This is a genomic window from Candidatus Amarobacter glycogenicus (assembly GCF_016704105.1).
GTDB lineage: Bacteria > Chloroflexota > Dehalococcoidia > Tepidiformales > Tepidiformaceae > Amarobacter > Amarobacter glycogenicus.
Genome location: NZ_JADJAT010000001.1, coordinates 228,709 through 339,872, shown reverse-complemented (window position 1 = coordinate 339,872; position 111,164 = coordinate 228,709). Strand labels below are relative to the sequence as shown.

At 64.9% G+C, this 111,164-nt stretch carries 115 protein-coding genes, 1 tRNA gene and 1 pseudogene (2 of these 117 only partly in view); 47 read left to right on the top strand and 70 right to left on the bottom strand.

Features of this window, described 5'->3' with window-relative positions; genetic code table 11:
* Positions 1-131, top strand: the end of a protein-coding gene (locus IPG14_RS01755; protein WP_343390714.1) for a hypothetical protein. The gene continues 532 nt to the left of window position 1, outside the view; only the last 131 of its 663 coding nucleotides appear in the window; its start codon lies off the left edge, out of view; the stop codon is at positions 129-131.
* 66 nt (positions 132-197) lie between these two features.
* Positions 198-947 (top strand): YebC/PmpR family DNA-binding transcriptional regulator, encoded by a 750-nt coding sequence (locus IPG14_RS01750; RefSeq protein ID WP_343390713.1) that lies wholly within the window; start codon positions 198-200, stop codon positions 945-947.
* A 186-nt stretch (positions 948-1,133) separates the two neighbouring features.
* On the opposite strand, the gene lipB is transcribed toward IPG14_RS01750, so the two are convergent.
* The 3 genes from lipB to IPG14_RS01735 form a co-directional block, all read right to left on the bottom strand.
* Positions 1,134-1,832: a lipoyl(octanoyl) transferase LipB gene (gene lipB, locus IPG14_RS01745; RefSeq protein WP_343390712.1), complete on the bottom strand. Its 699-nt coding sequence runs from the start codon at positions 1,830-1,832 to the stop codon at positions 1,134-1,136.
* Between the two features lie 17 nt (positions 1,833-1,849).
* Entirely contained in the window at positions 1,850-3,028 is a 1,179-nt protein-coding gene (locus tag IPG14_RS01740) for a biotin/lipoyl-containing protein (RefSeq protein WP_343390711.1), read from the bottom strand.
* 65 nt (positions 3,029-3,093) lie between these two features.
* Entirely contained in the window at positions 3,094-4,587 is a 1,494-nt protein-coding gene (locus IPG14_RS01735) for a LuxR C-terminal-related transcriptional regulator (protein WP_343390710.1), read from the bottom strand.
* 63 nt (positions 4,588-4,650) lie between these two features.
* On the opposite strand from IPG14_RS01735, the gene IPG14_RS01730 reads away from it, so the two are divergent.
* On the top strand, positions 4,651-4,959 hold the full coding sequence (locus tag IPG14_RS01730; protein WP_343390709.1) for a hypothetical protein: 309 nt from the start codon (positions 4,651-4,653) through the stop codon (positions 4,957-4,959).
* On the opposite strand, the gene IPG14_RS01725 is transcribed toward IPG14_RS01730, so the two are convergent.
* A complete protein-coding gene (locus IPG14_RS01725) occupies positions 4,956-5,735 on the bottom strand; it encodes an SDR family NAD(P)-dependent oxidoreductase (protein WP_343390708.1) in 780 nt (259 codons plus the stop codon). The two genes, IPG14_RS01730 and IPG14_RS01725, sit on opposite strands and share 4 nt — an antisense overlap.
* Before the next feature lie 183 nt (positions 5,736-5,918).
* On the opposite strand from IPG14_RS01725, the gene IPG14_RS01720 reads away from it, so the two are divergent.
* Entirely contained in the window at positions 5,919-7,109 is a 1,191-nt protein-coding gene (locus tag IPG14_RS01720; RefSeq protein ID WP_343384797.1) for a CaiB/BaiF CoA-transferase family protein, read from the top strand.
* Positions 7,110-7,185: 76 nt separating this feature from the next.
* On the opposite strand, the gene IPG14_RS01715 is transcribed toward IPG14_RS01720, so the two are convergent.
* Entirely contained in the window at positions 7,186-7,560 is a 375-nt protein-coding gene (locus IPG14_RS01715; protein WP_343384796.1) for a VOC family protein, read from the bottom strand.
* Positions 7,561-7,676: 116 nt separating this feature from the next.
* Here IPG14_RS01715 and IPG14_RS01710 point away from each other — a divergent pair, with 116 nt between their 5' ends.
* From IPG14_RS01710 to IPG14_RS01695, 4 genes are all read left to right on the top strand, one after another.
* Positions 7,677-8,231, top strand: coding sequence for a winged helix-turn-helix transcriptional regulator (locus IPG14_RS01710; RefSeq protein WP_343391043.1), 555 nt, complete (start codon positions 7,677-7,679; stop codon positions 8,229-8,231).
* 116 nt (positions 8,232-8,347) lie between these two features.
* Positions 8,348-9,175, top strand: coding sequence for an FAD-dependent thymidylate synthase (gene thyX / locus IPG14_RS01705; RefSeq protein ID WP_343390707.1), 828 nt, complete (start codon positions 8,348-8,350; stop codon positions 9,173-9,175).
* A gap of 29 nt (positions 9,176-9,204) precedes the next feature.
* Positions 9,205-9,378 carry a hypothetical protein gene (locus tag IPG14_RS01700; protein WP_343390706.1) on the top strand — a complete coding sequence of 58 codons (174 nt, stop codon included), beginning with the start codon at positions 9,205-9,207 and terminating at the stop codon, positions 9,376-9,378.
* Positions 9,379-9,465: 87 nt separating this feature from the next.
* Positions 9,466-11,721: a hypothetical protein gene (locus IPG14_RS01695; protein WP_343387868.1), complete on the top strand. Its 2,256-nt coding sequence runs from the start codon at positions 9,466-9,468 to the stop codon at positions 11,719-11,721.
* Between the two features lie 12 nt (positions 11,722-11,733).
* Here the strand turns inward: IPG14_RS01695 and IPG14_RS01690 are convergent, their stop codons facing one another.
* The 14 genes and pseudogenes from IPG14_RS01690 to IPG14_RS01625 all read right to left on the bottom strand — a co-directional run bounded on the left by IPG14_RS01690 (position 11,734) and on the right by IPG14_RS01625 (position 24,828).
* Entirely contained in the window at positions 11,734-12,537 is an 804-nt protein-coding gene (locus tag IPG14_RS01690; protein ID WP_343391042.1) for a sulfite exporter TauE/SafE family protein, read from the bottom strand.
* A gap of 104 nt (positions 12,538-12,641) precedes the next feature.
* Positions 12,642-14,438, bottom strand: coding sequence for a carboxyl transferase domain-containing protein (locus tag IPG14_RS01685; RefSeq protein WP_343384792.1), 1,797 nt, complete (start codon positions 14,436-14,438; stop codon positions 12,642-12,644).
* 13 nt (positions 14,439-14,451) lie between these two features.
* Positions 14,452-16,806 carry a DNA translocase FtsK gene (locus IPG14_RS01680; protein WP_343390705.1) on the bottom strand — a complete coding sequence of 785 codons (2,355 nt, stop codon included), beginning with the start codon at positions 16,804-16,806 and terminating at the stop codon, positions 14,452-14,454.
* A 164-nt stretch (positions 16,807-16,970) separates the two neighbouring features.
* Positions 16,971-18,623: a ribonuclease J gene (locus IPG14_RS01675; RefSeq protein ID WP_343384790.1), complete on the bottom strand. Its 1,653-nt coding sequence runs from the start codon at positions 18,621-18,623 to the stop codon at positions 16,971-16,973.
* A 6-nt stretch (positions 18,624-18,629) separates the two neighbouring features.
* On the bottom strand, positions 18,630-19,448 hold the full coding sequence (locus IPG14_RS01670; RefSeq protein WP_343390704.1) for a uracil-DNA glycosylase: 819 nt from the start codon (positions 19,446-19,448) through the stop codon (positions 18,630-18,632).
* Positions 19,445-20,269 carry a sulfite exporter TauE/SafE family protein gene (locus tag IPG14_RS01665; protein WP_343390703.1) on the bottom strand — a complete coding sequence of 275 codons (825 nt, stop codon included), beginning with the start codon at positions 20,267-20,269 and terminating at the stop codon, positions 19,445-19,447. Before IPG14_RS01665 ends, IPG14_RS01670 begins: the two co-directional genes overlap by 4 nt.
* On the bottom strand, positions 20,266-21,060 hold the full coding sequence (gene tatC / locus IPG14_RS01660; RefSeq protein WP_343384787.1) for a twin-arginine translocase subunit TatC: 795 nt from the start codon (positions 21,058-21,060) through the stop codon (positions 20,266-20,268). The genes IPG14_RS01665 and tatC overlap by 4 nt, the downstream gene beginning before the upstream one ends.
* Before the next feature lie 5 nt (positions 21,061-21,065).
* Positions 21,066-21,467: a Sec-independent protein translocase protein TatB gene (gene tatB, locus IPG14_RS01655; protein ID WP_343387864.1), complete on the bottom strand. Its 402-nt coding sequence runs from the start codon at positions 21,465-21,467 to the stop codon at positions 21,066-21,068.
* A gap of 50 nt (positions 21,468-21,517) precedes the next feature.
* Positions 21,518-21,778 carry an acyl carrier protein gene (acpP, locus tag IPG14_RS01650; RefSeq protein ID WP_343385234.1) on the bottom strand — a complete coding sequence of 87 codons (261 nt, stop codon included), beginning with the start codon at positions 21,776-21,778 and terminating at the stop codon, positions 21,518-21,520.
* A 102-nt stretch (positions 21,779-21,880) separates the two neighbouring features.
* Positions 21,881-22,273, bottom strand: a pseudogene (gene nusB, locus IPG14_RS01645) (transcription antitermination factor NusB); the annotation flags it as partial.
* Positions 22,274-22,284: 11 nt separating this feature from the next.
* Entirely contained in the window at positions 22,285-23,034 is a 750-nt protein-coding gene (fabG, locus tag IPG14_RS01640) for a 3-oxoacyl-[acyl-carrier-protein] reductase (RefSeq protein ID WP_343390702.1), read from the bottom strand.
* A gap of 110 nt (positions 23,035-23,144) precedes the next feature.
* Positions 23,145-24,098 carry an ACP S-malonyltransferase gene (fabD, locus tag IPG14_RS01635; protein WP_343390701.1) on the bottom strand — a complete coding sequence of 318 codons (954 nt, stop codon included), beginning with the start codon at positions 24,096-24,098 and terminating at the stop codon, positions 23,145-23,147.
* Positions 24,099-24,115: 17 nt separating this feature from the next.
* Positions 24,116-24,310, bottom strand: coding sequence for a 50S ribosomal protein L32 (gene rpmF / locus IPG14_RS01630; RefSeq protein ID WP_343384783.1), 195 nt, complete (start codon positions 24,308-24,310; stop codon positions 24,116-24,118).
* A gap of 20 nt (positions 24,311-24,330) precedes the next feature.
* Positions 24,331-24,828, bottom strand: coding sequence for a DUF177 domain-containing protein (locus IPG14_RS01625; protein WP_343384782.1), 498 nt, complete (start codon positions 24,826-24,828; stop codon positions 24,331-24,333).
* A gap of 413 nt (positions 24,829-25,241) precedes the next feature.
* On the opposite strand from IPG14_RS01625, the gene IPG14_RS01620 reads away from it, so the two are divergent.
* The 5 genes from IPG14_RS01620 (at position 25,242) to IPG14_RS01600 (ending at position 30,093) form a co-directional block, all read left to right on the top strand.
* Positions 25,242-25,943 carry a hypothetical protein gene (locus IPG14_RS01620; protein WP_343387862.1) on the top strand — a complete coding sequence of 234 codons (702 nt, stop codon included), beginning with the start codon at positions 25,242-25,244 and terminating at the stop codon, positions 25,941-25,943.
* Between the two features lie 6 nt (positions 25,944-25,949).
* The gene (locus IPG14_RS01615; RefSeq protein WP_343390700.1) at positions 25,950-27,365 is read left to right on the top strand and encodes a recombinase family protein; all 1,416 of its coding nucleotides are present in this window, start codon (positions 25,950-25,952) and stop codon (positions 27,363-27,365) included.
* A 42-nt stretch (positions 27,366-27,407) separates the two neighbouring features.
* On the top strand, positions 27,408-28,328 hold the full coding sequence (locus IPG14_RS01610) for a cation diffusion facilitator family transporter (protein ID WP_343384779.1): 921 nt from the start codon (positions 27,408-27,410) through the stop codon (positions 28,326-28,328).
* A 128-nt stretch (positions 28,329-28,456) separates the two neighbouring features.
* The gene (locus tag IPG14_RS01605) at positions 28,457-28,870 is read left to right on the top strand and encodes a Zn-ribbon domain-containing OB-fold protein (protein ID WP_343384778.1); all 414 of its coding nucleotides are present in this window, start codon (positions 28,457-28,459) and stop codon (positions 28,868-28,870) included.
* 14 nt (positions 28,871-28,884) lie between these two features.
* Positions 28,885-30,093, top strand: coding sequence for a thiolase (locus tag IPG14_RS01600; protein WP_343384777.1), 1,209 nt, complete (start codon positions 28,885-28,887; stop codon positions 30,091-30,093).
* Positions 30,094-30,170: 77 nt separating this feature from the next.
* Here IPG14_RS01600 and IPG14_RS01595 read toward each other — a convergent pair whose 3' ends face one another.
* The 3 genes from IPG14_RS01595 to IPG14_RS01585 are packed head-to-tail and all read right to left on the bottom strand — an operon-like array spanning position 30,171 to position 32,229.
* Entirely contained in the window at positions 30,171-30,440 is a 270-nt protein-coding gene (locus IPG14_RS01595; protein ID WP_343390699.1) for a hypothetical protein, read from the bottom strand.
* Positions 30,437-30,655, bottom strand: a complete 219-nt coding sequence (locus IPG14_RS01590; RefSeq protein ID WP_343390698.1) for a hypothetical protein — start codon at positions 30,653-30,655, stop codon at positions 30,437-30,439. The genes IPG14_RS01595 and IPG14_RS01590 overlap by 4 nt, the downstream gene beginning before the upstream one ends.
* Before the next feature lie 29 nt (positions 30,656-30,684).
* Positions 30,685-32,229 carry an acyl-CoA carboxylase subunit beta gene (locus IPG14_RS01585; protein WP_343384776.1) on the bottom strand — a complete coding sequence of 515 codons (1,545 nt, stop codon included), beginning with the start codon at positions 32,227-32,229 and terminating at the stop codon, positions 30,685-30,687.
* A 342-nt stretch (positions 32,230-32,571) separates the two neighbouring features.
* Between IPG14_RS01585 and IPG14_RS01580 the strand changes: the two genes are divergently transcribed.
* Positions 32,572-33,258: a hypothetical protein gene (locus tag IPG14_RS01580; RefSeq protein ID WP_343390697.1), complete on the top strand. Its 687-nt coding sequence runs from the start codon at positions 32,572-32,574 to the stop codon at positions 33,256-33,258.
* Positions 33,259-33,276: 18 nt separating this feature from the next.
* On the opposite strand, the gene IPG14_RS01575 is transcribed toward IPG14_RS01580, so the two are convergent.
* Positions 33,277-33,666, bottom strand: coding sequence for a hypothetical protein (locus IPG14_RS01575; protein WP_343384774.1), 390 nt, complete (start codon positions 33,664-33,666; stop codon positions 33,277-33,279).
* A gap of 329 nt (positions 33,667-33,995) precedes the next feature.
* On the bottom strand, positions 33,996-34,850 hold the full coding sequence (gene arsM, locus IPG14_RS01570; RefSeq protein WP_343384773.1) for an arsenite methyltransferase: 855 nt from the start codon (positions 34,848-34,850) through the stop codon (positions 33,996-33,998).
* 90 nt (positions 34,851-34,940) lie between these two features.
* On the opposite strand from arsM, the gene IPG14_RS01565 reads away from it, so the two are divergent.
* The gene (locus tag IPG14_RS01565) at positions 34,941-35,258 is read left to right on the top strand and encodes a metalloregulator ArsR/SmtB family transcription factor (protein ID WP_343384772.1); all 318 of its coding nucleotides are present in this window, start codon (positions 34,941-34,943) and stop codon (positions 35,256-35,258) included.
* Between the two features lie 105 nt (positions 35,259-35,363).
* Entirely contained in the window at positions 35,364-36,500 is a 1,137-nt protein-coding gene (locus tag IPG14_RS01560) for a zinc-binding dehydrogenase (RefSeq protein ID WP_343387854.1), read from the top strand.
* A 111-nt stretch (positions 36,501-36,611) separates the two neighbouring features.
* On the opposite strand, the gene IPG14_RS01555 is transcribed toward IPG14_RS01560, so the two are convergent.
* The 5 genes from IPG14_RS01555 to ffh form a co-directional block, all read right to left on the bottom strand.
* Positions 36,612-36,687, bottom strand: a tRNA-Ala gene (locus IPG14_RS01555).
* Positions 36,688-37,038: 351 nt separating this feature from the next.
* Positions 37,039-37,524 carry a ribosome maturation factor RimM gene (gene rimM / locus IPG14_RS01550; RefSeq protein WP_343387853.1) on the bottom strand — a complete coding sequence of 162 codons (486 nt, stop codon included), beginning with the start codon at positions 37,522-37,524 and terminating at the stop codon, positions 37,039-37,041.
* Positions 37,525-37,640: 116 nt separating this feature from the next.
* Positions 37,641-37,871 carry a KH domain-containing protein gene (locus IPG14_RS01545; protein WP_343385233.1) on the bottom strand — a complete coding sequence of 77 codons (231 nt, stop codon included), beginning with the start codon at positions 37,869-37,871 and terminating at the stop codon, positions 37,641-37,643.
* Between the two features lie 18 nt (positions 37,872-37,889).
* Entirely contained in the window at positions 37,890-38,321 is a 432-nt protein-coding gene (gene rpsP, locus IPG14_RS01540) for a 30S ribosomal protein S16 (RefSeq protein ID WP_343384769.1), read from the bottom strand.
* Positions 38,322-38,509: 188 nt separating this feature from the next.
* Positions 38,510-39,826, bottom strand: a complete 1,317-nt coding sequence (gene ffh, locus IPG14_RS01535; RefSeq protein ID WP_343384768.1) for a signal recognition particle protein — start codon at positions 39,824-39,826, stop codon at positions 38,510-38,512.
* Positions 39,827-39,921: 95 nt separating this feature from the next.
* On the opposite strand from ffh, the gene IPG14_RS01530 reads away from it, so the two are divergent.
* From IPG14_RS01530 to IPG14_RS01515, 4 genes are all read left to right on the top strand, one after another.
* Positions 39,922-40,098, top strand: coding sequence for a hypothetical protein (locus tag IPG14_RS01530; protein WP_343390696.1), 177 nt, complete (start codon positions 39,922-39,924; stop codon positions 40,096-40,098).
* 29 nt (positions 40,099-40,127) lie between these two features.
* On the top strand, positions 40,128-40,346 hold the full coding sequence (locus IPG14_RS01525; protein ID WP_343384767.1) for a hypothetical protein: 219 nt from the start codon (positions 40,128-40,130) through the stop codon (positions 40,344-40,346).
* Positions 40,347-40,523: 177 nt separating this feature from the next.
* Positions 40,524-40,706, top strand: coding sequence for a hypothetical protein (locus IPG14_RS01520; RefSeq protein ID WP_343384766.1), 183 nt, complete (start codon positions 40,524-40,526; stop codon positions 40,704-40,706).
* A gap of 29 nt (positions 40,707-40,735) precedes the next feature.
* The gene (locus tag IPG14_RS01515; RefSeq protein ID WP_343390695.1) at positions 40,736-40,912 is read left to right on the top strand and encodes a hypothetical protein; all 177 of its coding nucleotides are present in this window, start codon (positions 40,736-40,738) and stop codon (positions 40,910-40,912) included.
* A 73-nt stretch (positions 40,913-40,985) separates the two neighbouring features.
* Here the strand turns inward: IPG14_RS01515 and IPG14_RS01510 are convergent, their stop codons facing one another.
* A complete protein-coding gene (locus IPG14_RS01510; RefSeq protein WP_343390694.1) occupies positions 40,986-41,516 on the bottom strand; it encodes a hypothetical protein in 531 nt (176 codons plus the stop codon).
* A gap of 454 nt (positions 41,517-41,970) precedes the next feature.
* On the opposite strand from IPG14_RS01510, the gene thrS reads away from it, so the two are divergent.
* Positions 41,971-43,761, top strand: coding sequence for a threonine--tRNA ligase (thrS, locus tag IPG14_RS01505; RefSeq protein WP_343390693.1), 1,791 nt, complete (start codon positions 41,971-41,973; stop codon positions 43,759-43,761).
* 37 nt (positions 43,762-43,798) lie between these two features.
* Here thrS and IPG14_RS01500 read toward each other — a convergent pair whose 3' ends face one another.
* Positions 43,799-44,101, bottom strand: a complete 303-nt coding sequence (locus IPG14_RS01500) for a hypothetical protein (protein ID WP_343390692.1) — start codon at positions 44,099-44,101, stop codon at positions 43,799-43,801.
* A 121-nt stretch (positions 44,102-44,222) separates the two neighbouring features.
* Here IPG14_RS01500 and IPG14_RS01495 point away from each other — a divergent pair, with 121 nt between their 5' ends.
* Together IPG14_RS01495 and IPG14_RS01490 are read left to right on the top strand one after the other, a co-directional pair.
* Positions 44,223-44,918: a hypothetical protein gene (locus IPG14_RS01495; protein ID WP_343390691.1), complete on the top strand. Its 696-nt coding sequence runs from the start codon at positions 44,223-44,225 to the stop codon at positions 44,916-44,918.
* A gap of 14 nt (positions 44,919-44,932) precedes the next feature.
* Positions 44,933-45,748 carry an aldo/keto reductase gene (locus tag IPG14_RS01490; RefSeq protein ID WP_343390690.1) on the top strand — a complete coding sequence of 272 codons (816 nt, stop codon included), beginning with the start codon at positions 44,933-44,935 and terminating at the stop codon, positions 45,746-45,748.
* A 10-nt stretch (positions 45,749-45,758) separates the two neighbouring features.
* Here the strand turns inward: IPG14_RS01490 and IPG14_RS01485 are convergent, their stop codons facing one another.
* The 9 genes from IPG14_RS01485 to IPG14_RS01445 form a co-directional block, all read right to left on the bottom strand.
* A complete protein-coding gene (locus tag IPG14_RS01485) occupies positions 45,759-46,754 on the bottom strand; it encodes a PHB depolymerase family esterase (protein WP_343390689.1) in 996 nt (331 codons plus the stop codon).
* Between the two features lie 114 nt (positions 46,755-46,868).
* Positions 46,869-47,258 carry a MaoC/PaaZ C-terminal domain-containing protein gene (locus IPG14_RS01480; protein WP_343384758.1) on the bottom strand — a complete coding sequence of 130 codons (390 nt, stop codon included), beginning with the start codon at positions 47,256-47,258 and terminating at the stop codon, positions 46,869-46,871.
* An 11-nt stretch (positions 47,259-47,269) separates the two neighbouring features.
* Entirely contained in the window at positions 47,270-48,499 is a 1,230-nt protein-coding gene (locus tag IPG14_RS01475) for a MaoC family dehydratase N-terminal domain-containing protein (RefSeq protein WP_343390688.1), read from the bottom strand.
* 438 nt (positions 48,500-48,937) lie between these two features.
* Positions 48,938-49,720, bottom strand: coding sequence for a dephospho-CoA kinase (coaE, locus tag IPG14_RS01470; RefSeq protein WP_343390687.1), 783 nt, complete (start codon positions 49,718-49,720; stop codon positions 48,938-48,940).
* Between the two features lie 63 nt (positions 49,721-49,783).
* Entirely contained in the window at positions 49,784-50,257 is a 474-nt protein-coding gene (locus IPG14_RS01465; RefSeq protein ID WP_343390686.1) for a VOC family protein, read from the bottom strand.
* Between the two features lie 166 nt (positions 50,258-50,423).
* Positions 50,424-51,533 (bottom strand): thiolase, encoded by a 1,110-nt coding sequence (locus IPG14_RS01460; RefSeq protein ID WP_343391041.1) that lies wholly within the window; start codon positions 51,531-51,533, stop codon positions 50,424-50,426.
* Positions 51,534-51,579: 46 nt separating this feature from the next.
* Complete coding sequence (locus IPG14_RS01455) at positions 51,580-51,975, bottom strand: Zn-ribbon domain-containing OB-fold protein (RefSeq protein ID WP_343385231.1); 396 nt, start codon at positions 51,973-51,975, stop codon at positions 51,580-51,582.
* 157 nt (positions 51,976-52,132) lie between these two features.
* Positions 52,133-52,648, bottom strand: a complete 516-nt coding sequence (locus IPG14_RS01450) for a DinB family protein (protein ID WP_343390685.1) — start codon at positions 52,646-52,648, stop codon at positions 52,133-52,135.
* Positions 52,645-53,853 carry an MFS transporter gene (locus IPG14_RS01445; protein ID WP_343384752.1) on the bottom strand — a complete coding sequence of 403 codons (1,209 nt, stop codon included), beginning with the start codon at positions 53,851-53,853 and terminating at the stop codon, positions 52,645-52,647. Before IPG14_RS01445 ends, IPG14_RS01450 begins: the two co-directional genes overlap by 4 nt.
* Positions 53,854-53,950: 97 nt before the next feature.
* Between IPG14_RS01445 and IPG14_RS01440 the strand changes: the two genes are divergently transcribed.
* Together IPG14_RS01440 and IPG14_RS01435 are read left to right on the top strand one after the other, a co-directional pair.
* Positions 53,951-54,364: a PPOX class F420-dependent oxidoreductase gene (locus tag IPG14_RS01440; RefSeq protein WP_343384751.1), complete on the top strand. Its 414-nt coding sequence runs from the start codon at positions 53,951-53,953 to the stop codon at positions 54,362-54,364.
* Entirely contained in the window at positions 54,361-55,053 is a 693-nt protein-coding gene (locus tag IPG14_RS01435) for an HAD family hydrolase (protein ID WP_343384750.1), read from the top strand. The genes IPG14_RS01440 and IPG14_RS01435 overlap by 4 nt, the downstream gene beginning before the upstream one ends.
* On the opposite strand, the gene IPG14_RS01430 is transcribed toward IPG14_RS01435, so the two are convergent.
* The 7 genes from IPG14_RS01430 to glgP form a co-directional block, all read right to left on the bottom strand.
* Positions 55,050-55,415, bottom strand: a complete 366-nt coding sequence (locus IPG14_RS01430; protein ID WP_343390684.1) for a hypothetical protein — start codon at positions 55,413-55,415, stop codon at positions 55,050-55,052. The genes IPG14_RS01435 and IPG14_RS01430 overlap by 4 nt on opposite strands.
* Before the next feature lie 119 nt (positions 55,416-55,534).
* Positions 55,535-56,176: a thioredoxin family protein gene (locus IPG14_RS01425; protein ID WP_343384748.1), complete on the bottom strand. Its 642-nt coding sequence runs from the start codon at positions 56,174-56,176 to the stop codon at positions 55,535-55,537.
* A gap of 62 nt (positions 56,177-56,238) precedes the next feature.
* Positions 56,239-57,675 (bottom strand): nucleoside triphosphate pyrophosphohydrolase, encoded by a 1,437-nt coding sequence (gene mazG / locus IPG14_RS01420; protein ID WP_343390683.1) that lies wholly within the window; start codon positions 57,673-57,675, stop codon positions 56,239-56,241.
* 33 nt (positions 57,676-57,708) lie between these two features.
* The gene (locus IPG14_RS01415) at positions 57,709-59,088 is read right to left on the bottom strand and encodes a glycogen synthase (protein ID WP_343384746.1); all 1,380 of its coding nucleotides are present in this window, start codon (positions 59,086-59,088) and stop codon (positions 57,709-57,711) included.
* Positions 59,085-60,320: a hypothetical protein gene (locus IPG14_RS01410; protein ID WP_343390682.1), complete on the bottom strand. Its 1,236-nt coding sequence runs from the start codon at positions 60,318-60,320 to the stop codon at positions 59,085-59,087. Before IPG14_RS01410 ends, IPG14_RS01415 begins: the two co-directional genes overlap by 4 nt.
* Positions 60,317-61,927: a 1,4-alpha-glucan branching protein domain-containing protein gene (locus IPG14_RS01405; RefSeq protein WP_343390681.1), complete on the bottom strand. Its 1,611-nt coding sequence runs from the start codon at positions 61,925-61,927 to the stop codon at positions 60,317-60,319. Before IPG14_RS01405 ends, IPG14_RS01410 begins: the two co-directional genes overlap by 4 nt.
* A 15-nt stretch (positions 61,928-61,942) precedes the next feature.
* A complete protein-coding gene (glgP, locus tag IPG14_RS01400; protein ID WP_343390680.1) occupies positions 61,943-64,480 on the bottom strand; it encodes an alpha-glucan family phosphorylase in 2,538 nt (845 codons plus the stop codon).
* A gap of 128 nt (positions 64,481-64,608) precedes the next feature.
* Here glgP and IPG14_RS01395 point away from each other — a divergent pair, with 128 nt between their 5' ends.
* From IPG14_RS01395 to IPG14_RS01380, 4 genes are read left to right on the top strand one after another with little or no spacing between them, the layout of a single operon-like run.
* The gene (locus IPG14_RS01395) at positions 64,609-65,352 is read left to right on the top strand and encodes an HAD family hydrolase (protein ID WP_343384742.1); all 744 of its coding nucleotides are present in this window, start codon (positions 64,609-64,611) and stop codon (positions 65,350-65,352) included.
* Entirely contained in the window at positions 65,349-66,719 is a 1,371-nt protein-coding gene (gene argH / locus IPG14_RS01390) for an argininosuccinate lyase (RefSeq protein WP_343390679.1), read from the top strand. The genes IPG14_RS01395 and argH overlap by 4 nt, the downstream gene beginning before the upstream one ends.
* A 30-nt stretch (positions 66,720-66,749) precedes the next feature.
* Entirely contained in the window at positions 66,750-66,953 is a 204-nt protein-coding gene (locus IPG14_RS01385) for a hypothetical protein (RefSeq protein WP_343390678.1), read from the top strand.
* The gene (locus tag IPG14_RS01380) at positions 66,950-67,243 is read left to right on the top strand and encodes a type II toxin-antitoxin system RelE/ParE family toxin (RefSeq protein WP_343390677.1); all 294 of its coding nucleotides are present in this window, start codon (positions 66,950-66,952) and stop codon (positions 67,241-67,243) included. The genes IPG14_RS01385 and IPG14_RS01380 overlap by 4 nt, the downstream gene beginning before the upstream one ends.
* Positions 67,244-67,251: 8 nt before the next feature.
* Here the strand turns inward: IPG14_RS01380 and IPG14_RS01375 are convergent, their stop codons facing one another.
* Positions 67,252-68,259, bottom strand: coding sequence for a phosphotransferase (locus tag IPG14_RS01375; protein WP_343390676.1), 1,008 nt, complete (start codon positions 68,257-68,259; stop codon positions 67,252-67,254).
* Between the two features lie 34 nt (positions 68,260-68,293).
* A complete protein-coding gene (locus IPG14_RS01370; protein WP_343390675.1) occupies positions 68,294-69,232 on the bottom strand; it encodes a malate dehydrogenase in 939 nt (312 codons plus the stop codon).
* Between the two features lie 122 nt (positions 69,233-69,354).
* Between IPG14_RS01370 and IPG14_RS01365 the strand changes: the two genes are divergently transcribed.
* Both IPG14_RS01365 and IPG14_RS01360 read left to right on the top strand, forming a co-directional pair.
* On the top strand, positions 69,355-69,567 hold the full coding sequence (locus IPG14_RS01365) for a type II toxin-antitoxin system HicB family antitoxin (RefSeq protein WP_343384738.1): 213 nt from the start codon (positions 69,355-69,357) through the stop codon (positions 69,565-69,567).
* A 61-nt stretch (positions 69,568-69,628) separates the two neighbouring features.
* Positions 69,629-69,811, top strand: a complete 183-nt coding sequence (locus IPG14_RS01360) for a type II toxin-antitoxin system HicA family toxin (protein WP_343390674.1) — start codon at positions 69,629-69,631, stop codon at positions 69,809-69,811.
* A 4-nt stretch (positions 69,812-69,815) separates the two neighbouring features.
* Here the strand turns inward: IPG14_RS01360 and IPG14_RS01355 are convergent, their stop codons facing one another.
* The 7 genes from IPG14_RS01355 to IPG14_RS01325 form a co-directional block, all read right to left on the bottom strand.
* Positions 69,816-70,589 (bottom strand): NAD-dependent deacylase, encoded by a 774-nt coding sequence (locus tag IPG14_RS01355; RefSeq protein ID WP_343390673.1) that lies wholly within the window; start codon positions 70,587-70,589, stop codon positions 69,816-69,818.
* On the bottom strand, positions 70,589-72,163 hold the full coding sequence (locus IPG14_RS01350) for a glycerol-3-phosphate dehydrogenase/oxidase (protein ID WP_343390672.1): 1,575 nt from the start codon (positions 72,161-72,163) through the stop codon (positions 70,589-70,591). The genes IPG14_RS01355 and IPG14_RS01350 overlap by 1 nt, the downstream gene beginning before the upstream one ends.
* Entirely contained in the window at positions 72,160-73,659 is a 1,500-nt protein-coding gene (gene glpK / locus IPG14_RS01345; protein ID WP_343390671.1) for a glycerol kinase GlpK, read from the bottom strand. The genes IPG14_RS01350 and glpK overlap by 4 nt, the downstream gene beginning before the upstream one ends.
* Before the next feature lie 43 nt (positions 73,660-73,702).
* Positions 73,703-74,314: a DUF998 domain-containing protein gene (locus IPG14_RS01340; protein WP_343390670.1), complete on the bottom strand. Its 612-nt coding sequence runs from the start codon at positions 74,312-74,314 to the stop codon at positions 73,703-73,705.
* Positions 74,315-74,359: 45 nt separating this feature from the next.
* A complete protein-coding gene (locus IPG14_RS01335) occupies positions 74,360-76,897 on the bottom strand; it encodes a M1 family aminopeptidase (RefSeq protein ID WP_343390669.1) in 2,538 nt (845 codons plus the stop codon).
* Between the two features lie 62 nt (positions 76,898-76,959).
* Positions 76,960-77,433 carry a peroxiredoxin gene (locus IPG14_RS01330; protein ID WP_343390668.1) on the bottom strand — a complete coding sequence of 158 codons (474 nt, stop codon included), beginning with the start codon at positions 77,431-77,433 and terminating at the stop codon, positions 76,960-76,962.
* A 49-nt stretch (positions 77,434-77,482) separates the two neighbouring features.
* Entirely contained in the window at positions 77,483-78,454 is a 972-nt protein-coding gene (locus tag IPG14_RS01325; RefSeq protein ID WP_343384729.1) for an ATP-dependent 6-phosphofructokinase, read from the bottom strand.
* 138 nt (positions 78,455-78,592) lie between these two features.
* Between IPG14_RS01325 and IPG14_RS01320 the strand changes: the two genes are divergently transcribed.
* Entirely contained in the window at positions 78,593-79,966 is a 1,374-nt protein-coding gene (locus IPG14_RS01320; RefSeq protein WP_343390667.1) for a DUF3048 domain-containing protein, read from the top strand.
* 33 nt (positions 79,967-79,999) lie between these two features.
* Here the strand turns inward: IPG14_RS01320 and IPG14_RS01315 are convergent, their stop codons facing one another.
* On the bottom strand, positions 80,000-80,512 hold the full coding sequence (locus tag IPG14_RS01315; protein ID WP_343384727.1) for a DUF3090 family protein: 513 nt from the start codon (positions 80,510-80,512) through the stop codon (positions 80,000-80,002).
* A 244-nt stretch (positions 80,513-80,756) separates the two neighbouring features.
* Here IPG14_RS01315 and IPG14_RS01310 point away from each other — a divergent pair, with 244 nt between their 5' ends.
* The 3 genes from IPG14_RS01310 to IPG14_RS01300 are packed head-to-tail and all read left to right on the top strand — an operon-like array spanning position 80,757 to position 85,284.
* Positions 80,757-81,725 (top strand): WYL domain-containing protein, encoded by a 969-nt coding sequence (locus IPG14_RS01310; RefSeq protein WP_343384726.1) that lies wholly within the window; start codon positions 80,757-80,759, stop codon positions 81,723-81,725.
* Between the two features lie 20 nt (positions 81,726-81,745).
* The gene (locus tag IPG14_RS01305) at positions 81,746-83,131 is read left to right on the top strand and encodes an aminopeptidase P family protein (RefSeq protein WP_343390666.1); all 1,386 of its coding nucleotides are present in this window, start codon (positions 81,746-81,748) and stop codon (positions 83,129-83,131) included.
* A 32-nt stretch (positions 83,132-83,163) separates the two neighbouring features.
* Positions 83,164-85,284: a S9 family peptidase gene (locus IPG14_RS01300; RefSeq protein ID WP_343390665.1), complete on the top strand. Its 2,121-nt coding sequence runs from the start codon at positions 83,164-83,166 to the stop codon at positions 85,282-85,284.
* A 61-nt stretch (positions 85,285-85,345) separates the two neighbouring features.
* Here the strand turns inward: IPG14_RS01300 and aqpZ are convergent, their stop codons facing one another.
* Positions 85,346-86,041, bottom strand: coding sequence for an aquaporin Z (aqpZ, locus tag IPG14_RS01295; RefSeq protein ID WP_343384723.1), 696 nt, complete (start codon positions 86,039-86,041; stop codon positions 85,346-85,348).
* Between the two features lie 289 nt (positions 86,042-86,330).
* Between aqpZ and IPG14_RS01290 the strand changes: the two genes are divergently transcribed.
* On the top strand, positions 86,331-88,781 hold the full coding sequence (locus IPG14_RS01290) for a PAS domain S-box protein (RefSeq protein WP_343390664.1): 2,451 nt from the start codon (positions 86,331-86,333) through the stop codon (positions 88,779-88,781).
* Between the two features lie 9 nt (positions 88,782-88,790).
* On the top strand, positions 88,791-90,185 hold the full coding sequence (gene fumC, locus IPG14_RS01285) for a class II fumarate hydratase (RefSeq protein WP_343390663.1): 1,395 nt from the start codon (positions 88,791-88,793) through the stop codon (positions 90,183-90,185).
* Between the two features lie 90 nt (positions 90,186-90,275).
* Here the strand turns inward: fumC and IPG14_RS01280 are convergent, their stop codons facing one another.
* Entirely contained in the window at positions 90,276-91,505 is a 1,230-nt protein-coding gene (locus tag IPG14_RS01280) for an acetyl-CoA C-acetyltransferase (protein WP_343390662.1), read from the bottom strand.
* Between the two features lie 161 nt (positions 91,506-91,666).
* Between IPG14_RS01280 and IPG14_RS01275 the strand changes: the two genes are divergently transcribed.
* Entirely contained in the window at positions 91,667-93,229 is a 1,563-nt protein-coding gene (locus IPG14_RS01275; protein ID WP_343390661.1) for an AIPR family protein, read from the top strand.
* A 426-nt stretch (positions 93,230-93,655) separates the two neighbouring features.
* Here IPG14_RS01275 and IPG14_RS01270 read toward each other — a convergent pair whose 3' ends face one another.
* A complete protein-coding gene (locus tag IPG14_RS01270) occupies positions 93,656-94,570 on the bottom strand; it encodes a methionyl-tRNA formyltransferase (protein WP_343390660.1) in 915 nt (304 codons plus the stop codon).
* Between the two features lie 264 nt (positions 94,571-94,834).
* Between IPG14_RS01270 and IPG14_RS01265 the strand changes: the two genes are divergently transcribed.
* Positions 94,835-95,344, top strand: a complete 510-nt coding sequence (locus tag IPG14_RS01265; protein ID WP_343390659.1) for an N-acetyltransferase — start codon at positions 94,835-94,837, stop codon at positions 95,342-95,344.
* Between the two features lie 7 nt (positions 95,345-95,351).
* Here the strand turns inward: IPG14_RS01265 and IPG14_RS01260 are convergent, their stop codons facing one another.
* The 9 genes from IPG14_RS01260 to rpsB all read right to left on the bottom strand — a co-directional run bounded on the left by IPG14_RS01260 (position 95,352) and on the right by rpsB (position 102,083).
* Positions 95,352-95,861, bottom strand: a complete 510-nt coding sequence (locus IPG14_RS01260; RefSeq protein WP_343390658.1) for a diguanylate cyclase — start codon at positions 95,859-95,861, stop codon at positions 95,352-95,354.
* A gap of 86 nt (positions 95,862-95,947) precedes the next feature.
* Positions 95,948-96,727, bottom strand: coding sequence for a TVP38/TMEM64 family protein (locus IPG14_RS01255; RefSeq protein ID WP_343390657.1), 780 nt, complete (start codon positions 96,725-96,727; stop codon positions 95,948-95,950).
* A gap of 15 nt (positions 96,728-96,742) precedes the next feature.
* Positions 96,743-97,549, bottom strand: a complete 807-nt coding sequence (locus IPG14_RS01250; RefSeq protein WP_343390656.1) for a phosphatidate cytidylyltransferase — start codon at positions 97,547-97,549, stop codon at positions 96,743-96,745.
* A gap of 45 nt (positions 97,550-97,594) precedes the next feature.
* Entirely contained in the window at positions 97,595-98,461 is an 867-nt protein-coding gene (locus IPG14_RS01245) for a M23 family metallopeptidase (RefSeq protein WP_343390655.1), read from the bottom strand.
* 82 nt (positions 98,462-98,543) lie between these two features.
* Entirely contained in the window at positions 98,544-99,341 is a 798-nt protein-coding gene (gene uppS, locus IPG14_RS01240) for a polyprenyl diphosphate synthase (RefSeq protein ID WP_343384711.1), read from the bottom strand.
* Positions 99,331-99,894, bottom strand: a complete 564-nt coding sequence (gene frr / locus IPG14_RS01235) for a ribosome recycling factor (RefSeq protein ID WP_343389980.1) — start codon at positions 99,892-99,894, stop codon at positions 99,331-99,333. Before frr ends, uppS begins: the two co-directional genes overlap by 11 nt.
* 17 nt (positions 99,895-99,911) lie before the next feature.
* Positions 99,912-100,655 carry a UMP kinase gene (gene pyrH, locus IPG14_RS01230; protein WP_343384709.1) on the bottom strand — a complete coding sequence of 248 codons (744 nt, stop codon included), beginning with the start codon at positions 100,653-100,655 and terminating at the stop codon, positions 99,912-99,914.
* Between the two features lie 21 nt (positions 100,656-100,676).
* Complete coding sequence (tsf, locus tag IPG14_RS01225; RefSeq protein WP_343384708.1) at positions 100,677-101,183, bottom strand: translation elongation factor Ts; 507 nt, start codon at positions 101,181-101,183, stop codon at positions 100,677-100,679.
* A gap of 9 nt (positions 101,184-101,192) precedes the next feature.
* Positions 101,193-102,083: a 30S ribosomal protein S2 gene (gene rpsB, locus IPG14_RS01220; protein WP_343384707.1), complete on the bottom strand. Its 891-nt coding sequence runs from the start codon at positions 102,081-102,083 to the stop codon at positions 101,193-101,195.
* A 270-nt stretch (positions 102,084-102,353) separates the two neighbouring features.
* On the opposite strand from rpsB, the gene IPG14_RS01215 reads away from it, so the two are divergent.
* From IPG14_RS01215 to hisG, 5 genes are all read left to right on the top strand, one after another.
* Positions 102,354-104,084, top strand: a complete 1,731-nt coding sequence (locus IPG14_RS01215; protein WP_343384706.1) for an ABC transporter ATP-binding protein — start codon at positions 102,354-102,356, stop codon at positions 104,082-104,084.
* Between the two features lie 59 nt (positions 104,085-104,143).
* The gene (locus IPG14_RS01210; RefSeq protein ID WP_343385230.1) at positions 104,144-105,949 is read left to right on the top strand and encodes an ABC transporter ATP-binding protein; all 1,806 of its coding nucleotides are present in this window, start codon (positions 104,144-104,146) and stop codon (positions 105,947-105,949) included.
* A 374-nt stretch (positions 105,950-106,323) separates the two neighbouring features.
* Positions 106,324-107,103, top strand: a complete 780-nt coding sequence (locus IPG14_RS01205) for a biotin--[acetyl-CoA-carboxylase] ligase (protein WP_343390654.1) — start codon at positions 106,324-106,326, stop codon at positions 107,101-107,103.
* A 47-nt stretch (positions 107,104-107,150) separates the two neighbouring features.
* On the top strand, positions 107,151-107,411 hold the full coding sequence (hisE, locus tag IPG14_RS01200) for a phosphoribosyl-ATP diphosphatase (RefSeq protein ID WP_343390653.1): 261 nt from the start codon (positions 107,151-107,153) through the stop codon (positions 107,409-107,411).
* Positions 107,408-108,250: an ATP phosphoribosyltransferase gene (gene hisG / locus IPG14_RS01195; RefSeq protein WP_343390652.1), complete on the top strand. Its 843-nt coding sequence runs from the start codon at positions 107,408-107,410 to the stop codon at positions 108,248-108,250. Before hisE ends, hisG begins: the two co-directional genes overlap by 4 nt.
* A 25-nt stretch (positions 108,251-108,275) precedes the next feature.
* Here the strand turns inward: hisG and IPG14_RS01190 are convergent, their stop codons facing one another.
* On the bottom strand, positions 108,276-108,743 hold the full coding sequence (locus IPG14_RS01190) for a pyridoxamine 5'-phosphate oxidase family protein (protein WP_343390651.1): 468 nt from the start codon (positions 108,741-108,743) through the stop codon (positions 108,276-108,278).
* Positions 108,744-108,831: 88 nt separating this feature from the next.
* Here IPG14_RS01190 and IPG14_RS01185 point away from each other — a divergent pair, with 88 nt between their 5' ends.
* The 3 genes in view from IPG14_RS01185 to hisC are tightly spaced (at most 56 nt apart) and all read left to right on the top strand, a layout consistent with a single transcriptional unit that may run on beyond the window.
* A complete protein-coding gene (locus IPG14_RS01185; RefSeq protein ID WP_343384701.1) occupies positions 108,832-109,590 on the top strand; it encodes a zinc dependent phospholipase C family protein in 759 nt (252 codons plus the stop codon).
* Positions 109,581-110,906 (top strand): histidinol dehydrogenase, encoded by a 1,326-nt coding sequence (gene hisD / locus IPG14_RS01180; RefSeq protein WP_343384700.1) that lies wholly within the window; start codon positions 109,581-109,583, stop codon positions 110,904-110,906. Before IPG14_RS01185 ends, hisD begins: the two co-directional genes overlap by 10 nt.
* A 56-nt stretch (positions 110,907-110,962) precedes the next feature.
* Positions 110,963-111,164 carry the 5' end (the start) of a histidinol-phosphate transaminase gene (gene hisC, locus IPG14_RS01175; protein WP_343390650.1) on the top strand. It continues 869 nt past the right edge of the window, so 202 of the gene's 1,071 nt are visible here — the first part of the coding sequence; its start codon is at positions 110,963-110,965; its stop codon lies beyond the right edge, outside the window.

Here is a 111,164-nt window from a genome sequence, read left to right as displayed (position 1 = left end):
TCGCCGGGTATACCGGTTCGGAGCCCATCCCACGCGACGACGCGGCCACCTTGCTGACGCCGCCCTCGTTCGCGGTCGCATTTGCGGCCGGATACGAGCCTGCCGTGCACATTTCAGTGCGGAGCACTTAGCACGCAGCCCGCTCCGCCTCTACACTCGGAAGCACTTCAACCATCCCTATCACTCCGGAGAGACCCATGTCTGGCCACTCCAAATGGTCCACCATCAAGCGGCAGAAGGGCGCGAACGACGCGAAACGCGGCGCCATCTTCACCAAGCTCAGCCGCGAAATCATCCAGGCCGCCAAGCAGGGCGGCGGCGACCCCGGCATGAACTTCAAGCTCCGCCTCGCCATCCAGCGTGCGAAGTCCCAGAACATGCCCAACGACAACATCGAGCGCGCTGTCGCCAAAGGCACCGGCGGCGCGGCCGATGAACAGCTCGACGAAATCCAGTACGAAGGCTATGGCCCCGGCGGTACCGCCATCATCGTTGCCGCTCTGACCGACAACCGGAACAGGACGGTCGCTGAGGTCCGTCACCAGTTTTCACGGGCGGGCGGAAACCTGGGAGAGAACGGCTCGGTGGCCTGGCAGTTCGAGGCGAAGGGGCTGATCACCATCCCGACGAACGGAAAGGACGGTGATGACCTCGCCCTCCAGGCAATCGACGCCGGCGCCGAGGACGTCGATGTCGGCGTCGGCATGGTCGAGGTGAAGACCGAACCTTCGAACCTTGAACCGGTCCGCAAGGCGCTCGAATCGAGCGGCCTTGAGATCGAGAACGCCGACTTCGCGATGGTCCCCAAGGTTACCGTCGAGCTCGATACGAAGGCTGCTCACCAGGTCCTGCGACTCATCGAAGGACTCGAAGACCTGGAGGACGTCCAGCGGGTGTACTCCAACGCCGACTTCAGCGACGAAGCAATCGAGTCCTACCCGGGCTGATCACACGCGGACGTTCACCTGGAACGCGAAACGCCCCGGTCTTCCGGGGCGTTTCCGTCTCGATGGGTTCGAGAAGCGACGGCAGGAGGGCGGCGCCGGGAGGGGGTTCCGGTGTCCTGTTACTCCGTCCCGCAGTGTGCGCGCTCGATTAGACCCCACCGTTCCCTTCGCCGTCTGTGAAGCCGATCACCCACGGCTACTGGAGACGTCGTGTCCGGGGACGCTGGCCGGCTCCATCGTGCACTCGAAGACTCGTCCGAAGTGGAACGTAAAGGCCTCCAGCACTTCCTGGAACGCCACCTGCTTGCCGACTTCAGTGGCCATGCTCGTCATTTCGATGTCCCGCATGCCGCAGGGGTTGATCAGCTCCCAATGACTCATGTCCGGGTCGATGTTCAGGGCAGCGCCGTGCATGGTTATCCAACGACGGACGTTCAGACCGACCGACGCGATCTTCCGCTCACCCACCCAGACTCCGCGTCCGGCCTCGTTCCGTTCGCCTCGGACACCCCAGTCTGCGAGCACACCGATGACCGTCTCCTCCAACCCTCGCACGTAGTCGAGTACCCCGAGGCCCCAGGACCGGAGATCGATGATGCCGTATGCGACGAGCTGGCCGGGGCCGTGGTAGGTGATGTCGCCCCCGCGTTCGGCCTGGACGATCTCGATGCCCCACTGGCGTACGGCCTCAGGTTCTACGCGCAGGTCCGGTGTGGGGTGGCTCCGGCCGAGCGTGAACACCGGCCGGTGCTCGGTCAGCAGGAGGGTATCGACCCCGCCGCCCTCCCTCCGCTGCCCCTGCAGCCGCTGCTGCAGCTTGTGGACTTCGCCGTAGCTCGTTGTCCCGAGGTCGTACACGCCGACGGCCCGCGAGTGTCCTTCCATGCCATCCTCCCGCACCGTCATATCAGCATCGCACAGGGTGACTCCAGGAGTTCCCGGATTCGACCGAGCAATCGGCCCGCCGAACCTTCGCTCCAGCGGCTGCTGTCATAGGCCATCGTAAGGGCGGCGCATCCGTCGCGGCCCGGCGAGGCCAGTGCGAACGCTGCCGTCCGGCCCCCATCGAGACGCGGCGCTGCCGCGGCGATGCCCAGCCCGAAGAGCGACACCAGCACCCAGGTCGACTGCTCGAAAGGTGTGTCGCCCCCCGCCGCTCGCGAAGTTGCTGCCTCCCGCAGGGTCTTGTTTGCTACGTTTCCCACTGCGCAGGAAACGTCCGTCGAAGACTCCGCTATCACGATGCCACCGGCGCCACCAGCCAGGTCCGTTGTCTCGATCGCGAGGCAGATCGCCCGGAAGGCCGCGTCCTCGACACGAGGCACAACGCCGTGCTTCTGCCACTCTCGTTGGCACACCGAAACCAGCTTTGCGGCTTCGGAAAGGTCGATTTCGATCGACATGGTCAGCACCTGGGCCGAGGCGGATGCCTCGTCGGAGATACGCTGGAAGCGCTCCCTGGCGCCGTCAGGGGCGGCCGGCGAGGCCCGGTGTCCCTCATCTGGCTCCCAGAGCGGTAGCCCCGGGATGGACCCGCCCGCTTCCGGAAGTGCGTGCGTAACCTCGTCCACGGCTCCCGAGAAGAACGACGTGTGGAACTCCACGGCATCGCCGGGAGCCATCTCCCACTCCACCGCGGCGACAGCGGCGAAGCGGCGCGGGAACGGCACGACGACTGCTTCCGGAGTCTCCGGTTCGAGTTCGAGTTCTAGTTCGGGTTCGAGTTCCGGGACCCCTGGTTCCAGGAGTGCCGCCTCAGGCTCCGGTTCAGGAACCTCCGGCACGAGCGGGGCTTCAGCGACCGGGACGTGGCGCGAGGACGGTTCTTCGTGCGGAAGTGCTTCCCCGGGTTCGAGGATGACGCCCAGGACCTCACCGACGCGTTCGATGCTGCCGGCAGGCCGCCGGATGCGCAGAAGCCCGGACTCCGCCGCTTCGACCTCGTAAGCCACGAATGCACATTCCACACGGCAGACCGGTTCACCCGCGCCTACCGCGGCGCCGTCGGGCAGGTACCACTCGGCTACCAGTCCTCCAGCCATGTCCCGCCCAAGGTCCGGCAATTCCACCGAAACCGCCACGCGCGGCCTCCCCGGGCACGTGCGCCCAATCTAAGAGACGGCAGGAGGAGCGCCTTTGGGCAGGGTCAGGGCGTGGGAATGAGGCCCGCGGCAATGGCCAGCACGGTCGCCTCTTCCATCCCCACCGCCGAGATGCGTACCACCAGGTCGCCCTCAGCCCACGTCAACACGACCTCCCCACTCAACGGAGACCAGTACGCGGGAAAGCCTCTAATGGTAGTTGCCACGCCGGTGTCCACCACTGATGCCCGGAGGCCGCCTGGCCGGAACCGTTGCTCTAAGACGAAGGCGCGCGAATCGTCGTCGGAGTAGGCAACGCGAAGAAGCGTAATCCGGTCTGCGGCGTCGCGTTCCTCATCGTAGGCCTCTGCCCGGAATCCCGCCGGCATAGGGTCCGGCCTGAGCATTCCGGCGGGCGTGTTGAAGCTGACGTTGAATGGCGGCCCGGTGCTGGAGCTCCTGGATCCACCGCTGTTTGAGTCCACCAGCACCGAAAGTGACTTGCGCGGGTCCTGTTGTGCCCCGCTGGGACGATCGAAACGGATCTGTTCGTCCGCCACCTTCGCGTCCCATTCCAGGTTTGTCACTTCGATGGAGTATTCGCCGTTCCCGCCAAGGTCCGCCACCTGCCGGAGCACGACCATGCGCTCCTCGTCGATCCAGTAGCGGATGCTGCCGCTACTTGTAACCACACCGTCGGTGTTTGTGCTGGAGGTCGCCGGCGAGAGCTCCACGATCGTCGCGGGCATGCCCAACAGCCTCTCGTGGCCGACGATTCGGACAGTCCTGGTTACGTTGTTGTCGGAGCTCGTCCGGAGTTGCTCCATCACTTTGTCGATGCTGGCTACCGGGCTCATCCACGGCCCAATGAACGAAGCCATGCTCCAGGGTCTCACGCGCGGCTTCGAGCCTTCCGGGAAGACGTAACTCGGAGTTCTCGAATACGTGTTCGTCGCGTCGCGAAAGTACGTTTGCTCGCTCCGGTCGACAACGATGATGTCCGTCCCGGCTTCGTCCGCTGGCTCCAGAGTCTCCACTTCAATCCGGAGGTGGTCGAAGTCCCGGTTCCACCAGCGGACGAGCGTCACGCGCCTTTCCGGCGGGAATTCGACGCCGCTGACATTGGTCCCGATGGAGTCTGCCGGGTAGTAGCTTTCGAGTCGGGCCTCCAGGTAGAACGCCGGCAACTCGCCTTCCGCTTTCTCGGCCGGTCGCGAGAACAGCGCAAGCAGCCCTATCGCCGCCGCGGCCACCACCGCGGTCGCCGCTATCCACTTGAGCGAGCCGAGGCTGGCGATGCCCCGCAACGCGCCTGCCTTCGCCGCCGGCCGGTTCCTCCAGCGCCAGTACTCCGCGGCCCGTTCGCGCGAGTCGAGGCCCAGCTTTGTCAGGATCTCGCTGACGTTCCACTTCGCGCCGTCAAGGCTCATCCCGAGGGCGTCGCCGATCTCAGCGTTGGTTTTGCCCGCGACCAGGAGGTCGAGGACGGTTCGTTGCCGTTCATTCAGTTCCGCTTCGTTGCGCCGCGCCGAAGCGAACTCGCCCGTGTCCGTCGCCATGGCCCGATCCTGCGCCCTGCCAATCAGGAGGTCACTACCCGATGCCGCGCATTCACTTGCGGCATGTCCGGCGTCCGCATCTTCACTGCCTGTTTGCGGATTCTTTGCCCGGCGGTGTCCGTTGGATTACGCAGGCGGGTTACGGTCGTGAGCATGGCGCTCTCCCGGCCGGCCGCGATCGGACTCCGCCTCCCGGAGGACCTGGGCCTCGGGCTTGCAGTCACCGCGCTCGTGGCTGGAGTGACGCTCCTGGTCTGCGCCTCGGCTGCGGCTTCGCCCGGACCGGGTCCGCGTTCCGAATCCCGCCTGCCCGATGGCGCCGTATACGTCGACATTCAGCCTGCGGCACTCGCGACGGCGGCCAGTCGTTAGGCCCTCCGGATCGTCAATCCACCATCGACCGGCACCGCGACCCCAGTAAGAAAGCTCGCCGCCGGTAAGGCGAAACTCAGCGTCATCTGGGCGACTTCCTCCGGGAGCCCGTAGCGCCGCAGCGCCGTCCGCTGGCGTGCGTAGCGCTCCTTCATTTCCTCAGGGATCGGCTCGGTCATCCCTGTCCGGATGGGCCCGGGGCAGATGCAGTTTACGGTGATACCTTCTCGCCCGAGCTCCAGCGCGAGCGAGCGCGTCAGGCCGACGACGCCGTGTTTCGCCGCCGTGTACGGGCTGTTCCCCGCCGTCGCACCGAGCCCCTCGGTGCTCGCGATGTTGATGATGCGTGGGCTTTGCGACTTTCGAAGGTGTGGGAGAGCAGCCCGGATGGTGTGCGTCATCGCCGTCAGGTTGACCGCGAGGACCCGGGCCCATGCCGCGTCGTACTCGGCACTTTCGAGCGGCAAAGCCGCCGAAATCCCCGCATTGTTCACCAGGATGTCGAGTCCGCCGAACTCGGCGACGACGCTTTCCACCATGTGGTCCACGGCGCCGCGGTCGGAGACGTCGCAGGCCCACGCCTTCGCCGTATTTCCCGCCGCCGAGATCGCCGAAACGACGCGTTCCACGGATTCGCGGTTCTGGTCGACGGCCGCGACTCTCGCTCCTTCGTCCGAAAAGACATAGGCAGTCGCCTCGCCCATTCCGCTGCCGGCGCCCGTCACCAGCACGACCTTTCCCGAAACCGACCGGCTCAGCTTGCTTACGCGGCCCATGGCCATCCCTCACACGAACGTTGTGCCGTTGTCTACGGGTTCGTGGTCAAGGCGGCAAGCTTGCCGCGGGAACCTCATTGGCTTCACACAGCTCCTCGCCGGCGGCTGCCGTCCGGTTGCGCGACCCATGGCGCCCGGCCATGCTACCCGGCATAGCCACACCTCTTCAGGAGTTACCGCGCAATGGTTATGGCGCTCGCTGGTATTAAGGTCCTCGATCTCTCGCGGCTCGCCCCGGGCCCGCACTGTTCCATGCTCCTCGCCGACTTCGGCGCCGACGTGACACTCGTCGAGGCCGTCCCGGGCTCATCGGCCAAGCTCGGCGGCAGCGGCGGCATGCGCCGCAGCGAGGCAGCAGACCATGCGGCCGCCTACAACGCCCTCGGCCGCGGCAAGAAGTCGATCGCCCTCAACCTCAAGGAGGACGCAGCCAAGGCGGTCTTCTACGAAATGGTGAAGTCGGCCGATGTCGTCATCGAGGGCTTCCGGCCTGGTGTTGTGAAGCGCCTTGGGGTGGATTACGACACGCTGGCGAAGATCAATCCGCGCATCATCTGCTGCTCCATCTCCGGCTTTGGCCAGACCGGGCCTTACAGCAACCTCGTCGGCCACGACATCAACTACATCTCCGTCGGTGGCGCACTCGGCGTCACGGGACGGCCCGGGCAGGCCCCTGCCATCCCCGTAAACCTCGTCGCCGATTTCGCCGGCGGTGGGCTCACTGCGGCCTTCGCCATCTGCGTCGCGATCATCGCGCGCGAGAAGACCGGCCGTGGCCAGAATGTAGATATCGGGATGAGCGACGGCGTGCTCTCGCTCATGACCAGTGCGTTTTCCGGCTACTTCGGCGGAGGCTCGGTCATCCGCCCGGGAGCGACGCTCCTGAACGGCGCTGCGCCCTTCTACAACACCTACGAGTGCTCCGATGGCCGATGGTTCTCCATCGGTAGCATCGAAAGTCACTTCTGGGCTGCCCTCTGCACGGTCATCGGCACAGAGGATCTCTTGCCCAAGCAGTTCAACCAGGACGAGTGGCCCGCCACCATCGAACGCTTCAAAGGCATCTTCAAGCAGAAGACGGCAGATGAGTGGATGGCGATCATGTCGCAGCACGACATCTGTGCGGCCCCCGTCCTCGAAATGGAGAACGTCGTCACCAACGAACACAACCTCGCTCGCGGCATGGTCGTCGAAGTGGACTCGCCCATCGGCAAGGTCAAGCAGATCGGCGTCGGTCCCAAGCTGAGTGACACTCCGGGCAAGCCGAGGTTCACCTCACCGATTCTCGGCCAGCACACCGACGAGGTACTGAAGGGCCTCGGCTACGACGATGCCCGGATCGCGGCCCTCCGCGAGGCGGGTACGGTGGGCTAGGAGGCGCTTCGAATGAACGGAGAGGTCGAACCCCGGCTGTCCACGGCGGGCTCTTCTCTCTGCGCCGTCGGCGGACCTACGGCTGCATGAGGTTTTCTGCGAGCATCATTTCATTCCCGTCGGGGTCCTTAAAGGTTGCGAGCTTCACCATGCCTGGCAACTCGGTGGTCGGGCCGGTGAACTGCACGCGGTTGGCCTCGAGTTCGGCGCGAGCCGCCTCGATGTCGCTCACGCCGAATGTGATCGTCGTCCCGCCCACGCCCGGGTGGGCTTGGCCGTCCAGGGCACTCAGGCCGATGACCACGCCGAGCGGCCCGGCGAACTCAGCCCAGCCACCCTCTTCCACCACGAAGGTCTCTTCAAGTCCGAGGACATCCCGGTACCAGTCGCGCGCCGCCAGCCAATCGGAGACCTGGACGGCAATAGTCAGCTCGGGTTTGAATGTTGGCACGGGGCCACCTCTATGTTTTGATGCCCCTGGTCGCTCCGGGCGGCTACAGTTCCGCCGACGCCCTGAGGTTGTATAGAAAGTATAGTAAGTCTACTAAGTAGTCAAGAGGCACTCTCATCTCGCTCGAGCCCGCCATCCGCCTGTTCCACCACCGCTGGTCGGTGCCAATCGTCGCTCTCCTCTACGGCTCGGGCTGCCAACCGTTTTCCGAGCTGGCGGGTCGGCTCTCTGCCAGCCGCGATACCCTGACGGACACGCTTTCGAAGCTTGAAGCCAGCGGAGTCGTCGCACGCCAGCACCCCGGCAGGAAGACCATGTACGTGCTGACTCCGCTCGGCGAGAAGGTCGGCGCGGAATGCGTCCCGCTCGTCCAGCTCATCGCCAACACCGACGTTTTCGCCATAGCGCTCAAGAAGTGGCCGATGCTCGTTGCCGTCGCCCTGGGCCGCGGAGCGCGCCGCTACGGTGAAGCCAGGGCAGCACTTCCGGGCATTACCGCCCGGGCACTCGCGATGGCCCTCAAGGACCTGGAGGCGGCCGGCCTCGTCGAGCGGACGGTCGAGAGCGGTTATCCGCCGGCGCCCGCCTACGAACTCTCGCCGAAAGGGATGGCGTTCTTCCCGGCTCTCGATGCGCTCTGCCACGCCTGCGAATCGGCCGTTGCCACCTGAACCCGACATAGCGCGAGTGACGAGGTTCAGATCGCATACCGCTCAGTCACCTGAGCAGTTCTTTGTGGCACAATATCAGTCCGCGTACCGCGAGTTTTCCGCTGGCTGGCGACGTCATGGCAATTCAGGTCACCCTCCTTTCGCATTCAGATGACCCGCTGCGGTCGCTCTATATGGCTTACCGCACGTGCTACAGCCAGCTCACTCCCCAACAGGTCGCGAAACGCATCGGCGATGACCGCATCACCCGCGAAGAGATGACGCAATTCATCGAGGAACGGCTGAAGACGGGCCATGCCAGCCCGTTGGAGCAGGTCTCCTACGAGTTCGGGATCTCGGGCGTCTCCCGGGCTTTCAGCCACCAGTTCGTCCGCCATCGCGTGGGCATTTCGTTCGAACAACAGAGCCAGCGTTACGTGACGTACAAGGAGGGTGAGTTCCCCTACACCGTGCCGGAGACGGTCCGCAAAGCCGGCATGCAGGACAGGATGGACGAGCTGTTCGATCGCGTCGGGGAACTCTATGAGGAGATGGTCGCTGCCGGGATACCCGCTGAGGACGCCCGTTTCCTTCTGCCGAACGCCACGAACACCAACTTCAAGATCACCGTGAACTTCCAGAGCCTTCTCCACATCTGTGACCTGCGGCTCTGCACGCGTGCCCAGTGGGAGTTCCGAAAGGTCGCGGCGCTCATGCGGTCCGAGGTGATGAAGGTGACCCCGGAACTGGGGCGCTACCTTCAGCCAAAGTGCGGAGAACACCGCCTCGGTTACTGCGACGAATCGGAGAAGGACTGGGCCGCCTGCCCCATCGGCAGGGTGCGCCCTCACAAGGAAGTCCTCTTCCGCATCTACGAGGCATATCGCAAGGGCGAAACACAGCCGCTCCGCGAGCAGGACTGGGACGTCATCGAGGAAAAAGACCTCGTCGTCCTGGGAGACTGATGCACCGCCCGGTGCTTCCTCTTGGGCGGATGGCCCCCTGGTTGCTTGCGGCAGCCGCGGTCGTGCTCCTCGTTTGGGGCGGCGCGACAGGCGACCGCGAAATGATGGTCCTCGGCGTCGTTGCCGCCGCCGCCTGGCTCCTCGCCTTCCCCGTCACCCGCGCCCTCCTCGGTCGAGATAAGCCCGACGATCCCCCGGTCTAACCTGACTTTCTTGGGCTGTTCCCTGTTCGTCACCGCGGTCACCGAGGTGATCTGCGCGCGTCCACCGTTCCTGCCGAAGTTCGTACCATGAGGATCCGTCGCCTTGCCCTGGTCGCCGTATTTGCGTTTTCGCTGCTCTCCCTTGTTGGCATGGAAAGCCCGGCTCCGGCCCTGGCTCAGACAGTGCCCTACAACGTCGCATCAGAGTCTTACTACCGCCTCAACACAGACGCCGGCCGCATCACCGTTTCTGTTCATGCCGAGTATCAAAACGCCATCGGGAAGGATCTCCCGACGCTCCCCGTTTACCTCATGCCCGGCGCCGAGAACGTTGTTGTCAAAGCCGGTGACGAGGTCCTTGAGACGAAAGTCACGCCCGGCAACGAGGCCGCGGGCCTGGCCGGGGCGGCCGTCGCGACGCTACCGCGTCCGCTGAAGACCAACACCCGCATCGTCCTCGATGCCACTTACGACGTTGCCCCGCGCACCGGCGGCAAGATCATGACGCTCGAAGCCGGCCTTATCGAGACGGCCTTCATCGGTCAGGGCCCGGGCTCGTTCGTCCTCGTCGACGTCCCCAAGGCCGGCGATAACTACTTCGATCCTGGCTGCCTTCTCGCTTCGAGTCAGCCGGGCGATGTGAAAGCTGACGGATTCGAGCGCTGGGTGTGCGGCGAGGTCACAGTCATCGGGCTCAATGCCGACGATCCGGACGTTATCAGGCGCTGTGCCGCCATGGACGACAAGTGCCGCCAGCGGACCGACATCCGCGTCTTTTCGGCGTACGTCCAGTCCGTCACCGACTTCTCGAAGTCCGCAAAGCTCGAAGGAGACGTGGTGATGCCCGACGGGCGAACGGTGCACCTGGCGCTGAAGTACTTCAAGCGGGACCAGGCCTGGGCAGACAAGCAGTGGGCGATCGCTCAGAAGGCGTTTCCTATGCTCGAAACCGTCTTTGGCTGGCCGTACCCCAACAAGACACTCGTGATGCGGCAGTCCCACCACATTGAACGTGCCGGCGCGGCGGGCGTCGCATTCCCCACCATCGGCGAGGTCCTTCTCGCCACGGACACTGGCTTCGATGAAGAGGTCACCATCCACGAACTCGCCCACTCTTGGGCGGGATTCAATCTCGAGACCAAGTGGCTCTGGGAGGGCTTGGCCGAATACGGCACAAAGGCCATCGCCAGCGACCTCGGTGTGCGCCCCGTCGAGACCGGCTGGTCGACGCGGCCCTACAAGAACGAGCCTCTTTCCATGTGGTATCACGGCTCGGACATCTACGATTCCGAGTTCTGGTATGGCAAGGCGGGAGCGTTCTGGTTCGCCTACGAGACCGCCATTGGTGGCCGGGCGAACATGACCGCGCTACTTGGCCGGATGGACGATGAACAGTCGCTCCTCCCGCTCGACGCGGGCTGGTTCATGGACCAGGGCGAGTGGGTCAGCGGAAACAACCTCGATTCCCTCTTCGTGGAGTGGGTCTACAACCCGGTTACTTCGAAGAGCTTGCTCGCCGACCGCCGTGCCGCGCACGACCTCGTGAAGGCGCTCCAGGCGCGTGGCACCTCGCTGGGCCTCTCGGGCATGCCATCCGACATCTATGACAATCTCCTCGCCTGGGTGTTCGATCCGGTTGCGGGCCAGGTCGCAAAGGCGAACAAGGTGCTCGATTCCTACGCCGAAGTCCTCGCGCTGAGTACCGAAGCGGGCCTGGGCACGCCGGACGGTGTTTCCCAGTCGTGGGGAAAGAAGCGGGTGGCCGATACCGCGATCGTCGTTGAAGAGCAGCGCCAGGCGATCCTCGCCATCCTCTCCGCCACGAAGGACCTTGAATCGGCTGCGGATGACTCCGTCGCCAGACAGAAGCTGGCTGAGGCCCGCGAGAAGTACTCGGCCGGCGACTACGCCGGGGCGAAAGCGGCAGCGGCAGGGGGCCTCACGGCTGCCTACAACGAAGTCGCGGCGGGGAAGATGATCGCGATTGCCAGGGAAAAGCAGCAGTCGTTCAGCCCGAACTTCTTCGGTCGCATTGGGATGTTCTTCACCAACCCCGCGGGTGACCTCGCGAAGGCGGAAGCGGCTTACGCGGCTGGCGACGGGACGAAAGCGCTGGAACTCTCTCGCGGCGCCTATGACTCCTGGGACGGGGCCACGCAGCGCGGGATCCAACGCCTCGCAATGGGCGCCGGGATCATGTGCATGCTCACGTTCCTTGTCTGGTTCGTCCTCCGCAGGCTCTCCGAGCCGACGGTTGTCACTCGCAAGGCAGGTCAGGGCCACCATCTCGAGGAAGCGGGGGAGCGCCGTTCCAGCTGGCGCGACTGGGAGAACACGCCCTAACCCGGCTCGGCATCATCCCTGGATCGCCTTCAGCGCCAGCCGGAAACCGACAATGACGAGCGCCACGGCAAGCGCCCGGATGATGTAGCCGCCGTGGAGCCGGCGCGAGAGCCAAGCGCCGCTCTGGGCGCCGAAGACGGCGCCGACTGCCAGCAATCCGGCCTGCCCAAGCGACCGGTCCCAGCTCAGTGCTCCTGTCGAGACGTGCACCGCAGTGCCTTCGAGCGCCATAAACGCCAGCACGAATTGGGAGGTCGCGGCGGCAATGTGGACCGGGAAGTGCAACACCGTCGCCATTACCGGCACATGCATGACGCCACCGCCGATCCCCAGCAGGCTGCTCACGAAGCCGATGACGCTGCTTGTCGCGACGCCCTTCCACATTTGGAACGAGTAGAAGTAGTTGTTCCCCGAACGGTCGGTGATTCGCCGGCGGACCACGCTCCAGCCTGTGGCCGGAGGGTGGATGGCGTTGGAGTTGTGCCGAAGGAGCAAATAGAGCCCAATCCCCGTCAGGACTGCCGCGAAGATGCCGTCGAACGTCCGCCGCGGGATGAATCCGACGACGATGGCCCCCGCTATCGCGCCCGGGAGCGTCGCCAGGGCGAACCAGAGGCCGCTCCGGAAGTCGATCCGCCGATGGTAGCCGTAGGCGAACGAGCCTGACGTAGCGTTCGCCCACACCACGAACAGGGAGATGGCCGTGATCTTCTCCGGGTCCTTGTCCGGATAGAGGAAGAGCAACACCGGCACGAGGATGAAGCCGCCGCCGGCCCCGACGAGCGTGCCGAATGTGCCTACGGCAAAACCGAGCAGGATGAGAAGGAGGTCCTGGAATTCCAGATGGCGCTCCTGGAGTGGCGGCTAGGGGGAATATGCCCCGCCCGCCGGACACCGTCCACCGGCGGGTGCACGGCTACTCAGACCGGGATGTCGTCGTCCCCGAAGTCGTACCGCCGCCGCGGCGTGGAGCGGTCTCGGAGCCGGCCTGCCGCGCCGCTCATCCGGTCGGTGAAGTGCGCCAGTTGCCGTTCCAGGCGGCCGCGGATCCAGCTCCGCGTGGACCCAATCTCGCGGTAGCGGGCGTAGCGCTGCTCCACCCGCCGCTTCGCCCGCGTCCGCTGTACCCGCGAAAGCTCGCGGAGTATGGCGCGCCGGAGAAGCACCGCCGCTTCGGCGTGGTCGGTGTGGGCGCCGTCCCCGGGTTCTGGCACCGTATGGTCGATGATCCCCAACCGCAGGCAATCGTGCGAAGTGAGCCGGAGCCGTTCGGCTGCTTCGCCGGCCGAACTCTCCCCGCCGTAGAGGATCGTTGCCGCATCCTCCGGCCGGATCACTTCGTATACCGCGTTGTCGAGCATGAGCACCCGGTCGGCCACGGCCATCGCCATGGCGCCCTCCGAATTCGCCTCGCCGGTGATCACCGCGACGGTTGGCACCGGCAGTTCGAGCATCGACGTCATGCACTGCGCCACGGCAAAGCCCAGCCCTGCCTCCTCGTTCGCGAGCGAGGGGTCGGCCCCGTCGGTGTCGATCAGTGTCACCACTGGCAGATCGAACTTCCTGGCGAGCATCATCGCGCGGCGTGCCTTCCGGAACCCGGCCGTGGAGATGTGCGCCCGCTGCCCGTGGGGGCGCACCTGCCCGACGAAGAGCACGGCCTCACCCGCGAGCGAGCCCACACCCGTCTGCACGAGAGGGTCATCCTCGCCGCTCCGATCGCCGCGCAACGCAACGAACGAGGTCGACATGCGAGCTATCAAGTCGGTCGCGTTGGGACGGTCTTCGTGGCGCGAGATCTGCACCTGTTGCCAGGCGGTTCGAGGGGTGTGGTACGAGTGGCCTTCGCGTTGTTCTTTCTGCGCGGTGAGCCGGTAGTCATTCGTCAGCAAGTCGAGCAACTGGGCGATGGAATCCCGCAATTGCGGGCGAGGGACCACCGCATCGATGAGGCCGCGCTTCAGGTGGGCTTCAGAGGTGTGGGCGCCTTCGGGTAAGTCCGCTCCAGCGGCTTCCTGGAGGGCCCGCAACGCCGCGTAGCCGACCAGGGCGTTGGGCTCGCTCAGGAGGACATCGGCGAGATTTACGAAGCCGGTGTACGCCGAGCCCGTCGTCGGGTCGGTGAGGACAGCCACATACGGGAGCCCTGCGCGGTCGTGCCGGCGCACGGCTGCGGCGATGCGCGGCGCCTGCATCAGCGCCAGCAAGCCCTCCTGCATTCGCGTGCCCGCCGTAGAACAGATGAGCACGACCGGCACCCGGCGGGAAGTTGCCTTTTCGAAAGCGCGGGCCAACCGCTCGCCCGCCGCAACGCCGATGGAGCCGCCGAGGAATGAGAAATCGATCACGGCCGCGACCAGATCGCGCCCGTAGATGCTGCCCGTCCCCGTGAGCGCGGACTCGGTCAGCCCTGTCCGCCGTTGGGCGTTGATTACGCGGGAGCGGTAAGACTGTTTGTCGCGGAACGAGAGCGGGTCGATGTTCGTCACCCCCCGGTCGTCTTCGTGGAAGCTTCCGAGGTCGAGCAGCGTGGCCAGCCGCTCGCGTGCCGTCAGGTGGAAGTGAAACCCACACGAATGGCAGACACGGAACCGTTCGTAGGACTTTGATCCCTCAAGGTCGGCACTGCACGAAAGGCACTGCTCGTGCGGACGGCTCCCGGGCGCTTCATCGTCCGGCGCTTCGCCGCGGCCAAGCAGGGTCTTCAGGTTTCTCATGCCCTTCAGTGTATCAAGCGAGGTCATCTATCGCGGATCCCTGGAGAACTTTGCGTGACTCCCCCTCCTCTTGCGGCCCGACGTACCCCTCTTCCTCGAGGATCTGGATGATCTTCTTCGCCTTCACGAAGCCAACCTTGAGCCGGCGCTGGAACAGAGACGGGGAGATCCGCTGATGCTGGAGCGTCAGTGCCCGCGCCCGGTCGACGACCGGGTCGTCGAAGTCGACCTCGATCTCGGCGTCGCCGCCGTTCGCTTCGGCCAACGCCGCTTCGAGGAGGTCGTCCGCATTCTCCGGCGCCAGTTCGCTGAACCGTTCGTCCTTCCAGAACTCCACAAGCCGTTCCACCTCGGCGTCCGACACGTAGACACCCTGGATCCGGATAGGCTTGGCGACATCCGTCGGCATGAACAACATGTCGCCCCGGCCGAGCAACTTCTCGGCGCCACCCATGTCGAGGATCGTTCGGGAATCCGTTTGCGATGTGACCGCGAACGCGATGCGTGTCGGGAAGTTGGCCTTGATCAGGCCGGTTACGACATCGACCGACGGCCGCTGAGTGGCCACGATCAGGTGGATGCCCGTCGCCCGGGCGAGCTGGGCGAGCCGGCAAATGAGCTTCTCGACTTCGAACGGCGCCGCCATCATCAGGTCGGCGAGCTCATCGATGATGACAACCCACTGCGGCAACTTGATGAGGACGCGCGGGTGCTTGTTGTACGCCTCGAGGTTCCGGACTGCCACGCTTGCGAACTTCTTGTAGCGCGCATCCATTTCGCCGACGACTGCCTGGAGTGCGCCGACGACCTTGTCCATGTCGACGATGACTTCGCTGAAGGCCATATGGGGAATCCCCGAGTAGCCGATCAGCTCAACGCGTTTCGGGTCGACCATGACGAATCGGACCTGGTTCGGCGTCGCGTTCATCATGATGCCGGCGATGATCGCGTTCATGCAGACGCTCTTGCCGGAGCCCGTCGACCCGGCGATCAGCAGGTGGGGCATCTTCGCGAGGTCCGCAACCACCGGTACCCCGGAGACGCCCTTGCCGAGTGCCATCGCGAGTTTGCTCTTCGAGGCAAGTTCGGTGAACTCTCGGGTTTCCATAACTGCGCGCAAGCCCACGAGCGAAGCCGAGTCGTTCGGCACTTCGATCCCCACGATCGCCCGGCCGGGGACCGGCGCCTCAATCCGCAGGCTCGGCGCCGCGAGGGCAAGGGCGAGGTCGTTCTGGAGCGCCGTGATCCTGTTCACACGCACCCGTGTCCGCGACACTTCGACCCGTTCCGAGCGCGGCCGCCCGTCCGGTGTGAGCATTGACTTGCCCTGTTCGTCCTTCAGGAGAACGTCCTTGCTCCGCACCTCCCAGCCAGGTTCCACCCCGAACTGCGTCACCGTCGGTCCTTCGTTGATCTCGACGACGGTCGCATCGACCCCGAAGCTGGCGAGCGTATCGACGATCAGCTGAGCGCGCGCCGCATTGTCGTGCTTGCGGTGAACGCTCGGGATCGGTGCATTCAGCATCTCCAGGGCGGGCAGTGCCCAGCCCCCCTTATGCGCGTCGAGTTCGAGGCCGAGCTGCTGCGGCTCGTCGGGCGCTTCGTCTTCCGCCATGGCCGTGACAGCGGGCGGCGCGTCTTCGAGAAGCGTCGCTTCTTCGATGTCTACTGCGGCGAACGTCGCCGCCGCTCCGATGCCCACCGGTGAGGTGGGCGACGCAGGGTCGATGGATGGCCGGAAGACGACCGGTGTGCCTTCGATGGCAGCGCTCCGCATCGGCTGGATGCGCTCGAACCCGCCCGCGCCGATCACGACTTCCTCTTCCGGGCCGCCTGGCCGCCGGAAGATGAAGCTCAGCCACCTGGCGACCGCGGCCGCCGCGCGCTGCGGTTGCCGCCTGCGCCAGCTCTCTTCGATCCAGTAGGGGACGTTCGTGGCCACCCAGCGGGTAGCCGTCGGCGCGAGCAACGCAGCCGCCAGCACGAACACGCTCAGCCACGCGACCTTGCCTAGAAACCCATCGATGAGCCGCTGTCCGAGCGTGCCGCCGAGGCTGACCTCCGCGAAGCGCACTCCGCCGGCGGTCCAATCTGCCGAATTGAGTGCCAGCAGCCCCCACAAGAACACGCCCAGGGCCGCGATACCGCTTGTCTTGCGCCAGAACCATGCGCCGCGCTCGTACCAACCGCGCCACGCAGCCGCCGCCGCCAGCAACACCCACCCGAGGAGGACGACGATCCCGAGCCCGAACGTACGAAGCGTCCAGGTGCGCCCGTCGCCGAGCGCTTCCTGGACATCAGGGACGAACAGCAGCGCTGCCACTACGACAATCGCCGCGAAGGTGGCGAAGACTTCGGGTCGGTTCAACCGGCTCAGGACAGACGGGTTCCGCTTCTTGCTCCGCGGCGAACGTTCCGCGCGGGCAGTCCGGGGCCGGGTCCGTGGGCGTGCCGCCATGGCCTGCACTCCTCATCCACCCGTACCGGCGCCCCCCGTTGGCCCGGCACGGCCGCGATCGATGACTGGCCTGACTAGACCTCGACAGTCACTGTCAGCACCATCGGCCGCCTGCGAGTCTCATCATAGAGGAACTTGCTGACAGCGTCGCGGATTCGGCTGTTAATGTCGCCGAACTCCGCATAGTGCTCCACCCCTTCGAGTGCCTTCGCGGCCACTCTGCGAGTCTGGTCCAGCAGATCCTCCCGGTCTTCTACATCTACGAACCCGCGCGCAAGCACCTCCGCCGGCCGCTCCAGCTTCCCGGTCTGCTTGTCGACCGCGACCATGACCACCACGACGCCATCCGTCGAGAGGTGGGCCCGATCACGCAGGATGTGCTGGTCTACGTCGCCGATCCCAAGCCCGTCGACGTAAACGTAGCTCGCGGGGACGCGGTCACCGATCCAGGCTGACTCTTCGTCGATTTCCAACACGTCGCCGTCCGTCAAGACGAAGGCATTGCCCTGGGGCACGCCGACTGACTCGGCAAGGCGCGCGTGGACCACGAGGTGACGGTACTCGCCGTGGATCGGCACGAAGTATTCGGGCTGCAGGAGCCCCTGGATGATCTTGAGTTCTTCACGACTGGCGTGGCCGCGGACGTGGATATTCGAAATGCGGTTGTAGAGGACGTCGGCGCCGAGACGGAAGAGGTTGTCCACGTTCCGGTAGACGGCTGTTTCGTTCCCCGGCACCGGGCTCGAAGACAGGACGATCGTGTCGCCTTTCGAGATGGTGATGTGGCGATGGTCGCCGTTCGCCATCCGCGTGAGGGCGCTTGTCGGTTCGCCCTGGCTCCCGGTGGTGATCACCACCAGCTTCGAAGCCGGCGTGTTGCGCATCTCTTCGACGCCGATGATCACGCCTTCCGGGGCGTTGATGTACCCAAGTTGGCGGGCCATCGCGACGTTGTCGATCATCGACCGTCCCGTCACAAAGATCTTCCGCCCGGTGAACACCGCCGCATCGACGAGAAGCTGCACTCGCGAGATGAGCGATGCGAAGGTGGCGACGATTACCCTCCCCTGGGCGTTGACCAGGATGGTGCGGAGTGCCTCGCCGACGAGCTGTTCGCTGGGCGTGTAACCCTCCTGCTCCGCGTAGGTCGAGTCGGCCATGAGGAGCAGGCAGCCCTCCGCCCCAACCTGGGCGAGCCGGATCAGGTCGGTGTGCTGGTCCATCACCGGGGTGTGGTCGAGCTTGAAGTCGCCGGTGTGCACGAGCAGCCCAAGGGGCGTGCGGATGATGAGGCCACAGGCATCCGGGATGCTGTGCGCGACCGTGAAGAATTCGACCTCGAAGATTCCGGCCGTGATTACTTCTCCCGGCGTGATGACATGGGTCTCTGAGTCTTGCAGCAGCCGGTGTTCCTGCAGCTTCACGCGAATCAGGCCGTCCGTGAGCTTGGCGCTGTAGATCGGCGCATTGAACTCCCGCCGGAAGTAGGGCAGCGCCCCCACGTGGTCCTCGTGGCCATGGGTCAGGAAGACGGCCCGGAGCTTGTCCTTGTGGTCGCGGAGGTAGCTGAAGTCCGGGATGACAAGGTCGACGCCAAGCATCTCCTCTTCCGGGAACATCAGCCCGACATCGACGACGATGATGTCGTCGCCATACTCCAGCAGCATCATGTTGCGGCCGATTTCACCCAGGCCGCCGAGCGGGATTACACGAAGTTTTTCTGTCATTCAGTCCTAATCAAAGAGTCGGATTTGTTCTGTTTTATCGGTCAGAGCGGGCTCAGCCCGTTCAGCCGTCAGTTCCTGTTCGTTGGCGGCGTGTGCCGCGAAGGTTGGCGGGGATCCGTGTGCCGGTGAGTTCACGGCCGCCACAGGCAGTTCCGTCGCTGCGCCCACGGGCGTCGGTGGAACCTCTGCGCTGCCGGCGACCCTCTCGGGCCCGCCTCCCTTGGAGACGCTGCCTGTCGCTGCTGGCGTCTGCCTCGCCCTCCGTGCATGGTTGACGATACCGGGCAGCTTCGCAAAGTCGTCCAGGAGGACCTGCCGCAGGCTCCCCTGGTGGAGCGCCGCGGCCGGGTGATACATCGGCACGATGAACCGGCCATCGATTTCCTTCACGCTCCCGTGAATGCGTGAAATCGCCTGTTGTGGGAACCACTTCGCCATGGAGAAACGGCCCAGCGTCACCACGACGAGTGGGTCGACCATGTCCAGCTGGAGGTCAAGGTACTCAGCGCAGGCGTCGATTTCGTCTGGCAGTGGGTCACGGTTCGCGGGTGGCCGGCACTTCAAGACGTTGCAAATGTAGACCTGTTCCCGCGTGAGCCCGGCCGCCCCCAGAAGCTCGCCCAGGAACTGCCCGGCCGCGCCGACGAACGGCCGTCCCAGCTTGTCTTCATTCATCCCGGGCGCCTCACCGATGCACATCACCTCGGCCGTGAGCGGTCCTTCGCCGGGGACGGCATTCGTCCGGGTATCGGAAAGCGCGCAGAGGCCACAGGCGCGCACGACGTGATAAAGCTCGGTTGCCCGTTCTTCGATGGTGGTAATCATGCGGCGTCCGCCGCGAGAGCGAGCCGCGCCAGACGATCGTTGCGCATTCGCCGCCGCGCCGTCGCAAGCATCTGCACCCCGATCGCGATGAGAAGGACCGCAAAGACCACTTGCAGCGTGCGACCGCCCATGAATGCCGCTGCCACCGCGCCGGCAAGTGCGCCTGGCAGCGCGGCCGGCGCGAGCCACTTCGCGGCCTCGGTGTCCACAGTTCCCTGGCGATAGTGCGTGAGTCCACCCATCACCGAGGCGATCACGACAACCCAGAGAGAGATTCCCTGCGCCTCGTGTTGACCGATCCCGAGGCCGAGCACGAGCCCGGGGACGAATATTGAGCCGCCGCCGACACCCAGCGCTCCCGACATCACCCCTCCGGCGAGCCCGAGCGTGGCGCCCGCGAGTGGTTCTTGCCAGCCGTTTGCGTCGAACCATGGCTCGACTGAGTCCCAGATGAGGAGCCGGAGCGAAACGGCGATAAGGAACAGCCCGAAGAGCTGGCGCAGTTGCAGAGCCGGGATCCGGGCCGCCCCCCGCGCGCCGAGGAACGCGCCGCCGATCGCCCCGGCTCCGAGCGAAGCGACGAGCACCGCGCTGATCGGCTCGTGCAGGCCATACACGATTGCGGCAGCGCCCGCGGCTGAAGTGATGACCACGAGCGATGTGCCGTGCGCCATGTGTTGGGGCATGCCCATCGGGCCCGTCAGGAACGGGATCATGATCGAGCCGCCACCCCCGCCAAGGAGGCCGCTCACGAACCCGCCGCCGAAGCCTGCAGTCGCGGCGACCGCAGGGCGACGCACCGCCTGGCCGGCCTCGCTCACGGAGCCGCCTCTGGTTTTGGCCGCTTTGGCTGGACCACCCAGGCGAGGCCTATGCCGAGCACATACAGTCCCAGCAAAGGACCGGCCACGAGGCTCTGGGTCAGCGGGTCCGGCGTCGGTGTCACGATCGCCGCGACGATGAAGATGATGACGATCGCGTAGCGCCAGAATCCGAGGAGCTGCTTCGCCCGGACGACGCGCAGCTTCGCCAGCAGCGTCAGCACCATCGGCAGTTCGAACGACACGCCCACCCAGAAAATGATGCGTATGGCGAAGTCGAAGTACTGCTTCACGCCGATCTTCTGATCGAAGTTGTCGCCGCCGAAGTTCAGCAAAAACCCAAGTGACGCCGGCAGGATGATCCAGTAGGCGAACGCCATCCCGGCGATCAGGAAGCCTACGACACCGATGATCCCCGGCAGGACCAGCTTTCGTTCGCGTGGTGTCAGGCCCGGCACGATGAACGCCAGGATCTCGTAGAGGACGACCGGCGAAGCGAGCATGAGCCCGCCGTACATGCCGATCTTGAACATCAGGGCGATCGTCTCCGTCGGGCTGAAGACCGTGAGCCGGAAGTCCGGGATCTCCGCTCGCGCGGGGGCAATCAGCCAGCCCACGATCGTCTCCCAGAACACAACGCAAAGGAGCATGCCGAGCACAACAGCGACTGCGCAGATGAGCACGCGGGTGCGGAGTTCCCGCAGGTGCTCGAGGAGAGTCATCTCACCCTCGTGGAACGGCTGCTGGTCTGGCCTCAGCTGGATCGGCTCGTTGACTGGTTCGGCGGCCATGGCGCTCAGAAAACCATCGGCGGTTTTGCGGGTTCCGAAGGCGTGGCTGCCGCGTTCACGCTAGCGGCAGCCTCAGCGTTCGCGGCCTGGACTTCCGACCGGACGGTCGCGACGGTCGATTCGACCGAAGCGGTCACTTCGCGGAGCTCGCTATTGAGCTTCGCATTCTCGGCACGAAGCGTGCCCTGGGCTTCATTCACCTGGCCTTTGATGGTCTTGTACTGTTCGTCCAGGTAGTCGATCTCATCGCTGAACTCGTCTCGCACGGCGCGTGCATAGCCCTGCATGGTCCGCACCGCCCGCCCGAGTTGGTACGCCATCGCCGGGAGCCTCTCGGGGCCCACCACGACGAGCAGCAGCACCAGCACAAGCAGGAGTTCCTGGTAGCCAATACCCAGGAATTCCACATTACCCTCCCGCGGGACCGGTCAGCGTCCCGGCTGCCACGACGGAAGGCTTACTTGTCCTCGACGCCGTGGTCTTTCAGGTAGTCTACGGCGTCCTGCACCGAAGCGATCTTCTCTGCGTCCTCGTCGCTGATTTCCAGCTCGCCGGCGTCGCTCGAAAACTCCTCTTCGAGCGACATAATCAACTCGACCAGGTCGAGGGAGTCGGCATTGAGGTCATCCACGAAGGATGCCCCGAGGACGACTTCATCCTCCTCGACGCCAAGCTGTTCGACCACAATAGCGCGGACTCGTTCGAATACTGTTGCCACGTTGGGGAGTGCTCCTGATGAAACGTTTGTGAGATTGTCGATGGGGGCCGCGTCCAGCGGTGCGGGGATGGCCGCCTGCGCGGCCTTGATTCGTTGGCTTACGGTTCGAAGCACTCCGTTCACAAAAGACGGGGCGCTGTCCCCTCCATACCGGTGGGCCAGCTCCACAGCTTCATTTACCACTGCTCCGACCGGCGCCGAATTATCGGCAAGCAGTTCCCATATTGCAAGGCGAAGGATGTTCCGGTCAACGACGGCGAGCGTGTCTACGGGGTACTGCGTCGCCGCCTCCTGGATGTATGAATCGAGCTCATCGCGGTGTTCGATGACGCCCTCGATGAGCTCTCGCCCATAACCGCTGGGGCGGGGCTTCGCCACTCCCGCGTCTTCCGTCGCGGCCTCTGCGAGCTGCCGCTCGAAGACCCGGACGGCAGGGTGGTCAGAGGTCTCGGATTCGTACAGTGCTTCGAGTGCCAGCTGGCGGGCTTTGCGCATCGGGTTCTGGCTCACGCCATCACCATACCGCCATCAACATGAATGCACTGCCCCGTGATGTAGCCGGCGCCATCGCTGGCGAGGAAGCCAACCAGCGGTGCAACTTCCTCGGCCCCGGCGATCCGGCCGAGGGGGATTTGGCCCATCACCGCCGTCACCGCCTGTTCGCTCATCCCGGCGATGATGTCGGTCTGGATAAAACCGGGAGCGACGGCGTTCACCGTGATGCCGCGAGAAGCTACTTCTCGCGCAACCGAGCGCGTGAACCCGATGACACCGGCCTTCGCGGCCGCGTAGTTCGCCTGGCCGGCATTTCCCATCACGCCAACAACGCTCGTGATGTTGATGATGCGGCCACCCCTTGCTCGCAGCATCGGCCGCATCGCCGCCTTCGTCACGAGGAACGTTCCGCGAAGGTTCGTGTTGTGCACTGCGTCCCAGTCGTCTTCTGACATGCGCATGAGCAGACCATCACGCGTGATGCCGGCGTTATTGACAAGGATGTCCAATCCGCCGAACCGGTCGATCGTCGCTTTCACCAGGTTCGCCGCCTGGTCCGAATCGGAGACGTCCCCGCCGATCGCCGCTGCTTCACCGCCGCTCTGGGCGATAGTCGCCACAACCTCTTCCGCGAGGGATGGGTTGGTGTTGTAGTTCACCGCGACCCTGGCCCCGCGCCCCGCGAGTTCGATACAAATTGCCCGGCCGATCCCGCGCGAACCGCCGGTCACAAGCGCAACGCGTCCGTCCAGATCACCCATGCCTCACCAACCCAGTGTTGTTTGATATGCCCCGCGATAGCGTCGGACCTGCGCTCCCCCGGATGCGAAGCGATCTTCACCCCGCCCGGCGGGACCGCCGGCCAGCCAGCTTAAAGCGAAACGCGGACCGACGTCGCGTCGTTCACGTTGATGCAGTTTGACTTGCGCAACATGCGCTTGATGATCGATGTCAGCACGCGTCCGGGGCCGAACTCGATGAACGTCTCCACCCCGTGTTCCCCGAGAAAGTCGACAGTCCGGCTCCACTGCACCGGCCGGCAAACCTGGTCGACGAGTTCGTGGCGGATCTGGACTTCCTGGGTAACCGGCGTCGCCGTGCAGTTCGCGATGACCGGGACGATTGGGTCCGAGATAGCGGCCGTTGCGACCGGCTGGACCATCCCGTCCGCCGCCGGGCGCATCAGCGAGCTGTGGAAGGCGCCGCTAACGCTCATCGGGATCACCCTCGCAGCGCCTCTCGCCTTCGCATAGTCGAGTGCGCGGACAACTGCTTCGCGCCGGCCGCCGATGACGATCTGCCCGGGAGCGTTCACCGTGCAGATCTCGGCGCCGGCCTCCCGGCAGACTTCTTCGCAGTCGGGGATATCCAGCCCGAGGACGGCCGCCATGGTGCCGGGGTTCTTGTCCCCCGCGGCCTGCATGAGCTCTCCGCGGGTACGGAGCAGGCGTACGGCTTCATCGAACTGGAGGGCGCCCGCCGCCACGAGCGCGGGGTACTCGCCGAGCGAATGCCCGGCGACGTAAGCAGGTTTCTTCAACAGTTGAGGTGTGAGTTCTGTGGCGACCTTCAGCAACGCGAGGCTCGTGACTGCGATCGCGGGCTGTGCGTTCCGCGTCTGCTGGAGTTCCTCTTCCGGGCCTTCGAAGCAGAGCTTCGAAAGCCGGAACCCGAGAATCTCATCAGCTCGGTCATATAGTTCGCGCGCCGAGGGGAACTCGTCGTAGAGGTCTTTCCCCATGCCAACAGACTGCGCGCCCTGCCCGGGGAACACCAACGCACGTGTGGCCTGGGCAGGTTCTTCGAGGGCGATGAACGGAGCCACCGCCAATCCCGGGTTCGTTAGTCCAGGTCCGGTTCCGGAAGTGCGATCACTTCGCGGCCCCGGTAGGTCCCGCAGATCGGGCAGGCGTGGTGGGCGAGCCGTGGGCTCTTGCACCGCGGACAATCGATGACGTGAGGCATCTGGATCTTGAGGTGGGAGCGTCGCTTCCCCTGTCGAGAAGAGGCGTACTTCCGCTTCGGCAGCGGGGCCATAACGGGACTCCTTCAGGTACTTACCCATTCGTCTTGCGCTTCAATGCTACGAGCGACTGCCATCGAGGGTCGATGGGCGTCCGGTCACACTGGCAGTTTGCGATGCCGAGATCCGTCCCGCACACCGGGCAAATCCCGGGACAGTCTGGACGGCAAAGCGGCTGCATCTCTGCAGCCATCTGGCCATATTGCCTCACCGCCTCTCTAATGTCGATTGTGTGGTCCGTGCCGATGAGGAAAGAGTCGGGGTCTTCGAGTGGCAGCTTGCGGCCCGTTGCCGGTTCAACCTGCTGCGCATATACCTCTTCGAAGGCGACATCCGCCAGGTAACCGAATGGCGCGAGGCAGCGGCTGCACTCCGCTTCGAGTTCGACGCGTGCCGTGCACCGCACAAGGATGCCCCCGGGCGTGCGAATCAGTTCGATGCGGCCGTGGTGGACGTTCTCTTCCGGTTCGATGTCGTACCGGCGGCTGGCGCCAACCTCTTCGCGAAGCAGCTGGGAAACGTTGTAGAGCATCGGGAGCAGACCTCTCTGGCGAGGTGACCTTCAGAGTACTACACGTCGTCTCCCGTGCCCGCGCCGGGCCCTTCCGGTGTCTGTTCTGCACCCGATTCCGGCCACCGCTTCGGTCAGACTGCGATGACTCCGGCGGTGGGCGAATGAGGGCCCAGGGCCAAGCGGTGCAAATGACGGAACGAGATCCAGGGCCCGCACTCGCACGCCATGGCGCATAGTCCCTGCTCCCAGGGCGATCCGGCGAAAGGCCCGTTTCATCCGATGCCTCCGCAGACCTCCATAACGGCCGCCAATTCGTAACGATTCAGCAAATCCGGGCCGCGAAACGTTTACGCCTCCGGGCCGCACTCCTACGCTTAGCGCTACGGTTAGCCCTCGGCCAACCAGAGTCTGCTTTGCCGGTGAAACACGCATTGAGTCAGGTATCCGAGATCCGCACCCTGCAGGAAATCGACGATGAGGCGGGGAACCTTCGTGCCTCGCTCGAGGAGGCTGAGCGCCGTCTGAAGGGCAGCGAGGAACTCAGCGCGGCCCGCGAACGCTTCGCCGCGGCAGATGGCGAACTCGCGGACGCACGGAAGGAACAGCGCCGCATCGAGGGCGAAGTAGACGTGCTCACCTCGAAGATTGCTCCCGAAGAGAAGCGGCTCTACGACGGTTCGGTGCGGAACCCCAAGGAACTCACCAACATCCAGCACGAAGTCGAGATTCTGAAGGGGCATCGCTCGAAGCTCGAGGACCAGGACTTGGAAGTCATGGCGAGGCTCGAGGCAGCGGAATCCGAGCATGCGGACGCCCAAAAGGGCCTCGTGAGGGCCGAAGCCCGGTGGGAAGCCGAACGTGCTGCCCTCGCTCAGGAAACCAGGCGGCTGGCCGGCGCTATCGCCAGCGCCGACGCGAAACGGGAGTCCCAAAAAGCAAGAGTCGTGCCGCGCCACCTCGCCGTCTATGAGGACGTCCGCAGGCGCCGTGGAGGCATCGCCGTCGCGCGCGTCGCGGGCGGGAACTGCGGCGGGTGCAGGGTCGGGATCCCCGAGGCTGTCCGCAAGCGTGCCTTCGACCCGGACCAGCTCGCCCAGTGCCCGAACTGCGAGCGGATCCTCTACGTGGGGTAGGCGTCCATGCGTGCCGTTGGCTACTTCGCGGAGAATGCCCGGCGAAACGGCCAGAAGCGGAGCATCGCCGAGCAGAACCACGCGTTCGGCGATTTTTGCATCCGCCACGGATACGAAGTCGCTGGCACGTTCCTCGATACCACCGATGAACAGGGAGCCACGGCTGGCTTCGCCCAGATGCTCCACTTCCTCGCCCGCCCCGACCGGGGATTCGTCGTGGTCGCGGTCGACAGTCTTGGCGTCCTGGGTCCAGATCTCGGCCAGGCCGCGCTGAAACTGCTGGAGATCGAACAGACGGGCTGCCAGGTGCTCATCGCTCACACCGGTCACGAGGCGTTCCGCGAGCTCGTCGACACCTGGGCCGACCGCGGCGATGGCACGCCAATCTCTGAAAAAGTACGTTCAGCGATGCGTCGCAAAGCTGTGCGCGGCGAAGTCCTCGGCCGGCCCCCTTACGGGTACCGCGTAGGCCCGCGCCGGCGGCTCGAACTGGTACCCGAAGAGGCCGTCGTCGTCCGCTACATCTTCCGGCTCTACCTCCAGGAAGAGCTGGGAATCCGAAAGATCGCGGGACAGTTGAACGCGGAAGAGGTCGCCACGCGCCGCGGTGGCCGCTGGAGCATGGTCACTGTCCGCGACATCCTGCGGAACCGCGCCTACCTCGGCCACTACTCCCGTTTCGGGACGACGGTCACCGGTAGCCACCCGGCCCTGGTTACCCCGGAGGACTTCCGTCGCGTCCAGGATCGCCTCCAGACGCACCACGGCAGCGTCCGCACGCGCACCGTCCAACCGTTCTTGCTCAGCGGCCTGCTCTTCTGTGGGATGTGCCAGAACAAGCTCATCGGTGTTTCGCGGCGCCAGCGTTGGGTGACTAAGGCCGGGGAAAAGAAGGAAGCCTCATACCGGTACTACCAGTGCGAATCCCGCACGAATCAGAGCGCCTGCGCCTACAACACTCAGCGTGCGGCCGAACTCGAGGCGCGCGTCCGCGAAGCGCTCAAGGATGACGAGCGCCCGGTTACCCGGCTGCGGCGTGCAGGTAACGTGGATGGCTACCTGGTCGACCTGGTCGCTCAGGTTGACCGCGTCGAAGGCAGGATGAAGCGCAACCGCCGCCAGGTCGAAGAGCTCGTCGCCGATGCTGCCCACGGGCACATCACGGTCGAAAGGGTGAAATCGCTCGGCGGGGAACTGGCCAGGGAGCACCAGGGCCTCGGAGCGGAACTCCGTGCGGCGAAGGACCGGCTGCAGGCGCAACAATCCGAGGCGGAGCGGCGCAAGCACCTGGAGGCGCTGTGCGAGCGGCTCACTCGGGAATGGGACGCGTTGCCGTTCGAAACACTGCAGGCGGCGCTCCGCGACGTCATCGACCGGATCGAGGTCGATGACGACGATCTGCGCGTTTATCTGCGCGTATAGAAGTCCCTTCTCTCTTCTCCCCTCTCCCGTCATGCTGCGGACATGTCAGAAGAGAGCAAGCCGGCTGTCCTCGCCGCCATGGGCGCGAACTTCGCGATTGCTGCCGGCAAACTCGTCGCAGGCGTCCTTACCGGGAGCGCCGCGATGCTGGCGGAGGCCGGGCACTCCTTTGCCGATACGGTGAACCAGGTCTTCCTCCTCGTTGGCATCAACCTCTCGAATGCCGCTGCCGATGAGAAGCACCCCCATGGATACGGCAAGGAAGCGTTCTTCTGGTCGTTCCTTGCAGCCATCTTCATCTTCGTCGCGGGCGCCGCCTTCTCGTTCTACGAAGGCATCCGTACCCTCATTCACCCGCACCCCCACGAGCGTTCCCATACGGAACTTGCCATCGCCTTCGGCGTCCTGGGCATGGCATTCATTTTCGAGCTGGCCTCCTTCGCAATCGCCATCCGCGGCCTCCTTCGTGGCGCGCGCCGTCGCAATTGGAGCATCGTCCGGTACATTCGCCAGTCGCCGGACCTGACGACCAAGACCGTCTTCTTCGAAGACGGAGCCGCCCTCACCGGCCTCGCCCTCGCAGCCCTCGGACTGTTCCTGTCGCAATCGACCGGAGACGAGAGTTGGGACGGGATCGCCTCAGTCGGGATCGGCGTCGTTCTCACGATCGTCGCGTTCCTCCTCGGGCTGCAGGCTCGGAATCTGCTCATCGGCGCCTCAGCCGGCAAGGAAGTGCGCGACGCCATCGACGATTGCCTGCGCGGTTTCCCAGAAGTCGAGCGGGTCGTCCGATTGCTCACCATGCAACTCGGCGCGCACTCGGTGCTCGTCAACGGCGAACTCCAATTGCGCCGGAACATCACCCTCGATGAGGCCGAAGACCTGCTCCGGCGCCTCGACGCCCAGCTCGCCGAAGGCGTCCCGGAAGTAGTCGACACGTTCTGGGAGTTGAGAGGACCATAGGGTCGACAGTAGTCCCCTTTCCCGTTCGCTCTCATTCACGTAGCGTTCGTCCACCATCTCTTGCACGGATTGCCCACGCGGCCAGCCTGCCGCGAAGCGGTGCACGTGCCGAAGGACTGCCATCCGCTATGCCTTACAACAAGCCAATACCCGAGCCGGGCGACCCGCTCACCAGGCCCTTCTGGGATGCGGCGAAGGAGGACAAGCTCGTCCTTCCTCGCTGCACCAGCTGCAACCGCGTCCACTGGTATCCCCGCTGGATCTGCCCCTTCTGCCACGCCACCGAGATCGAATGGATCGAGGGTTCCGGCATCGGCTACATCCATACCTTCGCCGTCCAGCACCGCGCTTTCGGTGGCTGGGCCGATGAGACCCCCTTCGTCACCGCGTATATCGACCTCGCCGAGGGCGACCGGATGTTCACCGTCCTTCGCGGTGTCGACCCGACCAGGCCGGAGACGATCAAGATCGGCGCGAAGGTAAAAGTCGAATTCGAAGCAGCCAGTGCGGATGTTCACATCCCGTTCTGGCGCGTGGTCTAAGGGGTACTCGAACCATGCCAGGTGAACTCTCCCGCGCCGCCGCGATCGTCGGCGCCGCCGAAGCCGATTGGATTGGCTATCCAGAACAGCCGAAGACGGCCCTCCAGCTTCATATCTCGGCCATCAAGAACGTCTCGAAGCAGACGGGCATCCCGATCAGTGCGATCGACGGCATTTTCAGCGCCGGATTCTCCTCCGCAATTGCCGAACACCTCGGCCTCCACCCGGCCTACATCGACACCACCTCGGTGGGCGGATGCTCGTTCGAAATGCACGTGCACCATGCCCTCGCGGCAATCCACGCCGGCATCATCAACGTCGCACTTGTAACTCACGGAGAGAACGGGTGGTCCTCCCGGGCGACCCGCGGAGCAGGGACCGGCCGCGCGCGCGGCATGGACCCGTGGGATCCGGGTAGCCAGTTCAGCAATCCGTACGGCGTCTCCGGCGCGCCATCGAACTACTCCCACGCAATGACCCGCCACAACCATCGTTACGGCACCACCCCCGAGGACTTCGGACACATCGCCGTCGTCACACGCCAGTGGGCGACCCTCAACCCCCGCGCCGTCATGTTCTCCAAGGAGACGAACCCGGCCGGTGGCCCGATCACTATCGACGACGTGAACAACGCACGGCTCGTCTCGTGGCCGCTCACGTTGTTGCATTGCTGCCTGGTCACCGACCACGGCGGGGCAGTGCTGGTTGTCAGCCCGGAGATCGCCCGCAGCGTGAAGACGAAGCCGGTGTGGATCGCGGGCGCCGGCGAGAGCATGAGCCACTCGAACATGCTCGAAATGGGCGACTTCACCGCCACCTCCGCGGCGGCTTCGAGCGCCGCCGCCTACAGAATGGCGGGCATGGGGCCGGAAGACATGGAAATGGCCATGCTCTACGACTCCTTCACCGTCACCGCCGGGATCACGGCAGAGATGCTCGGCCTGGCGCCCCGCGGCGAAGGATTCCGCCTCTGGAAGGACGGCCATGCCGCTCCCGGCGGGAAATTCCCCATGAACACCAACGGCGGGGGCCTCTCCTTCAACCACTCCGGCATGTACGGCATGCAGCTGTTGGTTGAAGCCTACCGGCAGCTCTCCGGCACGGCCGAAGACGGCGGTTTCAGCGGCCTCCCAGGCAAGCAGACCAAGGCTCGCTCCTGCATCGTCAACGGCACGGGCGGCAGCCTGAGCACGACGGGCACCCTGGTGCTAGTGGCGGACTGACGCCCGGTCACGGCGGACAGATCAACAAACGGCCGGCGCGCAAGCGCCGGCCGTCCGCTTCGTAGTCGCTGAAAGGTCTAGCGGCGGCGCAGTAGTTGGTCGTACTCGGCATGTGTGCCTATCCAGAACCAGATGATAGTGTCCTGGTGGCGGCGACCTAATGCGCGATAGCCGAGCCCGATGCGGACCGACCATAGATCGCCCGAGGCGGTAACCGACTTGAACTGAAGGCTCGGATGAAACGGATCGCTGCAGAACAGACGGTATGCGGCCGCAGCTTGTTCGGCGACCTGAACGGGTAGTCTCCCCAGGGCTTCCCGGAAGGCCTGCTCACGCCAGGAGTTCACAGCTTGTCAGGATCGAGCGGCACTGTCTTGCCTGCGAGGTGCTCAGCGAGCGCCTTGCGCCCCATCTCTTCAAGCACATCCTGGCTCTTCGCGAAAAGCTCGTCCCACTTGCGTTCAGACTCGATCTCATCCAGAACCTTGCGGGCAAGGTAGTTCTGGGTCTCGTCATCCAGTTCCTGGAGCTTTTCCCACGCTTCGGCGGCGAGCTTCGTCATGCCCCGAGTTTACCACGCCGCCTCACCGCCTAAAGCGGGATGTTGCCGTGCTTCTTCGGAGGGTTCCGGTCGGCCTTGTTCTCCAGCATCTCCAGCGCCCGCACGACCTTCGCCCGCGTCTGGCGCGGGTCGATCACGTCATCGAGGAAGCCACGGCCAGCCGGGATGTACGGGTTCGCGAATTTCTGCCGGTACTCCTCGATGAGCTCCTTGCGCTTCGCCTCGGGGTCCGGTGCGTTCGCGATTTCCTCGCGGTAGACCACGTTCGCCGCCGCATCGGGCCCTGCGACCGCGATTTCCGCAGTCGGCCAGGCGTAGTTCATGTCGCCGCGCAGGTGTTTGCTGGACATAACGAGGTGGGCCCCGCCGTAGCTCTTGCGCAGGATCACCGAGATCTTCGGTACCGTCGCTTCGCTGTAGGCATAGAGCAACTTCGCGCCATGGGTGATGATCCCGCCATACTCCTGGCTCAGTCCCGGGAGGAAACCGGGAGTGTCTACGAGCGTCACGAGTGGGACGTTGAAGCAGTCACAGCATCGGACGAACCGGCTGGCTTTGCGGCTGGCGTTGATGTCCAGCGCACCCGCGAGCTGCGCCGGCTGGTTCGCTACGAACCCGACGACGCGGCCCGCCATCCGTCCAAAACCCACCACCATGTTCGTCGCGAAGAGCTCGTGCACTTCCATGAAGTCCCCGTCATCGACGAGCCGGTCGATGACCTCTCGCACGTCGTAGGGGCGATTTGGCTCGGCCGGTACGATCGTCAGGAGATCGTCATCCGCGCGCGCGGGGTCGTCGTTTGTGCCGGTGAAGGGCGGGTCCTCCGCATTGTTCGAAGGGAGGAATGAAAGCAGCCGCCGCACTTCCTGCATCGTTGCTTCTTCGCCATCGACCGCAAAGTGGGCGACGCCGGAACGGCTCGCGTGAGCGATAGCCCCACCAAGCTCATCGTGCGTCACTTCCTCGCCCGTCACCGCGCGGATCACATCCGGGCCGGTGATGTACATCTGCCCGCTGCCTTCGGTCATGAAGATGAAGTCGGTGAGGGCGGGGCTGTAGGCGCCGCCACCCGCGGAAGGGCCCATGATGATGCTGATCTGCGGGACCACACCGCTTGCGAGGGTGTTCATGGCGAAGATTTCGCCGAAGCCGCGGAGCGCCTCCGGGCCGTCCTGGATGCGGGCCCCGCCCGAGTCGATGATGCCGATGATCGGCGCGCCGGTCGTCATCGAAAGGTCCATGACCTTCAAGATCTTCTCGGCGACGGCCTCGCTCAGCGAACCACCGACGAGCGTGAAGTCATAGGCGTATACGTAGACGGGCCGGCCATCGACCTTACCCCAGCCGGTCACGACTGCTTCGCCGGTGCTGTTGTCGATGCTCCGCGCCCGCATCAGGGAGTCGAGTTCATCGAAGCTGCCGGGATCAAGGAGCAGGTCTACGCGTTCGCGGGCGGTGAGTTTCCCGCGTGCGTGCTGGCGCTCAATTCCTTTGAGCCCGCCACCCTCCGCGACCTTCTGCTTCAGCTCGATGAGCTGGGCCAGCTTCTGTTCTGCGGTGAGTTGTTCGGTCATGGGTAGGCCTCTCCAGGTCACCCGGTGTGGCACGGGCGCCGACGGTATGGTGGGGCGCAAAGAACCCGGCCGAGAGGCCGGGCGTCATGGATCGCGCGGGTCAAATCCTAGCATCGGGCACCCCAGGGCGCCACGACGGCATACCTTGAGAGGATGCTCTTCGCTTGACATCGGGAATACCACGATGGTTTCATCCACACCGCCGCGCACGGAGCCCAAGTGAGTACCCCCGCGCCAGCCTGCCCCAACTGCTCGACCCCGGTTGCCGCCGGGAACCAGTTCTGCGTTGCTTGCGGATCCTGGGCGGCCTGCCCGAATGGCCACGCGCTGGCATCTCCTGGATTGAAGTTCTGCGAAACTTGCGGTGCTCCGGCCGGCGGCACGGCGGAACTGGCGCCGGCCCGACCGCCGGGCGCCCGGCGATTGCCGCTCTTCGTGACAGCGGCTGCCGCGCTCGTACTGCTGGGCGGCGCTGCCGGGTTCGCGCTCTTCATCCTGCTCGGTGGTGGCGGAGACGATCCGAAGCAGTCTACCCAGGCGTTGTCTGGCCGGAGCACTCAGCCACCGGCAAAGACGGCGGCTAAGACCTCCCAACCTGCCGGGCCGACGGCCACTACGGTGCCCCTCAGCCCGGATGCCTCGCCGTCCGGAGCAGGGGCGCCTACGCCCGTTCCGGCAGCCGCCACCGTCCCTCCGACAGCTCCCCCTCCCACCCCGATCCCCCAGGCCCCGGTCGCCCCGACGGCCACCACTCCGCCGCCTACCGCGACGACCGCCCCCAGCGAGGCTGCCTGCTACCCCGTGACTGTGAACAATCCGACTGTTTGCATCATGGGGACGGGGACCTCACCCAAGGGGATCGACCTTGCCTGTGTGCCGCCAGGGACGTTCGTGGGCCTGTCGACGAGCGACCAGCGGTTCAAGCAGTGGATCGCGATCGGCGCCACACTCGCCGCTCCCCTCGAAAGCACAACAACCTTCAAAATGCCAGCTGGGCCGGTGACCGTGACGCTCTCGTGCGGCCCTTAAGCGAGTTCTGACCGCTCGTTAGTCGATCCCCTGGGGCGCGAGCAGCTGGTCGAAGACGAGCTTCACCTCGTCGTGCTCAACTGCCCGGAGCTGTTTCGCCAGTGCCCTGGCTCGCTCCAGCGTGCCTAACTGCTCGTCGTTCAGGGCGAGCATCGCCCATGCTGCGACGAGCAACTCCCGAAGAGTCGCTTCCACTTTCTCCGCCCGGCCGCGAAGAGCTGGTTCGAAGGCTCCCGGCGCTGCTGGATCGCGCGCCAATTCCTGGGCCAACGTGTCGAGGTGGTACTCCAACCCCAGCAGGCCGTCTTTCACCGCCGTCCGGACTTCCGTGGCCGTGGAAGCTCTCCCCAGCGTCTCGGCGGACTTCAGCAGTGACTCGGCAACTCGCGCAGCGCGTTCATTGGGCATCTTGTCATCTCCTCCGCAGGTCAGGCCGGAGCATTCCGGCTGCCGTGACGACCACCGTGGCCGTCGCGGTTGGCGAGGCCGACCATGGCCGCCAGCGCAATCACGCCGGCGATGCACGCGATGAAGAGCCAGTTCATTTCGTCTTCCTTCCGGCCGGCCCGCCGTCCGAACCCGTGCGGACGGGCCAGGCGTGAGTGTTCACCTCCACTTTCGCCGGTCTTCGGAGCTGTGGAGATGGCCAATCGGCCAGCGCTCACTGGCCTGTGGTGCACAACCAAAGAAGGCGCACGCGGGGGCGCGCCTTCTTTGCGAGAATCGAGCTGCCGAAATTACGCCAGCGGCTTCGTCGCCGTCACAGCAGCTGACGCGACCCCTGTGCCGCCGGGATAATCGGTGGCCACCGAAGTCACTCCGGTGAACCCCGCGGCGACGATCTTCGCCTTGTAGTCGGTCTCCAGGAGCGCGCCGGCAATGCAACCCGCCCACTGCTCGATGTCTTCCTTCACACCCTCGGGCGCAGGCCTGGTCCAGACGATGTCCGAAACCTGGAGGCGTCCGCCTGGCTTCAGCACGCGGAACGCCTCGCGGAAGACCTGGTCCTTGTCGGGCGAGAGGTTGATGACGCAGTTCGAAATGATGACGTCCACTGTGCCGGTGTCGATCGGCAGGTGTTCGATCTCCCCGAGCCGGAACTCCACATTGGTGGCGCCCACCTTCTGCTGGTTCCTCCGGGCGAGGGCGATCATCTCCGAGGTCATATCCACACCGTAGACGCGGCCGGTCTCGCCGACCATCTTCGCCGCGAGGAAACAGTCGATTCCGCCGCCCGAGCCGAGGTCGAGGACGACCTGGCCGGGAAGCAGCGCAGAAATCGCCGTGGGGTTGCCGCAGCCGAAGGCCACATCGGTAACGGTCGATGGGAGGTCGCTCACGTCCGACTGCTGGTAAAGCTGAGCGACGTTCGTCACGATCGTTTGGTCGTCACTGACTCCGCAGCAGGAAACGTCTTCGCTGGCGGATTCTGTTCCGCAACAAGAACTCGCTTCCGCCGTGGCCGCCGGTGCACAGCAGTTCGCAGCGTCGACCAGGGGAAGGGCCTCGTCTGCTGCGAGTACGCCGCGTACACGGTTCCCATAGGCCTTGGAGACTTCGGAACGGATCTCTTCCGGGGTGCGTGTCACCATCGTCGGTGACCTCCTTGTGCGATGTCATCGTAAAATTACGATGAAAGCGAAAGGCTGTCAATATCGTATTTTTACGAATATCATGGCCTCATGAAAGTCATCGAAGACCTCGAAGCCCAGGATCAGCGGGCCGCGGCGGTATTCAGGGCGCTCGGCAATCCTGCTCGTGTGCGGATCTTGCGCGAGCTGGCGAAGCGCGACGCCTGCGCAACCAGCGACTTCGTCGGCGTCCTCCCACTTGCCCAGTCCACCGTTTCGCAGCATCTGAAGGTGCTCAAGGAAGCAGGGATCATCGAGGGCACCATAGAAGGCGATCAGTGCTACTGCCTGAACCCGGAGACTGTCCGCTGGCTCGCCAACTTCACCTACGGTATCTGCTGTGCCGACGAGATCTGCGAAACTCCCTGACCGCCGGCATGACACGGCCAGCCCCAACTTCGAAGCGCTCCCGCCGTCGCGGATCATCGACCGGCAGCGAACCCACCCTCGACCCACCTGGAGGAGAACCACCACATGACCACCGAACTTGACGCCGGACTTCAGCTTCGTTCACTCATCAGGCCGGATGGCGTACTCGAACTTTCGCTCGTATCCATTCCGACGCCCTCGCCGGGTCCATCGGAAGTCGTCGTGCGGGTCGAGGCCGCGCCCCTCAATCCTTCGGACCTCGGCTTGCTCTTTGGCGGGGCCGACATGACAGCGGCAACGCTCGCGGGCTCTCCCGAGACCCCCGTACTAACGGCCCCGGTCGGCCCGGCCGTCATGCGGGCGATGGCCGCCCGCATCGGAGATTCGCTCCCTGTGGGGAACGAGGGCGCTGGAGTTGTGATCGCTGCGGGCGATTCAGCGCCTGCTCGAGCGCTTGTCGGCAGGACCGTCGGCCTCCTCGGCGGGGCGATGTACTCCCAGTATCGCGTCATCGATGTCAGCCAGGTGCTTCCGCTTCCCGAGGGCACTACGCCCGCCGAGGGTGCTTCGTGCTTCGTAAACCCGCTCACCGCCCTCGGTATGGTCGAGACCATGCGGCTCGAAGGATACAAGGCCCTGGTCCACACGGCGGCGGCATCGAACCTCGGGCAAATGCTGCAAAAACTCTGCCTGGAAGAAGGCATTGGGCTTGTGAACGTCGTCCGCCGCCCGGAGCAGGCCGATGTGCTCAGGGGCATCGGTGCGACTCACGTCTGCGACTCCTCTGCCCCGACCTTCATGACCGACCTCGTCGACGCGATCACCGCGACAGGCGCCATGCTCGCCTTTGACGCCACTGGTGGCGGGACCCTGGCCAGCCAGGTCCTCACGGCGATGGAGATCGCCGCCAGCCGCGGAGCCGGCGAGTACAGCCGGTATGGCTCAGCGACGCACAAGCAGGTGTACATCTACGGTGGCCTCGACCGCACCCCGACCGTCCTAAACCGTGCCTACGGCATGGCGTGGGGCATTGGCGGCTGGTTGCTCACGCCGTTTCTCACGAAGCTTGGGCCAGAAGTAACGCAGCGCCTCCGCGACCGCGTCGCCAGCAGCATCACGACAACGTTCGCCAGCACCTACACCCGTGAAGTTTCCCTGCGAGAGGTGCTCCAGCCGGAACACATCGCGGTCTACGGCCGCCAGGCCACCGGCTCGAAGTATCTGTTGAACCCGAACAAGTAGGGCGCCGGCTCGAGCCGAGGAACACATGCCCGGTGCTCGTTCTGCCCGCCGCAATGGGCCGGAAAGTTCACAACCACCAGGTGACCAGGCGCGACCTCCCGTCGGGAGGGTTGGTGGAGACGAGGGGACTCGAACCCCTTACCTCAGCGATGCGAACGCTGCGCTCTCCCAGATGAGCTACGTCCCCGACTACAACAAACGGGCCGCTCCAGTTCACATCGTATGGAGCGGCCCGCGAATGGGTCAACCGTGGGATTCAACTAGGAACGGTGGGAAGAACCCCGACCGATGCGATAGCTCGTCTCTCCCGTGAACTCCCTTTCCTTCCCACACTTCTTGCAACGTCCCGGCGTCAGCTCCCCTCTCGGAGGTTCCAGTACCCAATGATGGACACAGTCAGCGACCATTTGGAGCGCCTCGGCTTTGGACATGCATACACCCCTCGAATTATTCACTCGTGATGAACGGCCGAGGGTGACCATCACCCCGCCACCGGCCGCTCGGCAGTGTAGTCCCAGCTATAGACGGTTTCAATGGCTTATTTCGATTCGTCCAGCATGCCCGGCAAAGGTGTAATGGATACCACCCCACCCGTCACATCGATGGCGTCGATGACTCCGCCGATCGCCGGCACCAGGATTTCGCTCCGATCTCCGGTCACCACGTAGACATCGTTCGCACCGGTCTGGAGCACCTCGGTGATACGTCCGAGGTCTTCGCCACCGGTGATGACCACCCGCAGGCCGATCAGTTCATGCACGAAGAACGACTCGTCGTCGTCTCGCTGGACGTCGTTGTCGGCCGCTTCCAGGAGTTCGCCGCGGAGGCTTTCCACGTCGTTACGGTTGTTGATGCCGCTCAACTTGAGGATCCAGTGCTCCTGGTCGGGCCGCGCCCGTTCCACTACCCGCCTGATTCCGTCCAGGTAGACCGGCCGCCCCCGCTGGAGGTTCCGGGCCGTCGGGGAGTAAGCCAGCGCCCGGATTTCGCCGCGCAATGCGTGCGGACGCAAGACTCGCCCCACGGCGGTGTAGCCGGGGCGCGGTTCCCTGGGCGTGGTTGTGGGGTTAAGGGGGCGCTCCCGGCGGGCCTTCGGCGCGGCGGGCGGTGTCTCTACAGGGGGCGCGGGCTCTTCGCCGGTCAGTCGCCGATCTCCAGGTTTACGCGCACGTCCTCCCGGACCGCGGCGACTTTGACGAGGGCCCGGAGCGAACTCGCGATGCGGCCGCCCTTGCCGATGACCTTGCCCCAATCATCCTCGGCGACATCGAGGCGGATGCTGACCCGGTCCCCGTCTTCCAGCTCGGTCACACGGACTTCTTCGGGGTGGTCGACCAGTTCCCGTGCGAGGTATTCGATAACCTCGCCCATCATGGTGTTTGCCACGGACTACTCCTCGGCGGGTGCTTCTGGTTCTGCAGCGGCCTTCGCCGCTTCGGCGGCGGCTTTAGCAGCGGCGGCTGCTTCGGCCTTTGCTGCCTTTTCGGCTTCTTCAGCGCGGACCTTGGCCCGAGCTTCGGCGGCCTTAGCTTGCTCCGCGCGCTTGACCTCGAGCTTCGCCTTGACGACGGGAGCTTTCTTTTCGATCACGCCGGCGCGGACGAGGAGCTTTTCGGCCGACTCTGAAGGCTGGGCGCCCTTCTTGAGCCACTCTTTCGCCTTCTCCCCGTCGACGATGATGGACGGCGGATCGGAGTGGGGATCGTACGAGCCAAGGTTCTCGATGAATCGACCGTCGCGCTTGTCGGGCTTATCCGCGACGACGACGCGGTAGAACGGGTGGCGCTTCTTGCCGATGCGCTTCAGGCGGATCCGGATCATTGCTACTCCTGGAATACACCCGCTCCGAAAGCGGGCGGAAAAATGCACTTCAACTTACGGTACATCATCCGTGCTTTCGACGCGAAGCGATCGGGCATGCCACACCCGGTGCCGTGGCCAGCTCCGACGGGAGGTAACGGATCGCTGCCACCGAGATGTTCCGGCTTTCTGCGTCGCCGGGTGCCCTCTTACCTGAACATCGGCATCTTGCCGCTGCTCAGCGTCTTGGCAATCTTCCGCGCCTCGAAGAACTGCTTGAGCAACTGATTCACCTGCGAGGCGTCGGTCCCGCTGCCCCGGGCGATGCGTTTCCGCCGCTTGCCGTCGATCTTGTCCGGATGCCGCCGTTCCCATGCCGTCATCGAAAGCACGATGGCCTCTGCCTTGCTGAAGAACGAGTCATCGATGTCATCGACGTTGAGCTGCGCTTTGATTTTGCTGAAGCCCGGGAGCATCCCCACGAGCTGGCCGAGGGGGCCCATTTTCCGGACCTTCCGCAGCTGCTCCACGAAGTCCTGGAGGTCGAAGGTGCCCTTCTTCATTTTCTCCGAGAACCGGTCGGTGTCCTCATCGCCCATCGTGTCCTTGGCGCGCTCGATGAGCGAAAGCATGTCGCCCATACCGAGGATGCGCCCGGCCAGCCGATCCGGGTAGAACGGTTCCAGGGCGTCCGACTTCTCGCCCATGCCGATGAATTTCACCGGCACCCCCGTGACCTGGCGGATGCTCAGGGCCGCTCCACCGCGGGCGTCGCCGTCCATCTTTGTGAGGATGAGCCCGGTCGTCCCGACCTTGTCATGGAACTCCTTTGCCGCGGTGACCGCATCCTGGCCCGCCATCGCGTCGGCCACGAAGAGCACCTCTTCCGGGGCCAGCTGAGAACGGAGGTCCGAGACCTCTTTCATCATCTCTTCGTCGATGTGGAGGCGGCCGGCGGTATCGACGAGGAGGTGCGTCGCGTTCATGCGCTTCGCTTTCTCCAGCCCGTTCGCGGCGATGACCGAGGGCTTCTGGGTCGTACCTTCTTCGTGGTAGGGCACATCGAGCGCCTTCGCCAGCGTCACCAGCTGTTCGACGGCCGCCGGGCGGTAGACGTCGCAAGCCACCACCAGCGGCCGGTTGCCCTGCTTCTTCAGCAGGTTCGCCAGCTTGGCGATGCTCGTCGTCTTTCCCGACCCCTGGAGGCCGACGAGCATGATCACGGTCGGGGGCCGCGAGGACGTCGCGAGTTGCGGCGCCGCACCGCCGAGGATGTCGATCAATTCCTGGTGGACGATGTCGATGACCTGCTGGGCCGGCGAGAGGCTGCGCAACACCTGCGCACCCAGCGCCTTCTCCTTCACCCGAGTTGTGAACTCGCGTACGACCTTGAAGTTCACGTCCGCTTCCAGCATCGCCATGCGCACTTCGCGCAATGCCTGGTCGAGATCTTCCTCGGTTACTATCCCGCGCGCGCCGAACTTCCGGAACGCGCCCTGCAGCTTATCGGTCAGCGATTCGAACATTGTCCTCAAGTGTACGGGAGGCGCTGCGCAGGCGGCACCGGTCGCCGTTCCCGGCCGGGCGTACGCCGCGACCCAAAAACGTGTACCGTGAAAGGATGGAAACGCTCCCCGAAGAGTCCCCCGCCGAGATGCCAGTCGTCTGCACGCACCATTGGAAGCTCGGCTCGCCTGTTGGGGGCGTTTCCACCGGGCTCTGCCGCGATTGCGGTGCCTCCCGGGAATTCGGCCAGATCCTCGCCCCCAGCGCGTACGGCCGGCTTCGACGCAAGTAATCCGCCCTCTCGCAACGAATGGAGGTCCATTGGACCGGAAGCAGAAGGTCGCAGCATTGGTTTCACGGGCCGAAGAAGCCCGGCGGCTCGCTCTCGATGAACTCGACGCCGTCGCCCGAAAGACCAGTACCTGGGGATCGAGCGACCACCGTTCCGCTCGCGAGCGTGTCGAACGCGACTGCGACCAGGCAAACCAGCGTGCCCAGACCCTCGACGAAGAAGCGCTTGACCGCGAATTGGCCAGGTAGCAGCCGTCGAAGGTATCTGACCGTCACCGTCGCACCGGTGCGGTCCTTTCCCCGAGAGGGCACCTTGACAGGGCGGGTACGATGCCCAAATCCAACCAGCCCCACACCCTGCGCCGACTCCAGCTCCGCCGCTGTTGCCTCCGCCGCTTGTGATAGCGACCAGTCCTGGAGGCACCCATGGGAATTCTTGATCGACTACTTCGCCGCAAAGACGACCACGACAAGTGGCTTGCGGATCACCCGGGCAAGGGTAATTTCACGATCGACGCCTCGCCGGTGACGCCCGCCGAGCAGGCGGCAACTCGCGCTCGCATGGAATCTGAACTCGGCGGGCAGCGCGGCACGAGCGACCCGTCATGAAATGTCCGCGCTGCGCATCGCCTTCGATCGTGTCCAGCCACGCCTCTATCTCCTGTCTCTCCTGCGGCCACGCGGTCACCGAACCCGCCCGCCAGGCATGGGACAAGGTGTCGAGCATCCGCGGCGCTTCGAAGCTCCTTGGGCCGGCATGGACCGACGCCGAACATGCACTCTGGCGCTCGGCCGAAGTCACCGCCGGTCGCTAATCTCGCAAGTCCTGTCCCGTCGTGCCGTCCGGGTGAGGCCTCGCCTTACCTTTCGGCGCGTGGCCGGACTCCGTCACAGCGAGACCCAGCGCCAGATCGCCTCGACCGCCTCCACGGCCGTGAAGCTGTCGAGCCATCTGCCGTAGTGCAAGACGTACTCCTGGAACAGCTTCAGCGGGAGCGCGACCGCGAGGATGGCGGCCGCCCGGCGCGGCGTGAGCACGGCCCCCGGGCGCCGGTGAAGGATCCCTGCGTTCGCCACGTACCAGAACTCGAAGACGTTCGGGAATGCCATCAGCACCCACCGGGCCTCGGTCGCCTCGAAGAGACCCAGCCCGGCCATCCGAAGCCCGAACAGCGCGAGCGACAAGGACTTCGCCGGCCCTTGCCAGCGGCGCGAGACCCACAGGAAACAGCCCATGTAGGCAAGGTCCGCGACCTTGTCGAAGCGCTGGTAATCCTTAAGCCCGCCGAGGTCCAGCAGGTTCTTGAGGAAGAGGTCGCTGAAGTCGACCGCAATCGCGATCAGCGCCCCGGCGAACGCCCAGCGCAGCACCGGCAGCGAGCCGAGCACCCGAATCACGCCGATGACCACGATCTCCATGCGGGGCCCACCATAGCCTCTTCCGCCTGAGGCCCGAAAGCCCCGTCCACGCGGCGTGATATAGTCTTCCGAACCAAAGGCATCGACCGGGACGAGTAGCCCGCTGCCCCACCAGAGAGTCCGCGCCACCGGCTGGAAGCGCGACACAGGCAGGCGAAAACCACCCGCGAGCCGGCGTCGAAGCGCTCCTTCAGCAGGGCGATAAGGCGGCCCGGTTGGCCACCGTTAGCGGCCAATTGCGAGGTCCTTCTCTGCGGAGGACGAAGTTGGGTGGAACCACGGGCGCGTCGCCCGTCCCAACGGCACGACGAAACGCTTGCCGTCCGGGAAGGCCCAACCCAAATGACTGTGCATCTCGAAGTTCGACGTGTGTACCTGCCGGCGGCCACTCCCGCGCGGCTCACGGCCGCCTCCCACTCGCCCTTCCCCTCCCCCACCTACAGGAGTTGTCACCATGGCTGACGCCATCGAACCCAAGGAAGACTTCAAGTCCCTGCCCAAGGAGGAGCGCCTCAACCGGATGCGCCACTCCGCCGCCCACGTCCTCGCCGAGGCGATGGTCGAACTCATGCCGGATGCCGAACTTGGCATCGGGCCGCCCATTGATACGGGTTTCTACTACGACTTCCGGCTCCCCCGTTCGCTTACGCCCGAGGACCTCGTGTGGCTTGATGCGCGCATGCGAAAGTCCATGAAGGGGAAGCACAGGTTCGTGATGTCGAGCCTGAGCAAGGCCGAGGCTCAGCAGAAGTGGGCCGGTCAGCCCTTCAAGCTCGACCTCCTCGCCGACCTGGAAGAAGGCAGTGTCACGCAGTGCTCGCACGCCGAATTCACGGATCTTTGCCGCGGCGGCCACGTCGGCAACACCAGCCAGATCGGTGCATTCAAGCTCATGAGCATCGCCGGCGCCTACTGGCGGGGCAGCGAAAAGAATCCGCAGCTTCAGCGAGTCTACGGCGCCCTCTTCGAAACCGCCGAAGAACTGGCCGAATACGAGCACCAGTTGGAAGAAGCGCGTCGCCGGGACCATCGCCGGATCGGCAAAGAGCTCAAGATTTTCGACCTGATCGAGAACATCGGCCCCGGCCACGTTATCTGGCTGCCGAACGGTGCGACGATCCGGCGCGAACTCGTCCGTTGGATCGAGGACCTCGAGATCGAGCGCGGATACCAGCATGTCATTACGCCGAACGTCGGCAAACGCGAGTTGTACGAGCGTTCCGGTCACTGGGACCATTACCAGGAGAGCATGTACCCGGTGATGGAGCGCGACGGCGAGGAATACTGCCTCCGCCCGATGAACTGCCCGCACCACATCATGGTGTTCGAATCGGAACTCCACTCCTACCGCGAACTCCCGATCCGCATCGCCGAACTCGGCAACATGCACCGCTGGGAAAAGAGCGGCCAGGTCACGGGCATGTCCCGCGTCCGCATCATGACGCTCAACGACGCGCACATCTTCTGCGCGAACGAGGCCATGGTCGAAGCCGAAGTCGAGGGCGTCCTCGCGCTCATGGAACACGTCTACGGCACCCTTGGACTGAAGAACTACCGCTACCGCCTCTCCCTCGGCGATCCCGAGAACAAGGAAAAGTACGTCGATAACCCGCCGATGTGGGAGATGGGCGAAAGCCTCCTCCGCCGCGTCCTCGACCGCGTCGGCCTCGAGTACTTCGAAGCGAAGGACGAAGCCGCCTTCTACGGCCCCAAGATTGACGTCCAGTTCCAGACGGCCGCGGGGAAGGACGAGACGCTCGTCACGGTCCAGGTCGATTTCCACCTGCCGGCCCAGTTTGAACTCGAGTACATCGGGGAAGACGGCGCCCGCCACCAGCCGATCATCGTCCACCGGGGCGTCCTCTCCACGATGGAGCGCATGGTTGCGTTGCTCATCGAGGAGTACGAGGGCAATTTCCCGCTCTGGTTGTCACCTGTCCAGGCCGTCGTCATCCCGATCGCCGACCGCCACATCGAATACGCGGAAGAGGTCGCCAGGCAACTGAGTACGGCGAAACTGCGAGTGGACGTCGACAGTCGTGGCGAGCGAATGAACGCGAAGATCCGTGATGCCCAGCTGCGGAAGGTGCCCTACATGCTCGTCGTCGGTGACCGCGAGGCCGAGGCCCAGGCCGCGGCCCTGCGCATCCGCGGCGGCGGCGACGTCGGGTCGGTCCCTGTCACCGAGATCCTCAGCCGTCTCCGCAAGGAGCGCGACGAGAAGTCGCTCACCCTCTGGGGATAACAACGCCGGCCTGCGGGTGGGCACGCGTCCGCCCCGCTCACGGCTCCGCGCACTCACTTTCCGCCGCGAACGCGCGGGTCGCGTGGACCTCGTACTCCATCCCGTAGACCCGCTTCAAGTCGGCGATGGCGGTGAGCGCTCGCTTCCCATGGGGGCTTGCGCTCCACTCGCCTTCCTCTCCCGGCATCGGCTCGAACGAGTGGAGGACAATCTTCTCGAGCAGCTGCCCGAGGGTCTCGTCGTTGAACTCGGCGAGACCCTTCAGCACCTGCACCATCCGCTTTTCCAGGCGCACTCCGAGCTGGACGCGTTCGACGTTTGTGTCTGGTCTGGCTGCCATCGTGTAGCTCCTCAGTGATATTGGGACACAGGTAACAAAATAACACACTGGGAGCTGTAGGCGTCAAGTTCGAACTCCGCTGCGTTCGACCCAACGGCTGGACCGCGCCCATCATTGGGCCATGCCAAAGCTGCTGATCGTTACCGCTGTCCTCCTCGCGTTTGTCTCCGCCGCCTGTAGCGGGGGAGGGGACGACGACGCAGGCGCCTCCACGCCCCAGGGCGGAGGCGGATCGAGCACACAGTCCGCACCAACGCCTTCAGCGACCGAGATCGGGGAGCTGTTGAAGCTCGTGGTGCCCGGTTACGCCGCCTCGGATTCTTCGCTCAACCTCCTCGGCGGAGCGCTTACGTACACCGCCGACGCGAAGACCGCGGGTGGGGCGTCGCTCCTGGTGCGCGTCCAGCTCGCCCAGTGCGACGCATTCATCTGTGGGAGCCTGGACCCGAAGGCGTACGAATCGGCGGAAGCTCAGCGGAACCTGAAGTCGATCCTTCCCTCCGCGCACATCGAGAACCCGGCGCTGCGCTGGGAGTTCGGGGCAGTCCAGCTTTCGAACACAGCGAAAGGGCTCTACTACTTCGCCCAGAGTTACGTTGAAACCAGGGGCGCCGATGGAAGCGTCTCCCGCTCTTCCGCCAACTCCTACCGGGCCTGGTTCCACAACGGCGGCACCCTGGTTTCGCTCGATGTCTTCTCGCGCTCGTCCGACTCGATCCTCTCGGTTGCGGATCTCGAGAAGCGCATGACGAAGGCTGAAGCCGAGAAGGCGGCGAGGGATGTCTTCGCCGTCATTGGGCCGAAACTGCCGAAGTAGGCGAGGCGCCTCCGATGTTGAAGAAGCGACGGCTTGGTCGCACAGGGCTGATGGTCTCCGAACTTGGTCTGGGTGCGATGGACACGCCCCACTCGCCGGAAGCTTTCGAGACCGTGGTCGCTGCGCTCGACAGTGGCATCGATTTCGTCGACACGGCGCGCGACTACGAAGGCTCGGAACATCTCCTTGGGCAGGTCGTCCGGGAGCGCGGCGGCGAAGGCTGGCAGATCGCCTCGAAAACCTTCCGCCACACGGCCGGCGCCGCCCAGTACGAGGTCGACCGCTCGTTGTCGGTCCTGGGCGTTTCCCGTCTCGCGCTCTACCAGCTCCACGATATCTCCACGCCCGAGGCATGGGAGGCGGTCACGGCCGAAGGTGGTGCGCTCGACGGCTTGAAGACTGCGCAATACCGCGGACTGATCGGACACATCGGGATCTCCACCCACAGCCTGGAGATCGCGCGGCACGCCATCCTTTCCGGTGAGTTCGACACGGTCATGCTGGAGTACTCCGCCTTTTACCCCGAATCGGCGCCGCTCATCGACCTGGCTGCAGAACACGATGTCGGCGTCATCGCGATGCGGCCGGTCGGCGGTTCCGGGCGGACCACGACGATGCGCGGCAACATCGCGCGGGGCACGGCGGGCCTGCTAACGCCCGCCAACCTGCTTCGGTATGTGCTCTCAAACCCGGGGGTTTCGATAGCGATACCGGGCGCGCGCTACCCCTCCCGGGTCTTCGAGAACGTCGCCACCGCGCTGGCCTTCGAGCCGATGACGGAGAGCCAAAGGCGGCAGCTCGAAGCCGAAGCATCCCGCCTCTACGGATAGGACGGCGCGCCTACCGCAGCGTCTTGAAGAACGACCAAACTGCCAGGGTCGCATCGAGCTTGTCCGAGACCCGGTCCTGGACGCCGGCCCGCGCGACTCCGCCGGGCCACGGGTGGTCGGCGTCAGCGATGACGATGAACGTTGCCGTGGCTCCGTCGCGGCATCCTTTCCAAAGAGTCGTCGTGAGCGCGCCAGAGGTTGAATGCGACGGGTTTGCCTCGCATTGCATGCCCCCAGTCCACCGTGACAGCGAGTCGTCCATCGAGACAAACGGCACCCCGGCGATGGAGCGGTCCCCTTCACCGCCCTCGATCGGGTGGTTCTGGTCCGCGTCGCCGTGAATCGCGAGCAGAGATGTGCCGCGGGTGGGCTGGCACTTCGGGATTTCCAGGGAGCCTGCAACTGGCGCGACGCCGCGCACCAGGTCCGGTCGCTCGCAGCCGAACCGGAACGACATCATTCCCCCGTTCGAGTGCCCGGTCATGTAGATACGATTGCCGTCGACGGGAAGCGTCGCTGCGAGGTGCTGGATCAGAGAGGCGAGAAAGCCCACGTCGTCGATGTTCTTTGAGGACGCCTGGCCACAGCAGCTGCCGGCGTTCCATGTCCGGTTGGTCCCGTCCGGGAACGCGACGATGAAACCCTCTGCCTCGGCCAGGGTCTCGAAATTCGAATTGGCGGCGAACTGGTCGCCCCAGCCGAGCCCCCCGTGCAGCCCGATAACGAGCGGCAGCTTGTCCGATGCCTTCGCGTTTGAAGGCACGAACAGCCGGTAGGTGCGCTCAAGTCCGCCAGAAGTGAGCGTCGCGTGTGAGACTCCCTTCGGCAGGGCGGCGCCCCTGGTCGCCGTCGCCGCCACGGTCGCCGTCCCCGTCACGGCGGAGGCGGTGGCTCCGGGCGAGGCGGGGGATGTCGTCACGGTTGGTTCATCCTTGCCGTCCCTCCCGGAACATCCGACGGAGAGGATAAGGACGGCGAAGAGTACGGCGGCGAAAAGACGGTTCATGGAAGGCATTCTGCGCCGAAAATGTCGCGAAACGATGGCGGCGTACCCGTGGAAGCGGAACGCCCCTCCTTCGACCTTCGAAGGAGGGGCGCAGGGACTCGCATCCCGCGGGGCTTACGCCTGGGCGATAGCTTCGCCTTCGACGACAGACTCCCCGTTCTGGTTGGTCGTGATGACCTTGATGGTCGCCAGTCCACCTTCGACTTTGGTCACTTCACCCCTGGCGGTGAGCGTGTCGCCCGGCCAGACCTGCTTGGTGAAACGGACGCCGTACTTCTTCAGCGCGGTCGGTCCGAGCCAGTCGGTCAGCATCCGGCCGGTCAGGCCCATCGACAGCATTCCGTGGGCGAAGACGGAAGGGTAGCCAGCCATCTTCTGGGCGGCGCCTTCATCGTGGTGGAGCGGGTTGAAGTCCCCGCTCGCGCCGGCGTATTTCACGATGTGCGAGCGGTTCACGTTTTCGATGACGACCTGTTCACGGGTGTCGCCGACTTTGAGTGCCATTTCGTTCCTCCCTACTGGTCCACGGCGCGTTCGGTCTGGACGCCGACGCTGGTGGCGGTGACACAGAGGACGCCGTCCTGGTTGCGGTACTCGGTGACCGACTCGCTGAAGGTCATCTTGCCGCCACGGCGGCCTTCCTTCTCCCAGCGGTTGCCCGGCTTTGTCGTTACGGTGAGCGTGTCGCCCACGTGGATCGGGTGGTGGTACTCGTAGTGTTGTTCTGCGTGAAGGCCGCGGCCAAGGCCGCCGCCCCCACCCCCCGGGCCATCGCCACGTTGCGCCGGAGGTGGTCCCTGGCGCGGCCGGGTGATGTCGAGCGGGTAGTTCGGCTGCCAGTGCGCGCTGCACTGCACGAACGTCGGCGGGGTCACGATGCCCCCGACGGCCTTCGTCGCCGGGTCATTCGGGTCCGAGAACTCGGGGCGGATGTCGAGCAGTGAGCGTGCGAAGAGCATGACCTGCGTGCGGTCGACCGGGAATTCGAATCCCTCGTCTGCCATGGGTAACTCCTGGGGCTTTGGATTGCCAGAGGATGGTACGAAGGAGGACGAAGGGCGGCAAGGGATCGATTTGCCGGTGCGCAGCCGGGCCAACAGACTGCCAGCGTGACTGACCCAACGCGCATCCTCATCTTCGGCCAGAGCAACACCGGCGGTGTCCAACTCGCCGACCGCCAGGCAGCGTGGCCCAATCTCGTCGCCAGCGCATTGCCGGAATTGACAGGTCAACCGGTGGAAATCACCGTGCGGCCGTTTTTCGCACACGCGCCCGGCTCCGAAGACTACCTCGAGCGCGAGCTTCGCCGGCGCGAGCCCGACATCGTGTTCGTGACTCTGAGCAGCTTCTCCTTCCTGAATCCGGTAATCGAACCCGGCGTCCGGGAGCGCTTCGGCGAGCGGACGGGGAATGTGTACCACGCCTTCGCCACGCGATTGGACGCGCTGACGCGGGACCGGGGCAGGTTGGCAGCGACGCTGAATCGCTCCGGCAGGGCCGTCGCCCGCCGCGTGTTCGGTGCCGCCCCGGTGACATCCTACGAGGTGGCGTTGGAAGGGACGACGAAGGCCCTCCAGTTGCTCGCCCGCCAGGAAGACATCCAGGTTGTCGCTGTCCACGGCTTCGTGAAGCTGGAGAACCGCCGTTCCGGCCCGCCTTCGCAGAAGGAGGTGGTACTTCTTCGCTTCCTGGACGAGATGCGTACCCTGACCGGGCGGCTGAGGATAACGTTCATCAACCTCCAAGAAGGCAGCGTGCCCGATACCCGCTTTCTGCCCGACGGGCTCCATGTGAGCGCCGAAGCGCACACGGCAATCGCCGCGGCCGTGCTGGCAGCGTTCCGAGATGGTCGCATTCGAACTGGGATGCCGCGGCCCCCCCCCCGCGGCCGGCGGGTGCTTGGGGCCCCAACGGGGGGTCGGTGGCGGGGGGGGTGGTGGGGTTCCACCGACCTCATCCTGACTGTGGGAAGAACGAGACGGCGCTGGAAGGACGAAGAGATCCGTCCCGAGAGGCTTCGCCAGCGAAGTGAGGCCCGCCACGCTGGGCGAGCCGCTTCGCCCCCCCCCCCCCCCCCCCCCCGCCCCCCCGCGCCCCCCCCGCGCCCCCCCCCCCCCCCCGGCCCCCCCCGGGCGCCGCCCGGCCGGGCCGCGCGGCTTCTCCAGGCGGTCCGGGATTCTTGCCTAACCTTCCTTCTTGACGCCTTCGATGGTCGCGCCGCTCTTCGCCAGCCGTTCCTTGTTCCGTTCGAGGAACACCGCCCACCAGGCCGGGAACTTGGACTCCAGCGCGCCGCCCGACTTCCGCAAGGCCAGGATTCGGTCGAGTTCGGCGTTCACGGCTGTCCGGAGGTCATCCAGAGAACCATTGTTCTTGTAGACCCAGTCCGCGCCAGGCGCCCGGATCTCGAGCGGGATCATGCTCGCGAGGCGCTGGTTGGCCTCGGCTTCGCTCATCGCACGGGTCTCGATGAGCCTCGCGCGGGCGATGTCGTTGTCAACGCCGATCAGCCAGGTTTGATCGCACCATCGGGCGTACCCGGGTTCCATCAGGTTGACGGCTTCCATCACGCAGATCTGGTCAGGTCCGAGTTCGACCCGCCAGCGGTCGATCTCCGCCTTGATTGCCTCCGTGATTGACCCCATCGCCCGGGTGAGTTTGTTCATCTCTTCCGGCTTCCCGAAGACCTTCGCGCCGAGGATCTTTCGGTCGACATAACCGTCCGCGCCAACGACTTCGCGGCCGAAGGCTTCAACGACGCGGTCGAAACCGGGCGTGCCCGGGTCATAAAGCTTGTGGACGAGTTTGTCGGCGTCGCAGTGGTGCGCGCCGCGTTCGACCAGCAGTTGGCCGACGGTGGACTTGCCCGCGGCGATAGTGCCGGCGAGGCCTATGACCAGCGGTCCGTGGCCCGGACCGGGCGTGTCGGTGGAGGTGCTTGGGGTGGAGGTGGCGTCGTTGGACAAAGAGGTTCCTCGGGGGGTATTCGTGTCCGAAGTTTCCCGACCGTGGACGCCAATGTCCAATCGCTAGCGGACCACGGCCTCGCCGTCGTAGGCCGCCCGAAGCTTCGCCATATCGAGCCGCCGCTGGGTCATCATCTCGTCGATCATGCGCTGGACGGCCGCCGGATCACCTTCCATCAGTTCGTTGAACTCTTCCGGGACGATCTGCCAGGACATCCCGTACTTGTCCTTCAGCCAGCCGCACTGGCTCTCTTCGCCGCCGTTGGCGGTCAGTGCGTACCAGAGGCGGTCCGCTTCGGCCTGGTCCGCACAACTCACTGCGAAGGAGACAGATTCATTGAAGCTCCAGCCCGCGGGGCCGCCCTGGAGCAGCTGGAACGGCTGGTCATGGATCTCGATCTCGGCGATGGAGGCCGAGCCATCAGGCAAGTTCTGTGTGCCGGTCACACGGACGTCTTCGAAAATGCCCGAGTAGTAGTCCACGACTTCCTGGGCATCGCCGACGACCCAGAGGCAAGGCTTGATCTTCCGCGGCATTGCTTTCGCTCCTGTGTTGGCCAAACGCCGATACGAGCTTCGGAAGAAAGCACATTTCGAGCAACTAACCTGTCAACACGTTTTGATGGTGTTTCGTAAAGCGCCCAGAAAAGGACGGAGCCCGGTGGAAACACACCGGGCTCCAGAGAACGCAGAGGACGAGGCGCTAGGGGCGCTCGTTGGACATGATGACGGTGCCGCTGGCGGCAAACATGCCGCCAACGCCGTGGCACATGCTGATCTTCGCGCCCGCCACCTGCGCGGGAGCAGTCCCACGCATCTGGCGCACGCTCTCCTGGAGGGCGTACATGCCGTACATGCCGGAGTGGGTGTAGCTGAGGCCGCCGCCGTTGGTGTTGAGCGGCAGCTTGCCTCCGGGGCGCGTGTTGCCTTCCCAGATGAAGGCCGGCGCTTCGCCCGGGCCGACGAACCCGAGGTCCTCGAGGCCGTAGAGCGGCAGGTGAGCGAAGGCGTCGTAGATCATCAGGTGATCGACGTCATTGTGGGTGATGCCGGCTTCGCGGAGGGCATTCGGCCCTGCGACCTTGAAGGCGCGGGAGGAGGTCATGTCCTTCATCTGCGACACCATCGGCGTCTCGACGGATTCGCCTGTGCCGAGGATATAGACAGGCTTGGTCGGGAAGTCCTTCGCCCGGTCGGCCGAGGTGAGGATGAGGGCGCCGGCGCCGTCGGTCACCAGGCAGCACATGAAGAGACGGAACGGGTACGCGATCATCCGCGAGTTGAGGACATCTTCGACCGTGATCGGGTCCTTCATCATCGCGTTCGGGTTCATGGCGGCGTACTCGCGCTGGACAACGGCGACCATGGCGAGTTGTTCTTCGGTCACGTTGTACTGCTTGAGGTAGCGCATCACCGGGATGGTGAACGAGGTGGGCGCGCCCATTGGCCCGGTCCACTGCTCGAACTGGGCCTGGAGGCTTGCGCCGCCGCCCATTGGCCAGCCGCCGCGGCCGATGCCGCTCTTGCCGCTTTCGCCATGGGTGACGAGCACGGTGGTCGCGAGGCCTGCTTCGATTGCCGCGACCGCGTGGCGGACGTGGATCATGAACGAGCAGCCGCCGACGGATGTGCCATCGACGTAGGTGGGCGTAATGCCAAGGTAGAAGGCGGTCTCGGTGGGGCTGGCGCCCGCGCAAGCGACGCCGTCGATATCGGAGGGCTTCAGGCCCGCGTCCTTCATGGCTCGGATTGCCGCCTCGGCGTGCAGCCCGAGCTGCGAGTACTGCGGGAAGACGCCTTCGGGGCTGACCATTTCGGAGGCGCCGACGATTGCTACTTTTCCTGGAGTGGGCACTGGATCAGGCTCCCTTCGCCGGCCGCCAGGTGGGCAGCGTGATGTCGTCGTTCACTTTCGTTGGCGCAAGTTCGACAGCCATGTCGAGCTGGAGCGCTTCGGGAGTCTGAGGACAGTCGACGATGTTGGTCGCCATTTGCACGCCTTCCTCCAGCCGTACGACGGCGATCGAGAAGGGGGCTTCGAAGCCTGGGGGTGGCCGGTGGCTGATGATGTAGGTGAGCAGCGTGCCCTTGCCGCTTGCCTGGAACCACTCCACCTCAGCGAAGGGATCTTCGGGATCGAACGGGCGCGGCGGAAAGTACGCCTTCCCGGTCTGCTTGTTCCGCTGAATCATCAGCTTGCCTTCCTTCAACCCGTCCCAATAGGGCTTGGTCTCAGGGGTGGCCTTGGGGGCCATGCGCGTGTAGTCGTGCAAACGTGTGTCCTGCCAAATTTTGGAGTCCGGGCCCGGGGAAACGGGTTCCGGCTGTGAATGCAGTCACAATGTCTACCGTGAACGTGAGGGTTTCGCAACTTTTCAGTCAGGCAAACCGGCCCGCGATGCCTGTTCGAAGCTACCGAAGTTCCCGGTGGTCCCGGCGAAGGTCGGCCAGGTGGCCCTCGCTATGGCCAGGGGTGATGAAGATGAGCGCCCGCACCGTCACCGGGTGGCCTCCCGCTGAGCCCGCCCGGTCGAGCATCTCTTCGGAGAGCGATCGGGCCAGGAGGATCGTGGCTCGCCGGAGCGACACCAGTTCGTCGACGATTTCGCTGAGCGGGCGGCGATTCGCCCCGGAAGTCGCGACATACGCGTCCTGCTCGAAGGCCTCGACGGGCGTGGCGTCGCCCCGGGAGAATCGGAGCGCCCGGTAGGAGAACATCCGCTCGAAGTCACAGAGGTGCACCAGCACCTCCTTCAACGTCCACTCGCCTGGCGCGGGTGGCGTCGAGGCCGCGGATTCGTCGAGGCCGCGCGCCTTCTCGAAGGCGACGATCTGCTGTTCTAGCTGCGCGATCGGGTCGTCCCCGGCGCTGCTCACGTAGCCTTCGTAGTAGCTGTTGTACTCGGACGGGACTGGCCGGTGAGTCATGCGGGGTTGGGTGCCGGCGCAGGTGTGAACCGCTTTTCGTCGACGTATAGCGCGTAGGTGACAAGCGAAAGGAGGGCGACGGCGCCAGAGGCTGGCCCAAGCCCGCGGTAGCCGAAAACCTCCAGCACACCTGCGCCGATGAGCGAGCCGGTCACGATGCCGAACTGCTGGCCCGAAGCGTTCAGCGCCATCACCGTGCCCCGGTGTTCAGGGACGAGTTCCGTGGTCACTGCCTGCGCGCTCGCGAAGCGGGCGCCGCTGAACAGGGAGAACGTGAACAGGAACCCGATCGCCATCCCGATCACTGGCGACGCGGTGGTCACCAGGCTAATAAACACCGCACAGATGCCGCTGCACCAGACGATGATGGGGCGCTTGCCCACCTTGTCCGAGAGCCGTCCGCCGATGTTGCTCCCGAAGAGCACGCCCAGCCCCATGACCGCGGACATGAGCCCCAGGGCCGCTTTCGCAAGGCCGAACTCGTCGTGGAAGTAGGCGCCCATGTACACCGTGAAGATGAACCAGTAGACCGTCGCGAGGTAATTGGAAAACAGGGCCATGGCTGCCGGCACATCCCGTAACACCACGCCAAGAGAATCGAACATCCGGGTGCCGGCCGGCCGTTCCGGGCGCGGCGGATCCCCCGGCAGTCTCGCAACGATGAGCCAGGTGAAGACCGCGAGCAGGACAGCCAGCACGCCGAAGGTCCATCGCCACGAGACCATACCGCTGAGAAACGCCCCGGCCGGCACACCGAAGATACTCGCGCTGGTGTTCGCCGAAACCACCCACGACATGGCCTTGCCGCGTTCCTCGTAGGAGAAGAGATCGCCCACCGCGGAGAAGACCGCCGGTGTCAGGCACGCGACGCCAAGCCCGGCGACGGAACGCGCCACCATCAGCAGCGGATAGCTCGGAGCGAATGCCGATGCGACCGTCGCGACGGTGAGGATCGCCATGCCCGAGACGACTACCGGCTTCCGCCCCAGCCGGTCGATGAAGGGGCCAGAGAAGATAGCCGCTACACCCCCTGCGACCGCGTACGCCGTTACCAGGAGTCCTGCCACCGCAACGCGCACACCCAGGTCATCCGAAATCTCGGGCAGGATCGGCGTGATGATCAGGTTGTTGAACACGACCGCGAACGAGGCGACGCACAGCAGGGCGAGCACCAGCGTTCGTTGCGAGCGGGAAGCGGAGGTCACGGAGTCTCAGGTTACAACCTGAGCCGTCTTCGGGTTGGCTGGTGCGCGTCCGGCCCCTCGGATCGACAGCGGCCAACCATGAGTTGAGAATGCCGCCATGTTGCGCGAACTGACACCTGAAGTCCGTGCCTTCCTCGAAGAGGCGAAGTGGCCAGGCGTGCTCTCGACGCTCGGTCCAAACGGTGCACCGATCACGTCGGCCGTGTGGTTCGCTCTTGTCGGCGACGACATCGTCATCTCCACGCCAGCATCCCGGCCGAAAGCGCGGAACGCCCGGCTGGATGCCCGCGTCTCGTTCATCGTCGACACGAAGGAGCGGCCGTACAAGGGCGTCGCCATCGAAGGGACGGCGGCGGTCATCGACGACCCGGCGCGCCAGTCGATGCGGACTATCGCCGAACGCTACCTCGGCCCGGCGCTCCCGCCTGCCATGGAGGAGCGCATCGCCGCGACCGAACGGGTGATGCTCAAGATCACTCCGTCTCGCATCCGCCCCTGGGGTTTCGCGTGACGAGTGCCGTCCTCTTCGACCTTGGGGACACACTCTTCCGGCTCCTCCCAATACCGGATGTGACTGCGGAATTCGCCGCCGCGCTGGCGTCGGAGGGATTCGAGGACTCGGAGGATGAAGCTGCGCGCATCATTGGGAACCTCAGTGAGCGCCTCCTCGGGCGGCACGACCTGACAGAGCCGCCCATTGCAGAACTTGCTGTACCGTTCATCGGCGGCGACGCCAGGGCGCGCAAGCTCGCCGCGATGCTGGACCACATGGCCGGCGAAGCAGACATCGCCCGCTGGGAGGCGGCGCAAGGGCGGGACGCCGTCTTCGAGGCGCTTCGCACCCGCGGGCTTCGCGTTGCCTACGTCTCCAACACACTCACATCGCCCACCCAGATGCGCCGACGCCTCAAGGAGTTTGGTCTCCTCGACCAGGCCGAAGTCGCCGTCTTCTCGGTTGAGCACCGAGTGCGGAAACCGAACCCGGAGATCTACCGGGTCGCCCTGCGCTCGCTCGGACTGGAACCGGAGGACTGTTTGTTCGTCGGCGACCGTGTTCGCGAAGACATCCGCGGCCCGCGGGCCGTTGGCATGAGCGCCATCCTCACGCACGAGTTCCGTCAGGAAGACTCCGGGGATGCAGAGCCTCTCGCTGTGCTCTCCCACCTTGCGGACTTGCTTCCGCTTCTCGATTCACACTAGTCGCACTGCCAGTGCCGGACGATGTCGTTGTGGCCGTGGCAGGCCAACGAATACGACGATAACTGGACCGCGAGCATCCCGACCGCAACGACGATGACGAACAGCGTCCCAAACGCAATACCGAGACCGTTCAGCCACTTCCCCGCGCCGAAGCCGATCGCTGCTGAGCCGGCCAGGAAGACGAGGTGCAGATAGCTGTACGCGGCGTCTCGCTCGTTCGCATCGTGGTCGCCGCCGATGCGGGAGACATCGACGATGGAGTGCATCACGCCGACGTATGCTGCCAGCAGGCCGAGCAGAAGGGCGAGAGTGAGGAAGACCATGAGCGATGCGGGTCTTCCCCTGCGCTGGTTCGGCTGCACTCGCGAAGTCTAGCGATGTGGAGCCTCAGTTGGCACCCGCCGATCTCGGTTGACCCCGGCTCGGCACGCAGAAGGCCCCGCCGTGCGGCGGGGCCTTGGTGAAATTGCAGAGAAGGGGGCTACCCCAGCTTGGCGCGGATGTCGGCGATCACTTCATCGACCGTCGCGACTCGCCAACCTGCCCAGACATCGCTGTCGCGCTGCCAGGCCATGTAACGGTCGCGGCCCTTCGCTCGTTCTGCGGCGACCTCGTCTTCAGATGGCTCGTGGCCGATTCTCGCGGCAATCGCTGCGGGGCTCATGTCGCCGATCACGTCCCGGGTGACGTGGATCTGTTCATTGGCGAGCCTGGGGCGCTCGATGAAGTGGGTGATTTCATTGTGGTCCTTGTCATAAATCACGAACACCGGGATAGATTCGAACTCCCCGCCCTTCAGGTACCCGGCGATCATGTCCTTGTTCTGATCCCGCTCGAAGAACCGCATTTCGATGCCGGCGGCCTCGGCGATCTTCTGGGCGACGCCTGCCCCGCGATACACGTCGGGGCACCAGTCTTCGCCGATAACCACCATGTGGTGCGGTCCGTCCGGGCGGGCGGCGAGTTCCTGCAGCGCGGCCTTCTGTTCTGCGGAAATGGTGAGCCCGTTGTAGTTGTTCTCAAACAGTTCGCGGTTGCGGATGCCGCTGTCGAGATACTGCTGGAAGGTCTTGCCCTTCCCAAATCTTTCGAGCGTGATGACCGACTGGGTGGCGTTTCCCATAGGGAGCCTCCGATGAGTGAGTTTCAGGTTGCAACAAACAGACTACAAGGCCGCTCAAGCCCTCACAAGGAGCCGATTTTCGCCGCCTTCGCTTCGTCCCAGAGCGTGTCGAGGGCTTCCAGGTTCAGCTCTCTCATGTCGAGGCCGCGGGCGGTCGCGAGCCGTTCAACCTCGCCGAAACGGGCCCGGAACTTGGCGTTGGCTCCACGCAGCGCCTGTTCGGCGTCGATCCCGAGATGGTCTGCGATGTTCACCAGGACAAACACGATGTCGCCAAACTCGTCGAGGCGCTCCGCCGCTGTCTCTGCCCTCGCGAACTCGTCGACTTCCTCCCTCAGTTTCTCGAGGGGCCCTTCGATATCCGGCCAATCGAAACCGACCCGCCGGGCACGGCCCTGGATCGCTTGCGAAGCGGCGAGAGCCGGCAGCGTCCTGGGCACGCCGTCAAGGATCGAATCACGTGTCTTCTCGGCTTTTTTCAGCTGTTCCCAGTTCTGGTACACCTCTTCGGCACTCGAAGCGGTCGCATCGCCGAAGACGTGCGGATGCCTCCGGATGAGCTTGAGGGCGATGTTCTCGACGACGTCACCGAGGACGAAGGTCCCCTCTCTCGCGCCGACTTCTGCGTGCATCAGCACCTGCAAGAGCACATCGCCGAGCTCTTCGGTCAGCGCCGCGGGCTCAGCCGCATCTATCGCTTCCAGGGCCTCGTAGGTCTCCTCGAGGAGGTGCGGGCGGAGCGACGCATGAGTCTGCTCCCGGTCCCAGGGGCAGCCGCCGGGGGCGTGGAGCCGCGCCACAACCGCGACGAGCCCATCGAGACGGCGGACGTCGGCGATGGCTTCCAGCGCAGGGACGAAGAGTGTGTCGAGGTAGCCGAACGGCCGGTGGTCCAGCGCCACCAGTGGGACCGGCCGGATCGACTCGCTCGCGCCCCCGAGGGCGTGAAGGACCGTGACTTCATGCTCCGCCGGGTAGATCTCCAGCAGTTGCAGCTTGAGGGCACTAACCGTGTCGCGGTCGAACACCTGGTGGATCAGCGCCGGCCTCTGCGCGTCCAGGCGCAGCGTGGCTGTCGCATCGCAGACCTGGATTTCGCCCAGGTCGAGGGCAAGTGAACTGGCTGCGACATCGAGGAAGCTCACGGCCGCGTACACCTTCACGGGTATGCGGCTCTCGTGGGCAGCGCCCAACAGCCTGGTGACGGTCCGCTCGGCGAAGAGGGGATGTCCCGGGACGGCGTACACCACCGGGCCATCGCCTGCCCGGGCGATGACCCGGGCAACCACCTTGTCGTAGACCGCGTCGAACGATTCCCCTGCTCGGTACAGGTCGTCGCAGTCCTCGGCCGCGGGGGCCAGCGCCGCCATGGATGGGTGGTGGCGAGTTCGGAGAATGACGGGGAGGCCGCTCGCCAGCAATTCACGAGTTTCGACCGTGACGTGGCGAGGGTCGCCGGGGCCGAGGCCAACAATGTGGATACGAGGTTCTTCAGCCACGCGGTCGAGCATACCAGCGCCCGGCGGCGGCGGTTACTCCAGCGGCACAATCCCGCGCGCACGAAGGGCCGCGACGTAGGCATCGACGTAGTGGTTCGCTGAAGCCCGCCAGCTGTAATCGCGGCTCATCGCGTTGTGCTGCAACCGTTCCCAGGTCTCCGGGTCGCGAAATGCCATCAGCGCTCGTTCGAAGGCTGCCACGAATCCCACCGTGCTGAATTCGTCGAACAAGAACCCTGTCCCCGTTTCGGGGTGCTCTTGCGGGTCCAGGATCGTGTCGGCCAGTCCCCCCGTCCGGCGTCCGATGGGGATCGTGCCGTACCGCATGGCGATCAGCTGGCCAAGCCCGCAGGGTTCGTAACGCGAGGGCATGAGGAACATGTCCGCGCCCGCGTAGATGCGCTGGGCCAGGCCTTCGTCGAACCTGGCCGCCAGCCGCACGTGGCTCTGGTACTCACCCTCGAGCCGCCCCAATTCGTCTCGCAGCCACCGGTCGCCGTCCCCTAGCACGATCAACTGCGCCTGCGCAGCAATCAGTTCGGGCAGTGCTCCAAGGACGAGGTCAATCCCTTTCTGTTCGGTGAGCCGGGTGACCATCGCAACGATCGGGCCGTCGTCGTCTGGGAGCCCGAACTGCGCGCGGAGGGCGGTGCGGTTGGCCGAGCGGTCCGCAATCGACCCCTGGTCGAATTGGCGGACGATGTACCGGTCGGTGCGCGGGTTAAAGAGGTCGGCATTGAGCCCGTTGAGGATGCCGCGAAAAGCCTCGCCGCGAAGGTTGAGCAGCGCTTCGAGCCCCTCGCCGTACTCGGGGCTGAGGATCTCCCGCGCATACGTCGGGCTGACCGTCGTCACGATGTCGCTGTAATAGATCGCCTGGGCGAGGAAGTCGTTTAGCTCGTCCGGGCCTCGATAGCGCAAGTTGTGGATCGTGAACACCGAGGCGACGCCTCGCAGCCGCGGATTTCCCCAGGCGAGGTTCCGCAGCGCGAAAGCGAGTGGCGCCGTATGCCAGTCGTTCAGGTGGATGACGTCCGGGATCCACTCGTCCTGCTTCAGCATCTCGATGACGGCGCGGCAGAAGAACTGGTAGCGCAGGAGGTCGTCGTTCTCGCCGTAGACTGCCGGGCGGTCGAAGTACCGGGCGTTCGCCACCAGGTCCACCGGCACGCCGCCCGCACCGGCCACCGTCGCGATGTCCACGTCCCAATCCGGGCCGGGAAGCGGAACGGTGTAGCTCCGGTGGAACGCCGAAGCAGCGTGTGCCGCCATGGCAGTCCGGTGGCAAGGAGTGACTACACGCACGTCGTGGCCGATCTCCAGCAGGCGCTGCGGTAGTGCGGCCGCCACGTCGGCCAGGCCGCCAACTTTCGAGAACGGGTCGAGTTCGGCCGAAGCGAAGAGGATTTTCACGGGGCAGCCTCTTCCATCAGCGCGCGCTCAATGGCTTCGCGCGTATCGTTCGCTGCCGCTACTCGCCAGCGCGCTTCCTGTTTCGTCCTCGGGCTTGCCCCGCCAAAGGCGATCGCCCTTGCAGCGTTGAGCGCGACTTCGTTCAGCAGGGAAAGCCCGCGATGGATCATCGAGACATCCCACATCGGGCGGCGGCTCGCCCACCAGAACTGGCAGCTGTGGAGTCCGGGCTCGAGCTTTTCTGTTGCGATCGCGGCGAACTTCTTGGCTTCTGGCGTCGATGCGTATCGCCTGGCGGTGGCGGCGAGGTCCTGGCAGTGGTCGACGTATTCCCACTGGAGCGCGTGGAGCGTGTTGCCTGGTGCCTGCCAGAGCGGGAAGGGGTCATTCGCGGCGAGGTCGTCGTTGCTGGTGCTCCACGAAGAGGCGTAGGGCACGAGGGTCTCGCCCGCCGGGAAGTGGTCCACCAGCTGGCTTGGGAATGCCATTTGCACGCGATTGGCGCCTCGCCGGTGCTGATGGGTAAGAAGTTCGAACGCTGCGCCCAGGAACTCCCGTTCCCAGCGCGTGATGTGATGGCCGAAGGTCTCCGCGTCCATGGCCGTCACAACGTACGCGTCGTTGTTGCCGCCGACTGCTGAGAGGTCGTCGATAAACTCCTGGGGCGTCGTCCTCCGGAACGAGATGCGGTTGCTGCGCACATCGTCGCGGAAGAACACGGCCAGTTCGGAGTCGCCGGCACTGACCCGGTGGACCTTGTCGATCGGCCACGGCGCGGGGCACCCAACGCCGCTCATGATCAACCATTCGTGCCCCGTCGCCCGGATGGCCGGGGTGATCTCGGGGCTGAAGCACATCTCCGGCGGAAAGAATCCGCAGGGCTTCCATGCCGCCCAGAAGGCGGCGCTGTTCGTACGCGAGTTATCGGCGATCGACCGCTTGCGTCCGGCCTCCGGGATCAGCGGAAGGATCGGGTGGTACTTGCCGCTGCCCACGAATTCGACATGACCCTTCTCCGCCAGGATCCGCAGAGACGTCACGATGTCGCCCAGACCATGTTCGAGCAAGAGGTCCGTGAGGACTCCCTGGATGTTCACCGCTATCCGGGCGTTTGGGTGTTGCGCCAGCACTTTCAAAACGGGCCGGTACGACTCGTCCGCCACCTTCCGCAAGATCTCGTGAGTCTGCGTGGGCGGCTGGTAGAAGTGAAGGAGTTGCGCCCAGTGCGTCACCGGGCGAACGCTCCCTGCGGCCGGCCGGCAAAGCTCCGCGGGTCGATGTCGGGGAACGGGTTGTCCAGGTGTTCGAGTTGGACCAGTTCGTTCGCGAATCCCGGATCACCGGATTCGATGGCGTTCGCGATTGCGTCGAACCGCGCTGCGTGGCTGTTGAACCGTTCAACGGCGTAGTCGTGGGCCTGGCCCGTCGTCATCAGGAACTGCCAGTCCGATGACTGGAGGAGAAGGAGTTCCCGGGCGAGTTGGCGTGTTGCCGGGGTCTCGTTGGCCAGCAGCGCGTGCGCCCTCTGCTGCCGTCGATGGATTTCGGGCCACGTCCAGGCGGTCTGGTCATTCGACCACGTGCGGTGGTCTCCGCCCGCCCCCCAGGAACCTTCTGGAAGGTCGATCGACGCGTTCGGAGGGTCGTCCCTGACTACTGCCTCGGCAGTCGCGAGCGTCACGTCCGGGTCCTTCGCCACGAGCGAGATGACTGCTTCGAGCCACTCGACACCTTCGAGCCACCAGTGCCCGTAGAGCTCCGTATCGTAGGAAGAGACGAGGTTTCCGTGTTCCCTGGCGCCGTTCTCGTAAAGAAAGAGCTCCCGCTTCAGGAGATCGCGGAAGTGGGATGCCTGGCGTTGGGCGGCCGCCGATGCCCGCGCCGGTTCGTACTCGGCCTTCGCGCCCAGGCCGGTCTCGCGCCCCGTGACGCGCCAGTAATGCAGGCCGCTCTCCGAGTCTTTCTTGTGGAATTCGCGGTACCACTCGTCGCCCGGGTATCCATGCGCTGCCGACCAAACCTGGAGGCCGGTCTGTTCGTTCCGTGCCATCGCCGCCACCCGCGATTCGCCGACCCAGTAGGGGCGGAATGTGCTCCCACGGTGGGCGCCGGCCTCCGCCGGTCGCCGGGAAGTTGAATCCAGGGGCGGGTAAGGGCCGACCATTCCGCCGAGCGCCTTCCCTCGGGCCGTCCCGCCGGTCACCAGGTGCGTTTCCACGAAGAACGCTCTGATCCCGGCATCCTCCAGGAACCGTTCGAGGCCCGGGCGGTAAGCGCACTCTGGCAGCCAGAACGATCGTGGTGGGCGCCCGAAATTCGCTACGTGCGATTGGACGCCGGTCTCAATTTGGAACCTGACGGCGTCGTCGTCCGCAAGTAGCGGCAGGTAGCCGTGGGTGGCTGCACAAGACGCGATCTCGATGCTGCCCGAATCCTCCAGCGCAGCGAACGCGCCGAGGACATTGCCACGCAAGTCGTCTTCAAACAGCCGCTGGACTTCTGTGTACCGCGCCAGGTGGAACCGTGCCGTGTCCGCCCGGGGGCCTGTCGTGAACCGGTGGGTGTCGCGCTCTGCCCGGGCGATCCGGTCGGCGAGGTACTCCCGAAAGTGCTGCACGACCAGTGGGTCTCGCAACTGCTCCGCGAGGATAGGGGTGATGTTGATCGTCACCCCCAACGACCCGTCAACCGTCTTCGAGAGGCGGCGGAAGGCGCCTATAAGCGGCAGATAGCACTCAAGGAGCGCTTCGTGGATCCACTCTTCGCCATGGGGCCAACGACCTGCCAGGCGGCAGTACGGGAGATGCGTGTGGAGGACGAACGTCGCGGTTCCAGACATGGGGAATGAATCCTTCTACGCCCAGTGTGCCAGTTGGCTGGCGAACGGGTCATGCAGATTGGGGTGGGCCGGCAGGATGCGGATCGCGTAACCCTGTCGGCCCCCTTCAGTGAACGGCACCTCGCCCCGGTACAGTGCCTCGCCGGCCGCCAGCGAAACGAAGTCAAGGCGGGCTACCCCGTGCGAAGCGAGCGAGCCATCCGGTCCCGCGGGCCCGAAAACCGCATCCACTCGCAGGTCTTCTGGGGTGAGCTGCCCGGGGTCAATCGTGACGGTGACGCCAAGGCCGGTAGCTTCGTTCCGGGCGTGCGAAAGTTCCCGCACTCGGACGCTATCCCATCCGCTGCGGACGTTGTCGAGCCATCGAGCCTGGTCTCGCGCGGCTGCGAGCGCGTCGGCCTTCAGGATGTGCCAGCTTCGGGCCGCGGGCTCGTAGGCCTTGGTCGCATACTCGGCAACCATCCTGCTGGTGTTAAACACGGGACCAAACGCGCTCACGGAGGCTTTCATCCGCCGCACCCAGTCGCCAGGGACGCCCTCGTGGTCGCGCTCGTAGAAGCTCTGGGTCAGGTCGTTTTCGAGCAGGTCATAGATAGAGTTCGCATCAAAGGCATCCTGCGCTTCTGGGTCGTCGTCGAGTCGGGAACGGCCAACGGCCCATCCAAGTCCGGGCTGGTACGCTTCCCACCACCAGCCATCCATCACGCTCATGTGGATTGCGCCGTTCGCACAGGCCTTCATCCCGCTTGTGCCGCTGGCTTCGAGTGGCCGCAAGGGCGTGTTGAGCCAGACATCGCAGCCCTGGACGAGGGACCGGGCGAGTTCCATGTCGTAGCCTTCAAGCAGGATGAGACGGTCTCGGAACTCGGGCCTCTCGCTCAACGCGACGACCTCCCGGATGAGCGCTTTCGCAGGCTCGTCACGAGGGTGGGCCTTCCCGGCGAAGATGAACTGCACCGGACGCTCGGCATGGTTCAGGATGGCGGCCAGTCTCTGCGGGTCACGGAAGAGCAATGTCGCCCGCTTGTATCCGGCGAAGCGGCGGGCAAAGCCAATCGTCAGCGTCCCGGTATCGAGCACCCCCCCGGAGCCTCCGGGCGTGGCCGAACGGCCGCGGCTCATCATGGCGTCGGCGTGCTGTTGCCGGGCACGGAGGACCAGCCGCTCCCGCTGCCGCTCATGCACGCGCCACAGTTCCTCGTCGGGGACCGCCGCAATCCGGGACCAGTCGCTGTTCGCGGGGTCATCGCGCCATGACTCGCCGATGTACCGGTCGTAGAGGTCGCCGACCTCGTGGGCTACCCACGTCGGCAGGTGCACCCCGTTTGTGACCGCTTCGATCGGGATTTGATCGAGCGGCAGGGTGGGCCATGCCGACTCCCACAGCCGCTGCGAAACCATCCTGTGGAGCTTCGAAACGCCGTTCCGAAACCCGCTCAGGCGAAGCCCGAGCATCGCCATCGAGAACGGCTCGGTGTCGTCGCCGGGGTTCGTCCGTCCCAGTCCGATGAGGGCTCCGCGGTCCAGGCCCATTCCCGCGGCGTACTCGCCCAGGTAGCGCGCCACAAGGTCCGGGGGAAACAGGTCGATCCCGGCTGCGACCGCTGTGTGCGTCGTGAAGGTCGTCGCCGAACTCACCGGCAGGCGTGCTTCGGCGAAGGTCGCCCCGTGCTCCGTCATCAGTGTCCGGATGCGCTCCATCCCAAGGAGGGCGGAGTGACCTTCGTTCATGTGGCAGACGGCCGGGTCCACGCCCATCGCACGGAGGGCCCGCACTCCTCCGATGCCCAGGACCATCTCCTGCTGGATCCGCATCTCTGAATCGCCACCGTAAAGTCGGCCGGTCAACTGCCGGTCGCTCTCTCCGTTGGTGGGGATATCCGTATCCAGCAGGAAGAGCGGCACCTTTCCCACATCCAGCCGCCAGAGCTGTGCCATCACTGTCCGCCCGTCGATTGGCACCGCCACAGTCAACCGGTTCCCCAGGGCATCGACGATCGGCGCCAGCGGTTGCTCGCTCAGATCGATGACCCGGTAGTCCTCGCGCTGCCAGCCGTCGGGGCCAAGGTGCTGGTGGAAGTAGCCCTCGTGGTACAACAAACCAACGCCGACCAGCGGAAGGCCAAGGTCCGAGGCCGATTTCAGGTGATCCCCGGCGAGGACGCCGAGGCCGCCCGAATAGGTCGGCAGACTCTCCGTCAACGCGAATTCAAGCGAGAAATAGGCGACCGGTTCAGTCGCTGAGAGCCCGTCGATCACACACAGCGGTGGCCGGGATAGATACGCATGGAACGCCGAGAGGACTCTCTGCAGGTGGGAGAGATATCCGTCATCCACTGCGAAACGGGAGAGCGTGGCTGCCGGGATTCGCTGCAGCAGCGCGACAGGATTGTGTCCCGTTTCCTGCCAGAGCTCGCGGTCCAGCCGCTCGAACAACGAGGCCGCATCGGTGTTCCATGTCCAGTAGAGGTTCGCAACCAGGTCACGCAAGGGCGCGAGGGGTTCGGGGAGGGGAGGCTCAACGATGAGCGTCCGAGAGGCACGAAGGCGCATTAGCTCATTGTAGCGCGGCAATGCTTCCGGCCGATGAACACGGTGCCCGCGTTGGCCGGAGAGCAGGCGGCATGCGAACATGCAACGCTGGCGCTGCCTCCTCCTGGCGCCCGGATTGCATGCGAAGAATGGCCTACCGAGCCGTCCTATTCGATATCGGCGATACCCTCTGGCACTCCGCTGAGGCGCCGCCGGCGGCTGAGTTCCGCCGGATCGCCTCCGAACGTGCCCGCGAATTCCTTGCGAACGCTGGTCTGACTCACCCGGATCCGTCGCTTGTCGCCCGCGTCGCCTGGGATGCACTCGAATCCGCTATGAAACAGGCACGAGCCACCGACCGCGTCGAGCCTGACTATGCTGCGGTCGCGAAGGCGGCACTCCTGTCCGTGGGCGTCTCGCTTTCCGCCCGCCAGGCCGGTGAACTCATGGAGACGATCTACGTCTCTGGAGAGGACGGTGGGAAGGCCGCCTACCCCGACGCTCGCCCCACCCTGGAAGCGCTTCGCAACCGGGGTTTTCGCCTCGCAATCGTCACGAATCGCGCGTTCGGAGGCGACCGCTTCCGGGATGACCTTCGCGCCGCCGGCCTGGATGTCGGCTGGGATGCGACCGCCGTCTCAGTCGAAGTCGGCTTTCTCAAACCTCACCCGGAAATCTTCCGCAGCGCCCTGCGCGCGCTTGAAATCTCTGCGGCGGAAGCGGTCATGGTGGGCAATTCACTCGCCGAGGACATCGCTGGCGCCCAGGCCCTCGGGATCGACGCCGCATGGAAGCGCTCCGCCCCCGACGCCGAGGGTGTCAGACCTGACTTCGTATTCGAAGACGTCGGGGAACTGCTGGACTGGGAACCGCTGAGGAAGGCGAAATCATGACTGAACAACGCACCTGGGGCGGACGCTTCGAAGGCGGCATGGACGAACTCACCCGCGATTACACCGCCGGAATGGATCGCGACTTCTGGGCGCACGACATCATCGGCTCCGTCGCCCACGCCAGGATGCTTGGTCATCAAGGCATCATCCCGTCCTCCGAAGCCGACGCCATCGTGGCAGGACTTGCTCTCGTCCTTGAGGATTTTCATGCCGGTCGGGTTACCTGGCGGCCGGAACTCGAAGACATCCACACTCACGTCGAAGTCCTGCTCCGGGAGAAGATCGGCGACGCAGCCGGCCGGCTCCACACCGCCCGCTCGCGGAACGACCAGGTCGCGTTGCTCAACCGGATGGTCGTCCGCGAAGCGTGCGATATCGCGCGCGAGTCGCTCACCGAGTTGGTGGCCGTACTCTGCGACCTCGGCGACCGTCACGCCGCCGACCCGATGCCAGGCTACACGCACGTCCAGCGTGCCCAGCCGGTCACGCTTGGTCACCACCTCCTTGCGTACGGCGAGATGCTCCTCCGCGACCGGGAACGTTTCGACGATTGTCGTACGCGGACGAATGTCCTCCCTCTCGGAGCGGGCGCCCTCGCGGGTTCGCCGTACCCCCTCGATCGGGCGATGGTCGCGGAGGAACTCGGATTCGATTCGGTGTCTCGGAACAGCATGGATGCGACGGCCGACCGCGACTTCGTCGCGGAGTACGCGGCCGCCTGTGCCATCACCCAGGTCCACCTCTCACGCTTCGCCGAGGACATCGTCCTGTGGGCGAGCGCAGAGTACGGGTTTGTGACGCTTCCCGACGGCTTCGCGACCGGTTCAAGCATCATGCCGCAGAAGAAGAACGCCGATGTCGCCGAGCTTGCACGCGGGCGCGCGGGCCGCGTCATCGGCGAGCTGGTTGGGATCCTGACCACGATGAAGGGCCTGCCGATGACATACAACCGCGACCTCCAGGAAGACAAGGCCTACATCCTGGGTGCCTCGAATGTGGTGCTGCCGACGCTCCGGATCTTTGCGGCGATGGTCCCGGCGCTGGGCTTTAACCTCGAGCGGATGCGGGAGGCCGCCGGCCAGAGCTACGCCCTCGCCACCGATATCGCCGACTACCTCGTCAAGAAGGGCCTGCCCTTCCGCAGCGCCCACGAAGTCGTCGGCGGCCTGGTCCGGGAGGCCGAACGCCGCCGTTGCGAACTGAACGAACTCCCGCTCGAGGTCTATCGGGCGGGCAGTGACCTCTTCGCCGCCGACGTCCTCGAAATCTCCGTCGATTCGGCGCTGGCGGCGCGCGACATCCCCGGCGGCACCGCCCCACGCCAGGTGCGCCTGGCGGCGGCCCAGCTGCGGGCGGCGCTGGGGTAAGGCCTGACCTCTCTTTGGTATACTGGGGGCATGTCGACGAAAGAACGCCTCCACGAGTTGGTCGAAGCGATGTCCCAGGTCGAGGCCGACGAACTCCTCGAACGGATTGAGTACGTTGCCTCTCTGCTTACCCCCGAAGACCTTGCAAGCATCGAACGGGGACGTGCACAGGCGCGCGCTGGCCAGCTTCGCAGCACCGAGGAAGTTTTCGAGAGCCTGCGGACCAAAGTGTGAAGTCCCTTTGGACGCCTGAGGCGGAAGGCGAACTCGACAAGATCGTTGCCCGACTGAATGCGTTTTCCGAGGGAAGCGGCGACCGTTTCGCTGATCGCCTCTACGAACGTGTCAAGAACCTGGAACATTCTCCGTTCCTCGGGCGACGTGTACCGGAATTCGAAAGCGCCTTTCTTCGAGAACTTATCCATCGAGGCTACCGAGTCTTTTACGAGGCGTTCCCGGACCGAATCGAGATCTTCGCGATTCGCCATGGTCGGCAGAGTGTCCCCGTCGATGATGGAGACTAGCCGGGGCCTCACCTCAGCATCTCCACGAACGGTTCAATCCACTGCAGCAGCCCAATCTCTCCGAAGTCGTTCCTGGCCTGTGCCTGCCAGTACTGCCAGATGAGCAGCCGCTCCCAGAGCATGAAGGCGCGAAAGCGCTCTTCGAAGCCGGACGTGCGCGGGTGTACTGCTTCGTAGGCACCGAGGAACGCCTCGCGGGCGCCGATGCGGGATTGGCGGTCCGTGGCCAGCGGGCGCGACAGGTCGCACTCCGGGTGGCCGGCTTCGGCGGTCATCCAGTCGATGACGCCGGTCAGGCGCCAGTGGCCATCGCGTTGTTCGAAGAGGACGTTGTGGAAGCCGAAGTCCAGGTGGACGACCGCCGGTGTGAACGGCAGTTCGAGCGCCGGGCGAGCCCGTTCGAGGACCGAGCGCGCCCAGGCCACGTCTGCTTCCGTGGTGGCATTCGACGCGGCGAGGGAGCGGGTCAGCAGGTCTTCCAGCGTGGCACTCACGTACTCGACATAGGGCGTGGCAAACGGCTCGATGGCGTCGGTCCGCGGGTTGTGCCTGCCGGCTTCGGGCAACGTCAGGGTGTGGAGTTGGGCGAGGGCCGCGCCGAGTTGGCGCGACTGTTCGGCGAGTTCGGGGGCGGAGTAGGGGCACGGATTCGAGAGGGCTAACACCTCGCCGGGGAGGCGCGGCTGAATGGCGAAGCCCCAGCCGAAGAGGTCGCGGCTTTCGTCCAGGAGGTAGGGCCATGGCACGCTCGGGCCACCCGGCGATTCGTGGACCGTCCGGGAGAACCAGCGCTCCTTCTGGAACTGCCAGTCGTCTTTGCCGTCGAGGTTCCAGTGGGGCGCGCCGCGGAAGACGTACGCGCCCGAGCTGGTTTCGAGCATAAGGTTCTGGCCAAAGAGCCCGTTCGTCAGTGGTTCGGCCGAAACGAGCCGCCCCAGACCGAACCTGTCGAGGGCGGCCTGGAGCTGTCTGTCGCTGAGGGCACCCAGGCGCTTCGAATATTCGCGGCTTGCCAAAATAGTCCTCCGGCGAGCCGCGGATGCACGGCCCCTAGTTCAAGAGCTTGACCAGCTCTTTGGTGGCGTCGGCGGCGGCGACGACGCGCTGGCGTTCGTCATCTGTGAGCGGCAGTTCGAACGTCTTCTGGATGCCGCCTTCGCCCAGCTGGCAGACGGTGCCGCTGAAGACATCGCGGATGCCGTATTCGCCCTGGTGCCAGACGCTGCAGGGGATGAGGCGCTTCTGGTCGAGGAGGATTGCCTCGGCCATCGTGATCGTCGCGGCTGATGGAGCGAAGTAGGCTGAACCGGTCTTGTAGAGCTCGCCGATTTCGGCGCCACCACGCATCGCACGGGCGACCAACCCCTGGACCTGGTCGGCAGGCAGAAGGTCGGTCAGCGGCACGCCGCCGATCCGGGTCTGGGAGACCACCGGCACCATCGTCGTGTCGGTGTGGCCACCGATGACGTAGCCGTGCACGTCGCGGACCGAGACGCCGACCGCATCGGCGACGAAGTAGCGGTAGCGCGCGCTATCGAGAGCGCCACCCTGGCCGATCACCCGCTCGCGCGGGAAGCCGCTGGCCTTCATGGCGACCTGGCACATGGCGTCCATGGGATTGGAGAAGATGATCAGGACGGCCTTCGGCGATGCCTTGGCGGCGGCCGAGACCTTCGCGGCCACGATGTCGGCGTTGCCGTTGAGCAACTCCTCGCGGGTCATCCCAGGTTTGCGCGGTGCGCCGGCAGTGATGATGACGACATCGGAGTTCGCGGTCTCCTCCCAGCCATCGGTGGCGGAGATCCGCATCGAGTAGCCTTCCCACGAGGAAGCCTGCGATTCATCGAGGGCTTTGCCAAAGTGCATTGTGCCGGCGAACTGGGGGTCGTCCTGGAGGACGACATCGCAGATGTCGCGTTCGATGAGCCGCTGAGCCATGGCGCCGCCGGTCATACCGGCGCCAACAATTGTGACCTTCTTCCGAGGCATGGGAACTCCATTTGGGAGGGTGTTGCGGTCGGAGAGGGTACCACGCGGCCACGTTATGGGCGGCTGCGCGTCCGCCAGGGGACACAGTCAAGCTCTCGACGCCCGCGCGGTATAGTGTCCCAATGAAGCTGGCAATCACCATGTACCGCGACGAAGCCGGATGGATCGTTGTGGAGTGCCCCGCAATCCCCGGATGCGCTTCGCAAGGCCAAACGGAAGAAGAAGCCCTCGCAAACATCAGGGACGCGATCGTGGCCTGCCTCGAAGCTCGCCGCGAGGCGGGTCTCCCGCTCACGATCGAGACGCGCGAGGTCGAGGTCCCGGCACTTGCCTAGATGTAGTTCCCATCACCGTTGTTTACAGGCGAGAGGCTGGCGGACGGTTGCCGATGGCAGTGTGAGCGTTGAGCCCTCCGGCTGGCGGGTGTCTCGTCAGTCAGGCAGCCACGTCGTCATGCTGAAGGCTGAGTCGATCGTGTCGCTTTCGATCCCACTCCATCGCGAACTCGGCCCAGGCCTGTTGAGCAGCCAGATCAAGAAGGCGGGCCTTTCGGTCGACGAGTTCATTGGACTCCTTTGAGGCTTCACGGGATCAGCAACAGCTCCACCAGCGCCGGCACCGTCACTGCCGCCGGACCCCGGATGATCACGTCGGCGAGATCGCTTAGCGCCGTCTCCTCGGGGTTGATCTCGATCAGCGGCGCGCCCCGGCGTTTGGCCATCAACGGGAATTCCGCCGCCGGATAGACCACCGCGCTGGTCCCGACGACGAGGAAGAGGTCCGCCCGGAACGCCTGCCGGTAGCATTCCTCAAGGGCGTCCGCCGGGATGGGCTCGCCGAACATCACGACGTCGTTCTTGAGCACCCCGCCGCATTCCGCGCAGTGCGGCGGGAGTATCGCCAGGTCGATGCTTTCCAGCCGGTAGCGCAGCCCGCACGACATGCAGCGCGCTTTCGCCCGATTCCCGTGGATCTCTGTGACGTGGCGGCTGCCGGCCACGTTCTGGAGGTTGTCGATGTTCTGTGTGATCACGTGGGCCAGCCGCCCCATCTGTTCAAGCTCAGCCATGGCGTAGTGCGCCGCGTTCGGGACCGCCCTGTCGATCGCTGCGGAAAATTCTGACCCCCCTACCCGATGCTCGATGGAGAGTTTCCACCATGCCTCCGGGTCCTGGCAGAACAGGTCCCAACCATCAATTGTTGGTTCGCCGAACCGCGTCCAGACGCCGCCCGTCCCGCGGTAGGTTGGAATCCCACTCTCGGCCGAGAGGCCCGCACCCGTGAGCGCCACGGCATACCGGCTGCGTCGAAAGAGCGCAGCGGCATCCCTCAGTGTCTTGTCCAGGGCGGCGTCCATCAGGCCATGCCCAAATCGAGGGATTCGACGGAAGGCAGATGGAAGTCGAGTTCGGCGCGGAAAGCGTCCAGTTCTGCTGATTGTCTCGACTCGTCCCAGCCGAGCACGGTCCCGGCGATGGCGGCGACCGTTTCAGCGCAACACAGCCCGCGGCAGGCCGACCAGGAGATGCCCGTCCGCCGCATCATGATGTCCGCCAGGCTTTTCACTTCTTCCGTCGTAGCGACGTACCGGACCTCGCCGGCGATGGCGCCGGCATGCTCGCAGAGCGGTTCCATCCCCAGTGCGAGCACCTCGGCGATCGCTGGCCCGTAAATGCGCAAGTGGTGCTTCTGGTGCAGGCTCAGGGGCGTTTCCTTCAAGACCAGGTTCCAACCCGGCGCCACGGGCGAGTTGTCTGTCTTGCGCTTCCTCGGCGGCCCCAGCAGCGCTGCGGCCTCTTCGGCCAGCGGCCGGAACGTACTGAGCTTGCCCCCGACCACGCTGTACATGCCCTCCGGTCCGCCGTGCTTCGCGTGCGGGACGACGGCGTGGCGGCGGCTGATCGCAGCTTCCGGACCGCCTTTCACCCGCTGCAGGGGACGCAGTCCCGCGTAGGCGTAGCGGATCCTGTCACGAGTGAGTCCCATGCCCGGCAGGAGTTCCTGTGCCTCTTCCAGCAAGTAGTCCACGTCGCAGGAGGAGGGCCGGATCGACGAAGGGTCACCGTCGAAACGGTCGTCAGTCGTGCCGACCAGCAAGAGGGGGCCCTGCGGGACAGCAAAGAAGACGCGACCGTCCCGCTTCGTGTTGGAAAAGACGGCGTCACGGCCCAACGGTTGTTCCAGTTCGAAGACGATGTGCGTTCCGCGTGTCAGACCAAGGAGTTCGACGCCCGGGAGGCCGCCGTGCTCGTTCACGGCATCGACCCACGGCCCGGCGGCATTGATCACCGCCCGTGTGGGGATGGCGTGAGCCTCGCCCTCCGCCTCCACGACGACGCCGGTCACCCGTTTGCCGTCGCTGGTAACACTCACGACTCTGGTGTGGTTGGCGATCACGGCGCCGAGCCGGCGAGCCTCGAGCGCAAGTTCGAGCGCGAGGCGTTCAGGGGCGTGGATGCGGGCGTCGTAGAAGCTGAACCCGCCCCCGGCGGAACCCGGTAGATACGGCGCGAGTTCGCGCAGCTTCTCGCGTCGAAGAGCACGGTGTTTCGGCACCCCACGGTAGAGCGCCAGGAGGTCGTACGCGGCGAGGCCGATGCGCAATTGCCAGCCCGGCCGCCGCGTCCATGGCAGCATCGGGAGAAAGAGCCGTTGCGGAGTGACCAGGTACGGCCGCGTCTGCAGGAGCCACGAACGTTCGCGGAGCGACTCGCGCACGAGGCGCACATCGCCGTGTTCCAGGTAGCGAAGCCCCCCGTGAATGAGTTTGGTTGAACGCCAGGTGGTGCCGAAGCCGAAATCGGTGGCTTCGAACATGGCTACCCGCAGGCCTCGTGCGGCTGCTTCCTCGGCGATTCCGCAGCCATTGATGCCGCCCCCGATGATGACCGCGTCGAAGGGCTCGCCGTTCGTCAGTTCGTCGAGCGTCATTCCGCCGCCCAGCCGAGCGTTCGTTCCACCGCCCGGCGCCAGTGGTGCAGCCTGGCACTCCGTTCGGCCGCACTAAGCCGCGGCTCGAACACCCGGTCCACCCGCCGGAGACCGGCGATCTCCTCGTTGGATGCCCAGACCCCAGTCTCAAGCCCGGCCAGGTAGGCCGCCCCGAGGGCCGTCGTCTCCGTGTTCACCGGGCGCTCGACCTCCAGCCCGGAGAAGTCCGCCTGGAGCTGCATCAGGAGGTCGTTGCCGGCAGCGCCGCCATCGACACGGAGGGTGGCGACCGGTGATGGGAGGTCGTCATTCATCACCGCCACGAGCTCGGCGCTGGAAAGAGCGATCGCCTCGAGCGACGCTCGCGCGATATGCCCTGCCGTCGTGCCGCGCGAAAGACCGAGGATCGCCCCGCGCGCATGGGGATCCCAGTCGGGCGCGCCGAGGCCGGTGAAGGCCGGCACGATCGTGACGCCGCCAGAATCTGGCACGGACTCTGCGAGCGACTCGATATCGGCGCTTCGTTTGATGATCCGAAGCTCATCTCGAAGCCACTGGACAAGCGCGCCTCCAACGAAGACCGAGCCCTCGACGATGTACTCGGGGCCACTGGGGCCGGCCCCTGCGCCGATCGAGGTGAGCAACCCGGACTGCGAATGGACCGGGTGCCGTCCCGCGTTCGCCAGGAGGAAGCAGCCGGTGCCGTAGGTGTTTTTGGCTACTCCCGGCGCGAAGCCGCCCTGGGCGAACAGCGCCGCCTGCTGGTCGCCGGCGATCCCGGTGATCGGTAACTTCACGCCGAAGACGTCTTCGTGGGTCGTCCCGAAGAGTGATCGCGAGGGTTGAGCCTGCGGCAGCATCTCCCGCGGAATGCCGAGGATCTCACAAAGACTGTCATCCCAGCGGCCGCGGTTAATGTTGAACAGCAGGGTCCGGCTCGCGTTCGTGTAATCCGTCACGTGCCGCTCGCCTCCCGTCAGCTTCCAGACCAACCAGGAGTCGATCGTCCCGGCCGCGATTTCGCCTCGCTCCGCGCGGACGCGCAATTCCGGCCGGGAATGCAACAGCCAGGAGAGTTTGGTCCCCGAGAAATAGGGGTCGAGTTTGAGGCCTGTTGCTTTCGCGAAGGTTGGTTCGTTGCCGGCGGCGCGCAGGCCATCGCAAATCGCAGCGGTCCGGCGGTCTTGCCAGACGATTGCGTTGTGGAGCGGTTCACCCGTCTCCCGGTCCCAGACGACAACTGTCTCCCGCTGGTTGGTCACGCCGACGGCAGTGAGTTCGTCAGCGGAGATCTGAGCCTGGGCGAGGGCGACCCCGATTGATTCGAGGGTGGTCTCCCAGATTTCTTCCGGGTCGTGCTCCACCAGTCCGGGCTCCGGGTAGTACTGCCGGAAAGCCTGCTGGCCGATGCCTGCGATCTCTCCCTCAACGTCAACGATGAGCGCCCGCGAACTCGTTGTGCCCTGGTCGATGGCGAGGATGTAGGGCGGCTGCACGATGTACGAGTATACCGCCCAACCCGCTCCGGGACGTTCCGTGCTACCGGGCCGTTGCTCGCTTGCCTTCCCCCAGGAGGAACCCCCCGTAGGCGACCAGCCAGAGTACAACCGGATAGGCGACCCATCGTTCAATGCCCCCGTCGCCGAGTTCGTCCACGAGTGGAGTCGCATCGCCCGCCATGGCGATTGCGAGTGACAGCAGCCCGGTGGCGCCGAGAACTGCCGAGACGTACCGGAACGGCCGCCTCAGCGAGAATGCCGAAAGCAGCCCGGCGAGCCCGCCGGACACGAACGCCAGCAGCGCGAACAACGGGTGGATGCCCGAGAAGTTGCCCGGAAACACGCCGACGCCGAACACGCCGAGGCCAAGCAGGCCGGTGCTTATCCACGCCTTCTTCGGGGACTGTGCGCGTCTGAGCAAATACGCCGCTGCGAAGATCATCGCGCCCGTTGCCAGCATCGTCCCGTTGAAAATCGCTGCCGAAGGCTGGTGCGTCACGCTGTTGGGCGGTCGCGTTGCCCCCAGGTCGCTGATTTCGTTGTCGTGCGTGGTGTAGGGAAACGGGTACTGGCTCTCGGCGGTAATGATGCCCATCAAGATGACCGATCCGGCGATGGCCAACAGCAGTCCGGCTGCGGAACTGGCGGTCATCGGGGCCTGTCCGGTGTCCACACCGGCCAATCGGACACTGCCAAATTACTTCTTCGCTTCAAGGGTGGTCACCCGCTCGCGCAGTCTCCCGTTCTCTTCGCGGAGCTTCTCGAACTCTTCGCGGAGCTTCTTCACTTCCTCCTCGGTACCCGCCCCCTTGCGCAGCGCGATGGCATTCTCTCGCGCCATACGGACGCCGCGGCCGTCGAGCTCCCGCGCCGCCATGCGTTCGAGTGCCGGGATCTGCGAGTCGTCTTTGAGTGCCTTGAGGGCGTTGGCGGCACCAATCCGCACGCGGAAGTCCGGGTCCTCCAGGTAACCCGCGATCTCCTCGCCCAGCAGCTTCTTCCGGTCCGGGAAATACACACCGAGGCGGGCGAGCGCGCCGACGGCCGGCGTTCGTCCCTGGAAGGCTTCACCGTACCTCGCCACCCGCGAGAGGATCTCGAGTCCGGCTTCGCTCCGCAGCTCGACAAGGCCATCGATGCAGCCGATGCGCACGACCTGCCGGAATGAATGGCGGGCGATGTTTCGCTTCAGGATTTCCAGGGAGTCCTCGAGTCTGAGCTTGCCGACGCTGCGGCAGGCTTCTGCCTCCACGAACCACGACTGGTCCTTCTTTGCGATTGGAGCGATCGCATCGAACACCGTCGTGTCTCCCCTGAACTCCCCGAGAGCGGCGACGACGGCGCGCTTGGCTTTCAAGTTGCGCACCGAAAGGCAGCGAAGGAGTGCATCCCGTGCGCCCGCCGTCCGGATCGTGCCCAGCGCTTTCGCCGCTGCCGCCTGGCACGCCCAGAACTTGTCCGTCATCACGGCGGTTTCGAGTGCCGCGACGGCGTCGAGGCCGCCCTTCTTCCCGAGCTGCGCCGCCGCGAACTGGCGGCCACCGATGTCATCGTCGTCGCGAAGCTGCAACCGCAGTTCCCCGACCGACTTCTCGAAGTCGACTTCTTTCAGGACCCCGCCGTAGGGGTCGAAACGGCAGAGGTCGGGCTTCTGCGACACCGGGAAGACGAACGTGTGCTCGGCCTCCGTGATCTCCACCCGGAAGCTCTGGGGCTTCGTCCGGCCCTTGCGGAAGTCGATAGTGACTGGCATCCGGAAGATCGGAGTCCCGTCGGTTGTCGGCTGGGTCTGTTTCACGGTCACGGTCGCCAGCTTGTGGTCGTCGTTGTAACTCCACGATACCTTGAGGTTCGGATGCCCGGGTCTGTAGACCCACTGGTCGAAGAACCAGTCGAGGTTCCGCCCGGTTTCCGCTTCGATTGCAGCGGCGAGGTCCTGCGTGATCACACTCCGCTCCTGGTTCTCGCGGATGTAACGCTGGATCGAGCGAAAGAACTGGTCGTCGCCGAGGAGCGACCGGAGCATCGCCAGGACGACCGAACCCTTCTCATAAAGGTGGCGGTCGAACAGGTCGATCGGCTGATTGAAAACGTTCGTCACGATCGGGCGCCGGTACCGCTCCCCGAAGTAGAGCTCGGCATTCTCGATCGCCCCCTGGCGGTAGTGGTCGATCCCGAGGTGGTGCTCGTCCCAGAGCATCTCCAGGTAGGTGGCGAAGCTCTCGTTCAGCCATCCGTGGGACCAGTCCCGGCAGGTCATCAAGTCGCCGAACCACTGGTGCGCCAGTTCGTGGGAGATAAGCGGGTCGCTCGTGAAGTCCCGCGCGGCTTTGCGGTCGAACAGGATGTTCTCCGTCATCGTCGTCGCGCTCGTGTTCTCCATCCCGCCGAAAACGAAGTCGCGCACGACCACCTGAGAGTATTTCGACCAGGGGTACTTTGCATCGAAGAGCCGCTCGAATAGCGCGATCATTGCCGGGGTGTTCGCGAACGTCCGTCGGGCATCGTCGAGGTCCTTCTCCTCAACGAAATAGTCGATCGTCAAGTCCGGCGTTGAATCGTTGATGCGCGCGAGTTCCCCGGCGGCGAGGGTGAAAAGGTAGGTGCTGTGCGGCCGGTCCTGGTGCCAGTGGAAACGCTTCGTCCCGTCGCGGTTCGCTTTCTCTTCGAGTAGCCGGCCATTGGAGAGCACGTACCACGAGCCCGGTACGGTAGCGATGATCTCGCTGGTCTGCTTTTCACTCGGGTGGTCGAAGCAGGGGAGCCAGTAGCGCGTGTCTTCATCCTGGCACTGCGTCCAGACCTGGAGCGGCTTCTGTGGGTATCCGGCGTCGGGCGCGATGAAATACATGCCGATGCGGGGCCGTGCGCTATAAGAAATCGCGACCGCCAGGTCCTGGCCGCGCCTCCGGTCGGCCCCCAGGTCGACGCGCAGCGTCGTGCCGTCGTACGAGAATTCGGCCGGCTTGCGAGCCACCTGGACAGCGGTGATCGCCAGGTCGACGGCATCAAACTCCACATAACGAGCACCTTCGTTCAGGGGAGCGACAGTGTGCGTGACCGTCCCGGCGACGCCCCGCCCCGGGACGTCCAGCTTGATATCGATCTTCGTGTGCTTGACGTCCACTACTCGGTCACGCGTCCAGACGGGCCGGTCACCGGGAAGTGCGTGAGGAGGCGTCGCTGGCTCGCCCGCCAGCCTTCCGCAGGTGATGCGTTCTCCGTACAGCTGCATCTTAGGCCCCCCGAGGTTGTTTCCGGGATCGTAGAGGGACGAGCGAGAAGGGAGAAGCGCCGCTAACTGGCCCTCGATCGAAGCCAGTCAAGCACTTGCGAGCCGTGTGAATCGGGCTTCACTTTCGGCCACACCTTCGCCACCCTGCCGCCCGGGTCCAGGATGTACGTGGAACGGATGATCCCCTCGTAAGTCCTACCGTACATGCTCTTGGGCCCCCAGGCGCCATAGTCGCGTGCCATCTGATTACCCTCGTCGATGAGAAGCGAGAAGGGCAGTTCGTACTTCCTGGCAAACTCCCGGTGCGACTCGGCGCCGTCGGCGCTGACGCCGATGACGGTCGCACCGGCATCCCGGATGCCGGCGAAGTTGTCTCGGAAACTGCACGCCTCACGGGTACACCCCGGGGTGTCGTCTCTCGGATAGAAGTAGATGACGGTCCAGCTCCCCAGCAAGGACGCGAGCGAAACCACGTTCCCGAATTGGTCCTTCAATGCAAAGTCGGGAGCCGGACTATCGATGGGCAAGAGCGGCATCTCATCCCCCTGAAGACACCGCATGATACGACTCTGCGCGGGCGGATGGTCAGCCGGAGAGTTGCCGCGCAAGCGCCAGCAGCGCCAGGTCCGGGGGCGGGTGCTGACGGGAGACAACCTCGGTCAGCGGAACTTCCACGGACTTGCCGCCCTGCCGCCCGATCATGACGCCGGAACGGCCGGCGAGGAGCGCATGCACTGCCATCGCACCCGCCTCCGAGGCCACAATCCGATCGCGCATCGTCGGCCGTCCGCCGCGCTGAATGTGGCCGAGGACGACGACGCGGTAGGGATGGTCCAGCGCTTTGCCGACGCGTTCACCGACGCCGAAGGCCCCGCCCGCTTCGTCCCCTTCGGCGACGACGACGATGTGACTCCGTTTGCCTCGCTCGATCGAATGCCGGAGCTGTTCGATGAGCACCGTGATCTCGTCATGCGCTTCGGGGACGACAACGCCGGCAGCGCCACCGGCCACCGCCGTGTGGAGGGCTATGGCGCCGCTCGTCCGCCCCATCACCTCCACGAAGAACATCATGCCGGTGGATTCGCTCGTGTCCCGCACCTGGTCGATCGCGAGCAGGGCAGTATTCACTGCGGTGTCGAAGCCGATCGTCTCATCGGTGCCGAAGACATCGTTGTCGATGGTGCCCGTGACTCCGGCGACGGGCACCCCGCACTCGTCCTGGAGGGCAAGGGCTCCGCGAAAGCTCCCATCACCGCCGACCACGACAAGCCCGTCGACTCCGTCCGCGCGCATGCGGTTGGCGGCGGCGGTGCGGACCAGGGGATCGAGGAACTCCGGGCAACGCGAAGTACCGATGATCGTGCCGCCACGCTGGATGATGTTCCCCACAGCCCGGTCGTCCAGTTCGGAGAACTGCCCCGCAACGTAGCCGGAAAACCCGTCGACGTACCCCGCAACCGAGATCCCCCGGCCGATGGCGGTGCGGACAACCGCTCGGATGGCGGCGTTCATCCCGGGCGCATCGCCCCCGCTGGTGAGGATTCCGAGGCGCTTCATCCCCTAACTTTCGGGGGCAACCGGTTGTTGGAGCAACCCCAACCGCCGGCACTCGCCCGCCCCTGAGCGCGAGACGCCGCAACCGAGCAGCGCCCGGTCTCCGTTGCCCTGTGTTCCGGTGCTCCGTAGCATCGGGCGATGCCAGAACTCGTCGCACGGATCGGGCGGGCCCGCCTGATGGGCCTGGCCGCCGTCATCGCTGCAGCCGTCCTGGCGCTCGGCGTGCTGGTTCTGAGCCTGGGCTCCGGCGATGATCCTGCGCCTGACGAGGCTTCGCCGGCGCAAGGGCAGCTCGCCTCACCGACGAAGCAGCAGTTCTCCACGGCCACGCCGGAGGCTTCGCCGACGCCGATCAAGCATGCCGGCATCCTCGACGGGGTCGCCATGAGCGACCAGGAGTGGGCGGAGCGGAAGGATCTGCTGCCGCTGGCAGTAATGGTCGACAACACCACCGGCGCATACCCTCACACCGGGCTGGACACCGCCGATCTCGTCTACGAAGCGCTCGTGGAGGGAGGCATCACGCGCCTGATGGCCGTCTATTGGCGCCTCGAGGCTGCGAAGATCTTGCCGGTCAGGTCCGCTCGCACGCCCTTCGTGATCTGGGCGAGCGAACTCGGTGCGCTGTACGGACACGCCGGCGGCGCCGTTACCGAAAATGACGCAAACGCCATGGGACAGATCTACGAGTGGGAAATCCTCGACCTGAACGCCTTTTCCACCATCCCCAGCAACTACTACTACCGCGACGCCGAACGCTACGGCCCCTACGACCTGGCGACGAGCACGGACGACCTGCGGGAGGCAGCGGACAGGATGGGTTTCTCCGGGCCATCCGCGGTCGAATCCTGGAAGTTCCGCGACCCGGGGACGCTTCTCCCGTCCGGGAAGCCGGCCGGTGGAATCGCTGTCGACTTCTCCGGGCGGCTTTACGCATGGCAGTACATCCAGTGGAAGTGGGACGCCGGCGCGAACCGCTACCTTCGATTCCAGTTCGGCGGGCCGCACGTTGATGCGGTCTCCGGAGAACAGTTGGCCTTCGCCTCGGTCATCGTCATGCAGGCGCCCTCCCAGGTCGTCGACGATGACGGGCACCTGATCTACGACCAGCTGGGGACAGGCCCGGCGACCGTCTTCACCGGTGGGCAGGCGTTTGAAGGGACGTGGAAGAAGCAGAAGCGCGAGAGCCGAACGCGCTTCTACACTCTGGCCGGCGAGGAGATCGTCTTTGAGCGCGGGCCGGTGTTCGTCGAGTTCATCAGCTCCCAGAGCACCTTCGCCTATTTCGCCGCCGCCGGGGATCTGCCCACGATGCCCGCCTACGAACCCCCTCCGCCAGGCTCGTTCCCGGTGCCCGAAGACGCCCGGCCGTCGCCATCGCCATCCCCAGTTCCGACGCCCACGGCGTCGGCTTCGCCGGGCACGACTGCCACGGCGGCGCCCTCGCCGGCAGGTACCCCGTCTCCCTCGGCTACAGCGCAACCGCCGAAGTCCGCGACTCCCGGGCCCTAGCGGGCCTCCGCGACCGCCGGGCCGAGCTGAAGCTCAGTGGGGGTTGTGCCCGTTGGTCCGTACACAGACATGGCCCGATGGGTCGATCGGAGCGGTACAGAGCGGGCACGGTGGACGTCCCGCCGCCACTACCTGGGTGATCTGGCGCCGCAATTCATATGCCTTGCGGTAGTCGAACTGCATGGTCACCGCTGTCGTCCCGGCTTCGTCGTCCGGACCGTCGGCGGCAATCAGCACAACCGTCCGCTTCTCAACGTCGACTCCCATCGATAGCTGCGCCAGCCTCAGGTCGACCGCCGCGTTGAGTGGAAAAACCGGCGGCTGCGGCAAGTCGTCCAGCGGACGGGCCTGGTACTCGTACCCGGCGTCCCGAAGCACGTTTTCGATCGCCTCCGCCAGTGCAATGAGCTGTTCCTTTTCAAGCCAGAGCGACGCGGACTCAACATCCAGGTTCATGGCATGGAGCCGAAAGCGGCGTTGGCCAGGTTGGCCGATTGCCTCGGCGATGATGTGTTCGAGCGGTCCAAATTCACGGGGGCCAGGCATGGTTGGGATCGTAGGCCAGTCGGCGGTTTGAGTCTCTCGTCGCTGCGACCGGTTTGCCTGTGCCCAACAATCTCCTTCGCTCCGCCGTAACCGTTGTTTACGCAAAGGTTCGAACCGTCTATAAATTCACGAATCATGAACTTACCTGTCAGAAACGCGACATATTTTGTCGCGTTTCTGGTCTAGCTTGGTGGAGACAGCCGAGGTTCGTCCGGGCTGAACACGGAAACCGGGGGCGGTTGCGATGACCGAACAGACCAGACGAGCGACACGGCTGGTTCGCATTCGCGAACTGCTCGTGAAACGCGGGAACGTCAGTTGCGCGGAGCTGGCGAGCGAACTCGGTTACAGCCAGCGCACAATCCAGAGAGATATCGCGGCGCTCGAGAGCGAACTTGGCGTGCCTCTCGAGTACGAAGGCCGCCGGTGGAAGCTGATGCCGGGCGCCAAGCTGGTCTTCGGGCCCGTGCGGCTCACCCTCCAGGAAGCGCGGGCAGTCTACTTCGCCACTCGCCTCATGCTCCGGTCCGCCGATGAGCGGGATCCCGACGGTGTCTCTGCGCTGGAGAAAGTTGCCGATGCGCTACCGGGAGGCCTGGCAGGGCACATGCGCCGGACGGTCGTGGAATACGGCCGCCTGCCCTCGAACAGTGCCTACATCGAGTCGCTCCGGCGGTTGACCGAAGCCTGGGCCGCGAACCACACGGCAACTATCTCCTATCGCTCGGCAAGCCACGCGAACGCCCGCACCACGGACATCGACCCCTACCTGCTGGACCATACCCAGAGCGGCACATACGTCTTCGGCTACAGTTCGGAGCACCGCGAAGTCCGTTCCTTCAAAGTCGATCGCATCCTCGAAGTCCTGGTGACTCAGCGAGAGTTCGAGCCGGGCGATGTCGAACACATCGCCGAACAGCTTCGCCGAAGTTGGGGGGGAGTCGTCCTTGGAGAGGAGCACCACGAAGTGCAGATCGACTTCTCAGCGTCTGTCGCGTCGCGCATCCGGGAGAGCTACTGGCACCCGAGCCAGCAGCTCGACGACCTCCCCGGCGGCGGAGTTCGCCTGTGCGTGAACCTTCCCAGCCTGCTGGAGATCACCCCGTGGGTCCGTGGGTGGGGCCCCGAGGCGGTGGTGGTGGGGCCGCAGGCGCTTCGCGACGAGATTGCCTCCTCCCTCAAGGCCGCGGCGGCCAACTACCAGCGCGCCTGACCGAATACACTGGGCGGCAAATGCAACAAGCATCTTCCCTCGATGGCCGTCGGGCCGACGTAGCAGCGGCCTGGAGCCTCGCTCGCGGCGCCGTCGTTGTGCCATCCGGTATTCATGTGCCCATCCAGGGCACCGATCAATTCCATGAGTTCCACGCCCACCCGGAGTTCGCCTACCTGGCTGGCGCTCCGACACCCGGCGCCGTCCTCGTGTTCGATCCCGCCGAGGGCTGGGCGGTGTTCGCGCCCGTCGCGAGCCTGGAAGACAGGGTCTGGGTGGGAGACGGCGTCGATCATGCCGAACTTGGCCAGCGGATCGGCCTGCCCGTCCGCCCGCTCGCTGAATTCGAACGTTGGATCGAGCGTCGCCGGAGCGAACCGGTCGCCATCCTCGGAAATCACGACATCGTGCGGCAATCGCGGGCGTATGGGGCCGCCAGCTGGGCATCGCTCGAACTGGAAATCGATGAATCGCTTGGCGAGCGCCTGTCGGAACAGGTCTCGGAGGCCCGCCGGGCGAAGGATACCGGCGAGGTCGCGCTCATGCGGGCTGCCGCCGAGGCCTCGGCGGCCGGCCACCTCTTCGCCCTCCGGCACGCACACCCGGGGATGACCGAACGCCAGCTGGAGATCGAAGTCGAAGCCGCGTTCTTTCGCGCAGGCGCTGAGCGGACCGCCTACGGAACGATCGTTGGGACAGGCTCGAACGGGGCGGTACTGCACTTCGCCCCGACGGACCGGGTCCTGCGTGACGGTGAGGTCGTCTTGATCGACGCAGGCGCCGAGTTCGGAGGCTATGCCAGCGACGTAACACGGACGTTTCCCGCGGGCAGGCGGTTCGAAGGCGCCCACAGGGACCTCTACGAACTGGTCCTGGCGGTCCAACAGGCCGCCATCGCCGCTGCGAAGCCCGGCGTCGAGTACCGTGAACTCCATCTCGCCGCCTGCTCGCAGATGGCAGCCGGGCTCGTGGATCTGGGCCTGTTCAAGGGCAGTGCACAGGATCTCGTCGAACGCGACGCCCACGCACTCTTCTTCCCGCACGGACTGGGACACATGCTGGGCCTTTCGACCCACGACGCGGGGGGCTGCCTGGCCGGCCGGGCCCCGAGCGATCGCTTCGGGCTCAAGTGGCTCCGCGCCGACCTCCCGCTCCAGCCGGGCTACGTCGTCACGATCGAGCCCGGCATCTACTTCATAAAGGCACTGCTCGATGACCCATCGCGCCGGCGTGACTTCGCCGACTGCGTCGAATGGTCGAAAGTGGATGCCCTCCGCGAGTTCGGCGGGATCCGCATCGAGGACGACGTGCTGATAACGGAGAGCGGCAGCGAAGTGCTCACCGCCGGCATCCCGAAGACTATCCCGGAAATCGAGACGCTCCGGGCACAGGCGTTCGATTCGTGATGCGCCCGTTCGAGACCCTGACAATCGCTCAGGTGGCGGCCTATCCGCGGCCAGGCACCGTTGTGCCCGCCCGTCTTGAGTTCACCCCGGACGGTACGGGCGTCACCTACCTTTTCAGTGCCGAGGGCAGCCTCGTCCGGTCCCTGTGGCGGTATGAACTGGCGACGGGCGAACGAAGGGTACTGGCCGGTCCGCCCCCGGCCAGCACGAGCGAAGGGACGCTCTCTCGCGAGGAGGAGCTTCGGCGGGAGCGCGCCCGTCTCCGCGAACTCGGCGTAACTGGCTACCAGTTCGCTTCAGGATCGACTCGCGAAGTGCTCCTGGTTCCCGGCGGGGGGAAGCTCTGGGTGAGCACCGGTGGCGGCGAAATGGTGGAATTGTCCGGTTCCGAAGGGGCCATCGACCCGCATCTGAACCCGGACGGCTCCATGGTCGCCTTCGTGCGCGATAACGAGCTCTGGCTTCTGCCCGCTGGCGAAGGCCCGGCCCAGGAGGCCCGGCGCCTCACCAGCGGCGCTGAGCCGGGCCTCACCAACGGTCTCGCCGAGTTCATCGCGCAGGAGGAGCTCGACCGTGATCGCGGCTTCTGGTGGAGCCCCGATGGTTCACGGATCGCGTTCATCCGCGCCGACAGTCGCCACATTACCGATTACACCATCGTCCATCAGGGAAAGGAATCGGTGGACAACGAGCCCCATCGCTACCCGTTCGCCGGACAGCCAAACGCCATCCTCCAGCTCGGCGTCGTGGACGTGTCGAGCGGCGCGACCGCATGGATGGACCTCGGGGCCGACCCGGATATCTATATCGCGCGGGTCGGCTGGCGCCCGGATGGCGTGCTCACTGCTCAACTGCTCTCGCGCGACCAGGGGACGTTGCGGCTATTGGCCTTCGATCCCGCTGGGAACGCGACCGTGCTGGTCGAGGAACGGCAGGAGCCGTGGATAAACCTCGACGGCGATACCGATTTCCTCGAGTCCGGGGACTTCCTCTGGCTGAGTGAACGGAGCGGCTTCAACCACCTCTACCGCTATCACGCAGACGGCTCGGGATTCCGACAGCTGACCTCGGGCGATTGGATGATCACTGCGCTTCTGCGTGTCGATGAAGCCGCCGGATTAGTGTACTTCATCGCCACCCGGGAATCGCCCCTGGAGAGGCATCTCTACTCGGTGCCCCTGGAAGGCGGGCCGGTTACGCGCCTGACCCGGGAACCCGGTTATCACGGGGCTGTGGTCGCGAAGCAAGGAGGGCGTTTCGTCGACGTCTGGAGCACACGGGAGCAAGGCCCGCGGGTCGCCCTGCGGGAGCCAGATGGATCCATTGTCTCGATGCTCTTCGAGAACGCTGGCGCCAGCGCGGCCGAGCTCGGTCTTCGGCCGCCCGAGACGATGATGTTCGCCGCGGCCGACGGTTCGAGGATGTACGGGATGGTGTACAAACCGAAAGCCCTGGAGCCGGGCCGAAGGTACCCGCTTGTCGTCTCGGTCTACGGCGGGCCGCACGCCCAGCGAGCGCTCGAAGACTGGAGCCTGACCGTGGATCTCCGGGCCCAGTACCTCGCTCAGCAGGGCTTTGTGGTGTTGAAGGTGGACAACCGCGGGAGCGCGAACAGGGGCCTGGCCTTCGAATCCGCGATCGCCGACCGCATGGGCACAGTCGAGGTGGACGACCAGGTCGCTGCCGTGCGCGAGATGGCGACGTTGCCCTGGATCGACGCCGGCAGGGTCGGTATCTACGGCTGGAGCTACGGCGGCTACATGACGTGCATGGCGCTCATGCGGGCGCCCGAGGTGTTCAAGGTCGGCGTCAGCGGCGCCCCCGTGACCGACTGGGATGGCTACGACACCGGCTACACCGAACGGTACATGGGCACCCCCCGGTCAAACCCGGAGGGTTACCGGGACAGCTCGGTACTGTCGCATGTTGCGGACCTGCGCGGAAAGCTGCTGCTCGTCCATGGGATGGTCGACGAGAACGTCCACTTCAGGCACACCGCCCGGCTGATTGTCGCCCTCACCGAAGCGGACAAGGATTACGACTTGCTCCTCTTCCCGGAGGAGCGCCACATGCCGCGTGATGCGAAGGGCATGGAATACCAGGAGCGGCGCGTTCTGGAGTACTTCGAGCGCGAGCTCACTGGGGCCGGATGAGGCCCGCTTCCGGCGCTGCGATTGCCGCGGGCCTCACCGTGGTTGCTCGGGCCAGGCCCGCTTAGTCAGCCATGTCCTTGGCGTCGCCGAGCAGGTAGCGCCAGATCATGGCGCCCCCGGCAGCACCCACGATCGGGGCAACCCAGAAGAGCCACAGCTGCCCGATCGCCCAGCCTTCGCCGACGAACAGTGCCACACCCGTCGAACGGGCCGGGTTCACCGAAGTGTTGGTCACCGGGATGCTCACAAGGTGGATCAGCGTGAGCGCGAGCCCGATGGCGATTGGGGCGAATCCCGCGGAGGCGCTCTTCGAGGTCGCCCCCATGATGACGATGAGGAAGACCGCGGTCAGCACGACTTCCGCAACCAGTCCCGCGAGAAGCGAGTACTCGGCGGGTGAATGGTCGTCGTAACCGTTCGCGGCAAAGCCGTCGGCGGCGTCGAAGCCATCGAGCCCACTGGCGATGAGGTACAGGACGGCGCCTGCGAGGATAGCCCCCGCGACCTGGGCGACGATGTAGTACGGTGCGTCCTTCGTCTCGAACCGCTTGCCGACAATCAGGCCAATCGTGACGGCCGGGTTGAAGTGCCCGCCGGAGATGGGACCGACGGCAAAGGCCATCACGAGCACCGTCAGGCCGAATGCGATTGCGACCCCCTGGGCTCCGATGACATCACCGGCGAGGACGGCACTCCCGCACCCGCCGAGCACGAGGACGAACGTCCCCAGGACCTCCGCTGCGATCTTCCGTTGCATCTGTGCACCTTTCCGGCCAGGCGATGCAGGTTGGGCGCGACGCCCGGTCCAGCTAAAGCGTATACGCACTATCGCAATAGTGAAAGACCGGAGTTTGCAGTGCCAGTTCCCCGCCCAGCCCCTCCGGTCGCCGTGCTTTACGACGGATTCTTAACGCAAAAATCTGATGTTCGTCACATTGGAGCGGTAGCGCGTTATGGTACGGTCGAGTGCAGAGCCGCGAACGTAACGCCCGGCAACCGGATCCCCGGTGCCCTCGGCCGCACCAGGATGACGCGGCGCCAGCCAGATGGACGACGAAAAGCAACTTCTCACCGGTCAGCTCGCGGCACTCCTCCCCGGAGTCGTCGAAGGCTTGCCGTCGGCCGTCACGGTCACCGATGTCGATGGGACTATCGTGTACGTAAACCCGGCGTTCGAAAGGATGACCGGGTACCGCTCCTCGGAAGCGGTTGGCCAGAGCGCCCGCATGTTGGAGTCAGGCATCCACTCGCCCGACTTCTACCAGCGCCTCACGGAGACCGTCCTCGCCGGCGGGGTGTTTGAAGCGGAGACGACGAACCGTCGCAAGGACGGATCCCTCTATATCGAAGAGATGAGCATCACCCCTGTCCCGGGCCCAGATGGCAGTCCCGCGTACTTCGTCAACCTGGCGAAGGACATCTCCGAGCGGTATCGCTCCAGGCAACGGCTTGCCCTGTTCGAAGCCGCCACGCGTGAGTTGGCCGCCGCCCGGGACCTCGCAGCTGCCTATGTGGCGGTCCTGAAGTTGGTCTGCGAAACGACCGGCTGGGTCTACGGCGAGGTGTGGGAGCCGGGTCCCGATTCGCTCCTTCACTGCGTCGCCTCGTGGCAGAGCCCCGGCGACTCCCTCGATGGATTCGCGGCGGCAAGCCGGGAACTGCAGTTCGCCCGCGGAAGCGGGCTTCCCGGGCGGGTATGGGCTACGGGCGTGCCGGAGTGGGATCAGGATGTCACCGCCCTCGGTACCGGCTTTCTTCGCGCTTCGGCTGCCGAGGACGCGGAAATCAAGGCTGGCTTCGCGATTCCCGTCTCGACCGATGGAGAAGTCCTCGCGGTCCTTGCATTCTTCGCCCACGGACAGCGCCACGACGAGCGCGAATTGAGCGACCTCGTCTCATCACTGGGTACCGGCCTGGGCTGGCTGCTCCTTCGCCGTCGTGCTGAACACGCACTCGCCGCCGAGCGGGACCGGTTGGAGATCACACTGCACTCCATCGCCGACGGGGTGATCGCGACCGACGAGCGCGGACGCGTGGTGAGCCTCAACCCCGCAGCCGAAGCGCTGACCGGCTGGGGACGGCATGACGCGCAGGGACGGGAGATGGCAGAAGTCTTCCACATCATCAATGAGCACACCCGCGCCACCGTCGTCAGCCCCGTCGCCCAGGTCCTGGCAACCGGGGCTCCCGTTGCCCTGGCCAACCACACCATCCTCGTTTCACGGAGCGGCGACGAGTGTGTCATCGGCGACAGCGCCGCACCGATTCGGGATGATTCCGGCGCCATTGCCGGGGCCGTCCTCGTCTTCCGTGACGAGACCTCCAGGTTACGGCTGGAGAGCGAACTCCGCCGCGCGGACAAGCTCGAGTCCCTCGGTCTACTCGCCGGCGGGATCGCTCACGACTTCAACAACGCGTTGACCGGGATCAGCGCCCACATCGGCCTCGCACGGATGGAACTCGGTGACGATGCCCCCGCGCAAGAAGTGCTCGAAGAGGCCGAGCAGGCCTGCCGCCGCGCCGCAAGCCTCTCTCGCCAGCTCCTTACCTTCTCCAAGGGGGGAATGCCCGTCCGGAAGTTCGTCGCGCTGGAGCCGCTGCTCCGCCAGGCCGCGAGCTTCGCGGCGACCGGATCGCCTTCCGTCTGCCGGTTCGCCTTCGCGTCCAACCTTGCCGGTGTCGAGATTGACGAGGGCCAGATCGGGCAGCTCATCCACAACCTGGTCCTGAACGCGACCCAGGCGATGCCCCACGGAGGGACGATTACCGTCAGCGCCGCGAACGTCGCCATCGACGCCGACTCGGACATCCCCCTCGAACCGGGCGAGTACGTGGAAGTTGCCATCCACGATACCGGGCCCGGGATTTCGCCGGAGCATATCGACCGGCTCTTCGATCCGTATTTCACGACCAAGGCGACCGGCAGCGGACTGGGCTTGACCGTCGGCTACTCCGTCGCTCGTAACCACGATGGATGCCTGACGGTGACGTCGGCTCCTGGCGAAGGCGCAACCTTCCACCTCTACCTTCCTGCCGCCAGGGACAGGGGTCCGGAAGAGCCGCCCGCGAGTAACGGCGGTAGCGTCCGCCCCCTCTCGATCCTCTTCATGGATGACGAACCCTCGATCCGGCGTGCGACGGCCCAGGCCCTCTCGCTGATGGGACACCGGATCGACCAGGCTGGGGACGGCGCGGAAGCCGTACGTCTCTACCGCGGCCGATCCGAAGCGGGCGAACCCTACGACGTTGTCGTGCTGGACCTGACGGTGCCCGGCGGCATGGGGGGTTACGACGCCTTCACCGCTATCCGCAAGATCGATCCCGGAGTCTGCGCCATCGTCTCCAGCGGATATTCCGGCGACCCGGTCATGGCTACCTACAGGCAACACGGCTTCGCCGGCGTACTCCCCAAGCCGTATACCCCCTCAGACCTCCTTGAGGTCCTGGCGCAGGTGTTCGCTGAGCGCGCGGAGGAACGTGGCCACCTCCCGCGCTAAACTCCGACCATGGCTACTCGTACTGAAACCGACTCGATGGGCGCCATCGAGGTTGATTCCTCCCGCTACTGGGGCGCCCAGACCCAGCGTTCCCTCCAGAACTTCCCGATCGGTGTCGAACGCTACCGCATGTCCTCAAGTGTGGTCCGCGCTCTCGGCATCCTGAAGAAGGGCGCTGCCCTGGCCAACGCCGAACTCGGCGAGCTCCCCCGCGAAAAGGCTAGCCTCATCGCCAGCGCCGCCGACGAAGTCATCTCGCTCGTGCTCCTTGACCACTTCCCCCTCGTCGTCTTCCAGACAGGTTCCGGCACCCAGTCGAACATGAACGCCAACGAGGTCATCTCGAACCGCGCCATCGAGATGGCCGGCGGCGAAATGGGCTCCAAGAAACCGATTCACCCCAACGACGACGTGAACCGCGGCCAGAGTTCCAACGACACCTTCCCCACCGCGATGCACATCGCCGTTGTCGAGGACCTCCACCGCCAGCTTTACCCGAAGGTCCAGCAGCTGCGGGACACCCTCGCCGCGAAGTCGGCGGCCTTCGCCGCCATCGTCAAGGTCGGCCGCACGCACCTCCAGGATGCGACGCCCATCACCCTCGGACAGGAAGTCGGCAGCTGGGTGGCGCAACTCGATTTCGCCCTCGACGGTGTGCGCCACGCCGAAAAGGGCCTCTACGAGCTTGCAATTGGCGGCACCGCCGTCGGCACCGGCCTGAACGCCCACCCCAAGTTCGGTGACCTCGCCGCTGCCTACTTCGCGAAAGAGACCGGCTACCCGTTCGTCTCCGCCCCGAACAAGTTCGCCGCACTGGCTGGCCACGACGCCCTCGTTGCGACCAGCGCGTCACTCCGCACGCTCGCCGGCGCGCTCATGAAGATCGCGAACGATGTGCGCTGGCTCGCCTCTGGCCCGCGAAACGGGATCGGGGAACTCATCATCCCCGAGAACGAACCCGGCAGCTCGATCATGCCCGGCAAGGTGAACCCCACCCAGTCCGAGGCGACGACGATGGTCTGCGTACAGGTCTTCGGCAACGATGCCGCCGTGGCCTTCGGCGGCAGCCAGGGCAACTTCCAGCTCAACGTCTTCAAGCCGGTGATGGTCCACAACACCCTGATGAGCATCCAGCTCCTCGGCGATGCCTGCCAGGCGTTCAATGACAACTGCGCGGTCGGCATCGAACCGAACCTCCCGAAGATCGAGGAGAACCTGGCGAAGAACCTCATGCAGGTGACCGCCCTCAATCGCCACATCGGCTACGACAAGGCGGCGAGCATCGCCAAGACCGCGCACAAGGATGGTTCGAGCCTGAAGGAAGCTGCACTCAAGCTCGCTTACTTGACGAGCGAGGAGTTCGACCGCTGGGTCGTTCCGATCGAGATGACCCGCCCCACCTGACGGTTGGAACACGGAACTTTCAAAGAAAGGGGGCTCCGCCAATCGGACGGGCCCCCTCAATAACCACTCACGACGAACGATTGACGACCTCTAGACCCGCTCGATGATCGTTGCGGTGGCCATGCCGCCGCCGGTGCACATCGTGATCAGGGCGGTCGACTTGTTGCTGCGCTCCAGTTCGTCGATTGCCGTGCCAATGAGCATGCCGCCGGTCGCGCCGATCGGGTGGCCGAGCGCCATCGCACCGCCGTTCACGTTGCAAATCGAGTTGTCGATGCCCATCTCGCGCTGGAACTTGAGGACGACCGCGGCGAAAGCCTCGTTCACCTCGATGATGTCGATGTCTTCCTTCCGCATGCCGGCCTTCTTTAGTGCCATCTGCGTCGCCGGCGCCGGCGCGGTGAGCATGATCACCGGTTCCGCCCCGGCTGTGGCGGTCTGGATGATCCGCGCGCGCGGCTTCAACCCGTGAGCCCTCGCGTACTCCGGCGAGGCCAGCACCAGCGCGCTCGCCCCATCCACCACGCCGGAGGAGTTGCCCGCGTGGTGGACGTGGATCATCTCCTTCACCTGCGGGTAGACGGCTTTGCAGATGTCGTCGTAGGTGCGGGTGTCGTTCGGCGGGACCATGATGCCCATCTTCGCGAACGATGGGTTCAGCCCGGCCAGGCTTTCCAGCGTCGTGCCGGGGCGGGGGTGCTCGTCGTGGTCCAGGGCCAGTGTGCCGTCGTCGTTATAGATCGGCACCACGCTGCGCTTGAAGCGGCCGGCGTCGATCGCAGCCGCGGCGCGCCGCTGGCTTTCCACGGCCAGCCTGTCGCAGTCTTCGCGCGAGAAGCCCTCAATCGTGGCGATAAGGTCGGCCGAGATGCCCTGGGGGATGAGCGGGTACTGCGCGTAGAGGTGGGCGTTGTTCGCCGTGAACCCGTCGACGCTCATCGGCGCCGGGCGCGACATCGATTCCACGCCGCCCGCTACCACCAGGTCCTGCTGGCCCGAGAGGATGCTCATCGCGGCGACGTTCACCGCCTGCTGGCCCGAACCGCAGAAACGGTGGAGCGTCACGCCCGGTACCGAAGTCGGCCAGCCGGCATCGAGGGTGGCCATGCGGGCGATGTCCATCGAGTGGTCGCCGACCCCGGAGTTGTTCCCCATGATGACGTCTTCCACGTCGGCGGGGTCGAACCCGGCGTGCTCCTGGAGTGCGTTGAGGCACTGGGCAAGGATGCGCTGGGGGTGGATGTGGCTGAGTTTGCCGACTCCCTGCTTCCCGCCTCCCCGCGGCGACCGGACGGCATCGATGATCCAGGCTTCAGACATTTTGGGTGTGCTCCAGGTGTGGTGTGGCTTGGGTGCGGCGCGCCGCCGCGTTGCGGGGAGAAGGGTACGGGATGGGGAAGGAGGTGGCGAGGGGGCGGGGCACACCAGCGGTGTGGATGGCATATATTGGCCCGAACTGCACGGACGTAGGACGGACCCCCATGCCCACGCCTCAGGAACTCGCTGACACCTACTCCTTCATCGGCCCGTTCTTAGCGGACAAGGTCCTAGCGCCGTACGGGGACAACGCTCTACCGTTGTTCGCCCTGGGCCTCTACCTCGACATCGAGGATCTCGCCAGTTTCGCCACGGACAGTCTCACCGACCAGCCGAACGACAAGAAGGCCGACGTCATCTATATCAACGAGGCTGAGGGAGTGGCATGCATCGCGCAGGGACTCACCTCCGCGGATTGGGGCAAGCAGGAAGCTCCTGCGAATAAGGCGAGTGACCTGAACACGGCGGCAGCATGGCTGCTCCAAACGCCCATCGAAGACGTTCCCGAGACCATCCGAAGCCACGCCAAACTGCTGCGGGACGGATTAAATGCAAAGACCATCACCCGCGTGACCTTCGCCTATGCGCACAACGCGATGGAGTCCCGAAACGTCGATGATGAGCTCCAAACGCTTCGCCATCTCGCGAGCGGTCTTGAGATAACCAAGGAAGCCGAGATTACCGTCGTCGAGCTTGGAATGCGCCAAATCGAGGCTTTACATCTTACATCACTCGGGTCCATTCAGGTGGGGGACCAAGTGGAGTTTGAATCCTCCGAAGTGATATCCGAGGTTGGGCCATGGTGGCGGGCATACGTTCTCCCAATCAATGGCGCGGTTCTGTATGAGCTGTACTCGAAGTATCAAAACGCTCTTTTTAGCGCCAATTTGCGGGACTTTCTTGGCGCGAGACGGGTTGCTGGCAATGTCAATAACCAGATCAGAAACACTGTTGAATCCGATCCAGGCGCATTCTTTGTTCTCAACAACGGAATAACGTTAGTTACAAAAAGGGCCGATCGCTCAGATAACGGTCTGCAGGTTCATGGTCTGTCTGTCGTGAACGGTGCCCAGACCATAGGATCGATTCATGCAGCAGGAAAGAACGATGCCAAGAACGTCACAGTTTTAGGACGAATAATAGTGGTGAACGATCCCGCGAAAATTCCGCTTATTGTCACCGGGAATAACACCCAAAACTCGATCGTTGCGTGGGACCGAAGAAGCAACGATCCAGTCCAAATCCGCATCGGCCAAGAATTTGCCAGCAAGGGCATAGAATACGTTCATCGTCGCGATAGCAGCAGAAGGCCAGCGACGTCATTGTTCGCTGAACAGGTCGGGCAACTTCTCTGCGCATTTGGAGGCGACCTTCAGACAGCGATCCGGGCGAAGGCAGAGATTTTCGAGGCAGACTCGACGTACGCGGCAGTGTTCCCAGCGGGCATAGGGATAGGCCACATCTTCTCTGTCCAGACCCTAGGCTGGGCTTACGACCGTGTAAAGCAGGAACTTAAGGCCAAAGTGGCCGATGGCTCTGCGACCGACATCGAGCAGCGTCAGCTTAAGTTGATCGACTATCCTGCATCGAAGCAATTCTTAGTCCGGGTGGTGGGCGAACTCAGAGAGGAGATCGCTGGGCGGAACGTGGCAAGCCCTGAAGCGTTTCAGCTCCGCGAGGGCTGTATCTCCCCCGACTGGCGAACCTGCGATCACCGCGTGGGCTAAGGTTCTTCGGTCGATCCTCCGATTCTGGTACAGAATCTCCCAGCCGCGGAAGAGTATCAGGTAGTACGTTCAACAGAACACACCGCGACTGTCGCGGGAGTCACGAAGGGGATCGTGGCCGGGGCTGAAATTCTCCAAGCTGGGTTCGCTGACCTTCGGGCGGTCCTCAAACCAGCCTAAGGGAGCGCGCCGCGCACCTAAGTCTCCGGCGGCGGCACCCCCGGCCGCCAGGCGCCATCCCAGACTTGCCCACGCTTCCAGGTTGACCTCTTTCGCCCATTCCGTCGCCGGCAGTCTTGCTGCAGCTCTTGTGCTAGGCGCGGCCCTCACACCCGCCCCTTTCCCGAGTTCCGTCAGTCGCGGGCGAGGGGAGTTCGGACGCGAGGGCGGCCAATGCCCGCAGTGCGCCCGCAAGGTCCGATTCGCCTACCCCAACCGCGCCCCGGCCGCCAGCCCAACTTCCTTCGCCCACTCGCCGGCTGTAACCTTCTTGCCGCCTTTCGGCTGCACGCGGGAGACGCGGAGGACGCCGCCGTTGAGGCGCACGTCGAAGTAGTCGTCCTTCACCTTCAGGATGCGCCCCGGCATCCCCGCCTCCTGGGAGCCGGTCAGGCGGCAATCGAAGATTTTGAACTCCGAGTCGTTGTAGGTCGCTACGGCCCCCGGCGCAGGGTTGCATCCCCGGATGAGCCGGTGGATCACTTCGGCCGGCTTGTACCAGCGGATGCGCGCGTGGCCTTCGCCACACGGCGGCTCGTATGTGGAAAGCGCGTGGTCCTGGCCGATGCGCGGCGCCTTGCCTTCGGCCACAAGCTCGACTGATTCGGCCAGGGCATCCACACCCATCGGGAACAGGTGGTTGAAGTAGATACTCCCGACCGTGTCATCCGGGCCGATGGGACAGCTCTTCTGGAGCAGGATGGCCCCCGTGTCGATCCCCTGGTCGGGCCAGAAGATCGTGAGCCCCGTCTCACGGTCGCCGTTGATGATCGCCCAGTTGATCGCCGACGACCCGCGATGCAGCGGCAACAAGCTCGGGTGGTACTGGATCGTCCCCAGCGCCGGGTAGTGCAGCACATCGTTCGGGATGATCTCCGTGACGAACGCCATCACGCTCAGGTCCGCGTTCAACGCTCGCCATGGGCCTTGCCCAGCAGGTTCCTTCAGCGACGGTGTATCGATGACCGGCAGCCCCGCAGCTTCCGCGGCAGCCCACAGCGGGTCCTTGCGCTCGCCCACCGGCGCCGGGGCACTGACACCAACCACATCCACGTTGTCATCGAGCAGCTTCTTGAAGACCGCTTCGCCGAACGCGGCCTGGCCCATGAGTGAGACGCGCATGCCGAACCCTCCGGCCGGAAAGGGTAACGCGTCGTCTACCCCTGCGGTGGCGCAGGTGGACGTAACGCATCCAAAGTCGAAAAGACTCGGCGGGAAAGTCGAAACACCTCGGCGCCCGGCGACGTCGTCCGGCTTTCGACTTTGCGCTCCCGCCCGCTACACTGGGCGAATGCACGCACATGCGGTCCATGAGGTTTGCCCGGGCGACGTCACGCACGTCGCCCCCGTTCGCCGGCGCAACGCCTGATTCCCCCCTCATCGACCATGACTCTCCAGGGAGAAGACCGCGTGCTCTGTATCGAACCGGCGAAGCTATCCGACGCCGAAGCCATCCATTCGCTCGTCACCTACTGGGCCGACAAAGGCGACATGTTGCATCGCCCGATCGGCGAAATCTACGAAGCTATCCGCGATTTCAAGGTCGCCCGCCTCGACGGCGAAGTCGTCGGCACCGGCTCGCTCCACATCATGGGCGCCGAGCTCGCCGAAGTGCGGTCGCTCGCGGTGGCCGAAGACGTTCAGGCCCGGGGGATCGGTGCCGGGATCGTCGCAGACTGCCTTGTCGATGCCCGCGCCTTTGGCCTCGACCGCGTCTTCGCGCTGACTTACAAGCCAGGCTTCTTCGAGAAGCAGGGCTTCCGGCTGGCGAACGTGATGGAGTTCCCACAGAAGGTGTGGAACGAGTGCGTCCGCTGCCCGTTCTTCACAAACTGCAAGGAAGTAGCTGTCGTCCTGGACCTGGAGAAGGACCTCGGCGTGCCGATCGCGCGCTGAAAGGGGCCTACCCGCAGCAGGGCTCGTAGGTGTCCATCGCCGCAGTCGGGAGGGTCTCAGCGTTGATGCCCGTGCCCGTCGCCGCCGAGACGGTGATGCAAATCGAGGGGCTCAGTTCGGCCATCCGGTTGAGGTGATGCGTCATTCGCGCCGCGACGGCGCCTGCTGCCGTCACGCCCGTGCCCTGCAATGCGATGCCGAATGTCGTCCCGGTGAAGCGGCCCACGATGTCCGTCCCGCGGGTGAGCTCGCGGATGCGCGCTGCGATCCCGCGAAGCTGATCCTCTCCGTCGCAGTGTCCGAGGCCGGCTACCTTCACTACGAGGAAGGACAGCGGCGCGCGGGGGGCGATGCGCCCCATCGCCTCCAGGCCGTCGAGGAGTGCGTCGCGAGTGGCGACCCCCGTCGCCGGGTCCGTTTCTGTGACGGCGGAGGCTGCCGGTGCCGCGCTCGGAGACTCGAAGGGGGTGCGCTCGCCCAGAAGGCGAAGGTAGGCCGGAAAACGTGAGATCGACATCTGTGGAACCACCCGGTGGACTGAGCCGAATTGTGCTCTCGGGGATGCAGAGGGCGGATAAGGGGAACCCTGATGAGCCCGCCGGATTATCCCAATTCGGCCTCGGGGTTCACCCCTGATTCGGCGATGACCGGGACTGGACCCGCCCAGTGCTTCCTGCGCGTCCAGAAATAGGCCGCGGTAGCGAGGATGGCAGTCACCCAGAGCCCGCCCATGGCGAGCGTGATGCGCGGGTCGCGGTTCAGGCCGTCGCCCATCACCACCGTTGTCGCGCAGGGCGGGATCATGCCCAGGAAACTGTAGAAGATGAACACTCGGAACCGCACCGAGGTCATCCCTGCCACGAAGCTGATCCAGTCGAAGTTCACGCCCGGCATGATGCGCGTCCAGAAGACAACCCGCCCGCCCATCGTGTCGACCATATGGTCGAGCCGGGCTGCTGCCTTCTCGCCAATGAGGCGGGGAAGGAACTTCCTCCCGAACCGGCGAGCGATCCCGAAGGCCGCGGCTGATCCGAGGGTGAGTCCTGCCATGCAGTAGGCCGTCCCGAGGACCGGGCCCCAGGCCAGGCCCGCGGCGATGAAGATCGGGATGTTCGGGATCGGCGCGAACAGCACTGAGGCCGCCATCACCAGGATGAAGACGACGACCCCGAGCGCCCCCCGGGCCTCCACCCAATCCCGGAACGGTTCAGCATCTATCTTGAAGGAGACACCCCAGAACTGGGTGGCCAAGAAGTAGAGGACGACGGTAACGGCGAAGACTGCGACTACGCCTCCGACGACCGGTTTGCGCAGCAGCCATGGGGTTTCAGGACCTTCGAACATCACCTCGTCGAGGTGTTCTTGCGTTTCTTCGTCATGCATTGCGGCTAGTCACCATTAGAGCACACGAAGCTCGAGAAAGACGTACAGCACCGGAAAGACGAAGAGAAGAGAATCCAGTCGATCCATGAACCCGCCGTGTCCCGGCAGCAGCCCGGAGGCATCCTTCACGCCCATCCGCCGTTTCATCCAGCTCTCCACGAGGTCACCGATGATAGCTGCGGGCGGCACCGCGATGGCGAAGTGCCAGATCGTGCTCGCCGCCACACCCGTCTCGAAGAGCGAATTCAACGCGAACACCGCAGCGATACCCGCGATGATGCCTCCGGCGGCGCCCTCCCACGTCTTTTTCGGGCTGATCTTCGGCGCCATCTTGTGCCGCCCAATCAGCCGTCCGACCGCATACGCACCGGTATCGACGGCGAAGGTGGAAAGGAGGCCAAGGAAGAACCACTCCCGGCCCTGTTCGACGTTCCGGACGAGGCCGAAGCTGGCCTGTAGGATGCCCAGGTAGAGCACGCACCAGCAGTAGACGCGGTACGGTTTTCGCGGGCCGATTGCGTTCGTGGGCAGATAGCCGAGGAGCCCGAAAAGCCCGGCAAACACGAACCCGCCCAATACCCAGCGAGGTTCGACATGGGCGGCCGCCACCACCGCGGGAGCGATGATGAAGGTCGGCAATTGCGGGAGGACCTGCCGTATCGGCATCGATGGGATCAGCCAGCCGTGGACGAACTCCATCGCTGCCAGGAGCCCGACACCGGCGAGTACCAGGGCGAAAGTCCATCCGCCGATCCAGGCAACCGCCAGGATCAGCGGCAGCCCGGCGGCGGCAGTCAGCAGGCGAAGCTGGAGATTGGACACAGACGAAGCGTAAGCGCCAACGACCGAAGGCCAAAGGCCGTGTCCTCAGGTCGCGAGGAAATCCAGCGGGTTGGCGATGTACTCGAACCCCTGTGGGAACCCGCTGTGAGCGCTCAACTGCCAGTGGAGGTGGGCGCCGGCCGGGCCCTCCGGGACGACGAATCCGGTGAACCCCACGGCGCCAATGATGTCACCGGCGGCCACAGACTCGCCGGTCGTGCGGGTGGTCTCAAGCATGTGGGCATAGATCGACCACCACGGTGTCCCGGGATGGTCGATGACCACGTTGACACCGAAGCTCCCGTTGCCCCAGCCATCTCCTGGGCGATGGACAGCAATGATCCCCGCCGCCGGGGCGAAAACGGGTGTCCCCACCGGCACACCGCCGAGGTCGATGCCGCGGTGAAGGTAGTTGCCATAATCTTGCCGATAGCCACCCGTGACGACGGCCGGCGGCACATCCAGCGGCCAGCGGACGAACTCCAGCCGGCCGCGAACGTCCGCTTCCGGCTGGGCGGCGACGGCGACGGTCGCGTGGGGAACAGCCGCATCGCCTGGGCGCCGGATGCGCTGGCCCACGAAGATGAGGCTCGGATTCGTGATGCCGTTCAGTTCGGCGATGGACTCGACGGTCGTGCCCCAGCGCCCCGCGAGCCCGGCAAGGCTATCTCCGGCTTCGACGGTATACGCGGCGACACCCGTCCCAGCGGGAGCGGCGCCCCGGCGAGTACCGCCGAGCTCGCCCGGGATCACGAGCTCCCAGCCCGGCTGGATGAGCGAAGGGTCACCAACGATCCCGGCGTTCGCGGCGACCAGCGCATCAAGCGACACGCCGTGAGCGTTCGCGATGGCGGTTAGCGTGTCTCCGGCCTGGACGGTGTAGATAAGCGCGTTGGCGAATTCGAGCGGCATAGCGAACCTCCGGGAAGGAGGATTAGACCGGGAAATGCCGAGGATGACAACGGGATGGAGTCACACGGTGAGACGTTTGCCTTTAGGGACTGCCGAAAGCCTCGAGATCCTCCGGCAGGAGCGCGCCGAACTTGCGCTTGCGGCGGCCGTACTCTGCCAGGGCGATGTCCGTATCTTCGCGACCGAAGTCTGGCCAGAAGGTATCGGTGAAGTAGAGCTCCGCGTAGGCAGCCTGCCAGAGCAGGAAGTTCGAGATGCGCATGTCGCCGCCCGTGCGGATGAGCAGGTCAGGATCGGGCGCCCCGGAGGTCGAAAGGTGGGCGGAGATCGTCTCTTCAGTGATTTCGGAGGCGCCCAATTCGGCCCGGACGATGGACTGGACGGCCATCAGGATGTCGTCCCGCCCTCCGTAGCTGAAGCAGATGTTCAGGGTCATCCGGCTATTCTCCGAAGTCAGCGCGATGGCCTCTTCGACCTGCTTCTGGAGCCAGTCCGGGAGTGTTTCGAGGTGGCCCAGCATGCGCAGGCGGATGCCGTTCTTGTGGAGGTTGTTTAGCTCCCGCTTGATGAAGTACCGCAGCAACCGGATGAGCATGCGAACTTCTCGCTGCGGGCGGTTCCAGTTCTCGGTGCTGAAGGCGTAAAGCGTCAGGTGCTGGACACCGTGATCCGCGAACCGCTCGATGACTCGCCGGATATTCTCCGTGCCTGCGCGGTGCCCGGCCGCCCGCGGGAGTCCTCGCTGAGTAGCCCACCGGCCGTTCCCATCCATGATCACCGCGACGTGGCGCGGCACGCGTCCGCCCGAGATCGGCGAGATCAAGTCGCCGAGGAAGTCGGCCGCTTCGCCGGCCGGGACGGAGGCTGTCTCAGACTTCAAGCAGCTCCGACTCTTTCTTCTTCGACTCGTTGTCGATGTTCGCGACGTGCCGGTCCGTGATCTTCTGGAGCTCTTCTTCGCTGCGTTTCAGGTCGTCCTGGGAAACGTCGCCGTCCTTTTCCGCCTTGCGCAGCTCGTCGTGGGAGTGCCGGCGCACGTTTCGCACCGCGACGCGGGCGTCTTCGGTCTTGTTGTGGAGGAGCTTCACCAGCTCCTTGCGCCGCTGTTCGGTGAGAGCCGGGATCGGAAGGCGCATCGTCTGGCCGTCGATTGCCGGGTTCAGCCCCAGGTCGGAGGCCTGGATCGCCTTTTGGATAGCCGAAACCGCGCCGCGGTCCCAGACCTGGATGGTGAGGAGCCGTGATTCGGGCGCGTTGATCGACCCCAACTGCTTAAGCGGCGTCATCGCCCCGTAGTAGTCCACAGACAGCGTCTCGATCAGGCTCGGATGGGCACGGCCGGTCCGGATGCCGTTCAATTCGCGGCGAAAAGCCTCGATCGCGGAGTCCATCTTTTCGTCGGCGGTGAGGAGAATCTCGTCCGGATCAGCCATGGAAGTCCCTCCCTGCGTCAGGAGCCACCGGCGGCACTCGCCTCCGGGCTGGCAGTAACGATCGTTCCAATTCTATCTCCCCGGAGCGCGTGGAACACCGCGTCGGGCGCTGCAACATCGAACACGAGGATCGGGAGATGGTGTTCCATGCACATCGAAAGCGCCGTGATATCCATCACCGCCAGCCGCTGCTGGATGGCTTCGATGTGTGTCAGCTGATCGTATTTCTTCGCCGTGGGTACCTTCGCGGGGTCGGCATCGTACACGCCGTCGACTCCGTTCTTCGCCATCAAGAGGATTTCGCAGTCGGTCTCGATGGCGCGCAGGGCTCCCGCCGTGTCCGTCGTCATGAACGGGTTGCCGGTGCCGGCCGCGAAAATGACGACGCGTCCCTTCTCCAGGTGGCGGATAGCCCTGCGGCGGATGTAGGGCTCGGCGACCTGGGAGATCGGCAGTGCCGTCTGCGTCCGGACCGTCGCCCCCGCTTTCTCCAGTGCGTCCTGGAGCGCGAGGGCGTTCATGATCGTCCCCAGCATTCCTGCGTAGTCAGCGGTTGCGCGGTCCATTCCTGTTTCTGCAACGGTGGCGCCGCGCCAGAAGTTCCCGCCACCCACCGAAACGGCCACCTGGATGCCTTCATCGTGGGCCTGTGTAATCTGGCGGGCGACGTCGTTCAGGGTCTCCGGGTCAATGCCGAACTGGCGAGACCCCATCAGGGCCTCGCCACTCAGCTTCACCAGTGCTCTCTTGTAGCGTGGCATCGCGCTCGTTGCCACAGCGCGTTATCGGCCCAGCTCGAAGCGGGTGAAACGCCGGATGCGGATGTTCTCGCCCGTCTTCGCGACGGCGTCCTGTACCAGGGCCTCGATAGTCCGCGAGGAGTCGCGGATGAAGGGCTGGCTGAGGAGGCAAACCTCGGCGTCCGTCCCTTCGTGCTTCTCGCGCTCCGGGTCATCCTTCGAAATCACGGCGGGGCTCATCGCGGCGATCTGCATCGCAACGCTCCGGGCGAGCCCTCGGAAGTCTTCGGTGTTCGCCACGAAGTCGGTCTCGCAGTTCACCTCCACCAGCACGCCGATGCGGCCGCCGGCGTGGATGTAGGCCTCAACGACACCGTTGGAGGTCTCGCGGTCGGAGCGCTTGGCCGCGGCGGCCATGCCTTTTTCGCGGAGGATGCCCTTGGCCTTTGCCATGTCGCCGGCGGCCTCTTCCAGTGCCCGCTTGGCATCCATCACTCCTGCGCCAGTCGCCTCGCGCAGCTCTTTGATCATTGCGGTTGTGATTTCCACGAGACTCGGCTACTCCTGAGCGGGTGCTTCGGAAGGGGCCGGGGCCGGCTCCGAAGGTGTGGCGACAGCAGCGGCCTGGGCCGTTGCCGAAATGGTCGTGACAGTGGGCGCCGCTTCTTCCGCGGCTGCGTCTTCGGGCGCTGCCGAGAACGTCCCTGCATCGACGCCGGCCTGCGCGGCCCGGACGAAGTCTTCAACGGCTACTCCGGTGCCCGCGCCCGCGCCGGATTCCTTCGCTGCACGGCCTTCGATGGCAGCATCGGCGACTTTGCCGAGGATGAGCTTGATTGCGCGGATCGCGTCGTCGTTGCTCGGGATCGGATAGGCGACCGGGTCCGGGTCGCAGTTCGTGTCGACGAGAGACACGATCGGGATGTTCAGGCGCTTGCATTCCGCGACGGCGATGGCTTCCTTCACCGTGTCGATGATGAACACTGCCGCCGGGAGCCGATCCATCTGCTTGATGCCGCCGAAGTAGCGGTTCATGCGCTCGATCTCGTTCGAGATATCGAGCTGTTCCTTCTTGGTGAGGCGCGAGTAGTCGCCGCGCTCCATCGAAGTCTCGAGCGTCTGGAGATGCTTGATCCGGCTCTGGATGGTCCGGAAGTTCGTGAGCGTCCCGCCGAGCCAGCGGTTGTTGACGAACGGGAGGTTCGCCCGGCCCGCCTCCAACTCCACGGTCTCGCGAGCCTGCTTCTTCGTGCCGATGACGAGCACATCGGACCCGTTCGCAACCACGTCGCGGATGAACGTGATCGCGCTATCGAGCCGGGTGACGGTCTGCTGCAGGTCGATGATATGGATGCCGTTGCGCTCGGTGAAGATGAACTGGCGCATCTTCGGGTTCCAACGGCGGGTCTGGTGGCCGAAATGGACGCCGGCCTCCAGTAACTGCTTCATGCTGACAGGGGTAACCAGGGGGTCCTCCAACGTGCGGCGTCATAGATTTGCCCTTCCGGGGAAGGACCGGGCGCCGCCTGAGAAACGCAACCGATTCAGGGTAGGCGAGATTCGGCCTTGACGGAAGCTGAAAGCGAATTCGGGTCGTTTGCGACCCTCGGCCTGGCAATCTCGCGGGGGTCCGGCCTGGCCCGTCGGCGCGAACGCGAATGCCAATTCGTGCGGGCGGTTTGTTCCGAAGTCCCACGCGCTCTCGTAGGATAGCGCTCTATGTTGAGACTCCTGCGTTCGCACCTCCGGCCCTACCGCCGATGGCTCCTCGCGGTCCTCGTTTTCCAGGCGATCCAGGCCTCTGCGTCGTTGCTCCTGCCGTCGCTCAACGCGGACATCATCGATAAAGGTGTCTTGCGCGGAGACACCGGGCACATCTGGTCAATCGGGGCGACGATGATTGCCGTCACCGCCGTTCAGGGGCTGTTCTCCGTCGCGGCGGTCTATTGCGGCTCTAAGGCGGCGATGAGTTTCGGACGAGACGTGCGCGCCGCGCTCTTCCACCGGGTGACGGAGTTCTCTGCCAGGGAGGTCAACCTCTTCGGTGCGCCTTCACTTATCACTCGAATCACCAACGACGTGCAGCAGGTCCAGATGCTGGTGCTCATGAGCTGCACGATGGTGGTGGCCGCGCCTTTGACCGTCGTTTTCGGGGTGTTCATGGCGATGCGGCAGGACCTGGGCATGTCCTGGCTGCTGGCAGTAAGCCTGCCCCTCCTGATGGTCATCCTGGGCGTCATCATCTCGCGGATGGTCCCGCAGTTCAGGCTCATGCAGGAACGGCTCGACAACATCAATGCCGTTCTCCGGGGCCAGATTGTCGGGATGCGGGTCGTGCGAGCCTTCGTACGAGAGCCGGTCGAAGTCGAACGTTTTCATACGGTGAACGAGGATCTGACTCAGACCTCGCTCAGAGCAGGGCGACTGATGGCCCTGATGTTCCCCACGATGATGCTGGTGGTGAATGCATCAAGCATCGCCGTCATCTGGTTTGGAGGACACCGGATCAACAGTGGCGCCATGTCCATCGGCTCCCTGGTGGCGTTCCTCACCTACCTCTCGCTGATCATGATGGCGGTGATGATGGCGACCATGGTCGCGATGATGGCTCCCCGTGCGGCCGTCTCCGCTGAACGCATCCAGGAAGTTCTCGACACGTTCTCGTCGGTCGTGCCGCCCGCCGCACCCATCACGGACCTGGAGTCGAAAGGCCGCCTCGACCTGCGCGACGTTGGCTTTCGCTACCCGGGCGCGGAACACGCCGTCCTCGAAGGCATTTCGTTCACGGCGTTGCCGGGCCAGACGACGGCGATCATCGGGAGTACGGGATCGGGGAAGACGAGCCTCGTAAACCTCGCGGCTCGCCTGTTCGACGTCACGGCCGGGGCGGTGCTGTTCGACGGTGTGGACATCCGCCAACTTGACCCGGACATCCTGTGGCAACGCATCGGCCTCGTGCCACAGAAGCCCTACCTGTTTGCCGGCTCAGTCGCGAGCAACCTGCGTTACGGAAAGCCCGATGCCACGGACGAAGAAATCTGGACTGCACTCGAAGTCGCTCAGGCGGCGGACTTCGTCCGGGCGATGCCCGGCGGACTGGACGCGAACATCGCACAAGGTGGCATAAACGTCTCGGGTGGCCAGCGCCAGCGACTGGCGATGGCCCGGGCCCTCGTGCGAAAGCCGGAAGTGTACCTGTTCGACGACTCGTTCTCTGCGCTCGATCTCGCGACCGATGCCCGGTTGCGGGCCGCTCTGGGGCCGTACACGAAAGACGCATCCGTCATCATCATCGCTCAGCGATTCTCGACGATTATGCATGCCGACCAGATCCTCGTTCTCGAAGGCGGCGAGACGGTGGGACTGGGGACGCATGAGCAATTGCTCGCGACCTGCCCAACCTATGCCGAGATCGTGGAGTCCCAGGTCGGCGAGGGGACAGCGGCATGAGTTCCCCACCTAAACCCGAGCCGCCAGTCCAGCAGCCGCCGCAAGCAGGTGGACCTGGAATGCGCATGGGCTCGTTCGGTATGCCCACCGAAAAGCCGAAGGACTTCGGCGCAGCGACGCGAAAACTGATCCAGCGTCTTCGGGTGGAGCGCGGCCTGGTCGCGGTCGCCATCGTGATGACGATTGCCAGCGTTTGTATGAGCGTGGTGCTCCCCGAAATCCTCGGGCGCGCCACGGACGTTATCGTGCGTGGCCTCTTCACGGGAAACGAGATCGATTTCGACGAATTGGGCCGGATCATTGGCCTCGCGAGCCTGTTGCTGCTCGGGTCGTGGGCACTGCAATACGGGATGTCGTACCTGTTGGCCGGCGTTGTCCAACGCACGATGTACCGCCTTCGTGCCGATGTCGAAGACAAGCTCAACCGACTGCCGCTGAGCTATATCGATCGCGCACCGCGTGGTGACCTGCTCAGTCGCGTGACGAACGACATCGACAACATTGCCCAGAGTCTTCAACAATCGCTCTCTCAACTGCTGACGCAGGCGCTCACGCTGATCGGCACCGTTGCGATCATGGTCTGGATCTCGTGGCAGCTCTCGATCGTCGCCCTGGTGACGATCCCTCTCACGATGGTCATGATGCGAGCGATCGCCAGGCGTTCGCGCACGCGCTTCATCGCGCAGTGGAGGAACACTGGAAAGCTCAACAGCCAGGTAGAGGAGACGTTCACCGGCCACGCGATCGTGAAGGCGTTCGGCCGCCAACGGGAAGTCGAACGCGTTTTCCGCGAAACCAACGACGAACTCTACGAGGCCAGTTTTGGCGCCCAGTTCGTCTCCGGAATCATTCAGCCGGCGACGATGATGGTGGGAAACCTGAACTTCGTCGCCATCGCCGTACTCGGCGGTATCCGTGTGGCCAATGGCGGCATGACGATCGGCGGCGTCCAGGCGTTCATCCAGTATTCGCGGACCTTCACCCAGCCGCTGTCGTGGATGGCCTCGATGGTCAACCTCTTACAGTCCGGCATCGCATCGGCCGAGCGGGTCTTCGAACTCCTCGATGCCGAAGAGCAGAGTCCCGAGGTCTCGGCATACGAGCCCGTCGGCCAAACCGCCGGCCGGGTGGAGTTCTCGCACGTCTCGTTCTCGTATAACCCCGAACGGCCGCTCATTACCGACCTTTCACTGACGGCCGAACCGGGCCGGACGGTCGCGATCGTCGGGCCGACGGGAGCGGGCAAGACGACGTTGGTGAACCTGATCATGCGCTTCTACGAACTCGACGGCGGCCAGATTACCGTCGATGGCCGCGATATCACCGCCATGCCCCGCCGGGAACTGCGGTCGCAGATTGGCATGGTGCTTCAGGACACGTGGCTCTTCGGCGGCACGATTCGGGAGAATATCGCCTACGGAAACCTGGGCGCGAGTGACGAGCAGATACTCGAGGCCGCACGGGCGACGTACGTTGACCGCTTCGTGCATTCGCTGCCGGATGGCTATGAGACCAGGCTCGACGATGACGGCAGTTCGGTGAGTGCGGGTGAGCGGCAACTCATCACCATCGCTCGTGCCTTCCTGGCCGACCGGCCGATCCTGATCCTCGACGAGGCGACGAGTTCGGTCGACACGCGTACCGAGGTTCTGGTGCAGCATGCGATGGCCGCTTTGCGGTCCCAGCGCACCAGCTTCGTGATCGCTCACCGCCTCTCCACGATCCGAGATGCCGAGACAATTCTCGTCATGGACGGCGGCCGGATCGTCGAACAAGGCAACCACGTTGAATTGCTCGCCCGCGAGGGCCATTACGCGAACCTGTACAACGCCCAGTTCGCCGGCGAAGTCGAAGCCATCGCATAGGAGCCGAAGTTTCGCGCGTACACCAAACGGAGGATGGGGGTGAGCGCCCGCCAGCCGACGGCATCGATCGCCGTCGCTGTTGTCCCCTCTTGACAGCCCTTCCCGAAGAGGCGCATGCTCGCATGCAGGAAAGGAGGTGATGTGCATGGACTATCACAGTCGTAGTTACGGCCGGACCCTGGCACAGGAGGTGACCTCCTCCTAGGGGCGCTGCCCCTGTGGGGTGTCATCCAATCCTCCTAAGACTATTCCGGTCTTAGCTACGAAGGGGCCCTCGGGAAATTGACCGAGGGCCCTTTTTTATGCCCCGCGCCGAGCCAATTCCGCCGAAAGTGTGAGGCGCCCGGCCGCCTCTGCCTCTAGAGTCAAACTGGATGCACGCCAGCCACACCCTCGACCTCGATTCCTTCCGGCGCCAGCTCTCCACCCGCGAACTCGGAAGGGACGTCCGCTATCACGAGTCGATCACTTCAACGATGGATGAGGCTCGTGACCGGGCTTCCCGCGGCGCCCCCCACGGCGCCATGGTGATCGCCGAAGAACAGACCGCTGGGCGTGGCCGTCGCGGCCGCCAGTTTTATAGCCCGGCCCGGGAAAACCTCTACTTCACCCTCGTCCTGCGCCTCCCTCTCGCGGTCCATCGGCGCTTGCCGATCGTCCTTCCCCTGGCTGTAGCCCGGGCGATCCGGGCCGAAGGCGCGGATGCCCGGGTGAAGTGGCCGAACGACATCTGGATCAACGAACGCAAGGTGTGCGGCATGCTCATCGATGCCGAGCTCACCCAGGCGGGAGGCCTCGGGTTCCCCGGTATCGGCGTCAATGTGAACGGCGACCCGGCCGAAAACCCCGAACTCAGTGGGATTGCCACGAGCCTGGCGCGTGAGGTCGGCCACGAGGTGCCCCGCGAGCGCGTGCTCGCGAACATCTGCAACGAACTCGAGGCGCTTCTCGATGCCAGGCTCCCGGAGCTCATTAGCGAATACCGCGAGCTGAGTTGCACGCTCGGCCGGGCAGTCACCGTCAGCCCTTCAGGAGGAGAAGCCTTCGAAGCGACCGCGTTGAGCATCAGCGACGATGGGGAGCTGATGGTCCGCCGGTCCAACGGTCTCGTCGAGGCGATCAACGCCGCAGACCTTAGCGTCCGGCCGCGATAGTCCTTCCGGGCCGTGATTCGTTCACGACATTGGGCTATCGTGCTCCCGTGACCTTCGAAGAGATGTACGAACTCGCCGTCAGCCGAAAACGGGAAATGCCGGACGGCTCCTCCACCGCCCAACTTTTTCGCGGAGGGCCGCACGCCATCGGCAAGAAACTCGTGGAAGAAGCAGCTGAGAGCTGGATGGCGGCCCGCTTCGAAAGCGATGCCGCCCTCACCGGCGAGCTCTCCCAGGTGCTGTACTACGTCGCCTGCATGATGGCGGAGAAGAACATCTCGCTCGAAGATGTGTACCGCGAGCTATGATTAAAGTCGCCCTCCCCAACAAAGGCATGCTCTTCGAGCCGACCATCGAGCTCCTCAACTCGTGCGGCTACCGCGTGAGCAAGGTGGGCAGCGCCCTCTCTTTCATCGACCCCGAGAACGAGGTCGAGTTCTACTTCCTCCGCCCCGGCGATATCCCGCTCTACGTAGCCAACGGGATGCTCGACTGCGGCATTACCGGAAAGGATTTCGTGGCCGAGAAGGGCGTCGAGCACGTGAAGCTCCTCGACCTGAACTACGGACAATCGAAGCTCCGCGCTGCCGTACCGAACGATTCTCCGGTCCAAACGCTCGAACAGTTCGCGAACCTGACAATCGCGACTTCATTGCCGGGTATCGTCCGGGCCTTCTTCGCACCACGGGAGCTCCAGATCATCGAGCTCGAAGGCGCTGTCGAAATCGCCGTCCAGCTCGGGATCGCCCAGGCGGTCGTCGATGTGGTCGATACCGGGACGACCCTGAAGCAGGCAGGCCTCCGGGTCGTCGGAGACCCGCTGTTCCTTTCCAATGCGGCGCTCTTCGCGCATCACGGTCGCGAAGCACATCACCAGCTCACCGTGCTCAAGCAGCGGATCCAGGGCAAGCTCGTCGCGGTCGACTACATGATGGTCGAATACGACACCCCCGGAGACATCCTCCAGCGAGCCTGCGAGATTACGCCAGGTCTGGAATCGCCGACGATCACGCAGTTGCAGCGCGAAGGGTGGTACTCCGTCAAGGCCATGGTGAAACGCCGCGACGCTCACCGGATCATGGACGAACTCTCGGCCATCGGTTGCCGCGGCATCCTCCTGACAAGCATCGAAAGCGCACGGATCTAGCTCGCCAGGAACGCCGACCGGCGATTCAGGGCTGTGCCGTCCACACCTTCGATTCCCAGTTCCACAGCGTTGGGTAGCCTGCCAGTTCGATCCGCCACGGTTCGAAGCGAATGAGCGCGAAGGCCGGATCGTCCGGAGTGCCTCCCCAGAATGCTGGGTCGAAGCCATAAGGCTCCGGTTCCGAGACAAACAAGCGGTATGCGACGGTCTTCTCCTCGGCATCTGTTACTTCGATTGCGCGGCAGTCCACTGTCACCGTCGTTTGCGCGGGGTCCCAATACCCAAGCGAAACGTTCGGATTTCTAGCGATGTGCGTGAGCTTCGGCGCGCCCGGAGCGGTACTGAGATAGCCAGTAATCCTGTCCCAGACGATATGGACGACTCGAATGCGTGGGCGCCCCGCCGCGTCCATGGTCGCCATCTGCGAGTACACGATCCGCCTGACTCGTGATTCGAACTCCGGCAAGATTTCTTCGAGACTCACGAAATTCACGGCACGACGGTAGTGGCTGCGGCGCGTTCTCGACAACAGCGGCGCCTCGCCGCTGCCCGGACGCTCCCCCGTCCGTTACCATTAGCGGGTGCCTCCCATCACCCTTCACATGGTCCTCGCGCGCCAGATCGCGCTCGACCTCTGCCTCGCCGATGTGCCCGCTACCTCCGGCGCCTACCTCCTTGGCTCCACTTCTCCCGATATCCGCGTGATCACCAGGCAAGATCGCCTGAGCACGCACTTCTTCGACCTCAACGAACACAATCACCAGGACTCGGTCGCCACCTTCCTCGGGACTCACGGAAGCCTGGCTGCTCCTGAACGCCTCAACACTGAGACTCGCGCCTGGGCAGCAGGCTACATCACCCATCTGGTGATGGACGAGCAGTACATAACGGGAGTCTACCGGCCGTACTTCGGCCGCCACGAAGCGCTCGGCGGGGCAATGCGCGCCAATGTCATGGATCGGCTCCTCCAATTCGATCTGGAGCGAGAATACGGGGACGACCAGGGGCTGAAGGACGCACTGATTGCAGCCCTGGCGGGCGCTGTCGAAGGCATCGAGTGTGGATTTCTCGATGCGGAGACGCTGGAACGCTGGCGCCAGGTTTCGGCGGATGTTGCCAGCAGACACATGGACTGGGACCGCATGAGAAGCATGATCTCCAACCACCTGCGCTACGCCGGCCTCCAGGAAGGGGAGACGCTGGGGACGTTCCTCGATTCGCTCCCCGAACTGCTCGATGAGACAATCGCGCACATAACCAGCGCCGAGATCGACGCATTCGTGCAGCGTGCCACCGCTTCCGCGCGATCGGCAGTAGAGAGGTACCTGGGATGCGGATAATCCGCAACGCTGAAGAGGGCAAGCAACTTCTGCTCTCGCGCCGTCCGCTTGAGACCGAAGAGCTGCCGATGGACATGCGGGAGACGACCTTCCGCACCTTCGGGCAGGAACTCAGCCCGGATGAAGTCGTGCGCCGCATCATCCGTGATGTCCGTGACGATGGCGACAACGCCGTCCGCTATTACAACTCGAAGCTCGACGGCGCGACCGTCGGCGACCTGAAGGTCAGCCGCGACGAGATCGCCGCCGCCTACAACACCCTCGACCAGGAACTGATCGAGGCGTTGAAGTTCGCCGCCGGTCGCGTTCGCCGCTACCACGAGACCCAGCTTCGCGGTGCGATGTTCGACTTCCAGCAAAATGGCCTTGGCCAGATGACGCGCCCGCTGCAGCGGGCCGCGATCTACGTCCCCGGGACCCGTGCCCCCCTCCCAAGCACGGTCCTGATGTGCGCCATCCCCGCTCGTGTCGCCGGGGTCGACGAGGTCTACCTGGCGAGTCCCGTCCTACCCGATGGCACTGTCCCTCCTGTGAAGCTGGTCGCAGCGGATATCGCGGGCGTGGACGGCGTCTACAAAGCGGGCGGCGCCCAGGGAGTGGCAGCCTTCGCCTACGGCACGGAGAGCATTCCGCGCGTTGACAAGATCGCCGGTCCGGGCGGCCTGTTCGTGACCATCGCCAAGCGCCAGGTCTTCGGCGACGTCGGGATCGATAGTATTTACGGACCGACCGAGACCGTGATCATCGCCGACGAGAGCGCCAACCCCGAGTTCGTCGCAGCGGACCTGATCGCACAGGCTGAGCACGATGCGCTAGCGAGCCCCATCCTTCTTACCCCCTCGCACTACCTCGCCGACAACGTCGCCGCCGCGATTGAACGCCAGCTCAAGACCCTGGAGCGAGCGAAGATCGCCCGCGCCGCCTTCGATGGTCGCGGCGGTTGCATCCTCACGAATGACATCGACCATGCGATCGAGCTGGCGAATTTCTATGCCCCCGAGCATCTTTGCCTCTGCATCGAAAACCCATCCGCCTATGCACACAAGGTGAAGAACGCCGGCGGACTCTTCCTCGGCGAGGCTTCACCGGAAGCCGTCGGTGATTACACCGCCGGCCCGAGCCACACCATGCCCACGGGTGGTAGCGCTCGCTGGAGTGGCCCGCTGGGGGTTCACGACTTTCTGAAGAAGATGGCCGTTGTGAACCTCCCCGAGGATGACATGGAGGAACTCAACCACTACGCCGCCATCATTGCGCGGGCCGAGGGCCTCACCGGCCACGCTCACGCCGTTGAAAAGCGCCTCCAGGGGCGATAGTTCACGATTCACGATTCACGGATGGCCCGCCAGACCGTGAGTCGGAGGGCTTGGCGATGAAACTCAGGGAACTGCTCCGCACGGACCTCGAAGACCTCGAGGACTACGTACCCGTCAAGCCGCTGGACGTGCTCGCGGCGGAGATTGGCTTGCCCGTCGAGCGGCTGGTGAAGCTCGATGCGAACGAAAACCTCTACGGGCCCCACCCTGAAGTGCTCGAAGCCATCCGCTCGGCGCCCTTCCACATCTATCCCGACC

Bases quoted from the DNA above. Each gene is read 5' to 3' on its own strand.
- IPG14_RS01750 (WP_343390713.1), top strand. From the start codon at position 198: ATGTCTGGCCACTCCAAATGGTCCACCATCAAGCGGCAGAAGGGCGCG.
- lipB (WP_343390712.1), bottom strand. From the start codon at position 1,832: ATGGAAGGACACTCGCGGGCCGTCGGCGTGTACGACCTCGGGACAACG.
- IPG14_RS01735 (WP_343390710.1), bottom strand. From the start codon at position 4,587: ATGGCGACGGACACGGGCGAGTTCGCTTCGGCGCGGCGCAACGAAGCG.
- IPG14_RS01730 (WP_343390709.1), top strand. From the start codon at position 4,651: ATGTCCGGCGTCCGCATCTTCACTGCCTGTTTGCGGATTCTTTGCCCG.
- IPG14_RS01725 (WP_343390708.1), bottom strand. From the start codon at position 5,735: ATGGGCCGCGTAAGCAAGCTGAGCCGGTCGGTTTCGGGAAAGGTCGTG.
- IPG14_RS01720 (WP_343384797.1), top strand. From the start codon at position 5,919: ATGGTTATGGCGCTCGCTGGTATTAAGGTCCTCGATCTCTCGCGGCTC.
- thyX (WP_343390707.1), top strand. From the start codon at position 8,348: ATGGCAATTCAGGTCACCCTCCTTTCGCATTCAGATGACCCGCTGCGG.
- IPG14_RS01700 (WP_343390706.1), top strand. From the start codon at position 9,205: ATGGCCCCCTGGTTGCTTGCGGCAGCCGCGGTCGTGCTCCTCGTTTGG.
- IPG14_RS01695 (WP_343387868.1), top strand. From the start codon at position 9,466: ATGAGGATCCGTCGCCTTGCCCTGGTCGCCGTATTTGCGTTTTCGCTG.
- IPG14_RS01685 (WP_343384792.1), bottom strand. From the start codon at position 14,438: ATGAGAAACCTGAAGACCCTGCTTGGCCGCGGCGAAGCGCCGGACGAT.
- IPG14_RS01675 (WP_343384790.1), bottom strand. From the start codon at position 18,623: ATGACAGAAAAACTTCGTGTAATCCCGCTCGGCGGCCTGGGTGAAATC.
- IPG14_RS01670 (WP_343390704.1), bottom strand. From the start codon at position 19,448: ATGATTACCACCATCGAAGAACGGGCAACCGAGCTTTATCACGTCGTG.
- tatC (WP_343384787.1), bottom strand. From the start codon at position 21,060: ATGGCCGCCGAACCAGTCAACGAGCCGATCCAGCTGAGGCCAGACCAG.
- fabG (WP_343390702.1), bottom strand. From the start codon at position 23,034: ATGGGTGATCTGGACGGACGCGTTGCGCTTGTGACCGGCGGTTCGCGC.
- rpmF (WP_343384783.1), bottom strand. From the start codon at position 24,310: ATGGCCCCGCTGCCGAAGCGGAAGTACGCCTCTTCTCGACAGGGGAAG.
- IPG14_RS01625 (WP_343384782.1), bottom strand. From the start codon at position 24,828: ATGCTCTACAACGTTTCCCAGCTGCTTCGCGAAGAGGTTGGCGCCAGC.
- IPG14_RS01615 (WP_343390700.1), top strand. From the start codon at position 25,950: ATGCGTGCCGTTGGCTACTTCGCGGAGAATGCCCGGCGAAACGGCCAG.
- IPG14_RS01610 (WP_343384779.1), top strand. From the start codon at position 27,408: ATGTCAGAAGAGAGCAAGCCGGCTGTCCTCGCCGCCATGGGCGCGAAC.
- IPG14_RS01605 (WP_343384778.1), top strand. From the start codon at position 28,457: ATGCCTTACAACAAGCCAATACCCGAGCCGGGCGACCCGCTCACCAGG.
- IPG14_RS01600 (WP_343384777.1), top strand. From the start codon at position 28,885: ATGCCAGGTGAACTCTCCCGCGCCGCCGCGATCGTCGGCGCCGCCGAA.
- IPG14_RS01590 (WP_343390698.1), bottom strand. From the start codon at position 30,655: ATGACGAAGCTCGCCGCCGAAGCGTGGGAAAAGCTCCAGGAACTGGAT.
- IPG14_RS01585 (WP_343384776.1), bottom strand. From the start codon at position 32,229: ATGACCGAACAACTCACCGCAGAACAGAAGCTGGCCCAGCTCATCGAG.
- IPG14_RS01575 (WP_343384774.1), bottom strand. From the start codon at position 33,666: ATGCCCAATGAACGCGCTGCGCGAGTTGCCGAGTCACTGCTGAAGTCC.
- arsM (WP_343384773.1), bottom strand. From the start codon at position 34,850: ATGGTGACACGCACCCCGGAAGAGATCCGTTCCGAAGTCTCCAAGGCC.
- IPG14_RS01565 (WP_343384772.1), top strand. From the start codon at position 34,941: ATGAAAGTCATCGAAGACCTCGAAGCCCAGGATCAGCGGGCCGCGGCG.
- IPG14_RS01560 (WP_343387854.1), top strand. From the start codon at position 35,364: ATGACCACCGAACTTGACGCCGGACTTCAGCTTCGTTCACTCATCAGG.
- IPG14_RS01545 (WP_343385233.1), bottom strand. From the start codon at position 37,871: ATGGGCGAGGTTATCGAATACCTCGCACGGGAACTGGTCGACCACCCC.
- rpsP (WP_343384769.1), bottom strand. From the start codon at position 38,321: ATGATCCGGATCCGCCTGAAGCGCATCGGCAAGAAGCGCCACCCGTTC.
- ffh (WP_343384768.1), bottom strand. From the start codon at position 39,826: ATGTTCGAATCGCTGACCGATAAGCTGCAGGGCGCGTTCCGGAAGTTC.
- IPG14_RS01530 (WP_343390696.1), top strand. From the start codon at position 39,922: ATGGAAACGCTCCCCGAAGAGTCCCCCGCCGAGATGCCAGTCGTCTGC.
- IPG14_RS01520 (WP_343384766.1), top strand. From the start codon at position 40,524: ATGGGAATTCTTGATCGACTACTTCGCCGCAAAGACGACCACGACAAG.
- IPG14_RS01510 (WP_343390694.1), bottom strand. From the start codon at position 41,516: ATGGAGATCGTGGTCATCGGCGTGATTCGGGTGCTCGGCTCGCTGCCG.
- thrS (WP_343390693.1), top strand. From the start codon at position 41,971: ATGGCTGACGCCATCGAACCCAAGGAAGACTTCAAGTCCCTGCCCAAG.
- IPG14_RS01500 (WP_343390692.1), bottom strand. From the start codon at position 44,101: ATGGCAGCCAGACCAGACACAAACGTCGAACGCGTCCAGCTCGGAGTG.
- IPG14_RS01495 (WP_343390691.1), top strand. From the start codon at position 44,223: ATGCCAAAGCTGCTGATCGTTACCGCTGTCCTCCTCGCGTTTGTCTCC.
- IPG14_RS01490 (WP_343390690.1), top strand. From the start codon at position 44,933: ATGTTGAAGAAGCGACGGCTTGGTCGCACAGGGCTGATGGTCTCCGAA.
- IPG14_RS01485 (WP_343390689.1), bottom strand. From the start codon at position 46,754: ATGAACCGTCTTTTCGCCGCCGTACTCTTCGCCGTCCTTATCCTCTCC.
- IPG14_RS01480 (WP_343384758.1), bottom strand. From the start codon at position 47,258: ATGGCACTCAAAGTCGGCGACACCCGTGAACAGGTCGTCATCGAAAAC.
- IPG14_RS01465 (WP_343390686.1), bottom strand. From the start codon at position 50,257: ATGCCGCGGAAGATCAAGCCTTGCCTCTGGGTCGTCGGCGATGCCCAG.
- IPG14_RS01460 (WP_343391041.1), bottom strand. From the start codon at position 51,533: ATGGTCAGCCCCGAAGGCGTCTTCCCGCAGTACTCGCAGCTCGGGCTG.
- IPG14_RS01455 (WP_343385231.1), bottom strand. From the start codon at position 51,975: ATGGCCCCCAAGGCCACCCCTGAGACCAAGCCCTATTGGGACGGGTTG.
- IPG14_RS01450 (WP_343390685.1), bottom strand. From the start codon at position 52,648: ATGACTCACCGGCCAGTCCCGTCCGAGTACAACAGCTACTACGAAGGC.
- IPG14_RS01440 (WP_343384751.1), top strand. From the start codon at position 53,951: ATGTTGCGCGAACTGACACCTGAAGTCCGTGCCTTCCTCGAAGAGGCG.
- IPG14_RS01425 (WP_343384748.1), bottom strand. From the start codon at position 56,176: ATGGGAAACGCCACCCAGTCGGTCATCACGCTCGAAAGATTTGGGAAG.
- IPG14_RS01405 (WP_343390681.1), bottom strand. From the start codon at position 61,927: ATGTCTGGAACCGCGACGTTCGTCCTCCACACGCATCTCCCGTACTGC.
- glgP (WP_343390680.1), bottom strand. From the start codon at position 64,480: ATGCGCCTTCGTGCCTCTCGGACGCTCATCGTTGAGCCTCCCCTCCCC.
- IPG14_RS01395 (WP_343384742.1), top strand. From the start codon at position 64,609: ATGGCCTACCGAGCCGTCCTATTCGATATCGGCGATACCCTCTGGCAC.
- argH (WP_343390679.1), top strand. From the start codon at position 65,349: ATGACTGAACAACGCACCTGGGGCGGACGCTTCGAAGGCGGCATGGAC.
- IPG14_RS01385 (WP_343390678.1), top strand. From the start codon at position 66,750: ATGTCGACGAAAGAACGCCTCCACGAGTTGGTCGAAGCGATGTCCCAG.
- IPG14_RS01370 (WP_343390675.1), bottom strand. From the start codon at position 69,232: ATGCCTCGGAAGAAGGTCACAATTGTTGGCGCCGGTATGACCGGCGGC.
- IPG14_RS01365 (WP_343384738.1), top strand. From the start codon at position 69,355: ATGAAGCTGGCAATCACCATGTACCGCGACGAAGCCGGATGGATCGTT.
- IPG14_RS01355 (WP_343390673.1), bottom strand. From the start codon at position 70,589: ATGGACGCCGCCCTGGACAAGACACTGAGGGATGCCGCTGCGCTCTTT.
- IPG14_RS01350 (WP_343390672.1), bottom strand. From the start codon at position 72,163: ATGACGCTCGACGAACTGACGAACGGCGAGCCCTTCGACGCGGTCATC.
- IPG14_RS01340 (WP_343390670.1), bottom strand. From the start codon at position 74,314: ATGACCGCCAGTTCCGCAGCCGGACTGCTGTTGGCCATCGCCGGATCG.
- IPG14_RS01335 (WP_343390669.1), bottom strand. From the start codon at position 76,897: ATGCAGCTGTACGGAGAACGCATCACCTGCGGAAGGCTGGCGGGCGAG.
- IPG14_RS01330 (WP_343390668.1), bottom strand. From the start codon at position 77,433: ATGCCGCTCTTGCCCATCGATAGTCCGGCTCCCGACTTTGCATTGAAG.
- IPG14_RS01325 (WP_343384729.1), bottom strand. From the start codon at position 78,454: ATGAAGCGCCTCGGAATCCTCACCAGCGGGGGCGATGCGCCCGGGATG.
- IPG14_RS01320 (WP_343390667.1), top strand. From the start codon at position 78,593: ATGCCAGAACTCGTCGCACGGATCGGGCGGGCCCGCCTGATGGGCCTG.
- IPG14_RS01315 (WP_343384727.1), bottom strand. From the start codon at position 80,512: ATGCCTGGCCCCCGTGAATTTGGACCGCTCGAACACATCATCGCCGAG.
- IPG14_RS01310 (WP_343384726.1), top strand. From the start codon at position 80,757: ATGACCGAACAGACCAGACGAGCGACACGGCTGGTTCGCATTCGCGAA.
- IPG14_RS01305 (WP_343390666.1), top strand. From the start codon at position 81,746: ATGCAACAAGCATCTTCCCTCGATGGCCGTCGGGCCGACGTAGCAGCG.
- aqpZ (WP_343384723.1), bottom strand. From the start codon at position 86,041: ATGCAACGGAAGATCGCAGCGGAGGTCCTGGGGACGTTCGTCCTCGTG.
- IPG14_RS01290 (WP_343390664.1), top strand. From the start codon at position 86,331: ATGGACGACGAAAAGCAACTTCTCACCGGTCAGCTCGCGGCACTCCTC.
- fumC (WP_343390663.1), top strand. From the start codon at position 88,791: ATGGCTACTCGTACTGAAACCGACTCGATGGGCGCCATCGAGGTTGAT.
- IPG14_RS01280 (WP_343390662.1), bottom strand. From the start codon at position 91,505: ATGTCTGAAGCCTGGATCATCGATGCCGTCCGGTCGCCGCGGGGAGGC.
- IPG14_RS01275 (WP_343390661.1), top strand. From the start codon at position 91,667: ATGCCCACGCCTCAGGAACTCGCTGACACCTACTCCTTCATCGGCCCG.
- IPG14_RS01270 (WP_343390660.1), bottom strand. From the start codon at position 94,570: ATGCGCGTCTCACTCATGGGCCAGGCCGCGTTCGGCGAAGCGGTCTTC.
- IPG14_RS01265 (WP_343390659.1), top strand. From the start codon at position 94,835: ATGACTCTCCAGGGAGAAGACCGCGTGCTCTGTATCGAACCGGCGAAG.
- IPG14_RS01260 (WP_343390658.1), bottom strand. From the start codon at position 95,861: ATGTCGATCTCACGTTTTCCGGCCTACCTTCGCCTTCTGGGCGAGCGC.
- IPG14_RS01255 (WP_343390657.1), bottom strand. From the start codon at position 96,727: ATGCATGACGAAGAAACGCAAGAACACCTCGACGAGGTGATGTTCGAA.
- IPG14_RS01245 (WP_343390655.1), bottom strand. From the start codon at position 98,461: ATGCCGCTCGAATTCGCCAACGCGCTTATCTACACCGTCCAGGCCGGA.
- frr (WP_343389980.1), bottom strand. From the start codon at position 99,894: ATGGCTGATCCGGACGAGATTCTCCTCACCGCCGACGAAAAGATGGAC.
- pyrH (WP_343384709.1), bottom strand. From the start codon at position 100,655: ATGCCACGCTACAAGAGAGCACTGGTGAAGCTGAGTGGCGAGGCCCTG.
- rpsB (WP_343384707.1), bottom strand. From the start codon at position 102,083: ATGAAGCAGTTACTGGAGGCCGGCGTCCATTTCGGCCACCAGACCCGC.
- IPG14_RS01215 (WP_343384706.1), top strand. From the start codon at position 102,354: ATGTTGAGACTCCTGCGTTCGCACCTCCGGCCCTACCGCCGATGGCTC.
- IPG14_RS01210 (WP_343385230.1), top strand. From the start codon at position 104,144: ATGCGCATGGGCTCGTTCGGTATGCCCACCGAAAAGCCGAAGGACTTC.
- IPG14_RS01205 (WP_343390654.1), top strand. From the start codon at position 106,324: ATGCACGCCAGCCACACCCTCGACCTCGATTCCTTCCGGCGCCAGCTC.
- hisG (WP_343390652.1), top strand. From the start codon at position 107,408: ATGATTAAAGTCGCCCTCCCCAACAAAGGCATGCTCTTCGAGCCGACC.
- hisD (WP_343384700.1), top strand. From the start codon at position 109,581: ATGCGGATAATCCGCAACGCTGAAGAGGGCAAGCAACTTCTGCTCTCG.